This is a genomic window from Leeuwenhoekiella blandensis MED217, from assembly GCF_000152985.1.
In the GTDB taxonomy this organism is placed as follows: domain Bacteria; phylum Bacteroidota; class Bacteroidia; order Flavobacteriales; family Flavobacteriaceae; genus Leeuwenhoekiella; species Leeuwenhoekiella blandensis.
In genome coordinates, this window is sequence record NZ_CH672395.1 from 2,184,262 (window position 1) to 2,299,604 (window position 115,343).

Consider the following 115,343-nt stretch of genomic DNA (forward strand, 5'->3'; position numbering starts at 1 on the left):
TTATAACTAAACAAACGGATTTGATTTTCACTTTTTACAACTTCTGCAGGAAGTTTTCCTCCACCCGGTTTATATAAGGTTGTATGATGAAAAAACCATAAGCCCAAAACAATTAGCGATAATAAAACTTGACGCTTCAGTAAGAAAATCCAATAGATCACAAAAAGTACATTCACTGCGATGAGCACAGGAATTACCAAGGTTAATACCGATATAGGAGGGAAAATTTTAGGTGGATAATACGGAAGAATGTATCCAACCAAAAGGAAGAAGGCAAAAATGCTATTGATAAAAAAAACAAATTTGTTCCAGATCCCAAGGTTTTTCATCAATTCTCTTTTCCGGCTTTAAACAAGAAGTCTTTTTCGTCTTTTGAAAGACTGTCATAACCGCTTTTACTTATTTTGTCTAGAATAGCATCGATCTTGACCTGCTTTTCATTCTTAGACATCGACGGTCTGGAACGATAGGAAGTTCTTTCTGAAGTGGTCTTATTTTTATAAACGGTCTTCATTTTAGCTTTCTTAGCTGCTTTTGGCTTGGCCTTGAATAAGCCCACAAAATTATCAGCAAGCCGTTCCCACCAAAGTCCAATGTCGTTGCCTTTACCCAATTGCTGTGCATAAACATAACCAAAAATAGCGCCGCCCACGTGTGCAAGGAGTCCGCCTGCATTTCCCGAACTTGGAATTTGAATCAAATCAGTAAGCACAACAAATACACCTATGTGCCAGAGTTTTACATTAAAGAAAATCACACGCACTTCAGTATTGGGCGTATACGCGGCAATAAAGATCATAATGGCTCTAACGGCTGCACTAGCTCCCACCAGATAAGCGCTCGAGGTAATGAGAACAGGAAAAAGATTATACGCTAAAACGAATAAAACTCCGCCAGATAAGGCACCTAAAAGATAAATCGTAAGAAAACGCTTTTCGGTAAATAAATTGAGTACAATCTGACCAAACCAATATAAAATGAGCATATTCCAGAAAATATGCCAAAAACCGGCGTGTAAAAATGCGTAGGTAAGCAGCGACCAAGGCTGAATGATCAATCGGCCTAGATCTGTAGGTAGACTAAACCAATGACTCAAAATAGCCCCAGAATTCAGCATCCATTCTAACAGCATAAAACCAATCCAGACCAAAACATTGATCACAATGAGCTTTACGACAATGTTTGCCGTTTTAAATTGATAACTTAAGCTAGGTCCTGCCATAAATTAATACCAGCGTTTATCGTTAAAACTGTTCTTTTTCCAATACCACATCATTATAAAACCAAAAAGTGCTCCACCAATATGCGCAAAATTTGCAATATTTCCTCCAAATATTGAGAAACCGGTTACTCCTGAAAACAAATCAAGCAAAATCAATCCAGGTATAAAAAATTTAGCTTTAATCGGTATTGGCAAGAAAATTAAGAATAATTCAGCATTAGGGAATAACATTCCAAAAGCGACTAAAACGCCATAAATAGCACCAGATGCTCCTACAGCTGAAGTAGAAAACGCTTCGATCATCCCTTGAATTTTTTCAGGCTCTCCAACATTTGGATAAGAATACTGGCCCGACTGCTGAATACTTGTAAAGGCTTTATTTACAGTATCTGCAATTTCTGCAGGGGTTAAACCTGCATTGATCAAGACTTCATAACCGGCTTGATAATGATAATACCCTACCAAAGTGTGTATTAAAGCAGCTCCCAAACCCGCAGAGAAATAAAAGAAAATAAACTTATTACGCCCCAGCGCTTGCTCTACAGGACCACCAAAAGCCCAAAGCGCATACATATTGAATAAAATATGAAAAATGCTACTTTGATCGTGCATAAACATATGCGTCACCGGTTGCCAAAAGTGAAAATTGGGATTTTCAGGAAACCAAAGACCAAAGAGCTGGACTGCATTAGGTAACAAAAATTGTGATCCAAGAAAAAAGATCACGTTTATGATAAGAAGTACTTTTACTGTTTCGGTTATTCTACCCATTAATCTGGTTTGAAATGATTAAACGCAACTATACGTTAAGTATTATGCGTTAAATTTACGATCCAGCTCCTCGACTGTAAGCGTAATAAACGTTTTTTTAAGAAATGGCGACAGCGTGGGTTCAGTGCAGGCAAATAATTTGTTTACCAAATGCTCCCGTGAACGCTCATCTAACTTTTCACCGGTTTTTACCGCCATACTTTTTGCCATACTCTTAGCCAAAACATCTGTTTGACTAAAGCCGGCATTAGGAACCTCCTGCTCTACATCACTTAAAAGTTGCTCCAGCACTATAGAAACTTCACTCTCCTGAATACTTGCAGGAATACCTGAAACCTCTAGAACTCCAGCCTCAGGCATACTCAAGGCAAAACCTGTATTTTCTAAAGAATCTTTCAGTTCTTTTAAGATCTCAATTTCTGAAGCAGAAAAATCAAGCCGAAGCGGAAAAAGCAATTGCTGACTTACCGATTCTTTGACGGTGATATTCCGCAGAAATTCTTCATATAAAATACGTTGATGCGCCCGGTTTTGGTCGATGAGCATCATGCCGCTTTTTATCGCACTTACGATATATTTACTATGAATCTGGTACGTGTTAGCTGAATCGTTCTCAGTTTCTTTAGACTCACTGAAGCCTTTGCTTTCGTGTTCTATAAACAAAGATTCAGTTTCTGGCTCTTGCTCGATCTCTACGTGACTAAAACCGCTGGTATCGGTTTTTCTATCGAGTCCTGCATAAAGATTTTCCCAACCGGCAGCACTCTTTTTTTCATAGCTCGGTGCACTTTTGAATCCGCTAGTCGTTACCTTTTGCTCTTCTTCAAACGGATTGAAATGACGATCTACTTCAACCTTGGGTGGCTTTGCTTCCTTATTTTTATAGGCATAAGGCGTATCCATATTAGATTCCCGATTAAAGTCAAGAACCGGCGCAATATTAAACTGCCCCAAACTGTGCTTAACTGCCGCTCTTAAAAGCGTGTAAATCGCGTGTTCATCCTCAAACTTCACTTCAGTTTTTGTGGGATGAATATTGATATCAATCGTCTTGGGATCTACTTTTAGATAAATAAAGTAGCTCGCGCGGGCACGATCTGGCAACAAGCCGTCAAAAGCCGCACTCACCGAATGATTAAGGTAAGGATGCTTGATAAATCGATCATTCACAAAGAAAAACTGTTCGCCTTTAGTCTTCTTTGAAAATTCTGGTTTTATAATAAATCCGTCGATATTTACAATTTCAGTTTCCTCGGAAACGGGAACTAATTTTTCATTGGTTTTAGGACCAAAAACACCCACAATACGTTGACGCTTATTGGTTTTAGGAAGGTTAAAAAGTTCGCTATCATTATGATACAGCGTGAAAGCAATAGTCTCGTGTGCCAAAGCAACCCGTTGAAACTCATCGATCACGTGACGCAACTCCACAGAATCTGACTTTAAGAAATTACGTCGAGCAGGAATGTTGAAAAACAGATTCTTTACAGCTATTGAAGTTCCTTTAACCGCGGCACAAACTTCCTGATTTTTTATCGTACTGCCTTCGATCTCGATTTGCGTTCCCACCTCTTCATCTTCGGGCTTTGTCTTTAAGTCTACGTGAGCGACAGCGGCAATAGAAGCCAACGCTTCACCTCTAAATCCTTTTGTACTTAAAGCAAAAAGATCATCGGCAGCGTTGATTTTTGAAGTGGCGTGACGTTCAAAACTCAAGCGCGCATCTGTGGGGCTCATCCCCTTACCATCATCAATGACTTGAATTAAGGTTCTACCGGCATCTTTAACCAGCAATTTTATAGAACTAGCGCCAGCATCAATAGCATTTTCTAATAACTCTTTTACCACCGAAGCCGGGCGTTGTACTACTTCTCCCGCTGCAATCTGGTTGGCAACGTGATCGGGTAAAAGTTTTATGATATCAGACATCTAATAGGTTTACATAAACACCCATAGACGATCAGAGAAATACTGATGTAAATGGGTGTCAAAATTTTTTAATTCGATACTGAAAATGGGAAGTAAAAACTATCCAAAAAATATACTCAAATCAAAATCGATGATATAAAGAAAAAGAAAAAGAAGCGCCATAATAATGATGAGTGTCATCTTATTTGCCCGCTCATCTTTATTGTATTTAAAATCATCCCAAGCAGTGGTAAACTTCTTTTTAAGGCCCTTATTCTCGAGTGTAGCCTTACGGTACTGATCAAATTTTGATTCTAATTTAAACGGAGTACTGCTTCCCTCATAGTATCGAGGGCTGTAGCTATATTTCTTGTTTTTACGTGTTTTTAAAACTCCCATAATTCCTAAATTTCAAAGTTACAATAAAAGGAAAGTCTATAAAAACAACTTTTCCTCAATCCAAAGAATACAAAAAGCATTCCAACTAAGAATATAGCGAATTCTTTTTAAAATCGAGCGTCTTTACGCAGTTGTGCCATCTTAATCGCTGCCACAGCAGCTTCAACACCTTTGTTACCGTGCTGGCCACCGCTACGATCTATAGCCTGCTGCATCGTATTATCTGTAAGTACACAAAAGATCACAGGAATATCACTTTGAATATTCAAATCTTTGATGCCTTGCGTTACCCCTTCACAAACGAAATCAAAGTGTTTGGTTTGTCCTTGAATTACACTACCTACAGCAATTACAGCATCAAGCATGTCATAACTCTGCTGCATTTTTTTACATCCGTAGATCAACTCAAAACTTCCGGGAACATTCCATCTCACGATGTTCTCCTTTTGAACACCACAGTCTATAAAGGTGTCAAAAGCACCTTGAAAAAGGCCTTCGGTAATTTTATCATTCCATTCTGAAACAACAATCCCAAACCGAAAATCTTTCGCATTTGGGATTGTTGCTTTATCGTAAACAGACAAGTCTGTTGTAGCCATAATGTTATTTTTAGTTATTCGGCACCAGCCACTCCTAATAAAAGAGGTACTTCACTAGCCTCTGCAGACGTGCTGTAATCTTCTTCAATTTGTTTTAATAATGAAGCTGCTTTGTCTTTTTTATCTAGAGCTAATGCAACCTTCGCCGCTTTCAAAAGAAAACGTGGAGCTGCAAAATTATTTTTTGCAGTTTTAGCAGCATCCTCATAATAAGATAGTGCTTCTTCAGGCTGATCTAATTGCATAAACGCATCTCCAATAGAACCTTTTGCCAATGGCGCTAACATCGCGTCATCACTTTCAAAATCGTCTAATTGATCTATCGCTTCCTGATACTTATTTGTATTTAAATAAGCCATACCTGCATAATAATGTGCAAGATTTCCGGCTTTTGTGCTTCCGTAGTTATCAATGATATCTAGAAAACCATATTTACCTTCACCTCCGGTAAGTGCAAGATTAAAAAGAGAATCTTTTGCTACGCTACCTTCAACAGCTTCGTTAAAATAATTCTGTGCTTGATACATCTCGTTAGAAGCTTCAAGTTCTTTGGGCTCTTGAACAAATTTCTCAAACGCCAAATAACCTAAAACAGCAACTACGATAACAGCAATACCAATAAAAATTGGTTTTTGGTTATTTTCTACCCAAGCTTCGGTCTTTGAAGCACCTTCATCTAAGGATTCAAAAACTTCTGCAGTTGTGCTTTCTTCCTGCACCTGCTCTTCAACCTCTTCTTTGTTCTTAGGTTTATAACCTCTTTTTTGATATGTTGCCATACTTTAACTTTTGTTGGGCGCAAAAATAAAATTTTTATTCAATATTAACAGCGTATTGTTTTTTATTTTTCAATAATTTGCATACGCTTCTTTAATTCACCAAGCCTTTATTTATCAAGGTTTTAGCACATTTAAAACATTTATATTCGGTATGATCCTTAAAGCACTTTCGCTTATTAACTATAAAAATTTTGAAAGCATCTCCTTTGATCTGGATGCTAAAATCAACTGTTTTGTAGGCAATAATGGAGTCGGAAAAACCAATGTGCTTGATGCGGTGTATCATCTTTCTTTTGGTAAAAGTTACTTCAATCCTATTACTACACAAAACATTAATCACGATGCAGACTTTTTTGTGATTGATGGTATTTATGATAAAAATGATCGGGAAGAAAAGGTAATTGTGAGTGCAAAAAGAGGTCAAAAAAAAGTGATTAAACGCAACGGCAAGATCTATGAGCGTTTTTCTGATCATATAGGATTTCTTCCGCTAGTCATCATTTCGCCGGCAGATCGAGATCTCATAATCGAAGGAAGCGAAACCCGTCGCAAATTTATGGACGGTGTCATTTCGCAAAGCGATAAAGCCTATCTAGACACGCTCATAAAGTACAATAAGATCTTATCGCAGCGCAACGCTTTACTTAAATATTTTAACGCCAATCATACGTTTAATCCAGATACGCTTGCTATTTACAATGAGCAAATGCACGAGTTAGGTACTTCATTGTATAAAAAACGCAAACAGTTTTTAGAAGATTTCACTCCCATTTTTAAAAAGCGTTATGCCGCGATAAGCGGAGACAAAGAAGAAGTGAAATTGAAGTATAAAAGCCAGCTCAACGATGCGCCTTTAAATCAGTTATTCGAAGAAAACCTAAAAAAAGATCGCGCGCTTCAATACACTAGTGTTGGTACGCATCGCGATGATCTCAACTTTAAAATTGAAAGTCATCCTATAAAGAAATTTGGTAGTCAAGGTCAGCAAAAATCCTATCTCATTGCACTGAAACTGGCGCAGTTCGACTTCATAAAAGCACAAAGTAACACCACGCCAATATTGCTTTTGGATGATATTTTTGATAAGCTAGACGAAAGCCGTGTTACACAGATTATCGATCTGGTAAATGATGATAATTTTGGCCAACTTTTTATAAGTGATACCCACGCAGATCGCACCGAAGCTATTGTAAAAGAAATTCATCAAACCTATAAACTTTTTAAACTGTGACTAAATCAGGAATCCTTTTACTGCTACTACTCTCTTTAATTTCCTGCGGAAAAAATGATCCCGAAGCGCAATTGAAAAACCTGAACGGTTATTGGGAAATTGAAAACGTAGAAACTCCTTTTGGAAAGGACAGAGCTTATAAATTTAATGAACGTATAGATTATATTGAGATTCAAGATTCTACCGGTTTTAGAACCAAAGTGCTTCCGCGAATCGACGGAACTTTTGTAAATAGCGACACCCAAGAACAAGTAACCGCAAGAATAATTGATGATTCTTTGCGTTTACAATACCGTACACCTTTTGATTCCTGGACAGAGACTGTTTTAGAAGCAAATGATGAAAAGCTCAGCGTAAAAAACGATCGCGGAATGATCTATTCTTATAAAAAATTTGAAAAAATAAATATTACCGATTAATGGCAAAACGTGACGCAGATCCTAAATCTATTAAAGATGTACTTGGTGCATTTGTTGAAACCAATAAACTTCAAAAAGGCTTTGATAAAGTCAATGTTGCCGATGCCTGGCGCGATGTGATGGGACCGGCAATTTCAAAATATACCACCCAATTAAAACTTGATGGGGATCGCCTCATTGTACAACTCAGCTCCTCAGTCCTGCGAGAGGAATTGAGTTATGGTAAAGAAAAAATTATGCGCAACCTCAATGAAGAACTGGGCAAAGAAGTGATCACAAAAGTGGTCTTACGCTAACGAAAACACATAAAAAAAGCGGCTCAATGAGCCGCTTTTTTCGTTCTAAATCCTTGTTGGATTAGAACATCTCTCTTCCTGAAAAGTGAAATGCGCTTTCAATAGCTGCATTTTCATCGCTGTCACTACCGTGAACTGCGTTCTCACCTACAGATTTAGCAAACATTTTTCTGATAGTTCCTTCAGCAGCTTCAGCAGGATTGGTTGCTCCTATTAAAGTTCTAAAGTCTTCTACTGCATTTTCTTTTTCTAAAACAGCAGCAACGATAGGACCTCTGCTCATAAACTCAACAAGCTCTCCGTAAAAAGGACGCTCACTGTGTACTGCATAGAATTCTTGTGCATCTGCCACAGTCATTTGAGTTAATTTTAAAGCTACGATACGAAATCCTGAAGCTGTAATCTTTTCTAATATTGCGCCAATGTGTCCATCTTCAACAGCATCGGGCTTAATCATGGTAAACGTTCTGTTTGTTGCCATTTTTTGTGTTTTAATAATTTCGCTTACGCGGAATTTTCTGTTTTTAAAATCGGTGCAAAAGTAATTCTTTTAATTACAATACCTAAAGGCTTTGGAATTATTAATAAGCTTGCTGCAGCTCCTGAAGCACTTCGCCCCCTAAACCTATGATTTTTAATTGAATACTGCTATTTTTTAAATCGATTTCTACAACACCATAACTGCGTTCACTTACCACCTGACCTACCCGGTATTGGTTTGGCTCACCGTCATAAGCGGTATAGGAATGTGTCAAACCGCTAGAGGTAAAATCGATCAAGGGATAATCAAGCCCCTTTAGGTTCTTTTTAGAAAACTCAGAAATGTGCCGATCACCACTCAAGACCAATATCGCTTTTGAATTTGCATTTTTTACCAGTTTCTCAAAACGCTTGACTTCGTTAGGTAAATTGCCCCAAGTTTCAAAACCGTGTTCAGCACTTAGCAACTGAATACTGCTCATAATCACTGTAAAATCGGCCGCCTCTTCAAGTTGCTCCTCAAACCATTTCCATTGCTTTTTACCTAGAATAGTTCCCTTCTTGCTTCGGTTGGGGCGGTAACGCTTTTCAGGATCTGAAGAAGGCTGCAACGAAGTTCTAAAATAGCGCGTATCTAATACAATGACTTTTATAGTTTTTCCATCTTGAGTAAAGGTTTTTGCGCTATACACTCCTTCTCTACTGCGTGCCGCGGCATCTTGAGGCAACCCTATAAAATCAAGAAACAATTGCTGACTTTTACGCTTCATCGCGTATTCGGTACCACCGTCATTGATACCATAATCGTGATCGTCCCAAGTTCCCATCACAGGAACATTCTGAATAAACTTTTGATACGCAGGATTTGCTTTTTGTTGCGCATACATCGCTTCCATCTTACTCATATCATTAGTATCAGCATAAATGACATCGCCTCCCCAAAGAAACAAATCAGGATTTCGTGAACCCATATCTTCCCAAAACGGATTGAGTAAATCTACTTTATTACAGGATCCAAAAATGATTTTAAAATGAGAAGTGTCTTGAGCAAATACTGTGATTTGAAATCCAAAACACAACACAAAAAAATAAAAGGCTTTCTTACAAGAGGTCATAGTATAGAGCTTGTTTGACACAAAAATAAGGTATCCCACATTAAGCCTAGATGAAGAAATTGTATATTCGCCCTCTATGAAAGCATCAGAATTAGCAGTTCTCAAAGAGCTATTGGCTACGCCTAAAAAAATTGTTATTGTTCCTCATAAAAACCCCGATGGAGACGCGATGGGTTCTACACTTGCACTCTATCAATATTTGATTAAAACGGGACATACCGCACACGTGGTTTCTCCCAATGATTATCCAAAATTTTTAAAGTGGCTGCCGTTTGAAGAAACTGTTGTAAAATATGATCTTCAGAATAAAAAGGCGGTGCGACTCATCAAAGAGGCAGATCTTATTTTTACGCTAGACTTCAATGCGCTTTCTCGCGTAGCTGAAATGGCTCCTGCGCTGCAACAAGCCAAAGCACAATTTATAATGATCGATCATCACCAGCAACCTGATGATTATGCTGTGGTTACGTACAGTGACACCAGTATTTGTGCAACTTGCCAGATGGTGTATCACACCTTTGAAATGCTTGATGCTACTGATCAGGTAGATGCGGCTATCGCCACGTGTCTATATACCGGTATTATGACAGACACCGGCTCGTTTCGATTTCGATCTACGACCGCGACTACACATCGCGTGATTGCCGACCTTATAGAAAAAGGTGCCGATAATGCCTTGATACACGAGAAAATTTATGATGCCAACAATTTCTCAAGGATGCAATTGTTAGGCACTGCCTTAACAAACCTGCATCGTCTAGAAGAATATAGAGCAGCCTATATCACCCTTTCCCAGGAAGAATTAGATGCTCACGATTATCAAAAAGGCGATACCGAAGGCTTTGTAAATTATGGTCTGTCTCTTGATAATACCGTTTTGGCGCTCATTTTTATCGAAAATAAGCAGGAAGGCATCATTAAGATCTCGTTGCGTTCTAAAGGTGACTTTTCTGTGAATTTAATGGCACGTGAACATTTTGAAGGTGGTGGCCATACCAATGCTGCCGGTGGTAAAAGCGATCGTTCATTAGAAGATACTGTTGCTTATTTTATTAGTATATTACCCCAATACAAAGAAGCTCTTAATGAATAAGATTGTAAGCGCAATACTCTTGGTTCTATTTGCAGTTGGCTGCAAAACCCCAGAAGCCAGACGACCTGTAAGCCATTCTTCTGGCTCTTATATCGATGCTTCTATAGCACGCAATAAAAAACTTAATAAAGCCGAAGAAAACGCGATCAAAGAACTGATGGCTCAAAATCCCGAGGTAGAATACTTTACCTCAGAAAAGGGGTTTTGGTACTATTACAACAAGCGCGATACCAGCGCTGTTCTTACCGCAGAAACCGGCGACCTGGTAAGCTTTGAATATGAGATCAATGCTCTTGACGGAACGCCTATTGTCACTAAAACCGAATTAGGCCCGCAAACCTACCAGATCGAGCAAAGCAATCAGGATCTTATCTCCGGACTTAAAGATGGCCTTAAACTGATGAAAGAAGGCGAGACAGTAACTTTTTTACTTCCTTCTCACAAAGCCTTTGGCTATTATGGTTATGAGGACAAAATAGGCTCTAATCTGCCCATACAAACCCGCGTTACACTCAACGACATAAAACCCAGTAATTCTGAAAATTAATTATGAAAAAAGCCCTTCTTTTTACATTCTTGATTCTTTTTACATTTATAGCCTGTTCTGATGAACAATACCCCGATCTTCAAGACGGTTTATACGCCGAAATAAATACAAACAAAGGCCCTATGGTCGTGCAGCTTTTTTATGAACAAGCCCCGGCAACTGTTGCTAATTTTGTTGCTCTTGCTGAAGGAAATAATCCGTTAGCCGATTCTATTTATAAGAAGAAGCCCTATTTTGACGGTTTAAAATTTCACCGCATCATCAAAGATTTTATGATTCAAGGTGGAGACCCCAATGGTACAGGAAGTGGCGGTCCCGGTTATAAGTTTCACGACGAATTTAGCCCAGAATTGAAACACGACACCATTGGTGTGCTTTCTATGGCAAACTCAGGGTATGGAACCAATGGAAGCCAATTTTTTATCACCGATGCTCCTACTCCACACCTTGACGGATACGATGCTGAAGACAACCTTAAAAATTGTGAGAATCCACAAATTGGTTGTCATACGGTTTTTGGTCAATTGATTTTAGGTTTCGATGTGCTTAAAGCGATTACTGAAGTAGAAATGAAAGATCCACGTCGTGGAAAACCGATGCGTCCCGTCACTATGGAATCGGTGCGCATTATTAGAAAAGGAAAAGATGCCAGACATTTTGAAGCGCCCGAGGTATTTACAGAAGAGTTAGATCGTCACGCTGAAGAACTCGCCGAAGCAGCACGTGCAAAACAAAAATTAAAAGAAGAACAACAAGCTCAGTTCGAAGAACAACGCCAAAAGGCCGATACGCTAGAAAGTGGTTTAGCCATTTACATTTCAGAAAAAGGAAGTGATGTAAAACCCAAACGTTCGCAAATGGTTAAGGTGAATTATGCAGGATATTTTGAAGATGGCGAACTCTTTGACAGCAGTATGAAATCTTATGCCGAAAAGTGGGATATGCAAACACGACCTAAAGAGGAAATGTACAAACCCACCGAAATCCCATACGGTCCCGAAGCTCAAATGATCGCCGGTTTTAAAGAAGGCGTGCAGCAACTCAATTACGGCGATAAAGCAACGCTGTTTATTCCGTATTATTTGGGGTATGGTGAACGTGGATACCGCATCATCCCACCAAGAACCAATTTGGTATTTGAGATCGAACTGGTTGATGATCGAGAAATAGAGAACGAATAACAATAGCCGCCGAATAAGGCGGCTTTTTTAATAGGTTCAGGTCAAATGTTAAGGCTAAAGCCTGATTTTGTTAAGCCTTTCTAAAAATGGAGATTCTTTTTCCCAATTCTATTGCATTGGCTGTGTCTTTGCCTAAACTTGGTAGTTCATATAAAAGCAAAAGCAATGATTACATTTAAAAAGAATATTATAACGCTTGCATTAACTGGAGCCTTAGTAGGTACACTTAGTACAGCAGCAAAAGCTCAAGAAATGCAAGCTCCCATGACTACACAAGCGCAGGCCAATATTACTACTGCAGAATTAAGCAAATTTGCAGATGCATTTCAAGAAGTTCAGGTAGAAAATCAGGCAGCACAACAAAAGATGATGGGAATCATCAAGGACGAAGGACTCGATGTACAGCGCTTTACCGAAATTCAAAAAGCGCAAATGAATCCTGAAGCTGAAGTTGAAGCTACAGATGAAGAACTGAAGATGCACGCAGCAGTAGTTGCTGAATTACAAAAAATGCAACCGGCTCTAGAAACCAAAATGGCGGGAATTATCGAAGACCACGGGTTAACGCTTGATCGTTATAAAGCGGTAGCGATGGCGCTTCAGCAGGATAAAGAACTTCAGAAAAAGTTTCAGGGAATAATGATGAAGAAACAAACTGAAGGATAAATTCAAAATTGAATAAAAAGAAAATGAAAAGGGAGCTGAAATTTCAGCTCCCTTTTTTTATTGGCGCCGCCAAAGGGTCGAATACTCCAAGGCTTGCCTTGAAATTCAACATTCGTTTCCAAACAATACCTTATGGACTTGCCCAGAAGTGGTTTACTAGAATATGTTAGGCGTTATTGCTTGACAGGAATATCTTTTAAAATCTCCTGTACAAAATGCCAAAACTTCTGTACTGAAGATATACTGGCGCGTTCATCAGGTGAATGTGCACCACGTATGGTTGGTCCAAATGAGATCATATCCATATCTGGGTAATTCTGTCCCAAAATACCACATTCTAATCCGGCGTGACACGCAGCGACATGCGGTTCTTCGTTGGTGATCTTTTTATATTTTTCTACCAGCACTTTCAAGATCGGGCTATCCATATTTGGTTTCCATCCCGGGTATTCTCCAGATAATTCTACTTCGCAACCTATAAGTTCAAAAACACTGCGAATGGTATTCGCCAGATCGGTACGAGATGATTCAACCGAAGAACGCGTTAAACATAACACTTCAATTTCTCCATCTTTAACCACTACTCGCGCGACATTATTTGAAGTTTCTACAAGACCTTCAATATCCGGACTCATGCGATAAACTCCATTCCACGCGGCTTGTAAAGCTTTTAATAAACCTTCCTGAACTCCTAGATTCATAACCTTTTCAGGCAGCGGCGCTTCTTCAAGCGTCACCTTTAAGTTAGGTTCTAGAGTTTTATATTCCTCTTTTAGCGTTTCGGTAAATTCAGCAATATCTGCTTTAAAAGCTTCGGTGTGAATTTCATCGATACAAAAAACAGCCACACTTTCTCTAGGGATTGCATTGCGTAAACCGCCACCATTTATTTCGGCGATCTGTAAACCGTAATTTTCAAATCCGTCCAGTAAAAAGCGATTCATAAACTTATTGGCGTTACCAAGACCTTTGATGATATCCATACCCGAATGTCCACCTTGGAGCCCGTTTACCGTAAGTTTAAATCCGGTTTTACCAGTAGCAACCGCTTCTTCTTGATAGGTTCGGGACGCTGTGATATCTACTCCACCTGCGCAACCCACACCGATCTCATCATCTTCTTCGGTATCCAAATTGAGTAGAATATCGCCTTTTAGCACGCCGCCTTTAAGTCCCATTGCTCCGGTCATTCCGGTTTCTTCATCAATAGTAAACAAAGCTTCTAGCGCTGGATGCGGAATAGTTGTACTCTCCAACAAAGCCATTATGGTGGCAACACCCAAGCCATTATCAGCTCCCAGCGTTGTACCTTCAGCCTTTACCCAGTCGCCTTCCACTTTCATCTTGATCCCTTCAGTATCAAAATCAAATTGCGTCGCATTATTTTTTTGATGCACCATATCCAGATGCGATTGCAGCACAACCATTTGTCGATTTTCTAAACCTGAAGTAGCCGGTTTTCTGATGATCACATTTCCTACTTCGTCTACAAAAGTTTCCAGATTTAAATTTTCGCCGAAGGCTTTCATAAAAGCAATAACACGTTCTTCTTTTTTAGAAGCTCGAGGCACTTCATTCAAGTCGGCAAACTTCTGCCAAACCGCTTGAGGCTCAAGTTGGCGTATATCGTTATTTGTCATAAAATCGTTTTTTGCAAAGGTACAGGATAACTTTTGGTCGCCTTTCAAAATGGTATTCTTTTACATAGTGCTCGAAAAGTTAATCTTGGCTTAAATACTTTAAAAGCCTATAAACTCTGGCTAACTTTTACACACTAAATAATATCCTTATGAAAAAACTAGATCAACGCAGTATAGACGAACGCTTGGATAAATTAGAAGGCTGGGAATATAAAGACGATGCCATTCACACAACGTTTGAGTTTGAAAATTTTAAAGAAGCCTTTGCGACAATGACACGTATCGCTTTTGAAGCCGAACTACAACAACATCACCCCGAATGGACCAATGTGTACAATACCTTGAGTATTTCACTTTCTACACACGATGCCGGCGGACTAACAGAAAAGGATTTTAAACTTGCGCATACTATCGAAGACCTAATGGAAAGCTAAATTTAAACGTGAAAGATACAGGTGTTTTTAATCTGAAAATTAGACTTTAGGAAATGCCGAATTTTGTTAAATTTACCGCCTTTAAAAATCCGAATTATGGGAAGAGCATTTGAGTTTAGAAAAGCTCGTAAAATGAAGCGCTGGAGCGCAATGGCGAAAGCCTTTACACGAATAGGAAAAGATATTGTAATAGCCGTAAAAGAAGGCGGTCCTGATCCTGATTCTAACTCTCGTTTGCGCGCTGTCATACAAAATGCCAAGAGTGTCAATATGCCTAAAGACAACATCGAACGCGCCATTAAACGTGCCAGCGATAAAAGTCTTGGCGATTATAAAGAAGTACTTTTTGAAGGTTATGCACCTCACGGGATTGCCATACTCATCGAGACGGCGACAGATAACAACAACCGTACGGTAGCAAACATTCGATCATATTTTAATAAATGTAACGGAAACCTGGGAACTTCAGGATCTGTAGAATTTATGTTTGATCACACGTGTAACTTCAGAATCAATGCAGAAGGTGTTGATGCGGAAGAACTCGAACTCGAATTGATCGACTACGGGGCAGAAGAGGTTTTTGAAGACGAAGACGGAATCATCATTTACGGCCCTTTTGGAAGCTTCGGTGCTTTGCAGGCATATCTGGAAGAAGCTGGTCACGAAATTCTTTCTAGTGGCTTTGAACGCATTCCTCAAGTAACCAAAACACTTACTCCTGAAGAGGCAGAAGATGTAGAAAAGCTTTTGGAGAAAATCGAAGAAGACGATGATGTACAAAACGTATATCACTCGATGGATGAATCTTCTTCTGGAAGCGAAGAATAATCACGATACACTAAAATAAAAAAAGGAGCTTCAAATGAAGCTCCTTTTTTTATACTGAAATTCTAGTGGAATTACTTTGCAATATTCACCGCTCTGGTTTCTCTGATCACAGTGATCTTAACCTGACCCGGATAAGTCATATCCGTTTGAATTTTTTGTGAAATTTCAAAAGACAAGGCCGAAGCTTTCTCGTCATTCACTTTTTCGCTTTCTACAATTACGCGCAGTTCTCTACCCGCTTGTATCGCATAAGCCTTTTTGACACCTGCAAAACCAAAAGCAATATCTTCAAGATCTTTTAATCGCTGAATGTATGAATCTAACACCTGACGTCTCGCTCCCGGTCTCGCTCCGCTGATCGCATCACACACCTGAACGATTGGCGCTAGTAAAGTTTTCATTTCGATCTCGTCGTGGTGGGCTCCAATTGCATTGCATACATCTGGTTTCTCACCGTATTTTTCAGCCCACTCCATACCTAGTAATGCGTGAGGCATTTCGCTTTCCGTCTCCGGCACTTTACCTATATCGTGTAAAAGTCCGGCGCGCTTAGCAAGTTTAGGATTGATTCCCAATTCTGCAGCCATGGTCGCACAAAGCTTCGCTACTTCCCTACTGTGTTGTAATAAGTTCTGACCATAAGAAGAACGATATTTCATTCTACCTACTGCTTTGATCAATTCAGGATGTAAACCGTGAATTCCCAGATCAATTACGGTGCGTTTACCAACTTCTACAATTTCTTGCTCGATCTGTTTAGTAGTTTTCTTGACTACTTCTTCAATACGTGCTGGGTGAATACGACCATCTGTTACAAGTTTATGAAGTGATAAACGCGCAACTTCTCTACGCACACTGTCAAAACAAGAAAGAATAATCGCCTCCGGAGTATCATCTACAATGATCTCAACACCGGTAGCGGCCTCGATGGCACGTATGTTACGACCTTCACGACCAATAATTCTACCTTTAACATCATCACTTTCTAGATTAAACACAGAAACGCAGTTTTCAACCGCTTCCTCTGTACCAATTCGCTGAATGGTGTTGATGATGACTTTTTTAGCATCTTGCTCTGCGGTAAGCTTGGCTTCCTCCATCGCGTTTTGAATAAACGCCATCGCATCACTTTTTGCCTGATCCTTTAAGGATTCTACCAATTGTTCTTTAGCATCATCTGCAGAAAGTCCCGAGATCACTTCTAATTGTTGCACCTTACTGGCGTGCAACTTGTCAATATCAGATTGACGCTTATCAAGATATTCTAAGCGATCATCATAGTCTTTTATCTTGGCCTCAACCTCTTTATTTAATTTCTTGTTTTTAGCCAATTCGCTGCTTACCTGAGACTCCTTATCACGCGTTCTCTTTTCGGCGTCATTGATCTTTTTATCACGTGAAAGAATCACTTTTTCGTGCTCAGATTTAAGCTCGATAAACTTTTCTTTTGCCTGAAGGATCTTATCCTTTTTAATAGATTCTCCCTCGCTCTTTGCTTCTTTTACAATGTTTGCAGCTTCTTTTTTTGCATTGCTTACAATTTGAGAGGCATTATTTTTCTCTAGCAATTTTGCTAGTAAAAATCCTAGTGTGCCGGCAATTAAGATGACACCTACGATTATAAGTACAGTATTTCCCATTGAGTTAGTGTATATATAAAAAAAGCCTACATTGGAAGTGTTTTGAGTAAACTCCTTAAAATAAATCATAGGACTAACGAGCTGATCAAGAATCCGTTCAAAGACGGCGCGCTTTTACAACTCAGACTCATCCCTCTTAAAGAATATAGTGTTGAGTTTACCAAAAAATGTAACCAATGTAGGCAGTAAGTAATTCTATTTTAAAGAACGTTAGGATAACTGACTTTTAACCAGCAACTCTAAGTTTTTCAGTTGCTCGATGGCTTCAGAGTGTTCTCCTGCGCCGTTCATATCCTGTTGTATTGTTTTTGAAGCAAACTGTAAAGCACACATGGCTAAAACATCTTGCTTATCTCGCACAGCATAACTTTGCTCAAATTTCTTAATCATTACCTCAATTTCTTTCGCCGCTTTACGTAAGCCTTCTTCCTGTTGAGGTTTTATGGTTAAAGGATAAACCCGATCTGCTATAGATAATTTGATCTTTAAGTGTTCTGACATATCCTTTAGTGCTAATCTGCAAGTTGTGCGATACACGCATCAAGTTCGCGCATCATAGCATTTATTTTGAGCTTGGTCTCCCGTTTGTATTCATTACTGCCCAGCATTGCATTTGCAGTTTTAAGTGTACTGTATTTTGCTTCCCAATTTTGAAGAACCTCGTGCAAGTTGTCGTTATCTTGCTTCAGTTGTTCATTTTCAGCCTGTAACAGTTCGTTATGACGCTGAAGCTTCTGGTAGCGATGCACCAATTTGCTCATCACATTTTGTAATGCATCAACGCGCTCCAACAGTTCACTCATAACCTCGTTTTAACAATGCTTCGTCACACAAAGTTAACATTCGTGCACTAATATCCCAATACAATCTATTTTATTTTTAAATTACATATAGCTGTGAATAATGTTTTGGATTTTAGTTTTTTAGCACTCAATTGATTATAATTTAAAACTCAAGCTCCCAATCAAATTGTTCAAAAGAATGATGTTTTAGGTTACATCATCATACTAATTCGTAGCATTTGATGTTTAATTACTATAGTTTACCTCAAATAGTTAATTTAGCTTTTCTATGAATATGAACTTTCTGCTAGCCTTCTTGATGTTTAACGGAATCCTTTGTGCGCAGAGCGATATTCCGCAGGATGTATTTATCAAACCCTTAAAGATCCCAACGGTTTTTGCAGGAACTTTTGGAGAATTGAGAAGCAATCATTTTCATAGCGGATTAGATATCAAAACCCAACATCGTACAGGACTCGAGGTGGTGGCCAGCGCCGGCGGTTATGTAAGTCGTATAAAGGTTTCGCATTATGGCTATGGCAAAGCGCTTTACATCACGCATCCCGACGGGCATACCACGGTCTACGGTCATTTGAGTAAATATGCTCCGGCAATCGAGGCCTATGTAAAAGAAAAGCAATATCTGGCAGAAAGTTATGAGATTGAACTTTTTCCCAATCCTGATGAACTACAGGTAACCCAAGGCGATCTGGTTGCTTACAGCGGCAATACCGGTGGCAGCGGCGGTCCACATTTGCATTTTGAGATCAGAGACAAGAATGAGCGACCGATGAACGCACAACTCTTTGGTATACAGGCTCCAGATCATCGCGACCCGGTCATTAAAGACCTTGTGGTCTATCCCCTAGCCGACTCCAGCCAGGTAAATCAATCGCAATTGCAACAAAAACTGAACTTTACAAAACAGCAAGACGGAACCTTCTTAGCCGAAAAAATACGTGCTTACGGTCCACTAGGGTTTGCGGTAGGAACTATCGACCAACAAGATGGCGCCAATAACAACAATGGCATTTATGCGATTGAAACACGCCTGAATGGGGAGAAAACGCTTGAAGTTTTAATGGATAAATTCTCCTTTGCCGAAACCCGGTATTTAAATCGAATGATCGACTACGCCCGTTATGAAGGAGAACGTGAACGCGTTCAAAAGCTCTTTATCGAGCGTAACAATCCCTTGAGCATCTTTAAATATGAAAAGGACAAAGGAATCCTAAACCTTACAGAAAATGGTTCTAACGCGATCTACTCTATAAAAATTAAAGACATTCAAGACAACACGACCACGCTAGTTATTCCTATCGAAATTAAAAAGGAAGAAATCTTAACGCCAAAGATTGATAAAACCACACCTTATTATGTGCAGGCTGATGCCAGTCAGAATTTTGAAGTAGGCGATTGGGAACTCTTTATTCCTGATGGTGCATTTTATGACGATTACTTTCTGGATATCTCGGCTAAAACCGATGCTTTACATTTGGATGAAGATCTGATTCCGGTACACAAATACATTAGGTTGGCTTATGATGTTTCGGCTTTTAAACCCGAAGATCGAGAAAAGCTTTTTATAGGACGGGTAAGTTATCGTGGGAGCTTGCGCTACGAAGGTGCACGTCTCGAGGGAGATCAGCTTACGGCTAGCGTAAACGCATTGGGCGATTTTAAAATAGGTTTGGATACGCAACCGCCAAAAATTCAATCTTTAGACTTTACAGACGGAAAATGGATCTCCAACCATAAGACGATCAACTTTAAGATCACAGATGAAGCTACCGGCATCAAAAGTTACCGGGCTACCATCAATGGAAATTTTGCACTTATGGAATATGAGTATAAAAAGAACCAACTCACCTATGCTTTTGAAGATGGTATAAGCCAAAGCGGTGCCAACGACTTTAAACTCATCGTGACCGATAATGTTGGGAATAGTACTACTTTTGAAGCAACTTTTTACAGAAAATAATCCTCTTGAGCCGATTAAAATTCCTTCTAGCCCTTTGCGCTTTTACAACAGCCGCTACAGTTTGTGCGCAAACCGCTACGATTAAAGGAATTGTTTTTAATGAAGCACAGCAACCGCTAGATGCAGTTGCTATTTCCTGGGATGCTGAAGGGACGCAAACCGACGAAAATGGGTATTACCTGATAACAATCCCTGCCAATCGCGAGATCAAGATCAGTTTCTCTCATATTGGTTATAAACAAAGTAGTACTCGCTTTAAGCTTCAGCCTGGCGAGATTATTGAATTTAATCCCGTATTGAAGACTATGGTTGAACAAATGGCAGATGTGGTTGTCACTTCAGCAACGTTAGACCAACAAGAAGGCATCATCAGTCTTGCTCCCGAAACCGTACGCAAAATTCCCGGCGCTAATCCCGGTGTAGAGAATTTGCTGCAAGCCTTACCCGGTGTGAGCAGCAACAACGAACTCAGTACGCAATATGCGGTACGTGGCGGAAACTATGACGAAAACTTAATCTATATCAATGATGTAGAAGTGTATCGCCCTTTTTTAATACGCTCGGGACAGCAAGAAGGCTTGAGTATCGTAAATCCTGATCTTGTTAGAAACATTGATTTTAGTGCCGGAGGTTTTCAGGCTAAGTATGGCGATAAGCTTTCTTCTGTGCTTGATATCACTTACCGAAGACCCGTTAATTTTACAGCTTCAGCAGATCTAAGTCTTCTTGGCGCCAGCCTTTCCACAGAAGGCATAAGCAACAACAAAAAGTTTACTGCGCTCGTAGGAGCTCGTTATTGGGATAACAGCTTGCTTGTAGATGCCAAACAAACACAAACCAATTACCAACCCCGTTTTACCGATTTACAAACCTATCTGACCTATACCTTCAACCCCAAGTTCAGTATGGATTTTTTAGGAACGATCGCCATCAATAACTACAATTATGAGCCGCAGACTAGGCAAACTAATTTTGGTACGCTAGCCGATCCTGTAGCCCTGCTGGTGGTATATGATGGTCAGGAACAAGACCGTTATGAAACCTATTTTGGAGCAGTAACCGGAACCTACAAACCCAATACACATCTCAATCTAAAATTTACCGCCTCTGCCTATCACACGCAGGAGCAAGAGCATTATGACATTCATGCACGCTACGCTTTAGGAACACCCAGTACCAATATAGGCAGTACCGATGCCGGTGAAGTTGATTTCACACGTGCAATTGGTTCGCAGCTCACGCACGCCCGCAATGATCTGGATGCGCTAATTGTAAACCTTCAGCATAAAGGGCAGTATATCAAAAATGAGCATCAACTGGATTGGGGTCTGAAATATGCGCACGAATCGATTAGAGACCGTTTACAGGAATATGAGATTATAGATTCTGCCGGCTTTTCTGTGCGCCCGCCGCTTGAAACTTTTACCAACCAGCAACCTTATGAAGCCTTTGACGCTCCGTTGACTCCCTTTACTTCCCGACGTGCACAAAATACGGTAAACATCGATCGGTTGATGGGGTATTTACAATATTCCCGAAGGTTGAACTGGTCTACTGCAAAAGCCTGGTATAATATCGGAGTGCGTTCACAAGCCTGGACGGTAAGTGGTTTAGGGATTGCATCCAACACCCAACAGGTTTTTAGTCCGCGGGGGCAATTCAGTATAAAACCCAATTGGAAAAGCGATATGCTTTTTAGACTTGCTGCAGGTGTTTACCACCAACCTCCCTTCTACCGTGAACTGCGTAATGCTCAGGGACAAGTACTTCCTGAGGTTGAAGCACAACGTAGCTTACATTTGGTACTAGGCAATGACTGGAGTTTTGATATGTGGGGGCGTCCGTTTACGCTCACTTCTGAAGCTTATTTTAAAAGTCTAGACCACGTAAATACATATACCTTAGAAAATGTACGCATCAGGTACCGCGCCGCCAATGATGCCGAAGCTTACGCCTATGGTTTAGATGTGCGTCTTGCAGGAGAATTTGTTCCGGGAACGGAAAGTTGGATCAGTCTAGGACTCTTAAAAACCGAAGAAAACATTCAAGACCGCGGGTACATTGCCAGACCTACCGATCAGCGTTTTAAGATGGCCTTTTTATTTCAGGATTATGTACCGCGCATTCCTGATATGAAACTTTACCTCAAAATGGTGTATCAAACCGGCTTACCCGGAGGTTCACCCAATTATGCAGATCCTTATTTTTATCAAACACGATTACCTTTTTATTTCCGGTCTGATGTCGGCTTTTTATACGATATCATCAACGCAGAACGCGGTGCTTCAACAAACAGTTTTATTAAAGAGCTGAGCACGGGGATTGAGATCTTCAATATTTTTGATCGTCGCAACAGCATCACCAATACTTTTGTACGAGACGCGGCATCACGGCAACAATATGCGGTTCCCAATTATCTCACGCCACGGGTGTTTAATGTACGCTTGCGTGCACGCTTTTAGCTAGGCAATAAAGTCTTTTAACGTAGCCACCACATAATCTACTTCTTCTTTAGTATTCTCGTGAGAGAATGAAAAACGTATCGACGGCTTGTTCAGTTTGTCTTTGGCAAGAAAGGCGTTAAGCACATGGCTGCCTTGATCGCTTCCGCTTTGACAAGCACTACCTTTAGAGCATGCAATTCCCTTTAGATCCAATTGAAATAAAAGCATCAGCGCTTTATCTTCAGGCACCGGAAGACACACATTGAGCAGTGTGTAGGTACTTTTGGTACCGTCACCACAATTTCCATTAAAATGTACATCAGGGATGTGTTGCTCTAATTGCTCTTTAAAATACCACTTGATCTCTTCGATATAGGCGCGCTCTTCAGCAAGATGCTCCTGAGCTTTGATCAACGCGGTTTCCATTCCTGCGATGTTGTGCACCGGTTCGGTTCCTGCACGACTTCCGCGCTCTTGTCCGCCACCAAAAATAAGCGACTTGATTTTGCTGTTCTTCCGTAGAAAAGCAAACCCCACACCTTTGGGACCGTGAAATTTATGCGCAGCTGCAGCAATAAAATCGACAGGAATTTCACTTAAATTCAGATCAAAATGTCCTACCGACTGCACCATATCACTATGAAACAAGGCATTATGCTCTTTAGCCAGTTTAGCCACCGTTTCTAGGTCGAGCATATTCCCGATCTCATTATTGATGTGCATTAAACTGATGAGCGTTTTCTCGTCGCTCGCTTCAAGCAATTGCGCTAAATGCTCAAGATCTACACTCCCACATTCTTTGATGTTTACATGAGAAACCTTGATATCATAAGCCAATTGCAAATGCTCTACCACGTGAATCACAGCGTGATGCTCAATAGGACTCGTAATGATGTGTCGCACTCCAAGATCGCGCACCGCACTGTTGATGATCAGGTTATCGGCTTCAGTACCTCCGGAAGTAAAAACGATCTCTGCCGGAGTTACATGTAAATATCCCGCAATGGTTTTACGCGCTTGTTCTATGATAGATTTTGCTTTTCGGCCCACGGCGTGCGTAGAAGAAGGATTTCCCGGAACTTCCCGCATTACCTCGATCATACGCTCTAATACTTCAGGACGAATTGCGGTGGTTGCCGCATTATCAAAATACACTTGTGACATTTCTAAATTTTAGTGGCACAAAATTAACGAGAATAAAATTATTTAGTCCGCTTAAGCGTTAGTAAAATGCATTTCCGTTATTTTTGCCCAAAATCTTGTATTTAGTCTATGAAAAAGATCCTGTTTTTCCTTTCACTTATCGCCTTGAGTTCTTGTGATGATGGTGATATCATTGTTTCCTCTTTTGACTTTTCTGAACAAGATGTTGAGTACTGCTCTACGGTAGATAATACCGAATCTGAAACCGTAAATTATATTTTTTACAAGATCAACTCAGAAACCAACGAAGCGATCGCTTTTAGAATAAGTACCGACGAACCTATTCTAACCGAATTGAGCAATGAAACGCCTTATACCTTTAATCTGGGCAGCAGCTCAAATAGCTTTGTCTCCTATCGCATTTTTAATAATGCCATAACTTCAGATTATTTCTGTAATGAGGTACCACCTTCACAACCCAGTGTAACCGAAGAATACATCAGCGCCGAAGGAACTGTGACCATCGTTACGCAAGGGGAATACGATGATAATGACGGGATAGATGCGGAGTTTGAAATGACCTTAAACGGTGAGACCGATCTTGACGGCGACGGAATCCCAAACTATTATGATTTTGACGATGATGGGGATAACATCCCAACCAATCAGGAAGGCGTTGTTTTAAATGAAGACGGCTCAATCAATATGGAAGCATCTTTAGATACGGATGGTGACGGCATCCCTAACTTTATGGATCCTGATGATGACGGCGATGGCGTTCTTACGATAAATGAAGATCTAGGGAATGAAGATGGTACTCCTGATCTTAACCCGAATAACGACGTTACTGATGTGTCTATTGGTCCTGATTATTTAAACCCCAACATCGCTATAGATCATAACGTTAACGAATACCGCGTACACACCTACTCGTTAAACAACATCACGCTCACCATCAACTTAACCAACTTGGTGTTTATTTCCCAAAACGGAGAAGAAACCATCAGGCAAGAAGCCTTGTTGTTTGGGGAATATAGCGCTCCAAGCCAACCTACCACCGTGAAGCCGGAGTTTCCTGAGTAGTTGAAAGAATCCGTATTATTAAAAATAAAAAGCCGAGTATTACTGCTCGGCTTTCTGTTTTATATGAGTTTAAAGCTGTTCTTATTATGGATTCTTCAGTTGTTACTGACTTAGATGCTCTTGATTGATGAATTGCTCTAAAATTGGTTTGGCTCTATCTAGATCACAAGCTCTAATCTTCAAACGCACGCTACTCGGTGTTCCTCCGACGAAACCTGCTAAATTCCCTGAATTAAAATCATTCTGAACTACTCCATAAACCTCAATAGTTTCTAAGTCTTTTTTAAGCTTCATCACCATGATTTCACTTCCTGAATAAAAATCAATGAACTCGTTTTCCATATCTAATTTCCTTTTTATTATAATTATTATCTGAAGCACATTCTATTAGCATCGTTAGCATTTCATTTTTTAAAGAACTGGACTAGGGCTTTTTATAACCATAATTGGAAATAGTTATTTTTCCAATTTATTAGTTGTGGCTACTTCTCTGTGTAATTTCCATTTCCCATCATTCTTGTCCTTTTTTAGTATAGCCAAGAACGTATCCTGAATTTCTACTGGTTCACCTTGCTCATTGGTGTAATAAACAGAGCTTGTTCCAAAATCATAAGCCACACTATCACTTACTATGATTGTCTCTTTGGGCTGCATTACCAAACTATCGTAACTAAAAGAGCCAACAGGTTCATTTCGTAGACGTTTGTATTCTTCCCAAGTTCCACAAACAGGTGTTAATGATATTATATCTTTAGAAGCAAAATTCCTTAAATCAGCGTAGCGTTTTTCTTTAATGGCTAATTGAAATCCTTTCCGAGTTTCTTCAATTGAGGATAGTTCCTCTTGAATGTCAAATTCTTTTATATCCGTCGATTTGATTTCCGTTTTATTATTTTTTTCATTACAAGAAAGAAGAAATAATATCAGAAGGATGAATAATAAATTTTTCATATTGTTTTGGATTTGCGGTTATGCTATAATTACTCCCAAAGTAAATCTCTTGAAAACCAACTGATTATTAATTAAAAATAGCTGAAATAGCTGCAATATCCAACAAAAACTGCATATGGGGTACTAAGCTGCACCTGAACTACATTTTCAAATGATCTAATATTGTAACCCGTTATGGTGTAACGATCCGCACCACATTTTTTATCCTCCTATCCTATCATCACATCATCAAATAAAGAGATCAGCTGTCCAAAAATAGATTTGGTCTAATAATATGTATTTTTACTCATAGAAATTTGTTGTGTGGTAACTCTTAACGTATTAAAAATAAGCGTGGTCTTTTTTAGGCTACTCTTTCATCGGACAACAATACATTCAACTAAGTATGAGAAATTATAGAATAGAGCATTTCAAAAATATTTTATTGGCACTTACTGTTATCCTAGTTGGTACAGCTGGTGTAGCACAACAGGATAATAGCGCCACTCAAATAATTCACCTCTCGGGTACCGATAAAGATCATCGAGTAGATTGGGATTTCAAGATTGATAAAGGCCGAAAAAGTGGTGAATGGTCTAAGATTGCCGTTCCTTCAAACTGGGAGCTCGAAGGTTTTGGAATTTACACTTACGGTCACGATTGGCGAAGATTACGACCAGAATCTGCCGCTATTGGCCAATATAAGCATCAATTTTCTGTACCAAAAGAATGGAAATCACAGACGATCGAGCTTGTTTTTGAAGGTGTGATGACAGATACCAAAGTTATGGTAAACGGTAAATTGGTTGGACCTGTTCACCAGGGAGGTTTCTATCGATTTAAATATGATATTACCCGCTTTTTAAAGTTTGGAGAAGAAAATCTACTCGAAGTTGAGGTTAAAAATGCTTCAGATAACGACGCTGTAAATAGAGCTGAAAAAGATGCCGATTTTTGGGCATTCGCTGGAATTTACAGACCTGTATACTTAGAATTAAAACCAAAAGAATATATCGATCGTGTAGCAATCGATGCACAAGCCGATGGTTCTTTTAAAATGGATGTTTTTACTGAAAATATTAAAAGAGGAAGAACCATTGAAGCTAAGATTAGTGATTTAAAAGAACAATCTTTAGGAAGAGTTTTTTCTACTGAAGCCGATTGGAGATCAGAGAAAGCTACCTTAAACTATCAGACTGAAAATCCACAATTATGGTCTCCAGAATTTCCTAATCGCTACCAGGTTGAAGTAAGCCTGAAAGATGGTGATGAGGTTTTACATACGATCACTCAGAAATTTGGTTTTAGAACAGTAGAACTTAGGGCTAAAGACGGTTTTTATGTGAACGGTGAGAAGGTGAAATTCAAAGGTGTAAACCGCCATAGTTTCTGGCCTTCTTCAGGGCGTTCAGCAAGTAGAGCGCTTAGTGTGATGGATGTCGAGTTGATGAAGGATATGAATATGAATGCGGTTAGAATGTCTCATTATCCGCCAAGTCAGCATTTTTTAGAAGTTACAGATTCTTTGGGACTCTTTGTAATTGATGAGCTTACGGGTTGGCAGAATGCATATGATACCGAGGTTGGTAAAAAACTGGTGAAAGAACTAATTATTCGCGATGTAAACCACCCTTCAATCGTGATTTGGGCCAACGGAAACGAAGGTGGTAATAATTATAATTTGCTAGAAGAATATCCAAAATATGATATTCAGGATAGAACTGTAATTCATCCGTGGAATACTTTAGGCGAAACCAATACACTGCACTATCCTTCTTACGATTATGTGTACAATGCACTTACCAATGGCGATAAAGTGTATTTTTCAACTGAATTTTTACACGGATTGTATGACGGCGGTCACGGTGCCGGTTTAGAAGATTTTTGGAATATTATGCAAGAAAGTCCGTTATCTGCCGGTGGATTCCTTTGGGTTTTTGCAGATGAAGGTGTGGTACGAACAGATAAAGATGGCTTTATTGATGTAAAAGACAAAGAAACCTGGGCGCCAGACGGGATCGTTGGACCATATCGTGAAAAAGAAGGAAGTTTTTATACCATTAAAGAAATTTGGTCTCCGGTGTATATCGATAAAATGGATATTACGCCTCAATTTGATGGAAAGCTGAAACTGGAAAATCGTTACCATTTCACGAACTTATCGGAATGTGAATTTGAGTGGCAACTTATTAATTTTCCAAAACCAAATGCTTCAGAAACCGAAAATGAGATCCACAAGTCTGGAATGGCAAATTCACCAGATATTGCACCGGATCTTTCAGGATACCTTCAGCTAGATCTTCCGGAAAACTGGACGCAAAGCGATGCATTATACTTAACTGCAACAGATCCTCATAGTCGTAAGATCATGACCTGGTCCTGGCCGGTGAAATCTCCGGAGAAAACTGCAGAGACTATTGTTTCGGGAACTTCAGAAACTGCTGCAAGCGCTTCAGAAAAAGACGGAATACTTACACTTTCAGCAAATGGAGTGGAAATTAATTTTAATACTGAAAACGGATTGATCACTTCAGTAAAAAATGAAAAGACTCCGATATCATTCAATAATGGGCCAAAATTAACCGATGAGGATAGTAAATTCAAATCCCTGAAACATTACCAAAAAGGCGATGATCAGGTAGTAGAAATGGAATACGAAGGCCCTATTCGCAAAATGGTGTACACCATGCAGGCCAATGGCTGGTTAAAATTAGATTACTCGTATTTCTTAAGAGGTCGAAAAGATTTTATGGGAATCAATTTTGATTATCCTGAAGAAAAAGTGAAAGGCGTAAAATGGTTAGGAAAAGGCCCCTACCGAGTTTGGAAAAACCGAATGAAAGGTCAGAATTTTGCCGTACACCAGAAAGATTATAACAATACCGTAACAGGATCTGATTGGAGGTATCCAGAATTTAAAGGCTATCACGATCGCATGTACTGGGCGGTTATCGATACTGAAGAATCGCCAATTACCATAGTTTCTGCAACAGATGATGTTTTTCTTCGATTGTTTACGCCAAAGGATTCGAATAACGAAAATACAAATCCCGCATTCCCTGAAGGAAATATCTCTTTTATGGATGCTATTAGCCCAATTGGGACAAAATTTAAAAAGCCGGCCGAGCTTGGACCGCAAAGTCAGCAAACCGAATTTCACCATAGAGATGATCCCCAGCGTTTATGGGGCGCTACCCTGTATTTTTATTTTGGAAACAATAAGACCAACTAGGGCTTGTCCTAGGAGCCGGTGTTGTACAACGGTCACCGTGCTCCTCTGCTGATTTTTTTTTTAGGTTTATAGCAAAAGGCAAAAGCAAAAAGTTAGCGCTAATAGCAGTGATAAATAAACTAATAAAACAAGCTTTTGCAATCGCAAAGAGCGGCTAGCCCTATGACCCAAATTACGCGACAAAATTGAACTAAATACTCTTTGATTTTACCTCAGTTCTTTGTTGTGGTGCGTATTTTTAAATTTATTCCTTTGGCATTGGTGGTGGACTAAAATAGTTTTCATCAATTAAAAGTATTTTCAAATCCGTTTTGTTTGTAATTCGGTAATAGGTTTCTGTAAGTTGATTTAAGATGTTAGGCAGATTTTTGAAATTATTTTCATCATCATATTGAATACATATCGTTAGCTTTTCTGGGCTTTCGCTTAATTCGAGGTTTTTTCCTTTATTCTCAATATCTTTTCTTAAAACACCTTCCAAACTATCCAAGGGAATTCCATATTCTTTATTTTTACTAATCTTATTATTATTGATCTCTATTACATTTTTAGTTTTTATCATTTTAGTAGAGCCTTCTTTTAGACAAGTGTTTCTGAAATAAACGGTTTTGATTTCGTTATCTGTTGCTAAAGTTATTTTTGGTAAACTATCATTACAGACTATTTTTTCAATCCGATTAACAAAGCCAGTCCAGTTTCCGAAATTATTAACGTTTAATTCAACACCTATACCATCATTTTGTCTATTCCACTTTCCAAATTCCATTTGAACCAAGGCTGTTTCTTTTTGTACTGGGTCTTGTTCTTTTTTGTCAATGTTCTGACATCCGATTATTATTAAAATCAATAAAACGGCGAAAGATATTTTAAATTTATTTTCCATTTCGTTTTGTTTATATGTACCACAACGGCAGTCTGTCTCAAAACTACCTTTTTATGTTTTAAAAGTAGTTGAAGTGTATGCGATATCCAACAAAAACTGTATATGAGGTGTTTTGAGTTTTAGGTGATCCCGATAGCTATCGGGAATCACATCGGTTAGCAAGTGACCAGATTTATTATAGCTTATAATCATATCCCGAAGCTTCGGGACTGGTGAACCGTCAAGATACGCGTATCACATATAGAGCCCGTGCTGAACTTGTTTCAGTAATGCCGAGCAAGTTATATAGGTATTGAATGATTGATAATCCTATCGGAATTATCAACGATTCAACACCCCAAAATCAACATTATGAAGTGATTAAAAATAAAATATTAACTTTAAAGAACTGGACTAGGGCTTTTCATAGGATACGTTGTTGTACACTGGCTTTTTTCCGTTCAGCTTGTCATTCAGCGTTGGCAAAGACATACTCTTTTGCAATTTTTTGGCTTGTGTTTTGGCTGTAGCGAATTGCAAACGTGTATGGCTTTAAGCGTTGGAATAGTCAAATATTATTTTTGTCAATGATAAAGGGAACTCTCATTAAATCATCTTTAATATGCTTTATTGTATCTGGCTGTAATGTCGATTTCATAAAGTAAGCTTTCCATTCAGATACAGCATCGTAAACGCATTGTCTTAAATAATTCAAAATACCAGTAGCACCATCCAACTCATTCCAAAACGGATGATTTTTATTTACAATTACAATTATTGTGTTTTTATCTGAAATAGAATCATTAATTACATATGGGTCATTTGGAGACATTTTATCATCAATATAAAGCTTGATTGTTAAGCCATCAAGTTTTATTAAGGTTGGTTCTGTTGATTCAACTATAGCCTTTTCAATCTGTTTATTTGATTCTATAATTAAGTTATCAGGCGGAACCGATTTAGTTAAAACTATATCATTCAACTCACCTGAATTAAATTCTGTCAATAATGTATCTAAAGCAAAATCAAAATCTTCATCTGATGGAGCTCTTTCGTCAACAGCATTTTTTCTGTATTCGTTTGCTATTTTTCTGAAATCTCCTATTTGCTCCAAAAGAGCGTCATCTAAATCGTCCATTTGCGTTCCTTCCCAAAGTATATTGTCTTTTGTGTGACTTACTTCGAACCCTTCCAGGAAAAGTTCTCCAACTAGTCTCTGATTTACAAGGTTATTTATACCACCTTCTTGTTCACCATAGATAGTTTCAGGTTTATAGCCATTTGGAGGACTTTGAATAACTCTGTTTCCTTGTACTAATGCAAAACCACCCTTACTTCTGCTTCCACTACTTAAAACTCCAGCCCAACCAGTAACTTTTTTACCATCAATTTCAAATTCAAAATCCCTTCTGTACGGAACGCCTTCTGAATTTTTAACAAAATCCTCATCTGAATAACCATTCCAATCGAGTTTTTGGTCATTCCAAAATAGGTCAAGCATATTTGATGAAACATCAAAACGGTAAATCGAGGATAGATACGATTTAATTTTACCAATTGTCATTCCTTTAAATCGCCTACGCAAATTCTTGACTTTGATAATTGTGTAATGTTTGTTTTTTTCAATATCTTTTGATTGGATATCTAAAGCCAAATCTCCTTTGGAAATGGCTTCAATATCTAGTGTTACAGAATATTCTTTGGAATCACCTAATTTGGTTGTAATAATTGTCCATTCATCTCCAAGCCAAAAAGATGCAGTTTTCATACCAAGTCCATATCGGCTTCTACCTGAATTATCATCAGGAGGTAATCCTATTTGAAATGCTTTTTTGAGTTCGCTTAAAGACATTCCCATAGAATTATCAATAATCTCAAAATAATCCTCATTGATTTCGTTGCCCTTAAAATAATTTATATAGACACTTAAATTTCTCTGTTCTTCTGCATAGACTATATCCAAAATCTCTTGGTTATTTAAATAAGCTTGGGTTGAATTGTCAACATATTCAGCTAATGCAAACCATATACGATATGCCAATCTCTTGTAAGAGTTTATTATGTCTGGTGTAAAATTTATATTGATTTTTTCCATTTAGTTTATGTCTAGGTAATATTCGTTTTTATTCGATATATATAAAATGTATTTTTTTTCAAGCTGTAAAAAATGTGTCCGACCAGAAATGACTATGTATGTCTTTGCTTTATCTTTAAGAACTTTCCATTTTGTTTTTTTACCTCTAAAATAAATTATTATGTCAGTTTCATTAGGTTCCGCAATAAAGGTAGGTGTATATATTTCCATAGTATTACTTAATCCTTTGACAAATGCACTATGGGATTTATCTCTGTAAATAAACGGAGTATCTCCTGAAATTCTATAAAGCTCATAACCATTTAAACCCTTGTAAATTTGAAATACGCTTAAATAAGAATTGTATTTTTTCACTTCAATTTCCCATTTCGGTTTTGGCTCATTTACTATAACCATTACTTTAGGTTGTATACTATCAATCATTTTTTCCAGTTCGACCGAATCCAGAGAGTTGTTTTTTGAAAACATATATTTCGCAACTTTTTTAGGAGCATAATAACCCGTTGAAAAAACTCGAACTTGTTTTTCAACGTGACCATCCCACGAGTGCCTTCCCATTTCAGCTTCAATAACATACCATTCTTTATAATCTTTCCTAACCATAGCTAAATCAGGTTTAGAATTTTCTCCTTTACTAGTACTAATTTTTAAAGAAAATGGGAGACCAATAAAATCTGGATAAACTTCGTGCATTTTAGATAAAAATGTTTCCTCAAAGTGTTTTTCATAAAAAGATAAAGGGTCAATTTCATCATACCAATCAAAGGTATTTGTTACCGCTTGGTTTTTACCAAATTTCCTGTTAGCCCAACCAAGTAATCCAGATTCTGTGACTGAATTTTGAAAATGCGCTAAAACTTTAGATTTCCCTATCATATTTTTACTAACCTAAAAAATGTTTTGTGCTTTCTTGAATAAGTTTATATGTCAAGACAGACTTACCGTTTATTCTGTTGTTGTTTTCAAAAGGATTGATATCAGATAAAATCACAATTCTATCAGTTGCAGTTGCCTTTCCTTTAGTTTCTCCCCAAATTCTTGTTGTTTTGTCTACGCCTTCAATATAATCTGAAAAAACCCAAACGTTTTTAAATAATTTATTCTCTTTAACCATCAATGAAAAGTCTCTAGCGAGAGGTATTACACTATTCTTGGATTTTGCTACATCGCCAATAACAAATACAGCCACGCCATTTGGTTTTAGCATTTTCTTGAATTCAAAAAGTGTTTTTTTCGAGAATTGAACCCATTGATTGATATTTAAATCATCATCTAATTTTTCAGAAATTTCTATTGGGTCAGAATCTAAAAACCAAGAACGTATCCAATTTTGTTTAGCATAATTGACAATGCCCAAATACGGAGGAGAAGTCAATATTAAATCAACTTTTCCTTGATATTTTTTCAATTTTTCTGATTTAGAAATTTCTTTAGCATCACATTCAAAAATGTAAGATTCTTTTTCTGGAGATTTATGCTTACTAAAAACACGCTCAACTTTTTCTTTTAAAATGTCAAAAACATTTCGCTTAACTCGATTTAATTCTTTAGTTTGAACAAATCGTCTTACATATTCAGGAGACATACTAAAAGTATTTGGCATACTAATAGATAAATACCCAGAAGTTCCATCTTTTCGTTCTCCTCCGTGCATAATTCCTAAAATTGCTCCAATTAAGAATTCGTCTATATCACTTTTTGATGTTAATAAAATATCTTTTAGATAACATAATTGCGCTATGGTAGCTTGATGAAAAATTAAGTGGATTTCGTCCGATTCAGATTGAGCTTCTGGCAAATAGAGAGCGTAATCATAATCACTTTCAAGTTCATCTATTCTATCAATTATGTCTTTCTTTTTCAATTTATGACTCTTTGCTTTACTTAAAGCTAATGCAATTGGATTTAAGTCTGAACCAATAGATTTCCTATTTAAAATCCTACTTTCTAAAATAGTTGTGCCTCTTCCAGAAAACGGGTCAAAAACCAAGTCATTTTCATCAGTGAAATATTTTATGAAATATTTTGCTAGGGAAGGAGGAAAAGCTCCTAAATAAGAACAAAGAGAATGTAAAGGGTCTGAATCGCTCTTATCAGCCCAAGGAGTTACTTGCACTTTCTCTTTAATCATATTTCTACGGTTTCTTGTTCAACACTTTCAATAATTATCGATTCGAAAAAGTCATTTATCATACCACACACAGTTTCACTAGCATTTCTCAATTCTGATTCTTTAATTTTCTCATAAGATTCAGAAGGTATTTCTTCGTCATCTTTTGTCAAGACTGTGTCAGGATTATTCTTGTCAAGTACAAATGCGTGAAATGATATGTGTTCTAAATATTTATTTTTGATGTTCTGAACAGCTGCGTCATTTTTTCTTTGTGCACGCTCAACAAGTTTTTGAAGATTTTTATTTTCTTCTGATACATAAATTACAACTTCGTCCTGGTCACTAATAACACTAGCTACGCTGTGCTCATTCCAGTTGTTTTCTTCAAAAAATGGATGTTCCTCTCCTATAAAATCAACTCTAATATTTGGAGATTTATTTTTACCTTTCTCATCATTTCCAGAATCTTCAGGTCTTTCAATTATCTCAATTTCAATTGATGATGACAAGGACTTTTGACCAATAGGTCTTAAATCAAGAGTTATTTCTCCTTTATCTCCAATTTCAGCCTCATCATTTGTTTTAAAATATGCAATTCCATAACCATTATTTACGCGAGCAGTACCAGTGTATGAGCCAATTGATTGTGGGTCAATAAAAGCTGCAAAAGTTTCTGCTTTTGCAAAATAATTTGGATGAGCATCAGTTTTGAACTTTATAGAAAATGATTTATTCGCATATACCTCTTTTGGCGAAGCTGTTGTTATTTCAAAAAATGTTGGTGGGTCTTCAAAAGGAATTTCTGGTAATTTTTTAGCAGGTGAACTTTCACCAACTGTCGAAGTTGTAACAGTCGTTCCACTTCCTGAACTTTGTAGAAATGTATTGATTCTCCTTGCTAGTCTTTTCTTCAAACTATCCAGAACTTGTGTGTCGTCTTTTGTGAAGTAACGTTGTTTGCGTTCTTTGTCTAGTTGTTTCAATCTATCATCTTCACTTAAGGTGTCAACAGTTAACTTTTTAAGTTCATCAACTATAGAAGTATCTTTTAGAGATTCTCTTGTACTACTAAATAATTGTCTCTTTGAGTCGTTGTCAAGATAATCAGCTTCAATGTGTACAATTAGGTATCTGTCCAAATAAGGTAACTTCAACTCTTTTTTGATTAGGCCATTACCCAAAGTTCCCTGTTTTTGCCCATTATGAGTAATAATAATGGGGTTGGAAACACTTGCATAATGTTTTATTCTATCTCTTGGGTCTTTGCCAAGTGTATTTAAAACCCACCAGTAAATGGTTACTTTCCCAGTTTTGAAAGTTAATGTGACTTGATTTCTATATTCCAAATTGTCGGTATAAGTTAAAAGTCTATTATTTCCTGTTACTGTTCTATTTTCTTTTCTAGAACCTCTTCTGTCAGAAATTGTAAAAGGAATAATTGGGTCAAATAAATAGTTATGCGCTAAATACCAAAGTGAATTAGATGGTGTTGTAATCTTACCTTTGTATTTTCCTAAATCCATTAATACGTGGCGTACTAAAGTTCCAGGTTCAAATGTTTCGTCTTCAATTTCAAGAGTAAATGGTTGACCTGTAGTTTTATCAAGCATATATTCATACCACTCGTGTTTGTCCTTTTCTATGTCTCCAGGATTAATTCGAACAATAGTAAAGGAAACTTTACTTTTATTCCTACCGTCTTTTTTAAAGTGAGGTTTAGAAATTATTATTGTGTAATTATTGTATGCTAAAGCAGTAGAACCACCTTGTCCGAAAGCTCCCATTAAGTGAAGTTTTCCAATTTTGTTACTTCCATTTAAGTCCAAAATAGTCTTTGAAAAATCTTCTGGCTCAAGACCTATTCCTTTATCCCTTATTTCAACAGTAGGTTTTGTGTCTTTCCCTGAATCATAAAGAGTTACTTGAACTTTGTCAGATAAGGATTCAATTTTTTTATCTCTCGCTGATTTAATCGTAGAGATTTTCCCGTCTTCTATTTTAAACCAATTTTCGACTGCTTTTCTTGGAGAACGAAATCCGTCAGGTTCTCCTTGAGTTTTCCATTCTTTTTCTAAAACAGCATCTATAGCATTAGTTATTCTTTCGGTTACACCAGCTGCTGGGTCTGTTCCAATATTTATAGTAGCAAGATTGTTTCTACGTTTACCAACATTTTCCCATAAGATTTTACTTGCTCCAATTTTTTTGATGACATTTGTTACTTCCTTTGGAGTATAGGCAGTTATCAGTTCTTTGAATATTTCTTCCATATTAGAAATTGAATGATTCTGTATTACTTTTAAGATTCTTTTTATAAAGAGTCTCCATTGTTTTTAATTCTTCTTTGATTGCTTTGACCATTTTATTTAAATCGTCTTCGTTGTATTCATAATTATTTACATTTGAACACTTTGAGAGATGGACTTGCAACAAAAAACTGGACTTTAAGTTGAGTGACTATGCTGCTAGTTTTTGATTATACATATCTATTTCAAATTCTTTAATAGTTCTGTTTCCTAAGTAGGAATGTCTTCTTCTGGTATTGTACCAGGTTTCTATCCACTGAAAGATAGATAACTCTGCCTGTGATTTAAGCTTGTATTTATGCCAATATACCCATTCTACTTTCAGAGATTTAAAAAAGGATTCAGCTACGGCATTGTCCCAGCAATTACCTTTTCTACTCATCGATTGTTTTACCAGGTCATTATAGCTTTTAAGTAGATTAGTAAATCTTTGGCTGGCATATTGGATACCTTGGTCTGAATGGAATATCAAAGGTTGTGTTAGTGTGGTATTTTTAATAGCCATCTGCCAAGCTTTTATAACAGTATCCTCAGTATTTAGGGTATCACTTAAAGCCCATCCTATAACTTTTCTATTGAATAGATCAATGATCACTGTTAGGTAACTCCAACCCTGATTGGTCTGAACATAGGTAATATCGCTTACCCATACTTGATTAGCCCTGGCTACATTAAAGCATTGGTTCAACAAGTTTGGTGCTATGGGATATTTATGGTTACTATCGGTGGTGGCTTTAAACTTACGCTTCCTCTTAGCGTATAAATAGTTTGCCTTCATTATACGGGCTACCCGAGGCTTTGATACCTTAAAGCCCAAAGCTTTCAATTCAGCCTTTATTCTAGGAGCTCCATAGCTTTGGTGACTATCTTCAAATATATCTTTGATTAATGAAGAGAGCTTCTGATTTTCTTTCCAAAGGGTGCTAGGACCAGATTTCAACCAGTGGTAATAACCGCTTTTACTCACGGCTAACATAGTGCACATCTTCTCAACAGGAAATTTCATACGATGCTGTTTTATGAACCTGTATTTTTCTTGTCGCTCGCGGAGAAGATGCCAATCGCCTTTTTTAAGATATCACGTTCTAATTCGGCTTCTTTGAGCTGTTTCTTTAAACGGGCTATCTCTTTTTGTTGATCGGTCATTTTAGGGTTACCACGGCCGGGAAAACTATTTTTACCATAATTCTTTTGCTCTTTACGCCACCGGTAAAGAACAGCAGGTAAGATATCCAGGTCCTCACAAACCTGTGCTACACTGCCTTTGGCGTAACTTAATTCTACTGCTTTTTGCTTAAACTCTAAAGTGTAATGTTTGGCTTTACGTCTCATGATTGCTAAGTTAACAACTTGCAATAATATTCATTCAACTCTATGTCCAGTCTAATGTAGTAATTCCAAGACTTCTTATTCCTTTTAGAATATTGTCAACTCTACGAGAAGCAACTCTTTTAAAACGGTCTTTTTTTAGTTCAGAATTTTCCATTATTTGTGTTTTCTGATATTTTATAGTTACAAATATAAAAATATGAACTACATATTGTTAAATATAGTGTAATTATTTTCGGAGCGTTGGGAAAAGGCAAGCTCTTTTTATTTTGTGAGGCACGAGCAAAATGAAATGTGCTTGCCTGTGCGGTTGGCTTTTCAGAGCTTGTGTACAACGGTCTCGGCTATGAGTAGTTGCGTGGTTTAGCACTTAACTTTGCAAGTACGCACCAAACTGAAAATCCGCGAGGATTTTCAGAAGTAGGCGAGAACAAGCAATTACTTATAGCCAACTTAAGTTTGATTCTGTTTAAATTATAGTATTAATCAGAAAGAACAAAAGAGCAGGTTAAGGTTACTATAGCCGTTGGAACTTCAGATTCCGTCAACATTGATAATCACTGCTCTTTTCTACTTAGATTTCGATCAGTTCTGTGAGGCGCTAACCTCGATTTAAAGTTGTTGAACACCAAGTAGATCGTCCTTTCCAAAATCTAATTGTTATGAGTAAATATAGTGAAACTTATGGAGTAGATATTAGCAAAGATGTCTTTGATGTAGCAAATACAACAGGCTTTTACCGTCAGTATCCTAACACTGTTGCCGGGTTCAAAAAGTTCATTAAAGAGCTTGAAAAATCAGCAATTGTCGTTATGGAAGCAACAGGTTATTATCATTATTGTTTAGCACAATTCCTGTTTGAATCTGGCCAACCGGTTTCTGTCGTAAATCCATTATCTGTAAAGAGGTTTATACAGATGCGTTTATCTAAAGTAAAGACAGATAAGAGTGATGCTAAAGCCATATGTGATTATGCTTTGATCAACCCAGTACCCTTGTATACGGGAAAGGATCAGAATCAAGCAGAATCTTTACAACTTCTACGTTTATTAGAGCTATACTTAAAACAGCGTACTCAGCTAAAGAATAAAATTCACGGAGAACAAGCTTTAGGTATACCCTCAAAAGCTGTTTTTAGATCTTTAAACAGATCAAAAAGGACATTAGATAAAGAAATAAAATCTTTAGAAACACGGTTGTTATCTCTAGTAAAAGAAGAGCACCAGCAACAGTTGACTAATTTAAAGAGCATTCCAGGTTTAGGAGATAAAACAGCAGCTTTATTGATCGTGTTAACTGATGGTTTTACCAAATTTGAAACTGCATCACAGCTTTGTAGCTTTGCAGGAACAACGCCCACCATACGGCAATCAGGGAGCAGCGTCAGAGGTAAAAGCAGAATAAGTAAAATGGGTAACCAAAAACTCAGAAATCTTTTGTTTTTATGTGCCTTTTCTGCAAGTAAATACAATACCGCCTGTAGGAAAATCTATGAACGTATTATAGCAAAAGGCAAAAGCAAAAAGTTAGCGCTAATAGCAGTGATAAATAAACTAATAAAACAAGCTTTTGCAATCGCAAAGAGCGGCTTGCCCTATGACCCAAATTATGCAACAAAATTGAACTAAATACTCTTGGATTTTAACTCAGTTCTTTGTTGTGTGTAGTTTTTTAATAAACAAATTTCCATTCCTTTTTAAAGAATTCTTTATAGTGTTCCGTTACTACTTCATTCAATTTTTTGGTATTTGAACATAAGTCGTCTCCGTTTTTTGAAAGTATGTAATTGTAAAATTCCTTATTATCATAAGAAACATTTTCGAAACTTATATTTGGGTCTTTTTGTTTGGCTATCAATCTATTATTACAAACTTCAAGTATTTCAGTTTGTTCCATTAAAACCATTAAATCAAAGGTTGATTGAGAAACTCTTCTGCTTTTAACTAAAAAGAAGATACCAATTAATAGAATAGCGATTATTAGTAGTTTTTTATTTTTCATATATTATTAATTACAATATTTCTTAATAAATAAATAGGCTCTTTCATAGCCTAATTCTCCAGCTTTTTGCCAATCAGAACAAGCTTCTTTTTTATTGCCTAACATTTGTTGGGTTATTCCTCTGGCCATATAAGAGCTTACGTCTTTTGGGTCAAGAGATATTGCTTTGGTAAAATCTGAAATAGCTCCGTTATAATCTTTAATTTTAGTTTTAGCTATACCACGATTAGAATAAGCAAATATATCTTTTGGATTTAGTAATAAGGCTTTATTAAAATCTGAAATTGCACCTTCGTAATCTTTTAAATCTCCTTTCAAATTTCCTCTATTATTATAAGCTTTAACTAATTTAGGGTCAATCTCAATAGCTTTATTATAATCAGAAAGTGCACCATAATAATCTTTATTCCTTTCTTTGATAATTGCACTTTCAAAATATTCTTTAGCTGTTTGGTTATTGTTGCAAAACTTATTAAGTAATTGTTGAGCGTCTTTAAACCCTAATTCTTTTGCTTTTTGAAAATCCTCACAGCCCTCTTTTTTTAAGTCAGAGAAATATTTAATTCCACCTCTGCTCACATAAAATAATTCATTTTTAGGTTCAATTTGGATTGCCTTGTCAAAATCATTAATTGCACCAGCAATGTCTTTTAGACTTGCTTTCACTAAGCCTCTTCCATTATATGCTGATGCAAAATTCTTGTCAATTTCTATTGATTTATTAAAGTCATTAATCGCTCCACTATTATCTTTTATTTTAGATTTTGCTAATCCTCTAACATTATAGGCTAAAACAAAATTTGGAATAATTTTAAGTGCTTTATTGCAATCGTTAATACTTCCTTCATAGTCTCTTAATTTAAGCTTTATGTTTGCTCGATTGTAGTAATAAATAAAGAAATTAGGATTTAACTCAATTGATTTATTTAAGTCTAAAAGTGCACCTTGATAATCTTTGACATTATATTTTAACTGACTTTCATTGAAATAATGAAATGCACCTTTTTTTATATTTAATTCTTTCTTAGTTTCATTCTTTCTTTTTAATAGTTTTTCTAAAAACGAAACTTCAATTGCGTATCCAGCCTTAAGGTTTTCAATATCGCTTATTATACCACTATTGACTATACCAATAACTTGACCTTTTGAATTTATTAATGCTCCACCACTATTTCCTCGATTCAAGGGTATTGAAGTCTTAATAATTCCATTTGATTCTGAGCTGCTTGTATAGTTCACTTTACCCTCCAAAATAATTTTAGAGGAAATAATTGGGTTTTCAAAAGCAAAAACTTTATCTCCAATTTTAGGCTTTTCCTTAGCTAACGTTAAAGGATTTCCTTTTAAAGTTGGTGCAGATAGTATTGCCAAATCAGTTTGGTCGTCGAAGTCAAAATAGCCATCTATTTTATGTTTTATATTTGTTCCGTTTATAATTGCATAACCATTTTTATTTCCTTCAATTACGTGTAGATTTGTTATGATTTTCCCATTTTCAATAATAAAGCCACTACCTGATTTTGTGTTGTCATCTAAAAATATTGTAACTGTTGAGTTTAAGTATTCACTAACATCTTTTTTGTTATTTTGACTATACGTAGTTAAATATGCAGTTAATATTAATAGATTTATTATTCTTTTCATTCAAGGTTTAATTTTCAATATTGTATTCAGGATGTTGCTCTTAAATTACACACAACGGCAGTCTGTCTCAAAACTACCTTTTTATGTTTTAAAAGTAGTTGAAGTGTATGTGTAAGCTTCCCCAGACTAGAACTGCTTAATTTTCCAAAACTGGTTTAAAATTATTGTTATTCATTCTCTTGGGGCTAGCCCCAAGAGAATGGAGTTTTGCGTATTGCACTGGTGCTATTTTGCCCAGTGAGTCATGGGGACGATATTTATTGTAATCTTCCATCCATATTTGAGTTTGTTCCCTTACCTGATCAATATTTTCAAAGATATATTTATCTAGGACACCTCTGCGATAGGAGCCATTAAAGCGTTCTACAAAAGCATTTTGAGTAGGTTTGCCTGGTTGTATGTATTTAAATTCAATTTCATGCATTTTACTCCATTCAGCAGTTAGGTTTGCTATGAATTCAGGACCATTGTCCATCCTGATCCTGTTTGGCTTGCCCCGTCGGTTGATTAGGTGATTGAGTACCCAGACTACCCGATTACTAGTCAATGAAAAGTCTACTTCAATATGTAGTGCCTCTCGATTAAAATCGTCTATTACGTTAAAAGATCTAAAACGTCTCTTGTTTTCTAGGACATCGCTTACGAAATCAATACTCCAAGTATCATTCAATTCTTCAGGAATCTCCAAAGGCTCCTGTATACGCGCGGGCAGGCGCTTCTTTGCTTTTCTTCTTAAAGGAAGCCCTAAAGATACATACACCCTGTGTACCCGCTTATGATTCCAAGGCTTTCCTTCGTTACGGATACGCCAGTAGGCTTTCCAGAAACCCTCTTCTGAATGTTCTTCTGCTTTGTCTCTAAGAGCCTTCTCTATAGGAGTATCATCCTTGGGTAATGGCTTATAATAGTAAACACTTTTACTCATATTAAGCACTCGGCACGCCCTACTGATGCCGTAGCGGATAAGTTCTTTAGCTATGGTGCGTTTACGGCAGGGCTTTAGAGCTTTTTTTCAATAATCTCTTTTGCCATTTGGTGGTCTAGTGCTAAAGAGGCATACATCTGCTTTAGACGGGCGTTTTCAGCTTCGAGCTCCTTAATACGCTTAAGTTCTTTGCTGCTCATACCAGCGTATTTAGAACGCCATTTATAAAAGGTAGAGGTACTGACACCGTATTCGCGGCTAATTTCTTCAACACTCTTACCGTTGTCGAACTCCTTTAAAATTTTTGCAATCTGTGTAGGTGTGAATTTGCTTCGTCTCATACTGTTTAAAATTAAGAATTATTACACTTCTAAACAGTTCGGTTTTAAGGGAAGCATACATATGCGATATCCAACAAAAACTGCATATGAGGTGTTTTGGGTATTTTGGTGATATACTTTAGGTTTGAGCCTCTCTAAGCCCTCTAATAGCTTTAAAACACTTAAAAAACTATGTTTTATCGCTGCCTCAAGAGATACTTTTAGCTTGAACAGTCTTTTAAGATTATAAGCTAGCAGCATAAGACCTAAATCTGCTGAAGCAGCTTGTATTCCTTTTTTGGTCAAGATATGATTAAATCCCCATTGACGCTTTATGGTGCCGTAAGGATGCTCAACTAGTGCTTGCCGCCTTTTGTAGAGTTCACCGCTTTGAGCAATACGTTTGGCATTATCCTGAATGTTCTGGGTGTACTGACTGCGCTGTATTACTTTTCCATTGACTTTTGAAGTGGTACAGTTCTCCCGCACCACACAGGTCTTGCAGGCTTTGGTTTTGTATTGTTTAAAAGTGTAGTTACGTGCTTTGTACTGGGTCCCGTTAGAGGTTAGTGTATGTCCCTGCGGACAGGTATAAGTGTCTGGATCTGAGTTATAGTTAAAATACTCTGCGTTGTATCTGGGGTTTGGTGCCTGACTTTTTCTTCCAATAGCAGGTATGGCAACCAAGGTAGCAATGCCTAAATGATCTGCTGTATGAAACTCACTTCCGGTGTGATACCCTTTGTCATAAAGGGCGGTGAAGTGGGTTGTGCGTAAGATGGTTTTAGCTCTGGCGAGCATACCGCCCATTGCTTTTTTATCATTGGCGTTGGTGAGTTTATAATCGATCAGGATTTTATTTTGAGCATCTACGGTGGTTTGTGCAGTGTAGCATACTTCGGTAACGGTCCCGCGTACAATTTGATGTCTGCTGTCAGGGTCAGAGGTCGATAGTTGCGGATTGGGAGAAGAGGTATCCTGCTCCAGTTGGTTTTTTATCTGCTGGTATTTTACACGTTGAGCTTTACGGGTGTGTATTTGCTGTTGTACTTCTTCTTTGTGATCTCCATCAGCATTAGCCAGTTCCCGGTTATGTTCTTCGAGTTTTTTATCAATGTAATCCAGATGGCGCTGTATCTTCTTTTTGTTGTAGTTATTCTTCTTGCTGTTTTGGGCTCTGAGCTTAGTAGAATCACCGGCGATGAGCGTAGCCCCGATCAGGTTGAAGTTACGTGCGAGTTGCACGCTCTGGCGGAACACGCGCTTAATAGCCTTTGGGTTGTCTTTTCTAAATCGGGCAATAGTATTATGATCAGGCTGTAGGTTTTTGATCAACCAGATGACCTCGATATTGCGCAGGCATTCTTTTTCTAAGATGCGGGAAGAGCGCATCCGGTTCATATAGCCGTAAATGTAAAGCTTCAATAAATCTGCAGGATCATAGGGAGGTCTGCCCTGTGAGGCTTTGGATTGAAAGCCCAGCGCTTGAAGATCTAATAGGTTTACAAATTGATCGATCAGACGAACACTATTATCTTGAGGGATCATATCGTCTAAACAGGTGGTGTACAGGGTAAGTTGCTCGCGGGGTTGTCCTTGTTGATATTCCATTCATGAAATTAATCTTTTTAAATGAAATATCCTAAGTTTTGAGACAGTCTGACGGTCTCGGCTATGAGTAGTTGCGTGGTTTAGCACTTAACTTTGCAAGTACACACCAAACTGAAAATCCGCGAGGATTTTCAGAAGTAGGCGAGAACAAGCAATTACTTATAGCCAACTTAAGTTTGATTCTGTTTAAATTATAGCATTAATCAGAAAGAACAAAAGAGCAGGTTAAGGTTACTATAGCCGTTGGAACTTCAGATTCCGTCAACATTGATAATCACTGCTCTTTTCTACTTAGATTTCGATCAGTTCTGTGAGGCGCTAACCTCGATTTAAAGTTGTTGAACACCAAGTAGATCGTCCTTTCCAAAATCTAATTGTTATGAGTAAATATAGTGAAACTTATGGAGTAGATATTAGCAAAGATGTCTTTGATGTAGCAAATACAACAGGCTTTTACCGTCAATACCCTAATACTGTTGCCGGGTTCAAAAAGTTCATTAAAGAGCTTGAAAAATCAGCAATTGTCGTTATGGAAGCAACCGGTTATTATCATTATTGTTTAGCACAATTCCTGTTTGAATCTGGCCAACCGGTTTCTGTAGTAAATCCATTATCTGTAAAGAGGTTTATACAGATGCGTTTATCTAAAGTAAAGACCGATAAGAGTGATGCTAAAGCCATATGTGACTATGCTTTGATCAACCCAGTGCCTTTATATACGGGAAAGGATCAGAATCAAGCAGAATCTCTACAACTTCTACGTTATAGAGCTGTACTAAAACAGCGCACTCAGCTAAAGAATAAAATTCACGGAGAGCAAGCTTTAGGTATACCTTCAAAAGCGGTTTTTAGATCATTGAACAGATCAAAAAAGATATTGGATAAAGAGATAAAATCCCTAGAAACGCGCTTATTATCTCTAGTTAAAGCAGAGCACCAGCAACAGTTGACTAATTTAAAGAGTATCCCAGGTTTAGGAGATAAAACAGCAGCTTTATTGATCGTGTTAACTGATGGTTTTACCAAATTTGAAACTGCATCGCAGCTTTGTAGCTTTGCAGGCACAACGCCCACCATACGGCAATCAGGGAGCAGTGTCAGGGGTAAAAGCAGAATCAGTAAAATGGGTAACCAAAAACTCAGAAATCTTTTGTTTTTATGTGCCTTCTCTGCAAGTAAATACAATACTGCCTGTAGGAAAATTTATGAACGTATTATAGCAAAAGGCAAAAGTAAAAAGCTAGCACTAATAGCAGTTATAAATAAACTAATAAAACAAGCTTTTGCAATCGCAAAGAGCGGCTTGCCCTATGACCCAAATTATGCGACAAAATTGAACTAAATACTCTTGGATTTTAACTCAGTTCTTTGTTGGCAGTAGTGTTTATTTTGTCAGTCGTTTTGCTGTCATAAATCGGTCAGCTACATTGTCCCAATTGATAATTTCAAGAACTGTATCAACAAAATCGGCTCTTTTATTTTTGTATTTCAAATAATAGGCGTGTTCCCAAACATCAATCACCAAAATCGGAACAACTCCCCATTGTGTTAATTTTTGATGATTTTCGCATTGTAACAATGTCAAGCTATCCGAATAAGGTTGGTAACCCAAAATACCCCAACCGCTTCCTTCTACAGTTTTTGATATTTTCCCGATATAGCTTTTCAGTTTGTCAAATGAACCGAAATCCTTTTCTATCTGTTTTAAGAGTTCAGTTTTGGGTTCAGTTTTTTTATTCGTTAAGTTCGTCCAAAAGATGGAATGAAGCACGTGGCTTGAAAAGTGGTAAGCTAACTTTCGGGTCCACAAATCCACTTGGTCTAAATCGCCCGATTTTAGATGTTCCTTAATTTTAATCAAATCTGTGTTTGCCCCTTTTACTGCTCCACCGTGATGAAATTCAAAGTGCAGATGTAAGGTTTCTTCATCCATATGTGGCTCCAAAAAAGTTTTATTGTATGGAAGTGATTTTTGAATGAAATTTCCATTACTGTCCACTAATCTGTCAATTCCGTTTTCCGTTACATTTTGTGAAAAAACGTTGTTCATTGGTAGGATTGTCGCTCCACCTAAAATTGCCGTGTTTCTTAAAAATTCTTTTCTGTCCATATTTATACTTTTTTCAATTTATCTCGTTTTTCCACATTACTGCCAACGTGTGCGTATATGACAAGTAGCGTGCGGAAAAGTGCGAAATTTTCGGTTGCGCCACAAGCCAATTTTTTTGTTTAAGTTTTTATCTTTAAAATTCTAAAACGCCAAATAAAAAAATTGGCGACTTTCCAAATATACCAAAATTTTCGATTTAGAACCGACTTAGCTATTTGTTATATACGGTGTTGCCAGTAGTTTTTTTTCCGAGTATTATTTTTAAGTCAGCAAATAAATACGCTCCTGCGATTCCAAGACAACCAATTCCTAAAATTATATCTTCATTTGGAAAAAACAAGAATATAGCTAGAATTATAAGACCAATGCAAATAGGATACATTAAAATCCGTGTTATTAATTTTTTAAAACTCCATTCTTTTTCTATTTCTTTCTCATCAACTTCAATTTCTAAAAGATCAAAAATTTTGTCAAGTTGATTTTGTTTTTCAAAATTATAAACTTTTCGAGCAAAAAATATTAAGCCTATAATAAATATTAGAACAAAAGAAATAAGGGTTAAACTGCTTATAAGTTCTGATTCATTAATTAATTGTAAAACAATAAAATAGATTAATGGTAGAAATATTACGATATTAAAAATTTTCCCTATCGGATTTTGTTTGTCAGTAATATCAATCAAATGCTTTTCAGTATTGAACTCAAATGTAAAAACTGGATACGTAATCATATTCCAAAACCCTTGTTTCCATAATTTCACTTTATTTTCGCTTATTTCTCCTTTTATACGAAAATCGCGAGAAATTACGTTTCCTAAATGATTGATAAGAGTATTTTCTTCTTTTAATTCAATCAATTTTTCGACCTCTTTTTTTGTTATTTCCACGGTTTTTTTAAATTACTGGCAACGGCAGTCTGTCTCAAAACTACCTTTTTATGTTTTAAAAGTAGTTGAAGTGTATGCGATATCCAACAAAAACTGCATATGAGGTGTTTTGGGTATTTTGGTGATATACTTTAGGTTTGAGCCTTTCTAAGCCCTCTAATAGCTTTAAAACACTTAAAAAACTATGTTTTATCGCTGCCTCAAGAGATACTTTTAGCTTGAACAGTCTTTTAAGATTATAAGCTAGCAGCATAAGACCTAAATCTGCTGAAGCAGCTTGTATTCCTTTTTTGGTCAAGATATGATTAAATCCCCATTGACGCTTTATGGTGCCGTAAGGATGCTCAACTAGTGCTTGCCGCCTTTTGTAGAGTTCACCGCTTTGAGCAATACGTTTGGCATTATCCTGAATGTTCTGGGTGTACTGACTGCGCTGTATTACTTTTCCATTGACTTTTGAAGTGGTACAGTTCTCCCGCACCACACAGGTCTTGCAGGCTTTGGTTTTGTATTGTTTAAAAGTGTAGTTACGTGCTTTGTACTGGGTCCCGTTAGAGGTTAGTGTATGTCCCTGCGGACAGGTATAAGTGTCTGGATCTGAGTTATAGTTAAAATACTCTGCGTTGTATCTGGGGTTTGGTGCCTGACTTTTTCTTCCAATAGCAGGTATGGCAACCAAGGTAGCAATGCCTAAATGATCTGCTGTATGAAACTCACTTCCGGTGTGATACCCTTTGTCATAAAGGGCGGTGAAGTGGGTTGTGCGTAAGATGGTTTTAGCTCTGGCGAGCATACCGCCCATTGCTTTTTTATCATTGGCGTTGGTGAGTTTATAATCGATCAGGATTTTATTTTGAGCATCTACGGTGGTTTGTGCAGTGTAGCATACTTCGGTAACGGTCCCGCGTACAATTTGATGTCTGCTGTCAGGGTCAGAGGTCGATAGTTGCGGATTGGGAGAAGAGGTATCCTGCTCCAGTTGGTTTTTTATCTGCTGGTATTTTACACGTTGAGCTTTACGGGTGTGTATTTGCTGTTGTACTTCTTCTTTGTGATCTCCATCAGCATTAGCCAGTTCCCGGTTATGTTCTTCGAGTTTTTTATCAATGTAATCCAGATGGCGCTGTATCTTCTTTTTGTTGTAGTTATTCTTCTTGCTGTTTTGGGCTCTGAGCTTAGTAGAATCACCGGCGATGAGCGTAGCCCCGATCAGGTTGAAGTTACGTGCGAGTTGCACGCTCTGGCGGAACACGCGCTTAATAGCCTTTGGGTTGTCTTTTCTAAATCGGGCAATAGTATTATGATCAGGCTGTAGGTTTTTGATCAACCAGATGACCTCGATATTGCGCAGGCATTCTTTTTCTAAGATGCGGGAAGAGCGCATCCGGTTCATATAGCCGTAAATGTAAAGCTTCAATAAATCTGCAGGATCATAGGGAGGTCTGCCCTGTGAGGCTTTGGATTGAAAGCCCAGCGCTTGAAGATCTAATAGGTTTACAAATTGATCGATCAGACGAACACTATTATCTTGAGGGATCATATCGTCTAAACAGGTGGTGTACAGGGTAAGTTGCTCGCGGGGTTGTCCTTGTTGATATTCCATTCATGAAATTAATCTTTTTAAATGAAATATCCTAAGTTTTGAGACAGTCTGACGGTCTCGTATAACCGTCAGTTACGGGTTTAAAGTTAATGATTTTCGGTTAAGAACTGGCGTTAGCAATTCCGAGTGGATTCGGACGTAGTCGAATCCGCCGTAATTGCGGTTATACATTGTTGTAGCTAGTGTTTTTTTAATATTCATTTTCTTTTTCTTCCAGTTTCATAGTTATCGGACTAAAAATTCCCTGATAGATTAGGCCAAGTTGAAGTCCGATGAATGGAATTATAAGTAATATTGTTTTCAGCCACGATTGATTCCATAATGCTTTTAACATTGGTATCGATTCATTTCCACTAACCATTGTAGGTGGGTTTTGGTATATGAAATAATAGAAGTAGATAATTCCCAAAAGTCCAGCAATTGAGTGAGCAATAATACTGAACCAATTCAGTCGATAAAATTTCAAAATCAAGTAGTTGATTAGTGCTGGCAGAGAATTTACAAGAAAGGAAATTATTCCGATTAAGAATGTGTATCCGATTATTAACCAAATCCAGCTCAAAGAAAACATCCATAACATTAGAACCATTCCATAATAAAGTCCTAAATAGGTCAGTAAATACCAAATAAACATTGTTATTGGTGTTAGTAAATATCTCATATTGGTTGGTTTTACATTAGCTACAACGTGTTGGGCTATGGTTTCGTTGCGGAAAAATCCGTAGGATTCTTTCCGCCGTAACCCAAAGATAGTAAAAGTGCGTGGAATTTTCGGCAGAAAATTCCGCCGCAATGAACTATAGCCGGTGTTGGGTTTTAGTGCTTTTTTCCGCTTAATGATTCGTTCCGCTTTTTTTCAGTCCGATTGTTTTTTTCCGTTCAGTTTTTCTGTTCCGCAAACTTGCTCAATTCCGCAAGAGTGAACTTCAGCGTTCAGTTCGGTTTCAGATTCCGATTCCGCAAACTTGTTAAAATTCCGCAGTTTTTTTCCGTAATTGGCTCAAATTCCGCGAAATTATTTATCAAATTCCGATTTTCAATAAACTTAAATTTCAGCCGAAATTTTGATTTGGAGGACGGTTTTTCAGCATTAAACCCAACTGTCTAGTGTATGAGCAGTAGCGGATTAAAACCCACTAGCTTTTCGGTTAAACACTTACCTTTATTATTATTCATTTCCTTTCAATTTTGCACTAAACCCGCTATTGCTTATACACATTGTTACCCACTGGCTTTATTCCGTTCTGTTTGTTTTCAGCGTTGGCAAAGACATACTCTTTGGCAAGTTTTGGCTTGTGTGGCGGCTGGTGCGACTTGCCAATGTGTATGGCTTTTAGCGTTGGCTTTCACTATTTTAATTATTATGTTTCATTTTGTCAAAATGTAATTTGTCTTTATCTTCAATAAGTCTCATCAAATATTTTGCTGATTGATGGATTTCCTGTGGATTCATTGAACCATTTATCGAATGAGAAAGAATATTGCAAACTTTAATTAATAAACCAAGTTTTGTTTTTTGGTTGTTACTTGTAATGCTAAAATCATTTTCAATTTGCTTTTGAAGATTACTTGTAAAGTTCAAATTTCTTCCAATTTTAAAACCATACCATTCTTCAAAAATTCTTCTCATTACATTTGGATAGTGATAAATTTGGCATTCTGTCTTTATATCTTCACCACTTTTTTTTGAAAATTCATAAATTTCTTTAAACAAATAGTTATATGGTTTTACTTTACGAGACAATTCAACCAATGTGCTTACTCCGTTATTTTTTCTTATTTCAAAAGTTGCAAAAGTTTGATTGTTCTCCTGACCATATGATAAATTACAGTAGTCGTCCCAAGAGTGTGTCATAACGAAAATCTGTTGGTTTTTAAGTTCTAAAAGGTTTTTCATCATTTCCAAAATGTAAAACTTATTGGAATCATCCATACTTGAAATTGGGTCATCTACTATGATAAGTTCAATTTCTGGTTTTATCCGCTGTTGTTTGTTATCAGCAAATAGTTCATAATAGAAAAACAACAAGGCTAAAAGATTCTTTTCGCCCTCGCTTATATCTTTTATTGTAAGTGTAGCGTTTTCGTTGGTGCTTTTGATAATGTAATTTTTGTTGTCAGTATCAAGCACAACCTTTAATGAAATATTTATGTCATTAAGAATTTGAGAAACAAAATCAGCAAAATCCTTTGTAAGACTTTTTTGTTGCTTTAAATCTTGAATGTCTTGTTGCTTTTTCTTGTTGTTCTCTCTCTTTTCTTTAACGTCTACTACCTTGTCTTTAACCTCCTTTAGCTTTTCTTTTATTGTGGCTGATTTTCGTATTTCCAAGCCAATCGCACCTTTTACTAAGGTGGTCAGATTGTTTTGTTTCTTTCTTAATTCTAATAATAGTTGGTGTTTGGCTTTAGAGATGCTAGATATTGATTCTTCAATTACTTTCAAAGTTTCAGCTAAAAGTTCAAAGTCAAAAGTTTCTTGAATTTCAATTTTATCAATTTTCGATTGACAAGAAGTTATAAGAGAAACAATAGTGTTTTTCTTTGCAGAAATTGCAGTAAAATATTGCTCAATATCAGTTCCAATGTTAGTAGAATATGTTTTGGATTCCTTCTCAATAATTTTGATACTATCCAAAAGGCTTTGAAGTTGCTCTCTGAATTGCTTTAGTTTTTCAATTGCCTTATGACGTTTGTTTTCTTTGAATTCAGCTAGTTTCGATTTGACATCTAAAAAATCTAAGTTTCCATTGCAGAATTTGCAGTTGTCTCCTTCCTTGTGAAGTTTTAAACCTGATTCAATCCATTGAACAATCTCAAATTCTGGGATAGAAATATCTTCTCCAAATTTTTCTTTGAATATTGCTTTTACCTCTTCAATTAAAGGTGTTTGAATTTTTGAAAAGTTTAATGGTTTTAAATTCTCATTTTGTGCAATTTGCTTCTCAATAGCATTGTCTCCATTAATCTTTATCAAATTTTCATCATCAGATTCGATTTTTTTAGCATCTTGAAAATCCTTTTTGTAAAGTTCAATTACACGCTCAATAGATTCATCTTTGGACTTTTTTTGAATATTGGATTTGCCTTTTCGCCTATCGTGAATTTTATCTATTTCAGTTCTGATTTCTTTGTGTAATTTGGAAATATTAGTGTCAAGTTTTTCAATTTCATCTTCTTTGATGATTAACTTCTCAAGTTCTTTAATCTTGTTTTCTATATCAACATCTCCCTTGCTAAAGCTCGCTTCAACGCCTTTAATTTTATCTTCGGAATTTTCAATTAATAATGAATTTGAAACGAAATCTCTATCAAAGATTCTAAAATTCTCAGGCTTCTTGATTATGTCTTTTAGAAATTCATCTTTAATGCCAATAGCAATAGAACTTTTTCCTTTACCATTGTAACCAAATAGAATGTTTTTTGGACGAAACAGTAAACCACTAGGGTTAGTGTAGCCAACAAATGATTTGTGAGTAAAGTTACTTAGTTTGGTTATCATTCTTTAAAATGTATTCTTTCTTGATGTTAGACTGTGCGTTGAATTTTTCATTTATTTTATATTTTTCTCAATCGTTGCAATTTCAGTCGGGTCAATTTCGTATAGCTCGTAAATAATCGAGTTGATTTTACTTTCGGCTTTTTCCAATTCCGTTGTTAGTTGTTCCAATTCTTTTGTTAATTGTATTTCTCTGTCAAAATTGTTATCCGTTTTTGCTTTGTCTAACAATTCTTGATATTCTGAACTTTTTTGAGTGTTTGAAATAATGCTTGAAACTAAATCGGCAATTTTTTCTTGAACTTCCTTATTCGGATTTATTAATGGTAAATTTTCTAAAGGTGTCTTGTCAATTTGGTAATTGTTGCCTTGCATTTTTCCTTTATACTTTAACCAAAATGCTATCAAATTTGAGTTTAAAATTCCCGTCAAATACTTTTGGTTAATTCTGTCGGTTTTAATGACCATAAATGTTCTGTTGACGTATGCGTCAAAATCGGTATATGTAAATCTTGGGCGAACTGAACACTTTCTTAATGAAAAAATCTTTTCTCCTTTAAAATATTTTTCGTCTCTCGAACGGTGCAAACCATAGGGTTTGTTAACAGAAGTAAATACGTCCAAGAACTTATCTAAATGTCCTTTAATATTTGGAAATGGAAGTATTTTTTCTTCGTCCTTAAAGCTTGAATCTGTGTAAATAATCCAAAGCCTATTTTTTGGATTACCATAGTATTGTTGTAATTCGCTCGTGGTATAAAATGGTTTTATTAAATCTTTTTCATTTATGGAAAGATTCAAATTATCATATTCCGACTGGCTTAAATTAAAAATACCATCTCCAACTTCTACATTTTCAAGTACCTCTTTATGTTTCTTATTAACGAAATCTTGCAATAAGTCAATACCTGAAGCAATTTCTTTAGATTCTAAATTGAAATTTTCTTTATTCTTTATTTTCTCAATTATCAAATTGAGTTCTGCATTTATAAACGTAATTGGTTGGTTTATCAATTCTTCTTTGATGATGTTCGAATTAAAATATTCGTATTTATCATCAGCGACTTTCTCTAAAAACAATTGCGCATTTTCGTGTTTTATTTTGCTGTCAATTACTTTCGAGAAATTAAAATTGTAGTTTTTATTATTATCAGAGCGTTGCATTATGTAAATCATTGTCTGAATTCCTGCCGAATCAAACACTTTAAAATCTCCAAAATCTATAAATTCAGTAATCTTACCTTTGTTAAGTACAATATTTCTAAACTTTGATGCGCCATCATTGGTTATCCAATTATTAGGTGCGATATAGCCAATCAATCCATAATCTTTTTTTATTATGTCTAATGCCAAAGCACCAAAGAAATACCATAAATCCATTTTACCTTGATAACAAGGATGGTCGTGTAAACCGTCAAAAGCAGATTTATTTGTTGCTTCTTTAATATATGGTGGATTTCCAATAACAACATCAAAACCGCCATTTTTCATAATGTTGGGAAACTCTTTGTGCCAATCAAATTCAGATGCTAAAAGTGAGTTTCCGCATTTAATATTATTGTTTAATTTGGAAAGTTTGCGGTCTTTTTTAGCTGTGCGAAGCCAAAGCGATAATTGAGCAATTTCAACACTTTCTTCATTAATGTCTACTCCAAAAAGATTGTTTTCAAGTATGTTTTTGTCGGTATCAAAAAGTCGTAAAGGTGAATTTGTCAGGTCAGCAATGATGTCGTCAATTTTTTCGTGTTCTTCGATTAGGAAGTTTAATGCTTGGTTTAAAAAGGCTCCACTACCACAAGCTGGGTCAATGATTTTTAAATTTGTCAACCAATTTTTATAGTCGGTCAACGTTTTGAAAAGCTTTTTTCCTTTTACTGTTAACGTCTTATCTTTTTTTAGAAACGAATCATCATATTCAATTTCTTCAATATCTAGTTCTTTTCTTTTGTCAATGCAAAGTTTACCAATAGTGTTGGCAACAATGTAAGTTGTAATGTATTTTGGCGTGTAAAAAACACCATCTTTTTTTCTTTTGGTTCTTTTTTGGTCGGAAACTGTACCTTCAATTTCTGCGGTTACTTCTTCAATTTCATTGAGTGAATGTTCAAAAATATGACCAAGAATATTTACATCAACTTCTGTATTGAAATCGTAGGTAGATAGTTTCTTTAAATCGTCAATTAAAATTTCATCATCAATGTTTAAATTGTTGAGCAATAAATCTTCGTAAAATAAGCCACCATTGTATGCAGGAATATTGTCAGATTCCTTTTTGCCTGGTCGCCCAATGTTCATATACCCGAAATACTGCTTAAAAATTTCGTAAATTGGTTTATAAGCATCTTCTTCTTTTAAGATGTCAAAACGTTTGATGATTCTTGAAATCGAATTTGGTGGCAATAATCCGCTATCTTCTGCAAAAAGAATAAATAGAAAACGGTCTAAAAGTTTTTGCGATTTTTTGAAAAGCAACAACTTATCATTGTCTGGATGATTTGCAATTAAATTGTGAAACAATTTATCTTTAAAATGCGAATAATCTTTGTAAAGTTCTTCCGAAATTTCTTTTTCGTGAAACTGCGTTTCTTTTTTAAGTTGTACGGGAAGATTTGAAAAAATACTTTCTTTATGAAGGATTAAGTATAGTAGCTCAAATCGTTCTTTGTTGAGAAAAAACAAGTCAAATTCTTCAAATTCGGTAGAGTAGTCAATATAAAACCGAAGTTTTTGAAAATTAGAGGTTATGATGTATTTACACTCTGGTTGATTGTTTTTATAATTAAATGCTTGTTGTGTTATTTTTGTTAAGTCCTTTGTTTTTGTTGACTTTAATTCAATTACTGCAATTGCATTTTCATCTTTTAAAATTGCTCCGTCTGCTTTTTTTCCGTCCGTTTGGTTTTTAAATTCACGCTGTAAATTGTAATTTTCATTTGGGCGAAGTGTGTAACCGAGAACGTCAACAAATATTTCACGTAAAAATCCGTCTTGATATTCTTCTTCTTTGAGCGTTTTTATTTGCTCTATTTTCGCTGCATTATAATTCAGTCGGAATGTTTGGAAAGCCTTTTCTATCTTTTCTTGGTCAAGATTTTTAAGGTGTTTTTGTATGACTGATTTTTGAAATATTGGCATTTATTTTTGTTCTGTTTTTTCTTTCACAAGATACATTTTTTCGAGCGTTGGCAAAAAACAGCTCTTTTGGTTTTTTCAGCGTTGGCTTTCGTGTCGGCAAAAACCAAATGTGCTGTTTGTGCGGCTGGTTTCAGCTTGTGGGTAACGGTTTTGGCTATGATTTCGTTACGGAATGGCACGTGAGTGTCATTCCGCAGTTGACCGAAAGATAGCAAAAATGCTTGGAATTTCCGCGAGGAAATTCCGCCGTAATGAATTATAGCCGTTGTTAGCTTTTAGTGCTTTTATAATTCATTCCGTTTTTGTTTTTTGGTCAGCTTTTTATTCCAATTTCTTTAATTTCCGTTTTTAGTTCATTCCGCAAACTTGCTCAAATTCCGACCGTTTTTTAATTCAGGTTTGAGTGCGCAATTCCAGCGTTGTTTTTCCAGTTCCGATTGCGCAAACAAGCTAAAAAGTCAAGCGTAATTCAATTCAGAGTTTGAGTGAGCAATTCCGCTGTTGTTTTTCATTCCACGTTTGAGTGATAATTCCGAAAATTTTTGAAATTCCGCACACAGTTTTTCTGATTCATCTGGCTTAAAATTCTAAAAAAAAATCAAAAAATAAACCAGGCTTTTTTCAAACCGCAAACTTGCTCCAGCATTAAAGCTAACGGTCTTGTATATGGCTCGTAGCGTGCAAATTAGAAAATTATCTTCGGATTGAGCACAAGCCAGATTTTTAAATTTTACTATTTATCTTTTATTAAAAATCGTCAAATTTAAAAATTTGGCGACTTTCCAAATATGCTTTAACTTCGATTAATCAACTAACTAGCTATGAGCTATATACGTTGTTGCCAAACGTACTTTTTTCACATACTAATCGGTTCATATACAAAGTTATCACTTTTACTAATTCTTAATATTTTACATTCAAATTCGCTATACAATTTTAAGTTATTCAGTTCCTTTTTTATGCTTTTTCTATTGGGAAACCTTTCTTTGTTTAAGTGAATTACTGTTCTAAACTTACCATCAATAAAATATCCTCTTTTGCCTGTTTCGTCTGTCATTACCATAGCCATTCTGTTCGTTCCTACATAATTTTCAAGTTCGCCAGTCAACCATTCTTTTTGAAAGTATTTGTTTCCCAAAATAATCTCTCCGTTTTTCTTTGTCCCGAAATAGTATGATTCTACAATATCTCCATCAATTGCTGATAGTAACTTGTCGTCATTTTTATAAGTTGACTTATGAATTAAGCCAACAAAACTACCAAACTTCCAATTAAAATGACAACCTAAATCTACAAAAAGACCATATTTTGATTTGTGAATTACAACTCCTTTGTATTGTTCATTCTCAGTTAACGTCTTTTCTTCAAATCTGTGACTTTCTGCGTTAATTAAAATTCTGATTGGCATTGTATTTTCGTCAATACTATGTATTTTACAGAAAAACTTTTGGTTGATTAAATTCTTTGAAACGCCTCGCCAATGTTGAATTGATTTGTATTCCCACGGCATATAATTATATGAAATAAATGCGAACATTCCGCCAACTTTCACAACAAATCCATTCCGTTTTGCTGATTTAATTTGGAATTGCAAAGTTCTGTTGTTGAGTTGAGACTCTTTTAAGTTATCAAGTAACTTGTCTAAATAATTTTTTTGCTTGACTTCCTTTTTCGGATTGAATACATCGTTAATTCTGTTTTTGATTTTGTTCCAAGTACTGTTCATTAAGTTTAGCTCGATGTTTTTCTTGTATGTGTGGCAACTTGTTATATCAACACAAATATAGTTGATTAGCAGAGTCTCTGTCGGGATATCAACACTTTTTAGTGTCGATTCGTGTTTTTTGTTATCGGCAAAACACGCCATAAAACCCAGCGCTAAAACAGGTTCAAGCACCGGGTTTTATACGCAATTCCTGCGTGCTTAAACCATTATTTATCCATAGTTTATCCGTTGTTTTACCATTAAACCCCAGTGTTTATGGGCAAACAATGCTTAATTAACGGATGATCTATGCTTAAAGCCACCAGAAAACCCCTTTTAACTCCTTTTAACCAAGCAGTCGAAACGATCTGCTTTTTAAGCGATTTTAAATGAAAATGATAGCAACGCAAGTCTTTATAAAGCCAACAGCTTGTCGCTGTGATACTTTTTCTAAAGTGCGTAGGCTTTTTATTAGGTTAACGTGAAATAGCACCTATATCAAGCGCTTTGCGTTTAAACGAAATGGCTTCGCCGGGTCGTTTTTGAGCAAGTTGGCAAATGCCAAATGTGCTCAACTGCAAAACTCTGGGATAGCCTCCGGAAACTTGACAGTCGCGCATTAACGCGATAAGGGTTCCGCTTGGGGTAAGTTGTACCGTTCCCGGTAAAACCGGCCCGGTAGTGATGCCTTTCAACGTATTATTCAAAGTCTCTTCAAACGGGATCGCCATCCGGTTGCTCTTAGAACTCAGCGTAAATGAACGCTCAAAAAGCTGTTGTTGCTCCTCGGTGCTCAACAACGCAAACTCCGGCCCGGGATAGACTTCTATTGCAGGATCCCAAAGTTGGGTATCTTCAAAATTTACACGAGATAAGGCTTTAGCGGTTACTACTTCATCAGTAATGGCCAAAGACATCCCTTTTTCAAGCTTAGCAGCCGTTGTAATGCCGGGATACTGACTTCGGCTACCCAATACGCTTTCGGATTGAAAACCTCCGGAAACGGCAAGATAAGCTCGCAAACCTTTATGAAGTTTGCCAAATTTGAGCACGTCACCTTTTTGTACGCGATAGCGTTTGGCCAGGCTTATGGGTTGGTCGTTGAGTAAAATATCAAATTGTGCCCCGCAAACCGCAATGTAGGTCTCACTGCTAAACTCCAATATCGGACCGGTCATCAGGATTTCAAGCACGGCAGCATTGAGATTGTTATTCAGTAATAAATTGGATTTTCCGGAAGAAAACGAGTCCATTACCCCACTTTGTGGCACGCCATACTGCGCCACACCGTGTCTTCCGGTATCTTGAAGCGTGGTATAAAAACCTGGTCGTAGTACGTGTATGTTAGCCATGAGTTGGAATTAATTGATAGGTTCCTGCTTGAACTTCCTGTTGAATTTTGTCATACTTTGCCTTAGAGACCGAATAAAACTGAATGCGATCTCCCGGAGTAAACGGACAAGGAGGTTCGCTTTTAGGATCGAATAACGCTACCGGGCAATTCCCGATAATTTGCCATCCGGCCGGACTGCTGTTTGGGTAGATTCCTGTTTGGTTTTCAGCAATGCCCACAGCCCCTTTTAAAACCGATGCGCGTGGCTCAGATTTACGTGGCATTTTGAGGCGCTCGTCCATCCCGCCGAGGTATAAAAATCCGGGTAAGAAGCCTATAAAATAAAGCGTGTATTCCGGAGCGGTATGCAAGCGGATGAGTTCGTCAATCGTCAAGGATTTTTCCTTTGCCAACAACTCAAGGTCGAGACCAAATTCAGCATCATAACATACCGGTACCCGATACAATCTTGAAGCTACTGCTTCCACTGGAATACTTTGAAAATCAAGTGCTTTTAAGCGTTCAAAATCGCTATAAACAGATTCTATTGAAGAAACATAATTAACTAATAATGAGATGTATGTGTTTGTTGTTTCAACTTCTTGTTTAACTACATTTTGTGCGATGTATTTTTTTACTGAAAGTAGAAACTTCAAGTTTTCAGGCGAAATTTCAAAGTCCCATTGCAGGAGTATTGCCTGTTCTCCAAGTCTGTTTATTGTGGGGTTTACTTGCACGATATGGTAGTTTTTTTAATCTGATTTTCGTCTAATTTTTGATTCAAAAGCTGAAGCAATTCTACTGCCTTTGGCGTGTCGCCATGCACACAAATGGTATCAATTTTCATCTTTAAAATATCACCGTCAAGGGTCTTAATTTCGCTGCGCTGCACCATACATAAAACGTGGTTGATCAAGGCATTTTCATCGGTGATCACCGCGTGGTCTTTTTGACGAGAAACCAAGCTTCCGTCAGGTTCATAATTACGATCTGCAAAAGCTTCAAAAAGCAACTTCAGTTTTCCTGTTGCCGCACGGGTCATTTCAGAATCAAAAGGTACATACACCGGGATTTCGGGATAAGCTTCAGCCAAAATTTCCGTCAGAAATTCAGCATATTCCTTTTTTTGAGCGCACAAATTATACAAGGCACCGTGTGCTTTAATATGATGCAAGGGCACTTGATGGTTCAAACATGCTTGATTCACACGGGCTATTTGTTCTAAAACGGAGTCTTTAAGTGCTTTGAACGAAAGCTGCATTTCCCGCCGCCCAAAATGCTCCCGATCAGGAAAAGAAGGGTGCGCTCCTACTCCAACCTTATACTGTTTTGCAAGCTGAACCACTTGATCTATAGTTTCTAGATCTCCGGCGTGACCGCCACAAGCCAGGTTGCACGAACTGATAAGCGGCATCAATGCGGCTTCATTGCCGATGCCCTCGCCTAAATCACAGTTAAGATCGATACTTGTTCTCATAAAAGTCCAAAAACGCTTAGAATTGCACGCGCTCCTAATATAAGAGTTACGATCAAGATGCACACACTTATTATATTTTTCAGCTTGGAGTTTTGATAATTTCCTAAAAGCGTACTGCGATTGGCCAGCCAGATCAAGATCCCTGCGATTACCGGTAAAAGAATACCGTTTGCCACCTGCGCAAACTGAATGATCTCAATAGGTTTGATCCCAAAAGTTGCCACCCCCACGCCCAATACTAAAACGAGCATCCAAACCAATCTGAAATTTCGTGATTTAAGATCACCGCCGAGGTTGAGGCATCCTTGTGCTACATAAGCCGCTGCAAGCGGTGCTGTGATCGCTGAAGTAATTCCGGCGGCAAAGAGTCCTAATCCTATACAATACCGCGCAGCGCTGCCATAGAGCGGCTCTAAGCTTTGTGCGAGTCCGCTGGCGCCATCCACTTCTTGTCCTGTGATGGCAGCCGCAGCAATGATCACACTCATAGATACGAGTCCGCCTAAGATCACCGCGACAATGGTATCTTTTTTTGCTGCGGAAAGTTCAGATCTATCCTTCCATTTTTGATTGACTAAAGACGCGTGTAAAAACAAATTGTACGGCACTACTGTAGTTCCCACCAAAGCGACGATCATTAGAATACTTCCGTCAGGAAATTGTGGAATAAGAGCGCCTTTAAGCACCATTAGCAGCTGAGGACCTGTGAGTATCGCAGTGATCACAAAAGACAAACTCATTAAGATCACCAGAAGTAGAAAGACTTTTTCTAGCACTTTGTAATTGCCGATATACAGTAAAATGAAAGCGATAGCTCCTATAAGCAAACTGTATCCGTTTATAGCATATCCTGCAACTTCAAGAATGCCTGTGCTTCCTAAAGCCTGAAGCCCTAAAACGCCTCCGCTTATATTACCGCCTTCATAGGCTGCGTTGCCCACGACGATAGCCGCTAAAACAAGACCTAAAACCGATTTTCTCAGAATACCTGCGGGCAACTCATCACGCAGTACTTGTGATAGTCCCTTTTGCGAAACCAAACCAATACGGGAAGCGGTTTCTTGTAAAATAATGGTCGCAATGATGGATAAGGTCATCGCCCACAACAGGCTAAAACCAAACTGAATACCCGCAAGTGTACAAACAGTCACCGTCCCCGGACCGATAAATGCCGCTGCCACTAAGGCTCCGGGGCCAATGTTCTTAAAAGGATTTCGCATAGCTGTTGTTAAATCCTAAATATAAAAACATCTGTTTTGATTTCGGCAAAAACCTTAGGCTAAAGTGAAAAACGTACTTTTAAGAGTCACTTAAAACCCTTAATACTATGGCTGCAGAGAACAAAAAGAAAGCACATACCGCCCTCAACTTAAACTACAATTCAGATAATGGGGTTTGGCTGCATCAGGGCAAAACCCTTCGTAAGATCGTAGGAACCGCCGGGATGCTGCTCCCTATTTTACTTTTGGCGATTTCGCTTACTTTTTTTGAACTTCCGGGTCCGTTAGAATCCATCAGTCATTATTACTACACACGTGCAGCGACCCTGTTTACGGTCATTGTGAGTCTTATAGGTATTTTTCTTATTGTCTATAGCGGCGAAGAACCTGTTGATTTTTGGGTTTCAAACCTTGCCGGTATGGCTGCTTTGTGTGTGGCTTTTTTCCCTACGAGTAATTTGGCCCAAAGCTGTTGTGATGCGGTAATGCCGTATGCGGTAACGTATTTTGACGAGTCGCAAGAAGGCTGGCGCTCGCTCTTTCACTATATCGCAGCAGCGGTATTCTTAAGTGCTTTGGCTTTTATGTCATTATTCTTATTTGTAAAATCAGACACTCCAAAAGGCAAGCGTTGTAGAGAAAAAGTACTGCGTAATCGGGTATATCGCACCTGCGGAATACTAATGCTTCTGGCATTACTTGTTATAGTACTAGGCCTTTTTGATATCATTCCATCCGAAACCTACGATCGTTTAAAACTCACTTTCTGGATGGAAGCGTTAGCGGTTGAGGCCTTTGGTTTTAGTTGGTTGGTAAAAGGAGAAGCCTTGATGCAAGACAAAGTAAACTGACTCAAAGAAACACCGAGTGGCATTCGTTGCGTGTAATTGTTTTGCTTTTATGCTACGTCTTTAGATATTCAACCTATTGGCGATACCAAAAATAAAACCCGCTAAAGCCAAGCCTTAGCGGGTTCTAATTAAAGTAATTATTGAAGGTCTACTTCTTTATTTCTTCAAGCTTAACTTCGTTCCCCTCTTTATCGAGAAGCATTACTTCGTCAAAGCCCATATCTTTAAATTGCTGGTACTGCGTTGCCGCATCTCCAACAACCAAATACGCCATTTTTGACTCATCAAGATACTTATTGGCTAAAGCTTTGTGCTGCTCTAAGGTCATATTCTTGATCGTTGCTTCTTCCTGCTCGATATAATTAGGATCTAGATCGTAAGCACTACGCTCTTGCAACATTCCTAAAAGCGAACCTTGTGTTTCAAAACGACGCGCATTAGACTTGATCAAAGCGTTTTTAGTAAACTCTAGATCTTCAGGCGAAATACCTTCTTTATATTTCTGAATTTCATCTCTAAAGATCGAAACCGATTCACCGGTGGTGTTGGTTCTTACAGAAGAAGATGCTGTAAAAGTTCCCGGAATTTTACTTCCGCTAAAACCAGAACGCGCACCATAGGTGTACCCTTTTTCTTCGCGCAATACCAGGTTTACATTACCGCTGAACGAACCTCCTAATTTGTAATTCATCACCTCTGCAGGATAGAAATCTTTATCGGTACGTGGCATAGAGATGTATCCAATATTGATCACCGACTGCTTCGCGTTAGGAACATCCACAAAATAAAGCGATGCTTTATCTCTGTTGTTCTCTATCGGGAATTCAGGAATCGTCACTTCTTTAGCCTCCCAGTTCTCTTTAAGACCTTCTAAGGAAGCTAATGCCTGACTTTCGCTAATATCTCCCACTACGTGAAAACGACTTACGCTAGGAGAAAAATAGTTGTTGTAGTAGTCTTTTAAATCTTGAATTGTGATCGCTTCAACAGACTCTACAGTTCCTGAAGTAGAATACGCTAATGGATGGTTCTCTCCATAGAGACGCTTGCTATACACACGATTTGCGATCACATTAGGATTTGCATCAGAACGTTTGATCCCGTTGATCGTACTTGTTTTGATACGTGCAAATTCTTTCTCGTCCCAACGTGGCTCTAAAAGAATCTCCTGCACTAATTCCATGGTCGCATCAAAGTTACGCGCCAGTGTATTTCCTCTTAAAACAATAGACTCATCACCGGTATACATATTGATGCTTGCTCCAAGACGGTCTATAGCTTCTTCTAATTCTAACGGAGTTTTAGTCGCTGTACCTTCCATAAGAATGTCGCTCATCAAGTTAGCCACTCCATTTTTGTTTAGATCATCTAATAAATGTCCTCCTTCAATCACAAGGCTGAAGTTTACTAGCGGAAGTTCGTCTTGAACGATTCCATAAACTTCCATTTCATTAGGTAATTCGGCAGTCCAGCTTTCCGGAATATTCAATTCTGGAGTCTCTCCCATAGGAGGTGCTACAGAACGGTCAAACTTAGAAGGTGTTTTCTCGATCTCAACATCTGCATCAACAATTTCGGTCTCTACATTTTCGGTGATCTCTTCTTCAACAACCTCAGCTTTTTCTGAATTTTCAGCGATAAGCTCTACTTGTCCTTTTGGTACAAAACTGGTCATTACATAAGGCTTCCCTTTTACGTATTTTTCATAAACACGCATTACATCTTCAGCAGTAACTGCTTTAATATTCTCAATATCATCTTCGATAAACCCGGGATCTCCGGTAAACACATCGTATTGTGCCAGTTGGAACGATTTCCCTAACACACTACTGATGCCATTATAAAAGTCAGTTTCCAGACCTGCTTTAATACGCTCAATATCTTCAGCCTTCACGCCTTCTTCTTCAAAAAGCGCAAATGCTTTATTAATTCCGGTTTCTACACTATCCAGATCAACACCAGAGTTAGCGGTAACCGAAACTCTAAATTTCCCTGCAATTTGATCAGAGCTGTTAAATGCAAACGGACGTGAAGCCAGCTCCATATCTTCTACTAGAACGCGGTATAAAGGCGCTTTCTTTCCGTCTGATAAAATTTCGCCTAAGAAATCTAAAGCATACGCATCGTCTGTATACTGCTCTACCGTAGGCCAAACCATATTCAGCTGGGGTGCTGTAGCAAAGTTGTCTTCGTGATACAAACGCTTGGTCTCGTCTAAGGTTACGTTTTGAACCGGTAAAGGTTCTACTTCCTGACGCTTTTTAATTTCGCCAAAATACTTTTCTACCAATTCTTTAGTCTTGCCTTCTTCAAAATCCCCGGCAATTACAAGCGTGGCATTGTTAGGGCCGTAGAATTTATCGTAGAATTCTTTTACATCCTCTACAGTAGCGTTTTGAAGATCTTCAAGTTCACCAATCACCTGCCAGCTGTACGGGTGACCATCAGGGAATAAATTCTTGTCAATCACCCAACTGGTATGTCCGTAAGGATTGTTATCAACACGCTGACGTTTTTCATTCTGAACCACTTCTTGCTGGTTTGCAAAAGCCGATTCTGTTACGGTATTGATAAGAAAGCCCATACGATCAGACTCTAACCACAACACAGTTTCTAATGCATTGTTAGGTACTACTTCGTAATATACGGTACCATCTTGCCAGGTTCCCCCGTTTAAAGTACCACCGGCATCCTGAATGGTTTTAAAGAATTGATCTTGCGGAACGTTTTCTGATTCCTGAAAAAGCATATGCTCAAATAAGTGTGCAAATCCCGTACGCCCTTTCTTCTCACGGTTAGATCCTACGCCATACTGAATGGCTACAGATACAATAGGGTCACTCTTGTCTTGATGAAGCACAACGTTTAACCCGTTCTCGAGTTCGTACTTCTCGTAGTCGATTGATAATTTGGCTTCTGCGACATCGCCCGTATCGGTTTCTTTGTCTTCACAAGAAACAAAGGTTGCCACAAACAATGACAACATAAGCGCCATTGGTGTCCATCTCGTTTTGATCATAGATGTTAGTTTTTTGATTAATAAAAAGTTAAATACGTTCCTAACTGTTAGAAAAGACGCAATAATTGCGCCGAAGTTACAAAACTATTAGGGTTTATTTAACGAAATCAAAAAACTGATGCATATTATTCAGCGGCGTTCTCTGCGCGTATTTTTTCTAGCTCTTCTTGCGTGAGTACTCTAAAGGAGAATTTATAGCCTTCATAGATGGCGATTCCGTAGAATAGAAGATCCATTGGGCTGAAGGTTTCAGAAAGCAGTTCTGGCAAATAGGCGTAGTCAAAATATAAAGCAGTCTCCAAAAGCGTAAGATCTTGAGCATTGGCTACCAACCCAAAAATACTGAATATGTTCCCAACAAATACAGCGACAAATGCAATGGCGCCTCCCCAGATCCCAAAGATCTGACTGATTCCTTTTCCAATCAATCGAATGGTAAAACCTACGCCGGCTCCTATCGCCACTGCCATATACCCGATCTGAAACTCAGTCAAAACAGTAATAGTTCCCCAGAGAATAGCTCCTATTAAACCGGCTATCAAACCACAGATCACGGCGGGAATTAAATTTTCCTGACTTTTTACATATTCCAGATCTTCTTCAGAAAGCTTTTCTCTGACCTGGCTCATCTCTAAGCCTTCGGTTTGATGAGAAACGACTTTAACCGCGGTATCTTCTTTAAAATCTATACAGGTATTTTCAAAAGAAGCTTTTTCATTGGTGAGTTTACAAAGAATACCTTCTTTCATATTCATTTCTCGGTTGAGGCATCTTTTGCAAAAAGCCAATTGCGCATCTCTGGTCATTTTGATAGTTGTTTAACGATTAAGCAACAAGTATCTTAAAAAAATTAACAGTATCAAATAATTTTGGATAATTAAGACATACTCTAAATAATATTAGAAATACTATCCCAACCAACCATCGCGATCGAGACTTCGGTACTGAATGGCTTCTGTAATATGATGTGCCTGTATGTGTTCTGAAGCTTCTAAGTCGGCAATGGTGCGCGAAACCTTAAGAATACGATCATACGCCCGTGCAGAAAGGTTAAGTTTTTCCATCGCATTTTTCAATAAGGTTTTTGAAGTCTCATCCAATGCGCAGTGCTGTCTGATTTGTTTAACACCCATTTGCGCGTTGTAATTGATGCTTTCGATTTCGGTAAATCGGTTGGTTTGTAGTTTGCGGGCTTCGGTAACTCGCTTTCTGATTTCCACACTGCTTTCCGCTTTGCGTTCTTCAGAAAGTTTATCAAAAGACACAGGAGTCACTTCAATATGAATATCAATACGATCTAACAAGGGGCCGGAAACTTTACTCAAGTAGCGCTGCATTTCGGCAGGTGTGCTGCTCACAGGCGCACTGGGATCGTTAAAATAACCACCCGGACTGGGATTCATACTGGCGACCAGCATAAAACTACTGGGATAGGTCACCGTAAACTTAGCCCGGGAAATCGTGACTTCACGATCTTCCAGCGGTTGCCGCATCACTTCAAGAACCGTACGTTTAAATTCGGGCAATTCGTCTAAAAAGAGTACTCCGTTGTGCGCCAAAGAGATCTCTCCCGGTTGAGGATACGCCCCACCGCCTACGAGTGCGACGTCTGAAATCGTATGGTGCGGACTTCTAAAAGGCCGCTGTGCCATCAAGCCTAGGTTTTCACGCATTCTGCCTGAGACGCTGTGTATTTTTGTCGTTTCGAGCGCTTCACGTAAGGTCATTGGCGGTAAGATAGAAGGCAAACGCTTTGCGAGCATTGTTTTACCCGCACCCGGCGGACCGATCAAAATAATATTATGTCCACCGGCCGCGGCGATCTCCATACACCGTTTAATCGACTCCTGCCCTTTTACATCACTAAAGTCAAACTCGGGATGCTCTAAGGCAAGAAAAAATTCGTTACGCGTGTCAACAATGGTGCGCTCTAAAGGTGCATCATTATCAAAATGCTCGATCACCTGCGCAATAGAATCTATCCCATAAACTTCGAGATCTTTCACAATAGCTGCTTCCTTTGCATTTTGACTGGGCAGCAAAAACTTTTTGAATCCTTCTTCCTGTGCTTTGATCGCAATTGGCAAAGCACCGCGTATGGGTTGCAGACTTCCGTCTAACGAGAGTTCGCCCATAATGACATAATCCTCTAAATGTTCCGCTTTTATTTGTCCGCTTGCTACAAGAATACCTATTGCCAGCGTAAGATCGTAGGCGCTTCCCTCCTTGCGTAGATCGGCTGGAGCCATATTCAGCGTGATTTTCTTACCGGGAATTTTAAAACCATTATTCTGAAGTGCGGCAGCAATGCGGTAATTGCTTTCTCTGATCGCATTATCAGGCAATCCCACCAAGTGATACCCAATACCTTTATCAATATTTACTTCGATCGTAATTGTAGAAGCCTCAACGCCAAAAACCGCTGAGCCATAAACCTTTGTAAGCATAATTTTTAAGTTGGTTTTCTAAAGAAACAATATTATTTCCAACTTTTGAAATTAGTTTACTGGTTTTTAAAGGTTTAAACTCTTTTAAGAACTCCTTCAGCCCATTTTCGTGCAGGTTTTCCAAAACATTCGATCAAATCATCCACTCCCACAACACTGCCTTTGGCAAGCCTTCCTAATAGGGCGATATGTTGATGGGTGTTTCCACCTTGACTGATGATACGGCCATCTTCTAAAGTATGCAGACCTAATTTATAACTCACGGCATCAACGCGCTTATCTTCTCTGAGATGCTCCACTAACGAACTACTAACTGCTTTAAGCTGCGGCGCATCGATCACCGAATTAACCATCACATCAACTGCTACCGATTGCGCTCCTTTTGTTAAGCGCCAGCCTTCTTTGATCAACTGTATTTCGGGATCCTTTACAAAATTAAGATTCAGTACTTCTGATTTTACCAAAGCTATAAGTTGCTGCACACTTTTAACCGGTGGTCCGTAAGAATAGCGTTTACTGGCCTCGATGTACTTTACCACATCTACCATCGCGTCATCTCCTAAATTCATATAGGTATAATCGTGATACAACACACTTAAAGCAAAACGCCAGACCTGACCCAGACAGTAATCCAAACTAATATCAGTTTTACCGCAAGCCATCTTAAGATAAAGCTCCATCGCCTCCAAAGGTTCGGTATTATGACTTACGAGTAAGGTATGTTCATGCCCTGGGTTCTTAATCAGTTGTAAGGTTAATGCTGAAAGTTGCTCTAAAGAAAGATCAGTAGTTCTCGCTTTGGTCTCCAATCTTTGATAAATACTACTCGTGATCTGCGCTATAGCTTCAATTAAGAACGAAGCATCTTTAATTTCAGAAGCGTTAGCTTCTGCGGTCTCTATCGCCTTGATGAGTAATTCATTTTCTTCAGGAGTAGGCTTAAACCAAGTGTCAATTGCTTCAGAAAGGGGTTTAGGTACGGGCGGTAAGCCATTTAATGAAAACGCTACCAACTCGCGCGGCGCCTCAGCTGAAGGTTTATATTCAAATTCAATGGAATTAGAAATAGGAACAAATTCACCACCAAAACCTATGCTCAAAGCTCTAACCTGATCCACCATAGACAATCCAAAACCGCGTAGCGCGATTTTCGTTTTAGGCGTAATCTCATCTGTCTCTAAAGCTCCTACAGGATAAGGATCTTTATACAGTTTTAAGTTATGTTTCTTGGCGTGTACATCCCATTCAGATAATTGCTTAGAATCATAAGTAGGCTGATGACCAATCGTGAGTACGACTTCATCTACTTTGTAGTGATCCCCTGCTTTGGTCACGATCGTACACCCCGAGGCCTCCGGCTCGATCTGTACAACTTCATGTTGATAAAGTTCCAATAATCCTGCTCCGCTAAGCGCTTGTTTTAGGGTCTCAAAACGCTCGTTTAAATAGCTTCCTATTTTGGAGCGTGAAGGAAAGTGGTCCTGGTCTCCAGACGCTTCTCCTTCAATCAGCTCCAACCATTCCTGATAACCCGGAAATTGTGGAAGGTAAACTTCGTCAAAAGAAAGCGCTTCGCGGCCTGCCAAATTGTTTGATAAGTTACGCTCGTGAATATTAGACAAATTGGTAGCCACCTGATCGGGAGACCATATTTGGCCGGCACCGGGATACGGTGAAGCTTCAAACAGGAGCACTTGCAGCGGTTGCTTAATATCTAAGTGCTTCTTTGCAACATAAAGACTTTCGAGAGCTGCAAGTCCACGTGGTCCCACACCTACAATACCAATTTTAAACGTTTTTGACACAGAAATGATTTTGGGATTATGAAGTTGAAACGATAAAGGTACGGCGTAACACTTTAGGAAGTCGTTAAGCTTAAGCCATAAGGTATTAAGCTTATCATAAATATGCCTTATTCTACCCTAAAAACAAAAGACTGAAGTGGCTTAATATCTACACGCATCCTTCCTGACTGCTCTTCTATAGTTAGCCTTGCTTCTTCTTCGCCATAAAGCTGATCTATTGCTTTGTAAGTTCCGTCGTTGAGCTTCCATTGCTGAATGATATCCTGCGGAAGCTGAAGCTCAAAACCAAAGGTGTCCTTAGCATCAAAATTGGTTACGATGATGAGTTTATCGGTTTCAGACCAGCGTACAAAGGAGTGCACGCGGTCGTTGTACCATTCGGTATGTTGACGATTATGCCAGTGAATATCTGCATACGCTCCCATTATCGCCGAATTCTCAAGACTGAAATTCAATAGGCGTTTATAAAAATCTCTAAGCGCTAGTTCTTCTGAAGTAGATTTTCCACCATCAAAGTTTTTATCATTAACCCAACGCACCACACTGGGCACGCTTCCGTAGTCAAAAATGGAGGTACGGGTAGGGTCACCAAAACCTAAATCTTCCAAAGCCGGCTCACCCAATTCCTGACCAAAATAGATCATCGTAGGCGACTTGCTGATCAATGCCGAAACAACCATCGCAGGTTTTCCCTTTTCTGCATTTCCGGCAAAGGCATCACTGGCGATACGCTGCTCATCGTGGTTCTCGAGAAAATGCAGCATATTGACTTCAATGTCTTCCTGGTATTTTAAAATGGGTGCAAAATGATCTGTGCTTCCGTGACCTTGCATCACGTGTTTTATGGTATCATACAACTCAACTTTATCGTATAAATAATCCATTTTACCTTTAAAAATGTATTCGCGATACAGCTGCGGATTATAAACTTCGGCCATTAGAAACGCATTGGGACGCTCCATTTTAATAGCGGCATTCATATAACTCCAAAACTCAACTGGCACCATTTCGGCCATATCATAGCGAAACCCGTCAACACCTTTCGCAATCCAAAATAAAGCAATGTCTTTAAATTGTTTCCAAGAAGCCGGTACTTCTTTGCCTTCCCAAAATTCAAAGTGCTTTTTATAATCCCAATGTCCTGCATCCTCAGGCAATTCATCAAAATCCTTATGCCCTTCCGGACTCACGCCGTAGTTGATTTTTACGGTCTCATACCAATCGTTCTGATCAGGCTGTGCATCGCGCGAACCGTTACCGGTCCATTTTGCCGGTGACTCTATAAAGTTATGATCTGCGGTTTTAACTTCTTCACCACCCAAAGGCTGATATCCGTTTTGCCACTCCGGGACTTTAAAATCTTCACCGGGAATATAATAGAAGTTGTTATGCTTAGCGTAAGCTACAGAAGTATCATCGTTTTTACCAAAGGCAATGCTGCTTTGTGGCGTATTCAGGCTTTCATATTTGCGGGCAACGTGATTCGGAACGATATCTATTATCACTTTTAATCCTGCTTCATGAGTGCGGTTGATGAGGGCTTCAAATTCTTCAAGACGGTTTTCCGGGTTTACGGCCATATCAGGATCTACTTGATAATAGTCTTTTACAGCATAAGGCGATCCCGCCCTACCTTTGACCACATCGGGATCATCGTTTGAAATCCCATATTCAGTATAATCTGTGATCACCGCGTGATGTGGTACACCGGTATACCAAATATGTGTAACCCCAAGATCTTTGATTTCCTGAAGCGCTTTAGGAGTAAAGTCAGCAAACTTTCCTACTCCATTTTCTTCAATAGTACCCCAAGGTTTATTTGTGGTGTTGGTATTCCCAAAAAGTCGGGTAAAAACATGATACACAACTTTTTTTTGGTTGGTCTTTATAGGCATCATAGCTGATTTTTGAATTGAATTACTCTGACCGCAAGAGATCAAAATAAGTAGGAACAAGTTAACAAAGCTGTATTTAATCATGACGGAAAATTACATAATACTCTGTAATCATATACTAGCCTGCGTTTACAAATTTAAGAATGCAATCAACCTAAAATTTTAACAAAAGGCTAAATCGTTTAAATAGGCATAAAAAACAAAAAGGGGGAAAATCCCCCTTTTGTTGCTGATAGAATATAAATACTTTTATCTCGTATTAATCAATAAAGATTATTACCGTTTATAATCTAATTATTAGGGGAATTAAATTTTAAACGTATTAATGATTTAGGGGTGAAAGGCACTCTGCGCGAGCAGGGTGTTTTTCTTTTTTAGACGGTTTGTAATAAATCGAAAAATTATAAAACGATTTAGTGGAATTTTAACAGAAAGAGTTGCAAATATATTTTGTAAATTTACAATGTCATTGACAATTTAGGGGTGAAAGGCACTTTGCGCGAGCAAGGTGTTTTTCTTTTTTAGGCCTATTTCATCCCCCTTTAATTTTTATAAAACACAGATTTACTGCAATTTAATATGTTCAATTTTTTTCTTGTAAGTCAAGGTTGAATTGAAATTACTCTAGTTTATTTTTTTCTCGTTTTCGAAATTGATAATTGAAACGGTCTCTTCTTATCAGAATACGTTTTCTGAAAATCAGGAATAGTATATAGCCTAGCCAACTAAAAATGGCTACCAAAAACAACCAAAACCAAAGCTCTCTGGAAGACTTGAATTTGCGGTAGCGCAACTCTAGTAATACCAATAGGACAAACAGTATACGTAAATAAACCAAGCTTAAGCTTTTTGCTTTTCTGCAATAAAATCGTCAATCATTTCCTCCAGAATAGAAAGCGGTACTGCACCTTGCCCTAAAACTACCTCGTGGAATTCTCTGATATCAAAAGTTTCCCCAAGTGCTTTTTCTGCTTTTGCTCTAAGATCAAGAATTTTATTCATTCCTACTTTGTAAGCTGTTGCTTGTCCAGGCATCACAATATGACGTTCTACCATTTTGATGCAATCACTTTCGGCATTGGGTGTATTGTCTTTGTAATAGGCGATCCCCTCTTCACGCGTCCATTTCTTGTCGTGAATACCTGTATCGACAACGAGACGGCACGCACGCCAAAGTTCCATAGCGAGACGTCCAAAATCGGCATAAGGATCTTCATAAGCTCCCATTTCTTTTGGTAAATACTCGCAATACAATCCCCAACCTTCTACATACGGCGTATAACCGCCAAACTTCCTAAACTTTGGGATTCCTTCTAATTCCTGAGCAATCGCCAGTTGCATATGATGTCCCGGGATTCCCTCGTGATAGGCCAAAGCTTGCATTTGATATTTAGGCATCGCTTTAATATCAAATAAATTGGCATAATAAATTCCAGGTCTTGATCCGTCTGGAGCAGGCGAATTGTAAAACGCCTTACCGGCACTTTTCTCTCTAAAAGCCTCTACCCTTTTAACGACAATTTCCGCTTTGGGTTTGGTGATGAATAGTTCGTCTAAACGCGCACGCATAGCATCTATAATGCGTTTTGCTTCTTTCATATATGCGGCTCTTCCGGCATCTGAATCTTCGTAGTAAAACTGTTCATCGTTACGCATAAACTCAAAAAAGTCTTGCAAGCTTCCATCAAAACCTACTTGATCTTTTATGGCTTCCATTTCGGTGTGAATGCGTTCTACTTCATCCAACCCTAATTGATGAATTTCTTCAGCCGTCATTTCGGTAGTTGTGGCTCGATTTAGCGCAATTGCATAAAATTTATCTCCTCTGGGAAACTTCCACGCGCCATCATCTGTAGTTGCTCTTACTTTTTGACTTTCTATGAACGTGATCAATTCTTCGTAAGCCGGCTGTAAACTATCTTTTAAAGCTTGATTAGCTTCTTGTAAAAGTATTGCCTTTGTTTCAGTATCAATGTCCAGCGCTTCTACCTTAGATTGAAAATCGGCAAGTATTGGCATCTGCGTGCTCGACTCGTCAAAAGGCTGACCTTTTAAAATATTTTGACTGTCTTCAAGCACACGATCTAATACAAATTTAGGCGGAACGATCTGATTGGTTTCACGAATGCCCAATTGATTGCGAAGCTCTGTAAATAAAGGCTTAACTCCTTTAATTCTTGAAATGTATGCCTTAGCATCGGCAACACTATCAATGCGATGTTTGTTGATCAAAAATGCAGGAACACTCGCATGTAAGCCAAACATTTGATTGACCGGATAATTATAAAAACGATACTCATAGTCTTCGATCTCGTTTTCCAGATTGAGTTTGTAAAGCTTATAACTTATTTGAGTAACGCTATCTAAAGCGGCCAGATCAACCTCTGATTCCAGGTAATCCAGCCGCGCTTTAGCTTGTTTAAGATCTTCAGCCATCTGGTCTGATGAAATATCATCCCATTTACCATAATTTGTCTTTAAGCCTAAACTGGTTTGCCACTGCGGCGATTGGGCGACATCTTCGTCAAACTTGGTATCAAACCAAGAATTAAGCGACGCGCTGGCTTCCGTTATTTCAGCTTGGGTGTACTGCGCTTCTTCTTGATTTTTACACGAATTGTAAAAAAGCACAATACTAAAAAAAACTATGACTGACTGAACTCTCATAAATCTTATTTTAACACATTAAACTGAATTTCAGAATCTCCAAAAACGGTATGTGTTTGTTTCTGGAAATCTTCAGCACTTGCTTTATAAATATTTGGCACAAAAGTCTGTGGATTACGATCGATTAACGGAAACCACGTACTTTGAATTTGAATTTGCACTTTGTGCCCTTTTAGGAAGGTATGGTTTACCCCTTGCAAGGTCAAATCAACTTCGGTTTTTTGATTCGGTTCAAAAGCTTTAGGGGCTCTGAAACTCTCACGAAAACGGCCGCGCATCACTTCGCTACGCACCATCATATGGTAATTGCCCATTTTAAGGTATTTCTGCGTTTCAGGATAATCTTTGGCATCATTAGGATATACGTCAATCACTTTTACCACCCAATCTGCCGCAGTACCTGTGGTTGCCACTTTTAATTTGGCTAAAATTTCACCGGTAATCGTCATATCTTCGTCTAAAACTTCAGTCTCATACACCAATACGTCTGGTCTTCGAGCTGCAAAACGCTGATCATCGGTCATATACTTTCTTGGCGTAAACACCATTTTAATATCTTCAGAATACGGAACCGGTTTTGAAGGATCACTTACAAATGCATTTGCATAATCTGCTATAGCGTTCTCGGTAAGTTTTTGATCTGCTCCTAAATAAAAGCTTTTGGTTTCAGCAGCTTTTGGTGGCCATTGTGCATAGCTGTCCCACTCCCGCGAACCACTGTCATACATAGAAGCCTCAGGAAAATCAATGGTTCCTTCTCCATCATTTTTTAAGAAATGGTTGAAGAACACTGTCTCATAGTTTTGCTGAAAATCTCTTGAAAGATTATCTCCAAAATATACGTTTCCTATAGCCTGACGCTCACTTGAGCGCGCCCAGTCTCCGTGACTCCACGGCCCGTAAACCAAAATGTTATAATTATCGCTGGTTTCTTCGATCTTTCTGTAGGTATTGAACGGTCCATAAAGATCTTCGGCATCAAATAAACCGCCTACAACCATAACAGCAGGCTTGATATCATTTAAATGCTGAATGATTCCGCGGCTTCTCCAGAACTCATCATAATTAGGATGGTCTTTAATTTGCTGCCAGAATACATTATCTTCTTTGTAATACGCATCTAAATTGGTCAACGGACCTGCATCTAAGAAAAATTGATATTGATCTTGTGAAGGAAGGTCAGGAAAAGCGTACCAAGGCTTGGTTACCGGCTCGTCTTTCATATAACCGAAAAGCGAAATCGCTCTCCAGTAGCTTTCTAAAAATGCCCCATTATGATGAAAATCATCAAAGAAGAAATCTGAAATACACGCTTGTGGAGAAACTGCTTTAAGCGCAGGATGTTCACTTAACAACGAATAGGTGGCATAAAAACCGGGATATGAAATTCCCCAAGTTCCCACATTTCCATTGTTGTTGTCTACGTTCTTTACAAGCCAATCGATCGTATCATAGGTATCGCTGGCCTCATCAACTTGTTTTCCTTTTTTATTCGGAATATAAGCACGCATATTGTCGTAAACGCCTTCACTGTTCCAACGGCCACGCACATCTTGCTGCACAAAAATGTTACCTTCTTCAACCATAAATTGATTAGGTCCTATTCTGCCTTTGAAGTTTTCTTCTCCATAAGGTGCACAGCTATACGGCGTACGCATCATTAAAATAGGATACTCTTGTGATTTATCTTTTGGCGAATAAATGGTTGTATGTAACATTACACCATCGCGCATTTTAATTTTTACTTCTTTCTTGTCGTAATGCTCGCGAACGTATGCTTCGGTTTGCGCTTGAGCAGCAACTACGAGAAGTAAGAATACTGCAGTAATTAGATTTTTAATGTTCTTCATTTAAGGGTGTTTATTAGTCATTGAATTTAGAAATTCCTTCTTCAAGCCAGGCTTCAAATTCGTCTACATCTGGTGTGTAGCCTACCGGCGTGTTAAGTTCGTTATCGTTATGATCGAGCAGTACATAATACGGCTGCGCGTTGATCTGATATTTTTCAATCTGAAAGTCGCTCCATTTATTACCAACAGTTTGAATGCGTTTGCCGGTAACTTCACTAACATATTGTTCTGCTTCCGGAAGCTCTTCTTTTAGATCTACAAATAACGAAATGAGCACCACGTCATTTTGTAGTTTTCCTAAAATTTGAGGTTCGCCCCAAACGCGTTCTTCCATCTTACGGCAGTTTACACAGGCCTTCCCTGTAAAATCTAAAAGTACCGGTTTATTTTCAGCTTTTGCATACGCCATTCCTGCATCATAATCGGTAAAGGTCACCAGTTGATAGGGACCAAGTTCGGCTTCTTCAGGCAGCTCACCTTCCGTTAATCCTGCAACACTACCTTTAGAATAACCAACACCATAAGGCGATTCACTATAATTTAAGGGTGGTGGAAAACCGCTGATCAACTTCAACGGGGCGCCCCATAGGCCGGGAATTAAATACAGTGTGAATGATAGGACGAAAAGCCCTAAAATCAATCTTCCTGAAGAAATATGCGGCAACGGACTGTCGTGTGAAAGTCTGATTTTTCCGAAAAGATAAAACGCCATTGCACCAAAAATAGCGATCCAAATCGCTAAGAATACTTCGCGTTCTAAAATATGCGCTTGCAGTACCAAATCAGCATTGGATAAAAATTTAAAAGCTAAGGCAAGCTCTAAAAACCCTAAAACCACTTTTACTGAATTTAACCAACCTCCAGATTTTGGTAAAGAATTCATCAAACCAGGAAACAAGGCAAACAAAGCAAACGGAATCGCGATGGCAAGTGAAAAACCAAGCATTCCTAATACCGGAGCGATACCACCTTCTGAAGCCGCTTGTACCAATAAAGTTCCTACAATAGGTCCTGTACAACTGAAGCTTACAATGGCCAAGGCCAAAGCCATAAAAAAGATGCCTACAATTCCGCCGCGATCTGCTTTTCGATCCACCGCATTTGCCCAAGAATTAGGCAGCATAATCTCAAAAGCTCCAAAGAATGAAATGGCAAATACAACCAGAAGTATAAAGAATACTAAGTTGAACCATACGTTGGTCGATAAGGCATTTAGCGCATCTGCACCAAAAATTCCCGTTACAATCGAACCTAACAGTACGTAGATCACTACGATGAAAACTCCGTATAATATGGCGTTTCTACGGCCGGTTGCCAGACTCTTACTTTGCTTTGTAAAAAAGCTCACCGTCATGGGGATCATTGGGAACACACAAGGTGTCAACAATGCTAAAAAACCTGATGCAAAAGCCACGAAAAAGATGGTCCATAAGTCTTGCTTTTCCTCTTGCTTCACAACTTCTTTTACCGGTTCAATTTCTTCGACTTTCTCTTGAACTTTACCATAGGCTTGAAATTCATTAAAGTCTTGAAACACCTGTCCTTTTTCGGTAGAAAGGTCAAAAACAATATATTTTTCTTCATTGATGCAAACCTCTTTACACACCTGATATTTCAAGATTAGCTTGACGTATTCGGTGGTTTCTTCAGCTTTTATCTTTTGGGTAAGCTGTGCCGTTTCTGAAAAAAACGTCTCATCAACTTCAAAAATATCGCTATAGGCTGTAGTGGTCTCGCTTTCTTCAGTAGGACCTTCTAAGGTATAGGCTTCGCCGGCTTCAAGAAATTCTAATTCGAGCGGTAAAGACCCACCCGGATCTGTAAACTGAGAATACACATGCCATTCAGGCTCGATGCTCGCATTTAATTTTAAAGTATAAGAAGCTGTCTCTGATTTTTCAACAGAAGCTTCCCATTGTACTGGATTTTGAGTCTCTGCGCCGGGCCCAAAACCTTGTGCATTTCCTGTAAGGGTAAAAACAAGCAATACAAGAATAGAGCAGTATTTAATCATAGTGTGCGGTAAATTTTAAAAATTGTGAAGTATTTGGGGTTACTTTATATCGATCATCAGTGCGTGCTCCTACAACCCAGATGATGTCTTGGTCGTTACAAAGCAGCCAAACTGACTCTTTATCTAATGTTGAAAATTTTAAGTCTTTAAAAAACTTACTAAGCTTTTTCTTGCCTTTAAGCCCAAAAGGATAAAACCAATCGCCTTCCTCCCACTTTCTAAGTTTTAAAGGAAACTTTAACTGTTCGGCATCAAAAATAGCTTCGGTTTTAGTTAAATCAGTCAATTGCTCCACATTTTCTTTCATCAGGGTTAGACCATTAAGATCGATTTTCTCAATATCTACGTACCAAAGCACTTCCTCAGTTTTGGCTTGATGTTCGGTCAACAAAAGAAAATCACGGTCCTTGATAAGTCGATGCTTTGTTGTGGCCACGTATTTGCCCGGCTGCGCATCGAGTAAATCATAAATATCATCCCAAGCAGTAAATTCAAAATCCTTTAAAAGTTGGTATAGAACGGCTTTGGTATTCGGCGTTTCTTTTAATTTCTGAATATTGAATTGATAGCCCTTAAAGGATTGGGTCACGATCTGTGAAAATAACAAGGCTGTATAATCTTCTAGCAGAAGTGCTGTTTCTTTTAAATGCTGCTGACTTTTTTGAAACTGCGTCAAAAACTGCGGAGCGGCTTCTTCTAAAGCAGGAATTGCGTGATGTCTTAAATGATTGCGCAAATACTTGTCTGAAGCATTGCTGCTGTCCTCCCGCCACGCTAGCGTATTTGCTTCGGCATAGGTTAAAATCTCTTCTCTGCTAAAAGGCAATAACGGACGTACGAGTCGGTCGTTTTCGGCAGTAATTCCGGTAAGTCCGTTTAATCCTGAACCTCTGCTCAAATTGATGAGAAAGGTTTCCAGATCATCTTTTGCGTGATGCGCTGTAGCAAGAAAAGGTAAATGGTGAAGTTGACAAAGTTCTTCAAACCAGTGATATCGCAATTCCCTCGCCGCCATTTGAATAGACACTTTTTGGTCTTGAGCATAGGCTTCGGTATCAAAGTTCTGCAAGTGAAACTTCACGTGAAGTTTTTCGGCTAGCTTTTCAACAAAAACCGCATCTGCATCGCTCTCCTTTCCGCGGAGGTTAAAATTGCAATGCGCGATCTCAAAATCGATCTTACACTCCGAAAACAAATGCGCTAAAACCACACTGTCCAATCCGCCACTTACCGCCAGTAAAAAACGAGCGTTTAGTAGCTTTTTAAAATGGGATTCAATATGAAGTTTAAATGTTTTAATCATAAAAACAAGTGCTGTTCTTGCGCTGTCTCTTTTATAAAATTTAAAACCGTAAATATACAATTTAAGCTGCGTAAGCCTGTAGATGAAATGCCAACTTTATTGGCCCCGCCAAAGGGTTTCATACTCTGAGGCTTGCCTCTAAATTGACAATGCTTTTTCAACCAATGCCATCTGGGCCTGCCTTTGTCGGCAAACAGGCTTGCCCTGAGGTAGTTTATTTAGTAAGTATTTAACGCATTAGGTTTTTGAAATTTTCAATTTGATGGGCTTAATATTGTATTTTTAATCGAAACCCTATGTAACATGTGTTACGAGCATATCAATGCACACAGTATATATTTGCCCATAAATTTGAATCCTTGAAGAAATTCTTTCCCATATTTGACTGGTTACCAAACTACAGGAAAAGCTACTTAGCCGGTGATATTTCTGCTGGAATAACTGTGGGTATTATGCTTATTCCGCAAGGAATGGCGTATGCCATGATTGCCGGTTTACCTCCGGTATTTGGACTTTACGCCGCTCTTTTACCTCAGGTAATTTATGCGATTATGGGTACATCGCGCCAACTGGCAATTGGACCGGTAGCGATGGATTCGCTCATAATTGCATCAGGTTTGGGAGCGCTGTCGCTAAGCGGTATCAACGAATATATCTCGATGGCTATTTTTCTGGCGTTGTTTGTTGGAATCATTCAAGTATTGATGGGTTTTTTAAAAATGGGCTTTTTAGTCAATTTTTTATCCAAGCCTGTGATTAGCGGTTTCACTTCTGCAGCCGCCTTAATAATAGGTATCACACAACTCAAACACTTATTAGGTATCACGGTAAGCAGCAATAAAACCCTGCCTATCATTAAACAAACCCTTGCGCAGCTTGATCAGATCAATCCTGTTGCAGTAGCGGTAGGACTTGCCGGTATTGGAATTATGTTATTGATCAAACGTATAAGTAGTCAAATTCCCGCTGCTATTGTTGTAGTCATCTTTGGTATTTCACTAGCTTATTTTACGCCACTTACCAATTACGGACTCATTCTCGTGGGAAAAATACCGGATGGCTTACCGAGTTTTGGTGTTCCATCGGTTCCTTGGGAAGATCTTGGTCAGCTTTTCACCCTTGCACTGGCAATGTCCTTAATCGCTTTTATGGAAGTCGTATCTATTGGTAAAGCACTCGAAGAAAAGGTAAAATCCAATACGATCAATCCCAATCAAGAACTTATAGCTTTGGGAACAGGTAATATCGTGGGGTCTTTCTTTCAATGTTATCCTACTACCGCTGGTTTTAGCCGTACTGCGGTAAATTTTCAAGCAGGTGCAAAAACGGGAGTTGCTGCTTTTATTAGTGCAAGCTTGGTTGCGCTTACCCTACTCTTTCTGACTCCGGTTTTCTATTATTTGCCTAATGCCATTCTTGCTTCGATCATTATGCTGGCGATTACAAGCTTGATCGATCTTAACTATCCTAAAGAGCTTTACAAGAATCAAAAAGATGAGTTTCTATTGCTAATCGCTACTTTTCTAATCACCTTATTTGTTGGGATTCAAGAGGGAATTATTCTAGGTGTTTTGTTCTCATTACTCTTGATGGTTTACCGCACCTCAAAACCACATATGGCAGTGTTGGGTCAAATAAAAGGAACCACATATTTCAAAAACATCAACCGTTTTGCTACCGACATCATCGATCGTAAAGACATCTTGGTCGTGCGTTTTGATGCACAATTGTTCTTCGGAAATAAAGACTACTTCTATAAAGAGCTTAAAAAACATATTAAAGCAAAAGGTCCTGAACTTAAAACCATTATCATCAATGCTGAAGCGATAAATTATGTTGACAGTAGCGCTATTTATATTTTGAAATACCTCATTCTAGAACTGCGACAAAAAGAGATCACCTTAATGATCGCCGCTGCTACCGGACCTACACGCGATATTCTGTTTAAAACCGGAGTTACGGAATTATTAGGTGCCGAAAACTTATTTGTACGTGTGGTTGAAGCAGTAGAATTTATTGACGGCGTGCATCCTCGTACCGAAATTGAAGATCGTGTCTCCCGACAGAAATTTTAATCAATTGAATTTATAGGTTCCGGCTAAAATTGCAAATCGGTGCGGGTCGTTTCCTTTTATTTCACCTTCGGTATAATTCCATTTTAAACCGATCGTATAGCGTTTCTGCGAAAAGAAAAACCCAACGTGTCCATTTAAAATACTGTGATTTACAAGATCGCGGGGAACTACTTTTTCGCCTTGCGCATTTGCATTTTCAATGGTCGCATTAAAAGCAGAAAAATTCATATTGAAACCGGCTTCGAGAAAAAATTCGGTTTCTCCAGAACCTAAAAGACTTTGTTGGCGCGCCACCGATTTGCCAATAGTATTAAATTGACCAAATCTAAAATAAGCACCTTGCTCAAAAAGGGTAAAAATGTTTCCGGCAGAAATTCGACTGAAACTGTAAAGATTCAGCCATTTTTCAGTGAAAATATCTTGAGCGTAATTCGCTCGTACATTGAAACCAAACTGATTAGGAATCTGCTCTTCCCATTGATCTACAAAAATGTCTCTCGAGAAGTTTTTGTGAATAAAATTCTGTATTTCCCCTGCTTGCACTGCGGGTCCTAAGATCCCTAAATCTACTTTCAATTGAAGAAACGCCTTTTTAAATCCGTAGTTATTAGCAAAATCTACATAACCCCAACCAGCATATGGCTGTCTGGTTTTGACGATTTGGTAGGTTCGCGCATAATCTGGCGTGTATGCTTGAATGTGCAACCCAATATTCTGACTAAACGCCTCCTTATTTGAAAAAAGCGATGCGAGCATACTGGAATTTTGCGGTAGCCAGTTAAAACCCAGATGAATTCCGTAAGTATAATGCCAGTCTGTACGTGTCCCAAAGATCGTAAAATCATTGTCGTGGCCTGTCAGCACTTCATATTTATAGGCGGGGTCCTGCTGTGCTTTCAGTAGAAAAGAAATCAAAAAAAGCCACAAAGCAATACCGATTTTTACAATCTTCATTGGTCTAAACTAAACAGTTTTAAATTTAAACACAACCGCTTTCATAAGAATGTCAAGATTTGATTAAATTTAAAAAGCAGGGTTTAATTCATTAAAACTATGTCACAAGCAGCAGCTCTGGCTCAAAGACTTCAGGAAGTGATTCTTGAGGGTACGTGGATCGCCAATACCAATTTTAAAAAGGAACTCGATAACACCGCACTTGACGAAGTTTCTATACAAATTAAAACCTACAATACTGTAGCGATTCTTGCGCAACATGTTCATTATTACATCGCAGGTGTAAAGCAGGTTTTTCTTGGTGGTGAACTCAGCATTAGCGATCGGTTTAGTTTTGATTTTGAGCCTATGCAAAACGATGAAGCGTGGCAAAACTTCTTGGCGCTTTTCTGGAAAGATACCGAAGAACTCGTCAATTTGATCAAAACCTTAACCAACGATCAATTAGACGCTATTTTTGTAAAAGAAGCCTACGGAAGCTACAAGCGCAATATTGAAGCACTTATTGAACACAGTTATTATCATTTGGGGCAAATCGTACTCCTGCTAAAAACCGAAGGAACAACGTAATTTTATAGCACTGAAACCGACTTATAAAACGTGGATAAATATCTAAAGATTATACAAGATTCCTTTACAGGATATTTTAATTACCTGATTGATGAGATCACCAATCCCGGGTGGACTAATTATTTCTACTGGCTTCTTGGGCTCTCGTTGCTTGTTTTTGCATTTGAGATCATTATTCCCTGGCGTAAAAAGCAACCAATTTTTAGAAAGGGATTTTGGCTCGATGCGTTTTATATGATCTTCAATTTCTTTCTGTTCTCTTTGATTGGTTATAACGCACTCTCCAATGTTGGCGTTGAACTCTTTAATGACTTTTTAGGACTTTTTGGGATAGATAATTTGGTTGCGATCGAGGTTCAGGACTTTCCGGTTTGGGCGCAACTTTTAATCATGTTTGTTATTGCCGATTTTATTCAATGGAATGTACACCGAATGCTACATCGCGTGCCGTGGTTGTGGAAATTTCATCAAGTGCATCACAGTGTAAAAGAAATGGGCTTTGCGGCTCAATTTCGGTTTCATTTTGTGGAGACCTTAGTATATAAAAGTGCGCAGTACATTCCGCTGGCGATGATCGGTTTTGGGATCGAACAATTTTTTGTGGTGCATATGTTTTCGGTATTCATCGGTCATTTAAACCACGCCAATCTCGATTGGAGTTATGGTCCGCTGGGTTATGTTTTAAACAATCCACGTATGCACATATGGCATCACGCTAAAGCGCTTCCGCCAGAACATAAATACGGGATGAATTTCGGCTTAAGTCTAAGTATTTGGGACTATCTTTTTGGCACCGCATACATCCCAAAAAGCGGAAAGAATATTGAAATAGGTTTTGACGGAGATGAGCGCTTCCCGCACGATTTTACGGGACAACTCACCTATCCTTTTAAGGAGCATTCTACCAAATAATTGCAGTTTTAGTATTCAAAAGCTAGTGTATCAAAGGTTACACCCACAAGCTGTAGCCTTTTTTATTTTTGAGTAAAATTTCAATGCTATGACAATTAAACAATTTGAATACAAACCTTTAGCCCATTTTTCTTATGCGATTTTAAGTGAAAACAAGATCGCTTTAGTAGACCCGGAACGCGATCCCGCGCAATACTATGCCTTTGCAGAAGAGCATAATGCGCAAATCGTGGCTGTTTTTGAAACACACCCGCACGCCGATTTTATTTCTTCTCACCTACAAATTCATAAAGAAACGGGCGCTACTATTTATGCGAGTAAATTATTAGGCGCAGACTACGCGCACGAGCATTTTGATGATGGTGACCTGGTTGAAATAGGAACTATCAAATTTAAAGCGATAAACACTCCGGGGCACTCTCCAGATAGCATCACGATAGTCGCTTCCACCGAAAATGAAACCGCTCTTTTTACAGGAGATACTTTATTTATAGGTGATGTAGGTCGTCCTGATCTGCGTGAGAAAGCAGGAAAAATGAAAGCTAAGCGCATAGACCTTGCAAAGTCTATGTATAAGACGATGACAAGTGCTTACAACGAATTTACCGATGATGCGGTTGTTTATCCCGCGCACGGAGCAGGTTCGCTTTGCGGAAAAAATATGAGCAGTGATGGCAGCAGCACACTTGGTGAGCAACGTGCTACCAACTGGGCTTTTAAAGAGCAATCTGAAGAAACTTTTGTAAATCATTTACTGGATTCTCAGCCGTTCATTCCGCATTATTTTGGTTATGATGTGGATATCAATAAAACCGGAGCGCTAAACTTAAATAGCAGCTTGGCTGATATCCCTTTAAAACTTTATGAAACGCTCCTGAATGGTGATGCATTAGTTATAGATACCCGTTTAGAAGAAGACTTTAAGAATGGGCATAAGCGGAACAGTTTGAATATTATGGCGACCAAACCAGAGCATAAATTTGAAACCTGGTTGGGTGCGATTGTAAAACCTGAAGAAGAATTTTGCCTTGTTTCTAACAGCGCTGCACACGCTGAAACGCTACTCGATCGCGTGAGCAAAATAGGTTATGAGCATCAAGTTAAAATGGTCTATACGCTTGGTGAACAAGATTGGCTCAAAATGAAGGATTTGGATCTGGAAGATTTCAAGAAAAACACAAAAGCATACACCATTGTTGATATTCGAAATCAAAGTGAAACGGAATCCGGCAAATTCTTTGATCACGCCATCACCATCCCACTGAATGAATTGCGCGATCGGTATGAAGAGATTCCGGTAGATAAACCTATTGTGGTGCACTGTGCCGGTGGCTATCGTAGCGCTGCCGGAAGCAGTATTTTAGCAATGCATATTGATGAAGTTACCGTCTATGATCTAGGAGATGCAGTAAAAGACTTTCAATAGCATTTAAATGAAAAAGGTATACAATATTTTATTTGTAACACTGCAAATGATAATAATGTGTGCCTTTTTCTTTCCAATAAGCCTTCTTAAATTCAGATTACCGGAAGCCTTTAACTACGGTGCTTACACCTTTATTGTTTTCGGAATGTTATTCGTTGTCATTGCCCTTTATCAATTACGGCATCAATTATCACCTTTTCCTAGTCCGCGTAAGAATTCAAGCCTTATAGACTTCGGAATATTTAGATACAGTAGACATCCTATCTATTTTGGAATTTTACTTTCATATTTAAGTTTATCGATCCTGTTTGAAGATGTATACAAGCTCGTTTTGACAGCTGTTCTTTACCTCTTCTTCTGCTGGAAGTCTACTTTTGAAGAAAACTTACTCGTGGCGCGCTTTCCCAAATACAAGATTTACAGAAAGAAAACCCCAAGGTTTTAAGTCCTTTTAATTTCAAAAAAAATGAAAGAACTTTAACAAGAAAACCTAGTGTTTTCAAGCTTTCAACCCAAGATTGGATTGTAAATTTATATCAGAATAAAAGCTTCAAAAGCTTTTACAAATCAACCTCCAAGAACCCGTAAAAATGGATGTCGAATTACTCGCCCGAATTCAATTTGCCTTTACAGTAGCCTTTCATTACATCTACCCACCTCTAAGTATCGGAATTGGATTATTGATGGTCATCTTTGAAAGTCTATATGTAAAAACCAAAAAAGAAGATTACCACATTCTTGCAAAGTTTTGGACTAAAATTTTTGCACTCACATTCGGAATTGGTGTTGTTACCGGCATTGTAATGGAGTTTGAATTTGGCACCAATTGGGCTACCTATTCGCGTTATGTTGGAGATGTTTTCGGAAGCGCGCTCGCAGCTGAAGGTATTTTTGCTTTTGCACTTGAAAGTGGTTTTTTAGGCGTGTTACTTTTTGGCTGGAACCGTGTAAAACCTTGGGTTCACTTGGTTTCAACAATCGGCGTATTTTTAGGTTCTATGTTTTCTGCGATCTGGATCGTAGTCGCAAACAGCTGGCAGCAAACGCCGGCAGGCTACCACATTGTAGGTGAGGGTATGAAAGCCCGCGCAGAGATCACCGATTTTTGGGCAATGGTTTTCAATCCGTCGAGTGTAGAGCGTATTTGGCACGTTTGGTTAGGTGCTTTTCTAGCGGGAGTATTCCTAATTCTTAGTGTACACGCCTACTATATCTTAAAAGGACGTTATGTGAGCATTTCAAAAAAAGCATTTAAGATCACACTTATCATTGCTACTATAACTTCACTCGCTCAACTTGTAGCAGGGCACGCATCAGCAGAAGTCGTTGCAGAACATCAACCTGCAAAATTAGCAGCACTTGAAGGACATTATGATGAAAACGCTGCGGCAGATATGTATCTTCTGGGTTGGGTAGATCAAGAGAATCAAGAAGTGACCGGTTTAGCAATTCCCGGTGGATTGTCGTTTTTATTAGATCAGGATTTTGAAGCTCCTGTAACCGGTTTAAATGCGTTCCCCGAAGATGAACGCCCTTCTCAGGTTAATGCTGTTTTTCAGTTTTATCACCTTATGGTTGCCATCGGGATGTTTTTGATCGCGCTTACTTTATATGCTTCTTTTTTAATGTGGAAAAAGAAACTGTTTACTAAAAAGTGGTTGCTTTGGGTTTTTGTGTTCACAGCTCTGCTTCCGCAGATCGCTAATCAAGTAGGCTGGTTCTCTGCAGAAATGGGGCGGCAACCTTGGGTGGTTTACGGCTTACTGCGCACTAACGAAGCCTTTTCTCAAGCGGTAACGGCTAATCAAGTCTTATTTTCTTTAATCCTATTTTTTGCCGTCTACGCCCTGCTCTTTTTACTTTTTGTTTACTTACTGAATAAAAAAATTAAGCACGGACCTTACGAAGAGGCCAATGATGAAGATGACGACAGACCATTAACCAAAGAAATTAGCGAAGTAGTAACAGGATAACAGAATAGTATGGAAACAATTTTAGGTATAGATTATCCCACGTGGTGGTTTTTAGTAATTGGCGGTTTATTCTCAGGATATGCAATTTTAGATGGATTTGATTTTGGTGCAGGTGCTTGGCATCTCTTTTTTAAAAAGGAATTGAATCGTCGTATTGCACTTAATGCTGTTGGTCCTGTTTGGGATGGAAACGAAGTTTGGCTCGTGATTGGCGGCGGAGCGCTATTTGCCGGTTTCCCTGTGATGTACGCGACACTTTTTTCTTCGTTGTATATTCCGTTTATGCTGTTTTTGATCTTCATCATTTTCAGAGCCATTTCAATCGAATTTAGAGGAAAAGAAGAAATGCTTTGGTGGCGTAAACTTTGGGATGTTTGTTATAGCATTTCAAGTATAATGCTCGCTTTTTTGCTAGGTGTCGTTTTAGGAAATGTGCTGCAAGGCTTTGCCATAGGCGAAAATTACCAATATACCGGCTCCGGCTTTTTTGAATTTCTGAATCCGTATGCGATTATGACCGGAGTAACGACACTTGCGTTGTTTATGGCACACGGAGCCATTTACCTGCTTCTAAAAACCGAAGGAGCGATGTTTGAAAAACTCACCAATCTACTCCAAAAAGGAATGATCTTTTTTATGGTGAGCTTTGCGATCACTACGCTGTATACACTGCTTTACATTCCGCATTTGTCTGACGACTTTAAAAGTGCTCCTGTTCTATTTGCGGTACCGGTGCTCACCTTTTTGAGTATTGCAAACGTACCACGATTGGCAAGTAAAAAAAATTACAAACTTGCATTTTTCTTTTCATCGCTAACCATTAGTTTATTGCTGGTTTTAGTTGCTGTAGAACTTTATCCTAACCTACTCTTTTCTACAGTTGACCCAAAATATAGTATCGATGTTTATGAAGCTGCTTCTTCTGAGCGTTCTTTAGGGATTATGCTTTTATTTGTAGCCATCGGTGGTCCGCTGGTTTTAGGATATACCTTTTTTGTGTACCGTACCTTTAGAGGAAAAGTCAAACTTGACGATCATAGTTATTAAAATAGATAAACATCCTGAGGCATTGGTTGAAAACGAATTTTCAATTTCGAGGCATCCCGATAGCTATCGGGATGGAGTATTATACCCTTTGACGGCGCCAATAAAAAAGCCCCTATAACGGGGCTTTTTTGCTGCTTAAAGTATAAAACACACTTATAATTAACCTTAAACAGTTTTCTATAGGCTAGCTTTTTGTTTCAAGAATTACAGTAACCACAGCCTTTTCAGGGATCTCAAATCCGTTGTTGGTTGTTAGCTCTTTCAGTTCTAGATTATGTTCTTCCGAAGTTATGTAGCTACTTGCTTTATAAGATTCGCTATACTTTGATAATGCTACCGCTTTACTTTTTTCGGTATCATTTATAAAAACAAGTACTATTTTATCCTTTTCCGGACTTCTAAATGCTGAATACAAAAACTTCTCATCTGGTGTTGACGCTTCAAGCTCCTGAAGATGTATACGCGTATATCCCGGGCGAATAAATCTACTGTAATTACCAAGCGTCCAGAGCATTTTACTTTCGTAAACAGTTCCATCATTTTTGTTTTTATCGATATAAACCAGACCATCTTTATAATCATAGGCTGAGATTGCGGTCCACCAATGCCACGCACTAGCGTTTGCGACGACCAGATCGGTATTGATCACTTTTGCCATATACAATGCTGCGGTCATTCCTAAATCTCTACCATTACCTTCGATTTCACCAGCATTATCCCCTAGGATGCAATATTCACTCATCCAGAAATGTAGATCTGAAATTTCATCTATGGCACTGTTAAGCTGTTTACGCTGATCTACAAGTCGTGAAAATGGTGAAGTTGTAAAATAACTGTGTGCGGAAACAGCATGATTTACTCGTGCCAAATGACCCAGATAGTTTTTTGAATTAGTATTAAAAAAGGTTTGAATCACGTTTGCTCTTCCTGATTTGTTTCCGTTTTCAAACAAATAGTTTATTTGAGCGGTTTCAGGAATATCAATATAGGTGGTGTTAAGATTGCGCCGTTGAAGTTCGTGATCTAAGGCTACAACCAAATCTTTTATCTGATCGTTCCAAAAAGGAGTTCCTTCTTGACCACCATCTGCCCAATCCCATTGCGGTTCATTTATAGGACTTATATAATTTATATCCAGGCCTATTTTTGAAAAGCCTTCGGTCACATCTGCAAGATATTTTGCGAACGCCTTATTTTTAGTGGGATCAAGGTTACTTTGAGCCTTATCGCTGGTATAGGCTTTTCCGTTTCTGGTGAATTGAACCGGCGGACTATTAGAAAAAACCAATAGTTGTTCTACACCTCGTTCTTTTGCAGCTTTAGCAAACCAAACTTGTCCGCTTTGCTTGCTCCAATCGTACGTTCCTTCTTGAGTAAGAAAACTTTCCGCTCTGCGCCATTCGTCGCGAATACCGCTAGATTTTCCTTGCTCTGCACTACCCGCTCCTAAATTAAAGCGCCAAAGACTTAAGCCTATTCCTTTAGGATTTCCATCTTGATCATTCTGCGTGCTGAAAAGCAAATCAGCGATTTGTTCTCTTTTTTCTAAAGGCCAATTTTTGCCTACAAATTGCACTGACCACGCATCTGACGCACCAAAATTATCGATCTTTTGAAAAGTCGTCTCAGCATCTAAATCTAAATGAATTAAATCTGGTGACTTCTGATCTTCCCTATTTGAATGCCAACTTAGCAATGTTAAAACAACAAAGAGGCCGAAAAAAAGAATTCCTATTTTAAAACTTGTGATCTTCAACTTGTGAATAAAAGCTTCTGTTAATTAATTGATAACGATTACAATTATCTAACTTTTCTAAGATTATTGCCGTCTACAAAATGCTCTTATTGGAGGTGTAGAACGTTCAAAACATAAAATGGAACACTTTTCTACATAAAATCAAAGTGCCTATGGATTCACTTCGTGCAAACTCGCAAAATCGTTATTACGCGTAACCAAAACTTTGGTGGCTCCTGAAGCAAAACGTACCAAATTGAGATCACGAATGTCCCCACGCAAATTTAACTGTTCAGCTTCTTTGAGTGAGATCCATTTACCATTTTCAAATTGAAGTAAACTACCAAAAGAAGCATCCATCTGCCCCAGACTTATTTTGAAAGGAAAGAAATTACCGGCTGCTAAAACTTCTTTATTTCCATCGTTATTGAAGTCTTCAACTATAAAATGCTGCACTACCGAAGCTTGTGCTTCAACTGGTAAAGGTTCTAAATGGAAAGATTCATTTCCTGAATTCACCAAAACCGAAGAACGCAATTCTTTAATATCAAGAACAAATCGAGGTTTGATTTGAGCTACTTCCAGCAATTCTTCAGTGGTGGTTTTTGCATAATCTTCATAATACGGAAAGTGCTTCTTCAACCCGGGAACTTGTGCTAAAAGTTCGTCCCGACCGGCTAGCGGATAATTTTTATGCTGAATATAATAGGACAAGATCGGATCAATTCGGCCATTATTATCAATATCTTGAATGTAATACCGCATAGGCTCTTCTGCCGAAGCTTTTAATTGCGAATTGAGCCCCATATTTCCTAATAAATAATCAGTGTCCCCGTCATTATCAAAATCAAAAGGAACAATTGAAGTCCACCAGCCTGTAGCATCGTTGAGATTATAGGCATCACTTTTGGCTAAGACGCCTTGTTTATTCTTTAATATCGTGATTGGCATCCACTCTCCTACTACGATCAAATCTTGCCAGCCGTCTGCATCAATATCTTCCCAAATGGCGTCGGTAACCATTCCTAAGTTAGCAATATCATAATTGCGCTGCGCTTCAAAAACAATACGACCATCGCTACTTTTATTCTCGAGCAAGATACTTTTGGGAGTCATAGGATAGTTTTTTCCGTTCAATCGTCCTCCTACAAATACGTCAAGATCGCCGTCCTTATCAAAATCTGTTGCTTTGACGGTTGCACCGCTAAAACGCATATCAGGTAAAGCATCTTTAGCCTCAGTAAACTTGGCATTGCCGTCATTAAGGTATAATCTATCCTGATAGAAATCATCACCGTTAAACGCTTCATTACCACCACTCACAACATACAAGTCTAAATCTCCATCTCCATCGGCATCAAAAAACAAGGATCCTAAATCTTCTTGAGCAGTCGCCCCGGGGGAAGTCCAAGGTTGATTGTCATTAAACGGTTTAAACGTTTCATCTGTTTGACCAAGAAACAGAACTGCCGGTTGCTCTTTTGCAGCTTCAAAATAAATATCGTCATTACCATCATTATTGAGGTCTGCGACACTGGCTTTGCCGCCTAACATTGATGCTCTGTAAAGAATTAAATTCTCACTATTAAAGTCTTGGTACGCATTTTCTTGATGCTTAAATTCAAGGTTTGATGTTTTTGTAATGTCTTTAAAGAATGCCTGAGCTTCATTTGATCCTGAACTGGCATATGCTTCAGCATCTTCTTCTTTAAGTACCAAGGTTTGATTGACTTTAAAATCTTTAAGTACCGAAGTTTTTCCGCCAGGCCAAAGGATTTTAAGTTCGTCAACATTTTGAATTGCTCCTGTACCAAGGGTCAGCACAGGTTCTACTGAAGATTGATAACCGCGACCATAATAGACTTCTTGATAAACAGTGGTTGAATCGTTTAGCTTCAGCAAGACTTTTGCTCCTAAGGCTTTAGCATTTTGACCGGAACCTTCCAGTTGAATTTTTAAATAATTATGGTTGAGATTATTTGTGTTGTTTTGGTACAAACTTATTGGAGCATTGAGATTATTGACAATAAGATCAAGGTCGCCATCATTATCAAAATCTGCATAAGCAGCTGCATTGGATACCGTTTTTTTCTCAATTCCCCATTCTGAAGTCTTGTCTACAAATTGCGCCTCACCCTTATTTTTGTAGACATAATTAGATACTTTGGTCGAGGACATTTTACTAACCAAGAGTCCAATATCTACATTTGAATGCGACTGTTGCGCTTGACTGATCGCTTCATTTACCGTATAGTTTGTAAAATCAAGATTGCTAAAGTCTCTCAAATAACCATTGGTAATAAAGATGTCTTTGAGGCCGTCATTATCAAAATCTGCCAGTAAAGGCGCCCAACTCCAATCTGTATTAGAAACGCCTGAGAGTTGCGCTTGCTCACTAAAAGCTAAACTTGAATCTGCCGAAACACTTCGGTTTAACTGAAGCGTATTACGCATATATTGATGATGGTAACCGCTATCTACAAGCGTGCGCTCTCTATTGAATTGATCGGGACCTTTAAGTACTTTTTGTCGGTAATTATCCTCAGGCAACATATCAAGGACAAACACATCAGGCTTTTGATCATTATTTAAATCAGCAATATCAGAACCCATTGAAAATTTTGATAAATGACCGAATGCGGATTTTGAAATGTCTTTAAAGGTTCCGTTTTGTTGGTTTATGTAACAAAAATCCTGTTCTACATAATCATTAGTCACATAAATATCAGGATAACCGTCATTGTTTAAATCGCTTATTGAAGCACTGAGGCCAAAATTTATTCCGGTCCCATTAATCCCAGAACCTTCAGAAACTTCAACAAATTTGTTTCCAATATTTTCAAACAATTTATTGCCATAATACGGATGTCTGAGACTTCGTAACTTTTTTACGTTTATAAGGGTATTGTAAAATTTATTGGCGTGATTCAATAAAAACATGTCCAAATCGCCATCCAGATCATAATCTAAAAAATAGGCTTGTGTGCTAAAGCTTCCCGCCGCATCCAGACCATATTCTTTGGCCATTTCTTTAAAAACAGGAACACCGTCTGCATTATTGCCCTGATTGATGAATAACGCATTGGATCTACCTTCATAATTTGGTATAACCGGCTCAGCATGGCCTTCTTTTTTTGAATTTCCGGAATAGGACAAATACAGATCCATCAAACCGTCACCATTCACATCTGCGGCTGTGACACCTGTTTTCCAGCCTTGCTTTTCTTTGATTTCGGCAGTTTGGGTTACGTCTTTAAAGTTCCATTTACCAAGATTAAGAAATAGTTTATTGGCAACCTGATTCCCAGAAAGATATACATCTGCAAAACCATCGTTGTTAAAATCTGCCACTGCAACGCCACCACCGTTATAAAAATACTCGTAGGTCATCACATTCTCGGCATCAGTTTCAGTGAGCCTATTTTCAAAATCTAAACCTGCTTCAAAGGCATCTACTTCTGTAAAAAGTGTTTTTTCTTTACACGAAAGCATAAAGAAAGCTGAAAATAAAATACCAACAGAACATCTATATAAAGACATGTTTTATACCGTTTTAAATATCTAGGTTAGAAAAATACAAAACTTATATACTTTTGATTTTAATCGTATTAGATAGTTTTTTTGAATTCGTCACTTTAAGCAAAATATCCCCTTTTTCTGAAGTACTTCTGAGAATGACTAAAGCTCTTCCATTCCAGGTTTTTCTAGAATGACTTGGGTATGCTGTAGTGTCTTTGAGATTTGCATTGTCTGTCGCTATAATTTCTGCAGGTCCCTCTACTGTAAAGTCTAAAAGCTGGTCTTGAGTTGGATTCAGAATTCCTTCTTCATCCTGAAGCTCTACCTGAATGTAGGCTAGATCCTGTGCGTTGGCTACAAGCGTATTATTTTCTGCAGTCAGTTTAATCTGGTCAACAGCTTTGGCTGTTTGTAAGAGCGTGCTTTCTTTTAGAACTCCATTTTCAAAGGCTTTTGCTACCAAGGTTCCCGGTTGATATTCTACATCAAAACTTGCTATAAATTCAGTCTCTCGAGAAACCTGTTGTGCTTCAATCAGGCGGTTATTCAAGTATAGTTTTACTTCAGGATATTTGGTATATACTTCAACCGTAATTGGTTTGCCTACATGTTGAGGCCACGTCCAACTAGGCCAAGTAGGCCAAACCGACCACATGGTTTCTTTAATCTGTTTTCCTTCAGGATTAGGCTGCTTAACCGCCATATAGATCTTTTCAGAATTATTCCATAGCATATCTCGGTAATGCGAGATAGGCTTACGCCAACCTATTAAATCAATATCTCCACAATAGGCCCCATGCCAAGGAAAATGATCTGCAGACCAATGCTCGCCATCAGGTTCTTCACCGGCTATATAAAATCTACCTATTCCGGATTCGCCTAAATAATCCATCGCAGTCCACACATAATCTCCAATGACGTATTGGTGCTTTTGCGTCATATCCCAACAGAAAAAAGCATCACGAGGATACGATTCGGTTTGCACCATAACACGCTCCGGCACGCGCTCGTGATCAGACTCCGCGCGATGCAATTGATAATTATAACCACCTATATCGTGTACTGAAAATAAAGGATCAAAAATCTGCCAATCATTATCCCAAGTGGTCATTGCAGAAGTAACCGGTCGCGTTGTATCCAATTCTAAAACTGCATTTTTCAAAAGCTGTGCTGTTTTTACCGCTTCGGGATCTTTTCGTTCAATAATCTCATTACCAATACTCCACATTACGATTGAAGGGTGATTGCGATCACGTGCCACCATTGCCTGAATATCTTTTTTATACCAAAGATCAAAATACCTCGCGTAATCATAAGGTGTCTTTTCCGTTCGCCAACCGTCAAAAGCTTCGTCAATAACCAAGAGACCGATACTGTCACAAGCCTTTAAAAATGCTTCTGAAGGAACATTATGCGATGTACGCACCGAATTAAATCCTGCATCTTTGAGAAGTTGCACTTTACGAATTTCAGCACGATCAAAAGCAGCCGCTCCCAGAGCACCGTTATCGTGGTGCATATTTCCGCCATTGATTAAAACGCTTTTCCCATTTAGAACAAAACCGTCTTTTGAATTATATTCAATCGTACGAATACCAAAAGTTTCTTCAACCTCATCAATAATTTTGCCTTCAGAATTTTTTATGGCAAGTTTTAAAGTATAAAGATTAGGATTATCAGGACTCCATAATCTCGGATTTGGAAGTTCTAATGCTAAAGTGCCTTTTCGAATCTCACCGGGAACATTCTTAAGTGCTAATTCAGATTTGAAGGTTTCTTCTTCTGTCTCAACCGAAGCAGTGACCCTGTATTCCTGAATAGTTTTTGTCTCATTTATTATAGCCGGGCTTATATGTACTGAAGCTTTATTCTTATCTACTTCAGAAGTGTTGATAGCGACTCCATTTGTTTCAAAATGTAATGGATTATTTACCTGAATTTTAACGTGTCTGTAAATACCAGAACCACTAAACCAGCGCGAATTGATCTCTTCAGAATTATCAACTTTAACCGTTATAACATTTTGTTCACCAAACTTTAAATATTCTGAAATATCGAAGTAAAATGGAGAATATCCATACGGCTGAATACCTACTGAACGGCCGTTTACAAAAACTTCTGCGTTCATATACACTCCGCCAAAATGAATATAAATCTTCTTATTTTCTAGCTCTTCAGGCACTTGAAATGTTTTGCGATACCAACCCAAACCATTTTTAAAATAGCCGCCGGCTCCTGCAGACGGGTTTTCTTGAGCTAAAGGGAATTGTACACTCCAATCGTGAGGTAATACAAGATCTTCCCAACCGGAATCATCGAAATTTGGGTCAATAGCCTTCTCATCTGCACTTAAGCTGAACTTCCAACCGTGGTCAAAGTTTTGAGTTTTTGATGTTTTATCAAGATTTTGTTGCGCTTTTAGTGGTAACATGCTCAAAACGAACACAAAAACTGCAAGCAATGCATTTGGTTTTTTCATGAATTTTAAAATATTCGGTAGGAAATCTTCACCTCTAAAAGCCTTGGGCTAAATGATTGCTATTTGATCTTAAGCCTTACCTTCGCATTTAAAGAAATCGATTTCGTAATCTAAAGACAATGATATAATTATTTCAAGGTCAAGACAAGGTAATTTTTGCCCGATTTCGGGGTATAAAGTGTTCAGAAGAACTTTAGGAAGTTAAGAAAAATGTACTTAAAAAGATTTGTAACCTAGTTTACTATAAAGAAAGACTGTAATTGAAGCCTCTAATAAGAACAACTTCAATATTTAATAACAGTCCATTTTGATTTGACCGCGTTGCTGATAATAACTTAAAGATTTTAGTTGATAGGTTTCACAAATAACCTGAAGCGCAGCAATCACTTCTTTTTGCATACTAATAGACCCACAAATCATGAGAACGGTTCCATTTTTTAATGCATTAGAAAAAGCTAAATGATTACTGGCAATCAAGTGCTGCACATAGATCTTTTCTTTTCCTAAACGAGAATATACCGGAACAAATTTTGAGAGCAACCCACGCTCCAATGCTGTGCTGATCTGGTTTTCATAAAGCGCAAAACTTGCTTCATTTTTAGCCCCCCAATACAAGATGCGTTCCTTTTTGTTTTCATTATCAGCCATCATTCCTAAAAATGGGGCAATTCCTGTTCCTGTAGCAATCAGGATAGCATTTTGATTTTTCTTTAAGTGAAATTCAGGGTTTTTAACACGTACGGCATTAAGTGACGCTCCAACTTCAATATCATTGAGATAGTTAGAACACAGCCCAAATTCGTGTCTTTTTATACTTAAGAGCAGTTCACCATCTAAATTCTTTCCTATAGAATAAAGGCGTTCGTGTGTGTCCTTTTGAGGATAAATGGCCAATAAATCACCTGATCTAAATTTGATCGATTTCTCGGGACGTACCGTTACTAAAAAGGTATTATCCGGACTTTCTTGAGCATAAGTTTTTGCTATTACTTCAAATTTTTGAGGCTTTTTACGGGGCTTGGTTACGGTATTGTCTCTGGGAACTTCTAGTTTAAGAGCTAATCGCTCTCCCCATTGATCTACCCATTGATCAAAGGCCTCCCAGGATTTATTATTTATGGTGTACACCTTAAGCAATTCTTTGGCTACCGGGCTTGCGCGCAGCGCTTCGTCTACATCAAAAGCATATTTACAATAGCTTGGATACGCCAACGAACCAAAACCAACCACACTGTATTCAAATTGTGGGATGTCTTTAAACGTATTAAGCAAGTTTAAAAATTTGGTGGCGTTTGCAGGAGGATCGCCGTCCCCATAGGTCGAGGTAAATATCACCAATTGCTTCATCTTTGGGAATTGCTGATATTTATCCATTTGGGTAAGATGAACCTTTATGTCTTTATTGAGCAGCTCTTTATAAAATAAACTCGCAAAAGACATCGTACTCCCGGTCTCAGAACCGACGAGGATTACAATTTCGCTTTGCGCAGCTTTAAATTTATTTTTGATTCTCCCTTTGCGACGCATAAACGTCATCTTGAATCCGGAATAAATAAAGAATAAAATACTAAAACACGCCGCCGCCAATATCACAGCCCAAATGACACTTCCACGACCTGTATGTAAAACCGTGCTGTAGTACGATAACATATTGACTAACGGATACGAAAGCTCACTAATTACTTCTCCTGTAACTTGATTTACAAGAAGCTCTCGATCGGTTAAACTTATTTTATAAGGATCTTCGACATCAGGACTAAACGGAAATTCGATGTATCGAACATCTGCTATTGTTATATTTTTTAAAGCTGGAAATTCGGCTAAATTCCTTTGTGGAGTGTCGGTTATAGAAGTGTAGTCAACATCGTGAGTTAACACGATATCGGGTGAAATTTCAAAACGCTGAAGCGAAAGATAAACACCTGTAAGCGTAATGATAATGATAGGAATAAGCGATAAGCGTCCTAAATAAATATGATAATAAGAATAAAAATTATCCTTTATGATTCGGTTGAAGAACGCACGTATACCTTGTTGCCTTTTTATGATTAAAATAAGGCCGGTAATACTGATAAGAAATAATAAAAAGGAAGCAAGACCTACAAAAAAACGTCCTGTGCTTTTTAAGAATAGACTGCGGTGCAAACTGGTTGCAAATTGAAAAATTTCGGCTTGTTTTTCAATTTCACCTACTTTTTTTCCTGTTAACGGATTGATATAAAAATCACCGCTGTCGCCTTCCATACTCAGTACAGAAGCCTTCACAAAACCTGCTTCATCAATTTCAACACTTAAGACTTCGTCATAATTTGACTTAAGTGTATCGATGAGCTGCGTTACAGGAATCTGGGTTTGATCACCACTGTAGTTTAATGCAGCGTGGTCAATAGGTTCAAACGCCAGAATGATTCCTGTTACAGAAGCAAGAAGTATGAATAAAAAAGAAGATACAGCCAATGCCAGATGACTGTATCTCCATATTGATAAAATCATAGCTTAATTGCTTGCCATCAATCGTACATATCTTATGTAACCTTTACCGGCAAATTTACCATTAAGGCTCGCCTGGTCAAGCGGAATCATAAGATCATCCTGATAATACTTTTGATCTTCAACAGCGGTTTCAAATCTCAGTTTATAACCACTGTCTATCTTGTCCTGAGCAATTTTGAATGAACCTATCCCACGACCACCGGCACCTACAGTAGCTCCGGCAATACCATCGATATTTTCATTTTTTACTTTTTGCTGCTCCCACCATCCGGTAAGATCTGGATACCACTCTTCGTCATCTCCCTGAACTAAAAGGGTTTTTTCATACTCGCCTTCAGGATTGATGAGCGACACAACAACATACGCACCTTCTCCACTATAGTTGGTTATTTGAATTAAACATTTAAATGTGGTTTCTGCAGGTTCTTTTTCAACAAAAGAAAAAAGGGTAAAGCAGAATAATCCTAATACTAATGTTTTTAATCTCATAATTTAAAATGAATTGTAATCGCTTATTTTAAAAAATCTATGCTTGCTTTGCTGCTAGCTAGAATTTCGTTTTCACTGGCAAGATCATAAATACTCTCACCAAAATCTGTAGTTACACTGGTATCTGCACCATTAGCTACAAGCAACTCTAGAATTTCAGTATTGTCTGCTCTTAATGCTGCAATTTGTAATGGTGTATTTCCGTCTTTATCAGCCTGATTAACATCAATTTCTAAAGCCAAAGCTTTTTTGGTTAACGGTAAACTGTTTTTCTTAACGGCTAACAGTAGCATGTTCTCTTTATTCTCTTGAGTAGCAGCAAAATCAACGCCTTCTTCTGCAAGCAACTCCATTTTTGCATCAAAAGCTGCTGCGTTACGTGGATTGTAAGCATCAGCCAAATAGAACATTAAAGTATTTCCTTTATCATCAACAACAGATGCATCTGCACCTTGGGCAATTAAATAACTTACCACTTCAGGAGAATTTCCTGCAACGGCTCTACTTAGCGCTGAAATGCCTTCTTCATTAGTATGGTTAATTGCTTCAGTCTTCTCTTCAAATAATTTTACTACTTCAAGACTATTTCTAGAAGATGAATAGATAAGTGGTGTGTTTCCTTCACCGTCTACCGCAGTAGGATCTACTCCTTTTTCTAAGAAATAATTGAAAATGTCCATATCCTGATTTCTTCCGGCAAGCACGTGAAGCGGATTGGTTCCTGTAGTGGTAGTAACGTTTGCTTCAATACCTAATCCTTCTAAATATTTAAATACTGAAAGCGGACTAGAACCACGGCGAGAACCTTGTGCTGCAGCAAGTATTGCGTTTCCACCTTCATTATTTTTAGCTTTAGGATCAATACCTTTTTCGATGAGCTTGTTCATCATTTCTACATTTCCTGAGCGAGCAGCGTAGATGAAAGCGTTGTTACCATCCTCATCGGTATCGGTAAGAGCAAGACCTTTATCTTCAAAATAATCGATCATTTTGAAGTCTTTTTGACTTGGTAAGATCAAAAGCAATGCGTTTGCACCGTGATGCGTTTTTTCTACTTTAGGATTAGAACCCTTAGCGATTAAATAGTCATAAATCTTAGTATCTGTAACGCCTGCATTTGCAGCAAAATTAAGCACCGAATAGCCGTGATCATCTACAAGGTCCATTTTTGCACCGGCATCAGCAAACTTTTTTACTAAAGGAAAATTTCCTCTAGAAGCCGCCCAAAAGATATAAGTACGACCATCGTGCGTAAGTTTATTTACTGAATTTCCCTCTTGAGCAAAAAGATAGTCAATCACTTCTTCTGAAGCATCGCCAAAAATAGCCATAACCACAGGATCAAAATTACTTCCGTTAGCCTCTGAAGGATCATTACCTGCAGCGACCGCCGCCTTAACCTCTGCTAAGGAAGGTTTTTGACCCCAAAAATCTCTAGAGAGTAATTGGTTTGACTCTTGCGCTGTGAGCGTTAAGCTAAAGAGTATTACAAGAGCGCTAATTATATATCGCACTGAATTCATTATTTATTCTTTTTTAGATTAATTATAAATAGGTGGGTAAATTTAATTATTTTTTGGTTTTCGGTCTATGTCTTCCTTGAATATTTTCAGGATAAATTTTAATATTAAAATAGATGAGAAATCTATGCTACATAAAGCGTTTCGGCACAAATACAATTCAATAAAAATGACATTTCGTTCTAGGAATTTCCTGTATTAAAGTTCATTATTTTTTACTTCCCATTATAAAATCGTAGTTTAAGCATTCAATCTTTAATCTCCTACTTCGCTCTCATTCGGCAACAAAACTACTGAATAATTTTATTTTTATTTAATCTAAATAAGATATTTTATTAGTTTTGAACTATCAAAACTATATTTCCTATGAGAAACCTACTACAATCAACTGTACTGCTTCTATTTATTAGTATTTCTGTTCAAGCTCAATCTAAAAAGGATCAAGACAGACAAGCCATAAAAGATATGTGTGGCTGTTATGAAGTAACTTTTAAATATGCAGAAACTTTTTCTCCAGACGGCAATTACAAAAAGCACGACGATTACTATGCGTCTGCCCTAGAATGGGCTCAGCTTATTGAAGATGAAGAAAACAAGATCTCCATTCAGCATTTACTTGTTGTACAAGACACGATGGTGATTAAACATTGGCGTCAAGATTGGAGTTTTGAAGACCCAAATCTTTTTATCTATGATGCTAATAACACCTGGAATCGTGTTGAAAAGGATGATCAAAGCATTAAAGGGCAATGGGCGCAAAAAGTATATCAAGTAGATGACAGTCCTAGATATTCCGGTTCTGCCACTTGGATTCACGTTGATGGTAAAAAAATCTGGCAAAATACAACTCCTGCTCCTCTACCTCGCAGAGAATATACACATAGAAGTGATTACAATATTATGGAGCGTAACAATCAGGTTCAAATCACCACGTACGGATGGTTACACGAACAGGATAACTCAAAAGTTTTGCACGCTGCTGATGCCGACGATCGCATTATAGCAGAAGAAAAAGGATATAATATTTATGAGCAAGTAGCAGATGAGCGCTGCGCAGCTGCACAATCCTGGTGGGAAGCCAACCAGGAACTCTGGGCAAAAGTCAGAAAAGAATGGGATCGTATTTTGGCATCAAAAGAACGCCTGAAATTGAAAAAGAAAGTTGATGGAAAGCGCCTTTACAGTGTTTTGTTTGATCTTAAACCAACTGCAACAACCGCAGAAATACACCAAGCGATTATTGCATTTGTTGAGTGAGTGGAATGAACTTTCCTAAAATGAAAAGAGTCCTCAAATTGAGGACTCTTTTTTTCTTTAAACGTTTTAAACACACTCACACATAAACGTTTAAACTAAAATCATGTAATTATTCTGAAACAACAATATCCCAAGAACGTACGTTACAAAAACGTCCAGGGTTTCCATCCTTTTGAGTAGTAATTTGTCCTACGGTAATTGTTGAGTTTTCGTCTAAGCTAAATTCTAATCTGTAGGTGTATTCATTACCCAAAGCTGCGTTGATTCGTTTATAAACCAATACATTATCTGCCGTTTGTACATCTGAAACATCTGGTAATGCGTCACCTTTTGCCACAACAAAATAAGAACCTCCTTCATCTGTTAAGGAATGGTTTGTATCACGTATTAAAACATTAAGAATATAAGATGCCGGTTGTACATTGGTTACACTTTGATAAATTTTACCATTGGTTATCGCGGGAGCTCCCCATCCTGATTCCATATTAAAAATATTGCCATTCCATTCATCCCAACCCCCGTGGCCGTTATGAATTTTCACAGGTTCTGTTGTAGTCCAATCCTCTAAGATCCCCCATCTTCCAGATATAGATGATGCTTTAAAAGGTATTGCAGCATTAACCAGTACCGGTTTTGAAATAGGTGTAAACGAAACATATTCGGTATAAAAAGTATCAATCGCTGTTTCTTCAGGTTTAAATACCGTACGATATTGATATGTTGACAACGGTTTAAAATCTGTAATAGACCAAACATCCTCATCGATTGGGACAAAAACGGTGGTTTCAACATCTGCAGTATTGGTATAAACAACCTCGGTACCAATAACCCCACTTGAAAGATCCATACCGGCATATGCAATAGCCAGACTGTCTTCAATTAGGTTATTTGCGGTTACTGGTCTATTAAAAAGTGTATTTTGATAGCGCTCACCATACACAGTTCCTGTAATATTGGAAGCTAAAGATTTATTTCCTTTTGCATCATAAGTGCGTAACTCAAAGTTGTAAATATTCTCAGGAATATCTTCTATCATCACTTCTAACGTATCTATACCTTCTGAACGTGTAACAGGAAGGGATAGGGAATCTCGCTTATCATTCCAGAACACTCTTAGCTCGGTAATTTTTGGATCTGCGTTTACGACTCCTTGCAGCATGATTCGATTATTCCCTGAAAAGGCTTTTAAAGAATCTATACGTTCAGTGTAGCTGATTTCGCCATCAGCGGCAAACTTTTTATAGTCGTCATATTCCTCTTGAGTACAAGACCAAAAAATTGATCCAAGCCCCAAAAAGGTGATTAATGTATATTTATAGATGTTTTTCATAAGTTCTAATTTTTAATTACAGATTAGAATTACCATAAACCTGTAGTTCTGCAATACCCATAGCATAGGTTCCTGCCCAGTTATCAATCATTTCAATTCTTATATAGCGCATAGGAGGAGCATTGGGATCAATATCCCAGCTGAATCCGCTATTTGCCGTCTCAAAATCTTCGTTATTACTTTGACCGTAAGGCAAACCACTTGGCTTTACTTCTTCATAACTACCTAATAATGTCCACTCGCTAAGATCTCCTGTTGGCTCTAACTCAGCCGAACCATAAATCTTCAACTCTTTCATACAGACGTTATAAAAATATTCGCGACCGCTACCATTACCTCCATCATAGTATTCAGGATAATCCCAAATCACAATACGACTAAGCTTGGTAAGCACACCTATGTCAAAACTAGTGATGTGCGTATCTTCGATAAAGTTACCTTGCGTTAGATAACATCTGGGCCAGTCCCAGTTATTGCCATCCCACATCCCACTTTTAGGTGTAGAATTATGACCTGGTGCATCGTTAGGTAACCTTAAGTCACCATAATTTGATTTAGGAATAGCTTCTTCAAATAAAGGTGTAATCGTGCTTTCTAATGTATCTGTATAGTTTAACCATCTATCACGCACAGTAAAACCAAAATCTTGGGCAAGCGTATCTAAACCTCTTAGACGTCCATTGATGATATCTGTTGAAGTATAAATACTGTTAGGGTCTGTCACATATTCACCTTGCTCATTCTTAGTGAGAATAAGTATCGCAATATCCATACGCTCTGGATTTTCGGCGTTGACGAAAATTCCACCAAAAGCTTCTCCTACATCCAGACTGTTATATACATCGAATATTGGAGACTGCAGCGGGTTTACGGTAACGGTTACCGGTGCCGAAGCTACTTCACTTCTATTTACAGCAACCACCTCAACTTCAACATCTTCATTCCCAGTAAAACCTTCTAGAAGCATTGAGTTTTGATAATAGGATGCTTTTACTTCCATTTCTCTACCTGTGGGCAACGTATAATTTGCTTTTATATATAACAAGTCCTCATCATCAGGCAAGGTATAGGTAAGCTTTGCTTTACCTTTAAGATTCTCTACCTGAAGATTTGAAATTTGCTGTGGTGCACTAGAATTTGCTTCCAGCGGCACTTGATCAACTTCTTCTGAGCAGCTCCACAAAAGGACCACAAGACTCAAAAAGAATATTTGCTTTAATGTTTTTGTTTTCATAATCTAAATTTTTTAAGGATTTTACCAACCTGGATTTTGTACCAAATTGGTATTTCTTATAAGTGATGTCTCACTTAAAGGCCAGAAGTAATCTCTTGGAGATACAAAACTTTGAAGATGAATGGTACGCACCTGATAATAGGCTGCTTCAGATTCTCCAAAGACATTCCAACCTTGTACATCATCATTAAATTCTTCTACGGCACGTTTCCATCTCAATAAATCCCAATAGCGCTGTCCCTCAAAAGCGAGTTCGATCATACGTTCTTGTTGAATAATGCTGCGTAAACCATCTTGTGTTGTAGGTTTATTAGGATTAACCGAATGTGCAGCCCATGATTCTACTACGCCGTCAAGTCCTGCACGATCGCGTATACGGTCTATATATTCATAGACTTCAGCGCTAGGCCCCTCTACTTCATTCAAAGCTTCAGCATACAACAAGTATAGATCTGCGAGACGCATCTGTGGCCAAGCATAACGCTCAAAAGAACCACCGTCATTACTAAAAGTCATTCTCCAGTTTACCAGCTTTTTACAATAGTACCCTGTCTCGTTAAAGAAAAACGGATGATCACTACCACTGTAGTCACCAAATTTCCCTTCAATATGCCATTTGGTCTCATCTTGTAATGCATCACGCTTATACCATGTACTACCGTCAAAACCAAGGTCTGCATAAAAACGTGGCTCTCTGTCAAAATTCAATCTGGAAGTACGGTAACCTTCTTCAATATTGAAGCGCTCTTCTGGTGTAGCTTCACGCAGTTCTAAAATATCGTTGAAGTCATAATTACGATCTTCGGTAATTGGGACTCCATTATCGGTATAGAATAATCTTGCCATCGTAATCGTAGGAGACAATACCTTACGTGCTACACGTGTATTATGTCCTGCCTCTAATGGCGCCATTGCACTTGCCTGTAACCCATCTTCCCCGTCTGTTAAACTCTGCGTATTAGGCCAAATCAACTCTATACTTTCAGGATCTGTAATGGCATTGCGTATGCTCAGTTTAGTCACTGTAGTATCAGTAAGATTAAAACCTGTAACTGAAGAGTTGAATCGAAAAAGTTGAATTCCTGCTGTTTCTGCAGCGTCTATAGCTTCTTTAGCAGCATCTGCGGCCTGTTGCCATTTGGTTGGATCATAGGTCGTGTTGTAAAGTGGTGTACCATCGGTGTTTACCATGGTCGACAGATCTGCGTTACCGTTATAAAGCGGACTCGCAGCAGTGACCAACACTTTTGCCTTTAATGATCTTGCAATTACCGAAGTAATTCTACCAAACTCGGTATTGATATCTGTAATAACCGGAGGAAGAACAGCCGCTGCTTCATCAAGAAGTTGAACTACATAGGCTATACCCTCGTCATAAGGTTCTCTTGATAGATCAAATGCCGGTGTAGGCGCATCAATGTCTACATTTTCTCTAATGATGGGTATAGCCCCATAAAATTTCATCAGATAGAAGTGGTAATATGCCTTTAAAAATTTGGCTTCAGCAATCCAACGCTCCCGCTCTGACTGCGTGATATCGGGTACATTATTCTCATCAGACATATTTTCTATAAAAATATTACAGTGTCTGATTCCATCCCAGATCTCAGGTCCGTCATAAGGGGCGCCTGCTTGATATTCACCTTGCCATACATTGAAATATGGATTTGAAACGCGCTGTCTACCCAATGCAATTTCTAGAGCAAAATAATCTCCATTCTCACGATTGTCTGGTACCCACATTTCATCTCCAGCTAAAAACCCTGCATTTCTACGCGGATGACCTAGACGTGGCATATAGGAGTAGCAAGTAAAAAGATACTTTTCTGCCTCTTGACGTAAATTAAAAATCTTATCTACAGTAGCGAGTCCATCGGGTACAACATCTAAATAATCGTCCTGACACGAATTAAACCCAGCGAGTGTCGCCAAACCAAAGGCAACAGCTGCGGTACGATTCAATAGTCTTTTATATAGTATATTTTTCATAATTCTTTATTCTAATTTTAAAAGTCAAATTGAAGACCAAGGTTATAAGCTGCTTGAATAGGATAGCCTAAACCATTACCTCCCATTTCAGGATCCCATAAGTCAAAGCTGCTCCACACGGCAAGGTTGATCCCACTGGCGTAAATACGCAAGGAGCGAATACCCAATGCATCTACCAGCTTTTCTGAAGCTCTATAACCAATCTCTACATTTTTTAACCTTAAGAAGTCATTGTTTTGTAACCACCAAGAAGAGCTCTGAGCATTGTTCTCTACCACATTTGGACTCAATCTTGGCCAAAATGCATAAGCATCTCTATTGTCTTCAGACCAATAACTATCTGCGATAAGTTTTAAGAGTCCATTTTGTTGACCTAATTGATTACCAGTTCCTAAGACAAAAGGTGAAATAGCCGCCGAATTAATTTGAAATGACGATCTCGCCGAACCTTGAAAGAAAACACTTAGATCAAAATCTTTATATCCTACAGTTCCTCCAAAACCATAGATCAACTCTGGAGTAGTAGGTAATCCAATTGGAACACGGTCTAATGAAGTAATCACACCATCACCATTCACATCCCTATATTTTATATCACCACCGGTATAATTACCAAACTGTGTTGGAGAGTTATTGACTTCCTCCTGATCTGTAAATAAACGTTCGGCTATATAGCCATACATTTGAGAAGCATTATTTCCTACCTGAGATAAATATCCCAATTCGTCAGGATAGTTGAGCTCATTAGTCTGTACGACCTCGTTTGTAGCAAAGGTCAAAGTTGCTCGTGCTTGCGTCCACCACTCTTGATTGATTTGGCGATTATAATCTAGCGATAAGTCGATTCCCTTAGATTCTAATTCAGCAAAATTAACCTGTGGATTTGCAGTTAAACCAATGACATCTCCAATCTCAGTTCTACGTTGTAGAATATTGGTTCTGTTTTGTTGATAGATTTCTGCAGTGAAATTTAAATCACGCCATAAACCTATGTCAATCCCAATATTGAATTGTTCTGAAACTTCCCATCCAATATCAGGATTTGCATAACGATCAATTGAAATACCGGGTCGTCCAAAATTATATTCCTGTCCAAAGGTTGCTCCAAATCCACCATTATTAGGGTTCACACGCGATAAGTAAAAGAAACGATCTTCGTCTGCATTACCAATCTCATCATTACCGGCTTTACCATAGGTGAATCGTAACTTAAGATTGCTAAACGTGTCCTTTAAACCTTCAAAATACTTCTCGTTAGATATCACATAACTCGTTCCAAATGAAGGGAAAAACCCATATCTGTTGCTTCGGTCAAAACGCTCTGAACCATTATATCCAAAACTGAACTCAGCAATGTAACGCTTATCAAATGCATAAGTAAATCTTCCTGAAAATGTATGGTTTCTGTACTGTAAAGATTCTTGAAGATTATCATAGTCTGTAGTCTCATAACTCTGAAGTACGTTGATCAAGAAACCTGATACTGCATGAATATCATTAAAAGTTTTATCATAATTCAGCGTAAACTGATTGTAAATTCTTGAACTAGACTGATTGTTTGAGCCCGCAAGATTTAAGAATTCTGTACCGGGAAGACCTATAGATGATTGTGTTCCATCATTCAACACGCGCAATTGAACACCTCCGTCTACCGGATTTCTAGAGGCTTGATAATAAAATGGATTATACGCTCTACTAATAGAATATGTATTATATCTACGTATGTAGTTCATCGTACCAATTTTTAAACCTTCAGTTATAAAGTCAAGCTCTTGATCTATTGATATCTGTGCCTGAACGGTTGAATTTTTGGTCGTTCTATACCCTCTAACCATTTCTGCATAAGGGTTTGTATAGAGTGCATTACTGGCAAGCGATAGAGGTGCATTACCAAATAGAGGATGTTGTGCTAAAGGATATAATTCAGCAGGATAAATAGAGGTAAAAGCCACTGGGTTTGCATTCACTGTAGAGGCAATGATGTCACCACCATTTGAAATTGGTCCATTATAATCATCAAACTGGCCGTAAATATTAACGGTAGCCAAGGTCGTTGGCGTAAGGTCAATATCTAGTTTACTCCGTAACGAATAGTTTTGAAGTTTGATATTACTATTAAAATTGTTGATAGGATTTACATCTAGAATACCGTTATCAATATTATACGTTCCTGAAACATAATATCGGGCACGTTCAGAACCACCACTTGCACTTATGTTGAAACTTTGATTTATAGTATACTCTTTGAGTATCTGATTGATCCAATCATTACTAGGATATAAATAAGGATTATCTCCTGCTGCCGTACGGTCTATCTTGGTTTGTGAATACGGTAGAACAGCTAAAGGATCACGTGTGAGCGCCGCTTCATTAGCCAAACGCATATAAGTGATATTATCTGCAAATTCAAAGTTTTGCGTATTGGTCGAAACTCTGGAAGCTGCACGTGCACTGAATTTTGCTTTTCCTGCTTTACCACTTTTAGTAGTAATCAAAATCACCCCGTTTGCTCCTCGAGCACCATAAACCGAAGCTGCCGCAGCATCTTTAAGTACAGAAAAGGTATCGATATCGTCAGGCTGTAAACGTGCCAAATCTGTAGAGGTAGACTCTATATTATCGATAAGAATAAGTGGATTACGTTTTCCTGAGCCAAAAGTGCTTAAACCACGGATAAAGAAATCTGAGTTGTCTGCTCCGGGCTCTCCAGATCTTTGAAAAGAAACCATTCCAGGAACACGACCTGCCATCATATTGGTCAGGTTATTGGTAGGCCCTTTTAATTCTGCAGGATTGATCGTGGCAATGGAGCTTACCTGACTTTCTTTTAGCTGTTTACCTCCAAAAGCGATAACCACGGTTTCTTCTAAAGATTCTGAGCTTAAGCTCATTGTAACGTTTATCGTTTCTTGGTCAGAAACAACTACCTCTTTGGTCTCAAAACCAACAAAGGAGAAAACTAGCGTTGATCCCGGAGAGACCCGTATAGAGTAATTTCCATCAAAATCTGTTGAGGTTCCATTTTGTGTTCCCTTTTCAACAACCGTTACCCCTATTAAAGGTTGATTGCTATCACTACCGTCATAGACAGTACCTGTAATAACCTGCTGTGGTTGATCATAGGCCCTATTTGCATCTAAAGCATATGAATAACCAGACACCACTAAAAGCAATAGATAAAGTCTGGTTTTTATAACCATTTTGAGTGTGTATATCATAATTGTGTGTTGTAGTATTCTTTCAATAAATGTGATTTTCAATTGTTAATTAAGTTTCTGCTAACTGCTATTGTTTCCATAATTTTTCATTTTTTGGCTTTATTAGTTAATATTCAGTTTTTATTCGGCAGGTGTTGATTCTTGGAGTTGCCAAGTGTCCTGCCATTTTATTTCGGGTTTTCCGTTGTTGATTTCCAGTGGTAACCATATATACCTACCGTCGATATGGTTTTTAGGATTCCATCTATCGCCCATATAGATGTAGGAAGTATCTGATTTACTTATTACCGGTAAGATGAATGTGCTTTGAGAATGAAATGTGACTTTACTGTGCTTCCCTTTGGCCGGATTTCCAAGAGATTCCCAAGGACCAAAAATGGATGTAGCCTTGAATGATCTTGCAGGATTGGGAGCCCAACCTGTAAGCCCTGAAGTAACCATGTAATAGGTTGCTCCTTTTTTAAATATTGCCGGCGCCTCGTTTTGACCTCCCGGCTGAATACGTGCCCATTTCCCGGTAAAGCCTAGATAATCATCAGTAAGCTCAGCTATATGTAACGTTTGATTCTCTTCTGAAGAATGAATATGATATGCACTACCGTCATCATCTACAAAAAGAGTCATGTCTCTAGACATTTGACCTTCTTCAAAATCGCGTCTTACATAAAGACCATTTTTGAGCGCTGTTGTCCACTCTGGTGTCCACCACTCCAACTTATTATCTGAGGCGCTGCTTAGCTTTTGATCTTCTGAAAAATTAATGGGCCACTGCCCTGCATTTGGTCTATAGGATTTGAGATAGGTAAAAGGTCCCATAGGAGATTTACTGGTTGCCACACCTGTTCTTGCAGCTGCATAGCCTTGACCTTTGAGTTCAAGGTGAAACCACATAACATAGTTTTGCGTTTTCTCATTATATATAACTTTTGGGCGCTCTATTACAGATCCAATGGTGATTTCAGAATCAGGATCTTCTGACACACTTAGTGCCACTCCTTCATTCGTCCAATTGTAAAGATCAGTAGATGAATAAACTCTGACCCCTACCTGTGCCAGACTGTTTTTATTTTTATGCTCACCATACCAATAGTAAATTCCATCTTCTTCAAATATCCCACCACCATGCGCATTTATGTGCTCGTGGTTGGTATCTAGCCATAGCGATCCTGGTGAAAAGTAGGTATGTTTTTCAGAGAGTTGCGCATTAGAAAAATACCCACATAGCAATCCAAAAAACAACAACATTAAAAATTTCTTTACATATTGTATGTTTGCCATAGTTGTTATAAATAGTTAAAATATTGTTTCGTATATTTTTAACGAAATCGAAATAGTAATCAACTTCGAATACAATTTTCACATATTTTAAGAGTTTTGGCAAGGGTCAAAATGGCAAAATAAGGGGGTGTAAATGCGCATTCATCAATAAAAACATATATTTTCAGTTTTTTCACCAACGTTTACTCTTATTCTTTATATTATCTTTAAAATTCTAGTGTTATGGTCCTTTCAAGACATTCTGTAGGTTTTTTCACTTTAATAGTGTGTTTTATATGCATTACTCCTACCCTAATTTTTGGCCAAAAAAATGAAAATACCAAGACCGGATTTTTAGACAAAGAGCTTACCTTTTATAGTTTGGACACTCAAAATGGACTCTCAAATAATATTGTTAAAACCATTGGAGAGGATGCTCTAGGATTTCTTTGGATAGGTACTTCAGATGGACTCAATCGTTATGATGGGAACGCATTTGAAATATTTAGAAAAGAAAATTCTGGACTTTCAAACAACTACATTCAAGACATTTCTTTTGCACCAGATGAACGTATTATACTTGCTACAGACGGCGGGATCAACTTCTATGATTCAAAAACAGAACGCTTTGATCTCTTAAATAACTATTATCCGGGTCTCAAACTAAGTGTAAACTCATCTGTTGTTCTTGACCATAATCGCTATGCTATAGGTATTTACAATCAAGGTCTGTTTGTATATAATGGCACAGAAGAAATCGCATATAAAGGAGCTTCTAACAGCCCCGTAAAAGAGTTATCTTCTTTAAAAATCTCCTGTATTGCCAAGCAAAATGATTCTATTATTTGGGTAGGAACCTTTGACAAAGGGCTTAATCGTTACAATATCAAAACAGATATAGTAACTCAAATCCCGTTAACTGTTCAGAACACTACAGTTAAAGAAATAAATACAGTATATGTTGATGATGAGGCTAATGCGTGGATAGGTACTGAAAATGGACTTTTTGTTCAAAAAGCAGACGGCAAGTTTTTACACCTTGATAAAAGTGCCCATTCAACTAGATTATCAGGTAATCGCATTATGGCTATTACAAAAGATGATTTGGGAAATCTTTGGGTAGGTACTTATAATGACGGCTTAAATGTGTTTAACATAGAAAGTTTTCTCGATCAAAGCCAGGCGTTTTCTGTCGTGAAATTTAAGCCTAATGATAATAACAGTAGTATCACAAATGCATCGATAAACACACTTAAAAAAGACCGAAATGGATACATTTGGATAGGCACCAATGCCGGATTGAATTTTGTTGACCCTGCAGGTGAGCCTGTGAGGCTTTTAAAAAGTGATCTAACCGGTGGTGAGAAACTGAAACATAACAGAATTAATGACCTCATTCTTTCTAATAAAGGTATTATTTACCTAGCAACCGATGGCGGCGGAATAGATACCTATAACCCACAATCAGGAGCTTTACACCATGATGTTTACACCATTCAAAATGGACTCAAAACCAATTACCTTAATACCCTTGCTGAAGATGATAATTCAAACTTATGGGTTGGCACCTATCAAAAGGGATTACACAAATTAGATCTAAAAAGCAATCAATGGAGTTATTATCTGCAAGGCGCTAAAGAAGATGGTAATGATGTAAGGTGCCTATTTGTAGATCACGCACAACAGTTGTGGGTGGGAACAAACCGCGGCGGACTTTTTAAATACAATAAACAAAAAGATACATTTGAATACATAGATCAACTTGATGCGATAAGTCCAAAAATGGATATCAGAGCGATAGACGAAGATCAAAATGGTACCCTTTGGATGGCCACTTACGGTAACGGGATACTCAAATACAACCCTGAATCGGGTGAGGTTGCTTCCTTTTTTAATGGAAATCTTCCCGGAATTACCAGCAATGTAGGCTTTAGTATAAAAGTTTTGGACGATGGCACTATCGTAACTGGTCTTAAACATGGCGGTCTCGTTCGTTTTAAGGAAGGAGATTCTAGTGCTAAAAATTATACCGAATTTGATGGGTTAAGCAATAATACTGTTAATAGCATTATTGATTATAATGGTGCTTACTTGATCTTAGGAACCGATAAAGGGATTAGCAAGTTTAATCTTAAAGATGCGACTGTAAAAAGTTTAAATTTTTTCAATAACATTCAAGTAAGTGAATATAATGAAGGAGCTGCCATAAAAAGTTCTGACGGAACTTTATATTTTGGCGGAAACAAAGGCGTCACAATTTTTAATCCAGAAAAATTAGAACGTAAGAACATAAAAGGTTCCTTAATTATTAAAGATTTTAGACTTGCCAATGAAGAAGTTTTAGTAGATCCTAATGATTCTAAAGCTATTTTGGACCAATCCATTATTTATAAAGAGGAAATTAAACTCGCACATAACCAAACTAATTTTTCACTCGCTTTTACAAATTTGAGTTTTCCCTTTGCTACAACTACAAACTACTCGTATCTACTTGACGGCTACAATGAACATTGGATTGATCTAAAAAACACCAATCGTATCAATTTTAGCAATATTCCACACGGTAATTATGTACTAAAAATCAAAGCTGAAAATCAGGCTGAATCCCCAAAATATAAAGAGCTTGCCATTACAATTGCACCTCCATTTTGGGAAACCTGGCCTGCCTATTTATTTTATATTGTAACTCTTTTCATATTGATTTGGGCTGGATTGAAATATTATGCTGAACGTGTAAAACTGAAGAATTCACTCATTTTTGAACAACGCCAACGTCAACTTGAACAGGAAATTAATGAAGAGAGAATTCGGTTTTATACCGGCTTTTCTCATGAATTGAAAACACCACTCACTCTTATACTTGCTCCTCTTGAAAGTTTGTTAGAAAATGCGGTTCATAAACAACAACGCAAAAATCTCAAATTGATTAAACGCAATGCGAATAATCTTCTTCAGTTTATTAATAAACTTCTTGAGTTTAGAAAAAGTGAAGAAGGTCTGAGCAATTTAGATTTAAAAGAGTACAACATCACAAAAAATATCTCTAACTGGATAGATGCCTACCAGCCGCTGCTTAAAACCAAAAACATCGACCTGATCTTGTCAAAGCCTCAGTTCCCTATATCTGTATTTTGTGATTTGGAAAAAATTCAAGTGATCATAAATAATTTGGTTTCTAACGCTATAAAATACAGTCCAGAAAAAAGCAAAATTTATGTAAAGGTTGATACAATAGATAATTACCTTCAAATACGGGTAAAAGATTCAGGAGCAGGAATCGATCAAAAAGATCTAGAGCAAATTTTTGAATGGTACTATCAATCTAATATGTCATTAAAAAAAGATGGCAGCGGTATAGGGCTAGCACTTTCCAAACGCTTTGCAGAGTTACATCAAGGAAGTTTAGAAGTTACAAGCGAAAAAGGAAAAGGTTCGTGCTTCACTCTTAAAATACCTTATGACGATCAATTGCTGGATGCGTATTTGGACAATGATCAAAATGCGGTTTCCAATAAAAAAACTATAGAAAATCAATTACTTGAAAACGTTTCTACTTATAAAGAACAAACTCCTGTTAATAATCTTTTAGTCAAACCAGACAATAATCGCAAACTCCTTCTTTTGATTGATGATAATCCAGACATACTAGAATTTTTAGATGGAGTTTTGAGTCAAGAGTATGATCTAATTCACGCAGAAAATGGAGAGATAGGTATCAATCAAGCTATAAAATATATTCCTGATCTTATCATTAGTGATATTATGATGCCTATTAAAAGTGGAATTGATTTATGCCAATTTTTAAAAGGAAAAAAAGAAACTTCACATATTCCAATCATCTTACTATCGGCAAAAAATAATTGTGAAACCATCGAAACAGGATATACCGAAGGTGCTGATGATTACATGATTAAACCGTTCAATGTAAAAGTGCTAAAAGCACGCATTACCAATTTGATACACGGCAGAAAACTCTTGCTTCAAAATTTTGCAAAAAGTAGCGAAGCCTCACGATTAAATACTGAAGAAGAAAACAAGCTTCTTGAGTTTGAAAAACAATTTCTTTTAGAGTTTAAAGAAATTGTTCTTCAAAATATGCAGGAAGATGGAAAGCTTGTCACCACCGTTGCACAAGAAATAGGAATGAGCAGATCATCGCTTTACAGAAAGATTAAAGCGCTTACAGGTAAAAATATCAATAACTACATAAGAACTATAAAAATAGAGCACGCAGCTTATTTAATTGAGAAACAAAACTTTGGCATTGCTCAAGCGGCTTATGAAGTAGGCTTTAGTGATCCTAAATATTTTAGAAAGATTTTTAAACAGCGGTTTGGTAAAACTCCATCAGATTTCAAACCCAATTAACAGGATAATTGAAGCTCCAATTATTAGGTTGATTCTAGCAATAAGACCCAATCATTACCCTCGTAAATTTCGCCCGGCGGATCAAACACTTGTGTTCCTTCATTTTTGAACATACCTATAGATTGCTTGCTTCCGTCCTTTGGATTGTACCATAATGCATCTACTTGATCGCCTTCAATTTTATCCATATGTACTTCAATTGTTCTACCGGTATAGGTGTAGATCATTGCATAATCGGCTCCGCGTGTCGCTGCGAGATAATTGTAGCGTTCACCTTGATTCACAATTAAATCTTCATCAGGAACTCTATTCATATATGGGTAAGACAACATCAATTGCTTAAGATACTGCATCTGCCCTGCTCCCTCGGCTTGGAGCGCAACCTGCCAATCCATCTTATTTCCATAGGCGCCTTCGCCATCTTTTTCAGTGTAAAACTGCATTATAGCACTATGCCCATAAGTGAAACCCGCAGCACCTGCAAAAACCGACCAATATGCATATCTGCGCACATCATTTTCATTCCATAAAGGTTGCAGCGTATCGTGTAGACCTTGAGGAATTCCTTCATAAGAGGGTTCACCATCGAGTGTAGGCTTTGTGGGTTTTAAGTTGTAATCCACAGTTACA

Annotated in this window: 84 protein-coding genes, 1 other RNA gene and 1 pseudogene (1 of these 86 running past the window's edge); 25 read left to right on the plus strand and 61 right to left on the minus strand. The window is 38.0% G+C overall.

The window, feature by feature from the left end; genetic code table 11:
* From MED217_RS19130 to MED217_RS09465, 7 genes and pseudogenes are all read right to left on the minus strand, one after another.
* Positions 1 to 332 (minus strand): annotated as a pseudogene (locus MED217_RS19130) (endonuclease/exonuclease/phosphatase family protein); the annotation flags it as partial.
* Entirely contained in the window at positions 329 to 1,222 is an 894-nt protein-coding gene (locus MED217_RS09440; RefSeq protein WP_009780284.1) for a rhomboid family protein, read from the minus strand. The pseudogene MED217_RS19130 and the gene MED217_RS09440, both read right to left, overlap by 4 nt.
* A 3-nt stretch (positions 1,223 to 1,225) precedes the next feature.
* Positions 1,226 to 1,993 carry a rhomboid family intramembrane serine protease gene (locus MED217_RS09445; RefSeq protein ID WP_009780285.1) on the minus strand — a complete coding sequence of 256 codons (768 nt, stop codon included), beginning with the start codon at positions 1,991 to 1,993 and terminating at the stop codon, positions 1,226 to 1,228.
* 42 nt (positions 1,994 to 2,035) lie between these two features.
* Positions 2,036 to 3,922, minus strand: coding sequence for a DNA mismatch repair endonuclease MutL (mutL, locus tag MED217_RS09450; RefSeq protein ID WP_009780286.1), 1,887 nt, complete (start codon positions 3,920 to 3,922; stop codon positions 2,036 to 2,038).
* A gap of 99 nt (positions 3,923 to 4,021) precedes the next feature.
* A complete protein-coding gene (locus MED217_RS09455; RefSeq protein ID WP_009780287.1) occupies positions 4,022 to 4,300 on the minus strand; it encodes a hypothetical protein in 279 nt (92 codons plus the stop codon).
* Positions 4,301 to 4,407: 107 nt separating this feature from the next.
* Positions 4,408 to 4,899 carry a 6,7-dimethyl-8-ribityllumazine synthase gene (ribH, locus tag MED217_RS09460; RefSeq protein ID WP_009780288.1) on the minus strand — a complete coding sequence of 164 codons (492 nt, stop codon included), beginning with the start codon at positions 4,897 to 4,899 and terminating at the stop codon, positions 4,408 to 4,410.
* 14 nt (positions 4,900 to 4,913) lie between these two features.
* Positions 4,914 to 5,678: a tetratricopeptide repeat protein gene (locus MED217_RS09465; RefSeq protein ID WP_009780289.1), complete on the minus strand. Its 765-nt coding sequence runs from the start codon at positions 5,676 to 5,678 to the stop codon at positions 4,914 to 4,916.
* 151 nt (positions 5,679 to 5,829) lie between these two features.
* On the opposite strand from MED217_RS09465, the gene recF reads away from it, so the two are divergent.
* Genes recF through MED217_RS09480 form a run of 3 tightly spaced genes read left to right on the plus strand, consistent with a single transcriptional unit; the run spans position 5,830 to position 7,624 of the window.
* The gene (gene recF / locus MED217_RS09470) at positions 5,830 to 6,909 is read left to right on the plus strand and encodes a DNA replication/repair protein RecF (RefSeq protein ID WP_009780290.1); all 1,080 of its coding nucleotides are present in this window, start codon (positions 5,830 to 5,832) and stop codon (positions 6,907 to 6,909) included.
* Positions 6,906 to 7,328, plus strand: a complete 423-nt coding sequence (locus MED217_RS09475; protein ID WP_009780291.1) for a lipocalin family protein — start codon at positions 6,906 to 6,908, stop codon at positions 7,326 to 7,328. The genes recF and MED217_RS09475 overlap by 4 nt, the downstream gene beginning before the upstream one ends.
* Positions 7,328 to 7,624 (plus strand): DciA family protein, encoded by a 297-nt coding sequence (locus tag MED217_RS09480; RefSeq protein WP_009780292.1) that lies wholly within the window; start codon positions 7,328 to 7,330, stop codon positions 7,622 to 7,624. The genes MED217_RS09475 and MED217_RS09480 overlap by 1 nt, the downstream gene beginning before the upstream one ends.
* Before the next feature lie 61 nt (positions 7,625 to 7,685).
* Here MED217_RS09480 and MED217_RS09485 read toward each other — a convergent pair whose 3' ends face one another.
* Together MED217_RS09485 and MED217_RS09490 are read right to left on the minus strand one after the other, a co-directional pair.
* Positions 7,686 to 8,105: a nucleoside-diphosphate kinase gene (locus MED217_RS09485; RefSeq protein ID WP_009780293.1), complete on the minus strand. Its 420-nt coding sequence runs from the start codon at positions 8,103 to 8,105 to the stop codon at positions 7,686 to 7,688.
* A 100-nt stretch (positions 8,106 to 8,205) separates the two neighbouring features.
* Positions 8,206 to 9,219 carry an alkaline phosphatase D family protein gene (locus MED217_RS09490; protein ID WP_009780294.1) on the minus strand — a complete coding sequence of 338 codons (1,014 nt, stop codon included), beginning with the start codon at positions 9,217 to 9,219 and terminating at the stop codon, positions 8,206 to 8,208.
* A 76-nt stretch (positions 9,220 to 9,295) separates the two neighbouring features.
* Between MED217_RS09490 and MED217_RS09495 the strand changes: the two genes are divergently transcribed.
* The 4 genes from MED217_RS09495 to MED217_RS09510 all read left to right on the plus strand — a co-directional run bounded on the left by MED217_RS09495 (position 9,296) and on the right by MED217_RS09510 (position 12,706).
* The gene (locus tag MED217_RS09495) at positions 9,296 to 10,312 is read left to right on the plus strand and encodes a DHH family phosphoesterase (protein WP_009780295.1); all 1,017 of its coding nucleotides are present in this window, start codon (positions 9,296 to 9,298) and stop codon (positions 10,310 to 10,312) included.
* A complete protein-coding gene (gene gldI / locus MED217_RS09500; protein WP_009780296.1) occupies positions 10,305 to 10,859 on the plus strand; it encodes a gliding motility-associated peptidyl-prolyl isomerase GldI in 555 nt (184 codons plus the stop codon). The genes MED217_RS09495 and gldI overlap by 8 nt, the downstream gene beginning before the upstream one ends.
* Before the next feature lie 2 nt (positions 10,860 to 10,861).
* Entirely contained in the window at positions 10,862 to 12,040 is a 1,179-nt protein-coding gene (locus MED217_RS09505) for a peptidylprolyl isomerase (protein ID WP_009780297.1), read from the plus strand.
* 165 nt (positions 12,041 to 12,205) lie between these two features.
* Positions 12,206 to 12,706 carry a DUF4168 domain-containing protein gene (locus MED217_RS09510; protein WP_009780298.1) on the plus strand — a complete coding sequence of 167 codons (501 nt, stop codon included), beginning with the start codon at positions 12,206 to 12,208 and terminating at the stop codon, positions 12,704 to 12,706.
* A gap of 173 nt (positions 12,707 to 12,879) precedes the next feature.
* Here the strand turns inward: MED217_RS09510 and MED217_RS09515 are convergent, their stop codons facing one another.
* Positions 12,880 to 14,346 (minus strand): aminoacyl-histidine dipeptidase, encoded by a 1,467-nt coding sequence (locus tag MED217_RS09515; protein ID WP_040533432.1) that lies wholly within the window; start codon positions 14,344 to 14,346, stop codon positions 12,880 to 12,882.
* Between the two features lie 149 nt (positions 14,347 to 14,495).
* Here MED217_RS09515 and MED217_RS09520 point away from each other — a divergent pair, with 149 nt between their 5' ends.
* Both MED217_RS09520 and MED217_RS09525 read left to right on the plus strand, forming a co-directional pair.
* Positions 14,496 to 14,780, plus strand: a complete 285-nt coding sequence (locus tag MED217_RS09520) for a 4a-hydroxytetrahydrobiopterin dehydratase (RefSeq protein WP_009780300.1) — start codon at positions 14,496 to 14,498, stop codon at positions 14,778 to 14,780.
* Positions 14,781 to 14,876: 96 nt separating this feature from the next.
* Positions 14,877 to 15,608: a YebC/PmpR family DNA-binding transcriptional regulator gene (locus tag MED217_RS09525; protein WP_009780301.1), complete on the plus strand. Its 732-nt coding sequence runs from the start codon at positions 14,877 to 14,879 to the stop codon at positions 15,606 to 15,608.
* A 71-nt stretch (positions 15,609 to 15,679) separates the two neighbouring features.
* Here MED217_RS09525 and rny read toward each other — a convergent pair whose 3' ends face one another.
* The 4 genes from rny to MED217_RS09540 form a co-directional block, all read right to left on the minus strand.
* Complete coding sequence (rny, locus tag MED217_RS09530; RefSeq protein ID WP_009780302.1) at positions 15,680 to 17,248, minus strand: ribonuclease Y; 1,569 nt, start codon at positions 17,246 to 17,248, stop codon at positions 15,680 to 15,682.
* 48 nt (positions 17,249 to 17,296) lie between these two features.
* A non-coding RNA gene (gene ssrS / locus MED217_RS18755) (6S RNA) lies at positions 17,297 to 17,405 on the minus strand.
* 53 nt (positions 17,406 to 17,458) lie between these two features.
* Positions 17,459 to 17,749 carry a cell division protein ZapA gene (locus tag MED217_RS09535; RefSeq protein ID WP_009780303.1) on the minus strand — a complete coding sequence of 97 codons (291 nt, stop codon included), beginning with the start codon at positions 17,747 to 17,749 and terminating at the stop codon, positions 17,459 to 17,461.
* A gap of 11 nt (positions 17,750 to 17,760) precedes the next feature.
* On the minus strand, positions 17,761 to 18,051 hold the full coding sequence (locus tag MED217_RS09540; RefSeq protein WP_009780304.1) for a hypothetical protein: 291 nt from the start codon (positions 18,049 to 18,051) through the stop codon (positions 17,761 to 17,763).
* 268 nt (positions 18,052 to 18,319) lie between these two features.
* On the opposite strand from MED217_RS09540, the gene MED217_RS09545 reads away from it, so the two are divergent.
* Together MED217_RS09545 and MED217_RS09550 are read left to right on the plus strand one after the other, a co-directional pair.
* The gene (locus MED217_RS09545) at positions 18,320 to 20,011 is read left to right on the plus strand and encodes a M23 family metallopeptidase (RefSeq protein ID WP_009780305.1); all 1,692 of its coding nucleotides are present in this window, start codon (positions 18,320 to 18,322) and stop codon (positions 20,009 to 20,011) included.
* Between the two features lie 5 nt (positions 20,012 to 20,016).
* On the plus strand, positions 20,017 to 22,473 hold the full coding sequence (locus tag MED217_RS09550) for a TonB-dependent receptor (protein ID WP_009780306.1): 2,457 nt from the start codon (positions 20,017 to 20,019) through the stop codon (positions 22,471 to 22,473).
* Here MED217_RS09550 and MED217_RS09555 read toward each other — a convergent pair whose 3' ends face one another.
* A complete protein-coding gene (locus MED217_RS09555) occupies positions 22,474 to 23,619 on the minus strand; it encodes a cysteine desulfurase family protein (protein WP_009780307.1) in 1,146 nt (381 codons plus the stop codon).
* A gap of 108 nt (positions 23,620 to 23,727) precedes the next feature.
* On the opposite strand from MED217_RS09555, the gene MED217_RS09560 reads away from it, so the two are divergent.
* Positions 23,728 to 24,681 carry a hypothetical protein gene (locus MED217_RS09560; RefSeq protein ID WP_009780308.1) on the plus strand — a complete coding sequence of 318 codons (954 nt, stop codon included), beginning with the start codon at positions 23,728 to 23,730 and terminating at the stop codon, positions 24,679 to 24,681.
* Positions 24,682 to 24,783: 102 nt separating this feature from the next.
* Here the strand turns inward: MED217_RS09560 and MED217_RS09565 are convergent, their stop codons facing one another.
* On the minus strand, positions 24,784 to 25,023 hold the full coding sequence (locus MED217_RS09565) for a DUF2007 domain-containing protein (RefSeq protein WP_009780309.1): 240 nt from the start codon (positions 25,021 to 25,023) through the stop codon (positions 24,784 to 24,786).
* Positions 25,024 to 25,137: 114 nt separating this feature from the next.
* Complete coding sequence (locus tag MED217_RS09570; protein ID WP_009780310.1) at positions 25,138 to 25,632, minus strand: YybH family protein; 495 nt, start codon at positions 25,630 to 25,632, stop codon at positions 25,138 to 25,140.
* 385 nt (positions 25,633 to 26,017) lie between these two features.
* On the opposite strand from MED217_RS09570, the gene MED217_RS09575 reads away from it, so the two are divergent.
* The gene (locus tag MED217_RS09575) at positions 26,018 to 28,843 is read left to right on the plus strand and encodes a glycoside hydrolase family 2 TIM barrel-domain containing protein (protein WP_009780311.1); all 2,826 of its coding nucleotides are present in this window, start codon (positions 26,018 to 26,020) and stop codon (positions 28,841 to 28,843) included.
* Between the two features lie 244 nt (positions 28,844 to 29,087).
* Here MED217_RS09575 and MED217_RS09580 read toward each other — a convergent pair whose 3' ends face one another.
* The 7 genes from MED217_RS09580 to MED217_RS09605 all read right to left on the minus strand — a co-directional run bounded on the left by MED217_RS09580 (position 29,088) and on the right by MED217_RS09605 (position 37,575).
* Entirely contained in the window at positions 29,088 to 29,726 is a 639-nt protein-coding gene (locus tag MED217_RS09580; RefSeq protein WP_009780312.1) for a hypothetical protein, read from the minus strand.
* A 51-nt stretch (positions 29,727 to 29,777) separates the two neighbouring features.
* Entirely contained in the window at positions 29,778 to 29,918 is a 141-nt protein-coding gene (locus tag MED217_RS19010; protein WP_009780313.1) for a hypothetical protein, read from the minus strand.
* A 355-nt stretch (positions 29,919 to 30,273) separates the two neighbouring features.
* Positions 30,274 to 31,800, minus strand: coding sequence for an ATP-binding protein (locus tag MED217_RS09585; RefSeq protein ID WP_009780314.1), 1,527 nt, complete (start codon positions 31,798 to 31,800; stop codon positions 30,274 to 30,276).
* Complete coding sequence (locus tag MED217_RS09590) at positions 31,801 to 32,676, minus strand: hypothetical protein (RefSeq protein WP_009780315.1); 876 nt, start codon at positions 32,674 to 32,676, stop codon at positions 31,801 to 31,803.
* Positions 32,677 to 32,683: 7 nt separating this feature from the next.
* Positions 32,684 to 33,931 carry a DNA methyltransferase gene (locus tag MED217_RS09595; protein ID WP_009780316.1) on the minus strand — a complete coding sequence of 416 codons (1,248 nt, stop codon included), beginning with the start codon at positions 33,929 to 33,931 and terminating at the stop codon, positions 32,684 to 32,686.
* A complete protein-coding gene (locus MED217_RS09600) occupies positions 33,928 to 36,183 on the minus strand; it encodes a hypothetical protein (protein ID WP_009780317.1) in 2,256 nt (751 codons plus the stop codon). The genes MED217_RS09595 and MED217_RS09600 overlap by 4 nt, the downstream gene beginning before the upstream one ends.
* A gap of 187 nt (positions 36,184 to 36,370) precedes the next feature.
* A protein-coding gene (locus tag MED217_RS09605) for an IS3-like element ISLbl1 family transposase (RefSeq protein ID WP_154648898.1) occupies positions 36,371 to 37,575 on the minus strand; the annotation gives its coding sequence in 2 pieces (ribosomal slippage) (positions 36,371 to 37,296 and positions 37,296 to 37,575; 1,206 coding nt in all).
* Between the two features lie 635 nt (positions 37,576 to 38,210).
* Here MED217_RS09605 and MED217_RS09615 point away from each other — a divergent pair.
* Positions 38,211 to 39,176, plus strand: a complete 966-nt coding sequence (locus MED217_RS09615) for an IS110 family RNA-guided transposase (RefSeq protein WP_009780319.1) — start codon at positions 38,211 to 38,213, stop codon at positions 39,174 to 39,176.
* A gap of 43 nt (positions 39,177 to 39,219) precedes the next feature.
* Here MED217_RS09615 and MED217_RS09620 read toward each other — a convergent pair whose 3' ends face one another.
* The 4 genes from MED217_RS09620 to MED217_RS09640 all read right to left on the minus strand — a co-directional run bounded on the left by MED217_RS09620 (position 39,220) and on the right by MED217_RS09640 (position 44,049).
* Positions 39,220 to 39,549 (minus strand): hypothetical protein, encoded by a 330-nt coding sequence (locus tag MED217_RS09620; protein WP_009780320.1) that lies wholly within the window; start codon positions 39,547 to 39,549, stop codon positions 39,220 to 39,222.
* 6 nt (positions 39,550 to 39,555) lie between these two features.
* Positions 39,556 to 41,193, minus strand: a complete 1,638-nt coding sequence (locus tag MED217_RS18535; RefSeq protein WP_009780321.1) for a tetratricopeptide repeat protein — start codon at positions 41,191 to 41,193, stop codon at positions 39,556 to 39,558.
* A gap of 136 nt (positions 41,194 to 41,329) precedes the next feature.
* Positions 41,330 to 42,459 (minus strand): IS3-like element ISLbl2 family transposase gene (locus tag MED217_RS09630; RefSeq protein WP_088124381.1). Its coding sequence is split into 2 segments (ribosomal slippage): positions 41,330 to 42,198 and positions 42,198 to 42,459, totalling 1,131 coding nucleotides; the frame shifts between segments, so codons are not numbered across the junction.
* Positions 42,460 to 42,480: 21 nt separating this feature from the next.
* Positions 42,481 to 44,049 (minus strand): IS1182 family transposase, encoded by a 1,569-nt coding sequence (locus MED217_RS09640; RefSeq protein WP_009780322.1) that lies wholly within the window; start codon positions 44,047 to 44,049, stop codon positions 42,481 to 42,483.
* A gap of 379 nt (positions 44,050 to 44,428) precedes the next feature.
* Here MED217_RS09640 and MED217_RS09645 point away from each other — a divergent pair, with 379 nt between their 5' ends.
* Positions 44,429 to 45,391: an IS110 family RNA-guided transposase gene (locus MED217_RS09645; protein ID WP_009780323.1), complete on the plus strand. Its 963-nt coding sequence runs from the start codon at positions 44,429 to 44,431 to the stop codon at positions 45,389 to 45,391.
* 42 nt (positions 45,392 to 45,433) lie between these two features.
* Here MED217_RS09645 and MED217_RS09650 read toward each other — a convergent pair whose 3' ends face one another.
* The 11 genes from MED217_RS09650 to MED217_RS09705 all read right to left on the minus strand — a co-directional run bounded on the left by MED217_RS09650 (position 45,434) and on the right by MED217_RS09705 (position 61,017).
* A complete protein-coding gene (locus MED217_RS09650; RefSeq protein ID WP_009780324.1) occupies positions 45,434 to 46,159 on the minus strand; it encodes a superoxide dismutase in 726 nt (241 codons plus the stop codon).
* Between the two features lie 211 nt (positions 46,160 to 46,370).
* A complete protein-coding gene (locus tag MED217_RS09655) occupies positions 46,371 to 47,045 on the minus strand; it encodes a DUF443 domain-containing protein (protein WP_009780325.1) in 675 nt (224 codons plus the stop codon).
* A 55-nt stretch (positions 47,046 to 47,100) separates the two neighbouring features.
* Positions 47,101 to 48,648 (minus strand): IS1182 family transposase, encoded by a 1,548-nt coding sequence (locus tag MED217_RS09660; protein WP_009780326.1) that lies wholly within the window; start codon positions 48,646 to 48,648, stop codon positions 47,101 to 47,103.
* A 190-nt stretch (positions 48,649 to 48,838) separates the two neighbouring features.
* Positions 48,839 to 49,309 (minus strand): hypothetical protein, encoded by a 471-nt coding sequence (locus tag MED217_RS09665; protein WP_009780327.1) that lies wholly within the window; start codon positions 49,307 to 49,309, stop codon positions 48,839 to 48,841.
* Between the two features lie 693 nt (positions 49,310 to 50,002).
* Positions 50,003 to 52,150 (minus strand): AAA family ATPase, encoded by a 2,148-nt coding sequence (locus MED217_RS09670; protein ID WP_009780328.1) that lies wholly within the window; start codon positions 52,148 to 52,150, stop codon positions 50,003 to 50,005.
* A 51-nt stretch (positions 52,151 to 52,201) separates the two neighbouring features.
* Positions 52,202 to 55,282, minus strand: coding sequence for an Eco57I restriction-modification methylase domain-containing protein (locus tag MED217_RS09675; protein WP_009780329.1), 3,081 nt, complete (start codon positions 55,280 to 55,282; stop codon positions 52,202 to 52,204).
* A gap of 856 nt (positions 55,283 to 56,138) precedes the next feature.
* Positions 56,139 to 57,179, minus strand: a complete 1,041-nt coding sequence (locus MED217_RS09685) for a hypothetical protein (RefSeq protein WP_154648928.1) — start codon at positions 57,177 to 57,179, stop codon at positions 56,139 to 56,141.
* 284 nt (positions 57,180 to 57,463) lie between these two features.
* A complete protein-coding gene (locus MED217_RS09690; protein WP_009780332.1) occupies positions 57,464 to 58,339 on the minus strand; it encodes a 5-oxoprolinase subunit C family protein in 876 nt (291 codons plus the stop codon).
* The gene (gene pxpB, locus MED217_RS09695; RefSeq protein ID WP_009780333.1) at positions 58,332 to 59,057 is read right to left on the minus strand and encodes a 5-oxoprolinase subunit PxpB; all 726 of its coding nucleotides are present in this window, start codon (positions 59,055 to 59,057) and stop codon (positions 58,332 to 58,334) included. Before pxpB ends, MED217_RS09690 begins: the two co-directional genes overlap by 8 nt.
* Complete coding sequence (pxpA, locus tag MED217_RS09700; RefSeq protein WP_009780334.1) at positions 59,048 to 59,797, minus strand: 5-oxoprolinase subunit PxpA; 750 nt, start codon at positions 59,795 to 59,797, stop codon at positions 59,048 to 59,050. The genes pxpB and pxpA overlap by 10 nt, the downstream gene beginning before the upstream one ends.
* Complete coding sequence (locus MED217_RS09705) at positions 59,794 to 61,017, minus strand: Nramp family divalent metal transporter (RefSeq protein ID WP_009780335.1); 1,224 nt, start codon at positions 61,015 to 61,017, stop codon at positions 59,794 to 59,796. Before MED217_RS09705 ends, pxpA begins: the two co-directional genes overlap by 4 nt.
* A gap of 107 nt (positions 61,018 to 61,124) precedes the next feature.
* Here MED217_RS09705 and MED217_RS09710 point away from each other — a divergent pair, with 107 nt between their 5' ends.
* Positions 61,125 to 61,868 (plus strand): hypothetical protein, encoded by a 744-nt coding sequence (locus tag MED217_RS09710; protein WP_009780336.1) that lies wholly within the window; start codon positions 61,125 to 61,127, stop codon positions 61,866 to 61,868.
* 148 nt (positions 61,869 to 62,016) lie between these two features.
* On the opposite strand, the gene MED217_RS09715 is transcribed toward MED217_RS09710, so the two are convergent.
* The 9 genes from MED217_RS09715 to tilS form a co-directional block, all read right to left on the minus strand.
* On the minus strand, positions 62,017 to 64,887 hold the full coding sequence (locus MED217_RS09715; RefSeq protein ID WP_040532717.1) for a M16 family metallopeptidase: 2,871 nt from the start codon (positions 64,885 to 64,887) through the stop codon (positions 62,017 to 62,019).
* Positions 64,888 to 65,012: 125 nt separating this feature from the next.
* Positions 65,013 to 65,693: a heavy-metal-associated domain-containing protein gene (locus tag MED217_RS09720; RefSeq protein WP_009780338.1), complete on the minus strand. Its 681-nt coding sequence runs from the start codon at positions 65,691 to 65,693 to the stop codon at positions 65,013 to 65,015.
* Between the two features lie 102 nt (positions 65,694 to 65,795).
* Positions 65,796 to 67,334 (minus strand): YifB family Mg chelatase-like AAA ATPase, encoded by a 1,539-nt coding sequence (locus tag MED217_RS09725; RefSeq protein WP_009780339.1) that lies wholly within the window; start codon positions 67,332 to 67,334, stop codon positions 65,796 to 65,798.
* A gap of 74 nt (positions 67,335 to 67,408) precedes the next feature.
* The gene (locus MED217_RS09730; protein WP_009780340.1) at positions 67,409 to 69,139 is read right to left on the minus strand and encodes an FAD/NAD(P)-binding protein; all 1,731 of its coding nucleotides are present in this window, start codon (positions 69,137 to 69,139) and stop codon (positions 67,409 to 67,411) included.
* A 107-nt stretch (positions 69,140 to 69,246) separates the two neighbouring features.
* On the minus strand, positions 69,247 to 71,034 hold the full coding sequence (locus tag MED217_RS09735) for an alpha-amylase family glycosyl hydrolase (protein ID WP_009780341.1): 1,788 nt from the start codon (positions 71,032 to 71,034) through the stop codon (positions 69,247 to 69,249).
* Positions 71,035 to 71,874: 840 nt separating this feature from the next.
* On the minus strand, positions 71,875 to 73,701 hold the full coding sequence (locus MED217_RS09740; protein ID WP_009780342.1) for a DUF885 domain-containing protein: 1,827 nt from the start codon (positions 73,699 to 73,701) through the stop codon (positions 71,875 to 71,877).
* A 5-nt stretch (positions 73,702 to 73,706) separates the two neighbouring features.
* Positions 73,707 to 75,551, minus strand: coding sequence for a CocE/NonD family hydrolase (locus MED217_RS09745; protein ID WP_009780343.1), 1,845 nt, complete (start codon positions 75,549 to 75,551; stop codon positions 73,707 to 73,709).
* Positions 75,552 to 75,564: 13 nt separating this feature from the next.
* Complete coding sequence (locus MED217_RS09750) at positions 75,565 to 77,565, minus strand: protein-disulfide reductase DsbD family protein (protein ID WP_009780344.1); 2,001 nt, start codon at positions 77,563 to 77,565, stop codon at positions 75,565 to 75,567.
* On the minus strand, positions 77,558 to 78,868 hold the full coding sequence (gene tilS / locus MED217_RS09755) for a tRNA lysidine(34) synthetase TilS (protein ID WP_009780345.1): 1,311 nt from the start codon (positions 78,866 to 78,868) through the stop codon (positions 77,558 to 77,560). Before tilS ends, MED217_RS09750 begins: the two co-directional genes overlap by 8 nt.
* A gap of 359 nt (positions 78,869 to 79,227) precedes the next feature.
* Here tilS and MED217_RS09760 point away from each other — a divergent pair, with 359 nt between their 5' ends.
* Positions 79,228 to 80,943: a SulP family inorganic anion transporter gene (locus tag MED217_RS09760; RefSeq protein WP_040532722.1), complete on the plus strand. Its 1,716-nt coding sequence runs from the start codon at positions 79,228 to 79,230 to the stop codon at positions 80,941 to 80,943.
* Here MED217_RS09760 and MED217_RS09765 read toward each other — a convergent pair whose 3' ends face one another.
* The gene (locus tag MED217_RS09765; RefSeq protein WP_009780348.1) at positions 80,944 to 81,897 is read right to left on the minus strand and encodes a lipid A-modifier LpxR family protein; all 954 of its coding nucleotides are present in this window, start codon (positions 81,895 to 81,897) and stop codon (positions 80,944 to 80,946) included.
* 99 nt (positions 81,898 to 81,996) lie between these two features.
* Here MED217_RS09765 and MED217_RS09770 point away from each other — a divergent pair, with 99 nt between their 5' ends.
* The 6 genes from MED217_RS09770 to cydB all read left to right on the plus strand — a co-directional run bounded on the left by MED217_RS09770 (position 81,997) and on the right by cydB (position 87,825).
* Positions 81,997 to 82,467 (plus strand): DUF1572 family protein, encoded by a 471-nt coding sequence (locus MED217_RS09770; RefSeq protein ID WP_009780349.1) that lies wholly within the window; start codon positions 81,997 to 81,999, stop codon positions 82,465 to 82,467.
* Between the two features lie 30 nt (positions 82,468 to 82,497).
* Positions 82,498 to 83,379 carry a sterol desaturase family protein gene (locus MED217_RS09775; protein WP_009780350.1) on the plus strand — a complete coding sequence of 294 codons (882 nt, stop codon included), beginning with the start codon at positions 82,498 to 82,500 and terminating at the stop codon, positions 83,377 to 83,379.
* An 88-nt stretch (positions 83,380 to 83,467) separates the two neighbouring features.
* Positions 83,468 to 84,805: an MBL fold metallo-hydrolase gene (locus tag MED217_RS09780; protein ID WP_009780351.1), complete on the plus strand. Its 1,338-nt coding sequence runs from the start codon at positions 83,468 to 83,470 to the stop codon at positions 84,803 to 84,805.
* A gap of 7 nt (positions 84,806 to 84,812) precedes the next feature.
* Complete coding sequence (locus MED217_RS09785; protein ID WP_040532724.1) at positions 84,813 to 85,250, plus strand: methyltransferase family protein; 438 nt, start codon at positions 84,813 to 84,815, stop codon at positions 85,248 to 85,250.
* 145 nt (positions 85,251 to 85,395) lie between these two features.
* A complete protein-coding gene (locus tag MED217_RS09790; protein ID WP_009780352.1) occupies positions 85,396 to 86,778 on the plus strand; it encodes a cytochrome ubiquinol oxidase subunit I in 1,383 nt (460 codons plus the stop codon).
* A 9-nt stretch (positions 86,779 to 86,787) separates the two neighbouring features.
* Positions 86,788 to 87,825, plus strand: coding sequence for a cytochrome d ubiquinol oxidase subunit II (gene cydB / locus MED217_RS09795; RefSeq protein ID WP_009780353.1), 1,038 nt, complete (start codon positions 86,788 to 86,790; stop codon positions 87,823 to 87,825).
* Positions 87,826 to 88,009: 184 nt separating this feature from the next.
* Here the strand turns inward: cydB and MED217_RS09800 are convergent, their stop codons facing one another.
* From MED217_RS09800 to MED217_RS09825, 6 genes are all read right to left on the minus strand, one after another.
* On the minus strand, positions 88,010 to 89,521 hold the full coding sequence (locus MED217_RS09800; protein ID WP_154648929.1) for a glycoside hydrolase: 1,512 nt from the start codon (positions 89,519 to 89,521) through the stop codon (positions 88,010 to 88,012).
* A 210-nt stretch (positions 89,522 to 89,731) separates the two neighbouring features.
* The gene (locus MED217_RS09805) at positions 89,732 to 93,100 is read right to left on the minus strand and encodes a VCBS repeat-containing protein (protein ID WP_009780355.1); all 3,369 of its coding nucleotides are present in this window, start codon (positions 93,098 to 93,100) and stop codon (positions 89,732 to 89,734) included.
* A 43-nt stretch (positions 93,101 to 93,143) separates the two neighbouring features.
* Positions 93,144 to 95,558, minus strand: coding sequence for a glycoside hydrolase family 2 TIM barrel-domain containing protein (locus tag MED217_RS09810; RefSeq protein ID WP_009780356.1), 2,415 nt, complete (start codon positions 95,556 to 95,558; stop codon positions 93,144 to 93,146).
* Between the two features lie 291 nt (positions 95,559 to 95,849).
* The gene (locus tag MED217_RS09815) at positions 95,850 to 98,051 is read right to left on the minus strand and encodes a PepSY domain-containing protein (protein ID WP_040532726.1); all 2,202 of its coding nucleotides are present in this window, start codon (positions 98,049 to 98,051) and stop codon (positions 95,850 to 95,852) included.
* Between the two features lie 3 nt (positions 98,052 to 98,054).
* Complete coding sequence (locus tag MED217_RS09820; RefSeq protein WP_009780358.1) at positions 98,055 to 98,540, minus strand: DUF2271 domain-containing protein; 486 nt, start codon at positions 98,538 to 98,540, stop codon at positions 98,055 to 98,057.
* A gap of 23 nt (positions 98,541 to 98,563) precedes the next feature.
* On the minus strand, positions 98,564 to 100,063 hold the full coding sequence (locus tag MED217_RS09825) for an ankyrin repeat domain-containing protein (RefSeq protein ID WP_009780359.1): 1,500 nt from the start codon (positions 100,061 to 100,063) through the stop codon (positions 98,564 to 98,566).
* Positions 100,064 to 100,426: 363 nt separating this feature from the next.
* Here MED217_RS09825 and MED217_RS09830 point away from each other — a divergent pair, with 363 nt between their 5' ends.
* Positions 100,427 to 101,317: a DUF6607 family protein gene (locus tag MED217_RS09830; RefSeq protein WP_009780360.1), complete on the plus strand. Its 891-nt coding sequence runs from the start codon at positions 100,427 to 100,429 to the stop codon at positions 101,315 to 101,317.
* Positions 101,318 to 101,426: 109 nt separating this feature from the next.
* Here MED217_RS09830 and MED217_RS09835 read toward each other — a convergent pair whose 3' ends face one another.
* The 5 genes from MED217_RS09835 to MED217_RS09855 form a co-directional block, all read right to left on the minus strand.
* Positions 101,427 to 102,647 carry a DUF4998 domain-containing protein gene (locus MED217_RS09835; protein ID WP_009780361.1) on the minus strand — a complete coding sequence of 407 codons (1,221 nt, stop codon included), beginning with the start codon at positions 102,645 to 102,647 and terminating at the stop codon, positions 101,427 to 101,429.
* 16 nt (positions 102,648 to 102,663) lie between these two features.
* Positions 102,664 to 103,881: a DUF4959 domain-containing protein gene (locus tag MED217_RS09840; RefSeq protein ID WP_009780362.1), complete on the minus strand. Its 1,218-nt coding sequence runs from the start codon at positions 103,879 to 103,881 to the stop codon at positions 102,664 to 102,666.
* A 21-nt stretch (positions 103,882 to 103,902) separates the two neighbouring features.
* Positions 103,903 to 105,870: a RagB/SusD family nutrient uptake outer membrane protein gene (locus MED217_RS09845; protein WP_009780363.1), complete on the minus strand. Its 1,968-nt coding sequence runs from the start codon at positions 105,868 to 105,870 to the stop codon at positions 103,903 to 103,905.
* Positions 105,871 to 105,887: 17 nt separating this feature from the next.
* The gene (locus MED217_RS09850) at positions 105,888 to 109,088 is read right to left on the minus strand and encodes a SusC/RagA family TonB-linked outer membrane protein (RefSeq protein WP_009780364.1); all 3,201 of its coding nucleotides are present in this window, start codon (positions 109,086 to 109,088) and stop codon (positions 105,888 to 105,890) included.
* Between the two features lie 120 nt (positions 109,089 to 109,208).
* A complete protein-coding gene (locus MED217_RS09855; RefSeq protein WP_009780365.1) occupies positions 109,209 to 110,366 on the minus strand; it encodes a glycoside hydrolase family 43 protein in 1,158 nt (385 codons plus the stop codon).
* Positions 110,367 to 110,588: 222 nt separating this feature from the next.
* Between MED217_RS09855 and MED217_RS09860 the strand changes: the two genes are divergently transcribed.
* Positions 110,589 to 114,713 (plus strand): two-component regulator propeller domain-containing protein, encoded by a 4,125-nt coding sequence (locus MED217_RS09860; protein ID WP_009780366.1) that lies wholly within the window; start codon positions 110,589 to 110,591, stop codon positions 114,711 to 114,713.
* Between the two features lie 23 nt (positions 114,714 to 114,736).
* Here MED217_RS09860 and MED217_RS09865 read toward each other — a convergent pair whose 3' ends face one another.
* Positions 114,737 to 115,343: the 3' portion of a glycoside hydrolase family 140 protein gene (locus MED217_RS09865; RefSeq protein WP_009780367.1), read on the minus strand. Its footprint extends 797 nt past the window's final position; only the last 607 of its 1,404 coding nucleotides appear in the window; its start codon lies off the right edge, out of view — the gene reads right to left on this strand; the stop codon is at positions 114,737 to 114,739.

Coding starts and splice junctions, on each gene's coding strand:
- MED217_RS09675 (WP_009780329.1), bottom strand. CDS start 55,282: ATGCCAATATTTCAAAAATCAGTCATACAAAAACACCTTAAAAATCTT.
- MED217_RS09580 (WP_009780312.1), bottom strand. CDS start 29,726: ATGGAAAATAAATTTAAAATATCTTTCGCCGTTTTATTGATTTTAATA.
- MED217_RS09745 (WP_009780343.1), bottom strand. CDS start 75,551: ATGAAGAACATTAAAAATCTAATTACTGCAGTATTCTTACTTCTCGTA.
- cydB (WP_009780353.1), top strand. CDS start 86,788: ATGGAAACAATTTTAGGTATAGATTATCCCACGTGGTGGTTTTTAGTA.
- MED217_RS09735 (WP_009780341.1), bottom strand. CDS start 71,034: ATGCCTATAAAGACCAACCAAAAAAAAGTTGTGTATCATGTTTTTACC.
- MED217_RS09790 (WP_009780352.1), top strand. CDS start 85,396: ATGGATGTCGAATTACTCGCCCGAATTCAATTTGCCTTTACAGTAGCC.
- MED217_RS09620 (WP_009780320.1), bottom strand. CDS start 39,549: ATGAAAAATAAAAAACTACTAATAATCGCTATTCTATTAATTGGTATC.
- MED217_RS09850 (WP_009780364.1), bottom strand. CDS start 109,088: ATGATATACACACTCAAAATGGTTATAAAAACCAGACTTTATCTATTG.
- MED217_RS09465 (WP_009780289.1), bottom strand. CDS start 5,678: ATGGCAACATATCAAAAAAGAGGTTATAAACCTAAGAACAAAGAAGAG.
- MED217_RS09705 (WP_009780335.1), bottom strand. CDS start 61,017: ATGCGAAATCCTTTTAAGAACATTGGCCCCGGAGCCTTAGTGGCAGCG.
- MED217_RS09825 (WP_009780359.1), bottom strand. CDS start 100,063: ATGAATTCAGTGCGATATATAATTAGCGCTCTTGTAATACTCTTTAGC.
- MED217_RS09765 (WP_009780348.1), bottom strand. CDS start 81,897: ATGAAGATTGTAAAAATCGGTATTGCTTTGTGGCTTTTTTTGATTTCT.
- MED217_RS09445 (WP_009780285.1), bottom strand. CDS start 1,993: ATGGGTAGAATAACCGAAACAGTAAAAGTACTTCTTATCATAAACGTG.
- MED217_RS09510 (WP_009780298.1), top strand. CDS start 12,206: ATGATTACATTTAAAAAGAATATTATAACGCTTGCATTAACTGGAGCC.
- tilS (WP_009780345.1), bottom strand. CDS start 78,868: ATGATTAAAACATTTAAACTTCATATTGAATCCCATTTTAAAAAGCTA.
- MED217_RS09670 (WP_009780328.1), bottom strand. CDS start 52,150: ATGATAACCAAACTAAGTAACTTTACTCACAAATCATTTGTTGGCTAC.
- MED217_RS09490 (WP_009780294.1), bottom strand. CDS start 9,219: ATGACCTCTTGTAAGAAAGCCTTTTATTTTTTTGTGTTGTGTTTTGGA.
- MED217_RS09845 (WP_009780363.1), bottom strand. CDS start 105,870: ATGAAAAATATACTATATAAAAGACTATTGAATCGTACCGCAGCTGTT.
- mutL (WP_009780286.1), bottom strand. CDS start 3,922: ATGTCTGATATCATAAAACTTTTACCCGATCACGTTGCCAACCAGATT.
- MED217_RS09690 (WP_009780332.1), bottom strand. CDS start 58,339: ATGGCTAACATACACGTACTACGACCAGGTTTTTATACCACGCTTCAA.
- MED217_RS09835 (WP_009780361.1), bottom strand. CDS start 102,647: ATGAAAAACATCTATAAATATACATTAATCACCTTTTTGGGGCTTGGA.
- MED217_RS09575 (WP_009780311.1), top strand. CDS start 26,018: ATGAGAAATTATAGAATAGAGCATTTCAAAAATATTTTATTGGCACTT.
- MED217_RS09650 (WP_009780324.1), bottom strand. CDS start 46,159: ATGGACAGAAAAGAATTTTTAAGAAACACGGCAATTTTAGGTGGAGCG.
- MED217_RS09855 (WP_009780365.1), bottom strand. CDS start 110,366: ATGGCAAACATACAATATGTAAAGAAATTTTTAATGTTGTTGTTTTTT.
- MED217_RS09715 (WP_040532717.1), bottom strand. CDS start 64,887: ATGATCAAAACGAGATGGACACCAATGGCGCTTATGTTGTCATTGTTT.
- MED217_RS09785 (WP_040532724.1), top strand. CDS start 84,813: ATGAAAAAGGTATACAATATTTTATTTGTAACACTGCAAATGATAATA.
- MED217_RS09570 (WP_009780310.1), bottom strand. CDS start 25,632: ATGAAAAATTTATTATTCATCCTTCTGATATTATTTCTTCTTTCTTGT.
- MED217_RS09750 (WP_009780344.1), bottom strand. CDS start 77,565: ATGATTAAATACTGCTCTATTCTTGTATTGCTTGTTTTTACCCTTACA.
- MED217_RS09585 (WP_009780314.1), bottom strand. CDS start 31,800: ATGGAAAAAATCAATATAAATTTTACACCAGACATAATAAACTCTTAC.
- pxpA (WP_009780334.1), bottom strand. CDS start 59,797: ATGAGAACAAGTATCGATCTTAACTGTGATTTAGGCGAGGGCATCGGC.
- MED217_RS09780 (WP_009780351.1), top strand. CDS start 83,468: ATGACAATTAAACAATTTGAATACAAACCTTTAGCCCATTTTTCTTAT.
- MED217_RS09815 (WP_040532726.1), bottom strand. CDS start 98,051: ATGATTTTATCAATATGGAGATACAGTCATCTGGCATTGGCTGTATCT.
- MED217_RS09485 (WP_009780293.1), bottom strand. CDS start 8,105: ATGGCAACAAACAGAACGTTTACCATGATTAAGCCCGATGCTGTTGAA.
- MED217_RS09440 (WP_009780284.1), bottom strand. CDS start 1,222: ATGGCAGGACCTAGCTTAAGTTATCAATTTAAAACGGCAAACATTGTC.
- MED217_RS09720 (WP_009780338.1), bottom strand. CDS start 65,693: ATGACCAGAGATGCGCAATTGGCTTTTTGCAAAAGATGCCTCAACCGA.
- MED217_RS09515 (WP_040533432.1), bottom strand. CDS start 14,346: ATGACAAATAACGATATACGCCAACTTGAGCCTCAAGCGGTTTGGCAG.
- MED217_RS09535 (WP_009780303.1), bottom strand. CDS start 17,749: ATGTCAGAACACTTAAAGATCAAATTATCTATAGCAGATCGGGTTTAT.
- MED217_RS09495 (WP_009780295.1), top strand. CDS start 9,296: ATGAAAGCATCAGAATTAGCAGTTCTCAAAGAGCTATTGGCTACGCCT.
- MED217_RS09710 (WP_009780336.1), top strand. CDS start 61,125: ATGGCTGCAGAGAACAAAAAGAAAGCACATACCGCCCTCAACTTAAAC.
- ribH (WP_009780288.1), bottom strand. CDS start 4,899: ATGGCTACAACAGACTTGTCTGTTTACGATAAAGCAACAATCCCAAAT.
- rny (WP_009780302.1), bottom strand. CDS start 17,248: ATGGGAAATACTGTACTTATAATCGTAGGTGTCATCTTAATTGCCGGC.
- MED217_RS09805 (WP_009780355.1), bottom strand. CDS start 93,100: ATGTCTTTATATAGATGTTCTGTTGGTATTTTATTTTCAGCTTTCTTT.
- MED217_RS09520 (WP_009780300.1), top strand. CDS start 14,496: ATGAAAAAACTAGATCAACGCAGTATAGACGAACGCTTGGATAAATTA.
- MED217_RS09820 (WP_009780358.1), bottom strand. CDS start 98,540: ATGAGATTAAAAACATTAGTATTAGGATTATTCTGCTTTACCCTTTTT.
- MED217_RS09455 (WP_009780287.1), bottom strand. CDS start 4,300: ATGGGAGTTTTAAAAACACGTAAAAACAAGAAATATAGCTACAGCCCT.
- MED217_RS09540 (WP_009780304.1), bottom strand. CDS start 18,051: ATGAGTGAACTGTTGGAGCGCGTTGATGCATTACAAAATGTGATGAGC.
- MED217_RS09740 (WP_009780342.1), bottom strand. CDS start 73,701: ATGAGAGTTCAGTCAGTCATAGTTTTTTTTAGTATTGTGCTTTTTTAC.
- recF (WP_009780290.1), top strand. CDS start 5,830: ATGATCCTTAAAGCACTTTCGCTTATTAACTATAAAAATTTTGAAAGC.
- MED217_RS09640 (WP_009780322.1), bottom strand. CDS start 44,049: ATGGAATATCAACAAGGACAACCCCGCGAGCAACTTACCCTGTACACC.
- MED217_RS09660 (WP_009780326.1), bottom strand. CDS start 48,648: ATGGAATATCAACAAGGACAACCCCGCGAGCAACTTACCCTGTACACC.
- MED217_RS09560 (WP_009780308.1), top strand. CDS start 23,728: ATGAAAAAGATCCTGTTTTTCCTTTCACTTATCGCCTTGAGTTCTTGT.
- MED217_RS19010 (WP_009780313.1), bottom strand. CDS start 29,918: ATGATTATAAGCTATAATAAATCTGGTCACTTGCTAACCGATGTGATT.
- MED217_RS09830 (WP_009780360.1), top strand. CDS start 100,427: ATGAGAAACCTACTACAATCAACTGTACTGCTTCTATTTATTAGTATT.
- MED217_RS09565 (WP_009780309.1), bottom strand. CDS start 25,023: ATGGAAAACGAGTTCATTGATTTTTATTCAGGAAGTGAAATCATGGTG.
- MED217_RS09615 (WP_009780319.1), top strand. CDS start 38,211: ATGAGTAAATATAGTGAAACTTATGGAGTAGATATTAGCAAAGATGTC.
- MED217_RS09600 (WP_009780317.1), bottom strand. CDS start 36,183: ATGGAAGAAATATTCAAAGAACTGATAACTGCCTATACTCCAAAGGAA.
- MED217_RS09770 (WP_009780349.1), top strand. CDS start 81,997: ATGTCACAAGCAGCAGCTCTGGCTCAAAGACTTCAGGAAGTGATTCTT.
- MED217_RS09725 (WP_009780339.1), bottom strand. CDS start 67,334: ATGCTTACAAAGGTTTATGGCTCAGCGGTTTTTGGCGTTGAGGCTTCT.
- MED217_RS09555 (WP_009780307.1), bottom strand. CDS start 23,619: ATGTCACAAGTGTATTTTGATAATGCGGCAACCACCGCAATTCGTCCT.
- MED217_RS09525 (WP_009780301.1), top strand. CDS start 14,877: ATGGGAAGAGCATTTGAGTTTAGAAAAGCTCGTAAAATGAAGCGCTGG.
- MED217_RS09545 (WP_009780305.1), top strand. CDS start 18,320: ATGAATATGAACTTTCTGCTAGCCTTCTTGATGTTTAACGGAATCCTT.
- MED217_RS09665 (WP_009780327.1), bottom strand. CDS start 49,309: ATGAGATATTTACTAACACCAATAACAATGTTTATTTGGTATTTACTG.
- MED217_RS18535 (WP_009780321.1), bottom strand. CDS start 41,193: ATGAAAAGAATAATAAATCTATTAATATTAACTGCATATTTAACTACG.
- MED217_RS09595 (WP_009780316.1), bottom strand. CDS start 33,931: ATGATTAAAGAGAAAGTGCAAGTAACTCCTTGGGCTGATAAGAGCGAT.
- MED217_RS09480 (WP_009780292.1), top strand. CDS start 7,328: ATGGCAAAACGTGACGCAGATCCTAAATCTATTAAAGATGTACTTGGT.
- gldI (WP_009780296.1), top strand. CDS start 10,305: ATGAATAAGATTGTAAGCGCAATACTCTTGGTTCTATTTGCAGTTGGC.
- MED217_RS09810 (WP_009780356.1), bottom strand. CDS start 95,558: ATGAAAAAACCAAATGCATTGCTTGCAGTTTTTGTGTTCGTTTTGAGC.
- MED217_RS09860 (WP_009780366.1), top strand. CDS start 110,589: ATGGTCCTTTCAAGACATTCTGTAGGTTTTTTCACTTTAATAGTGTGT.
- MED217_RS09590 (WP_009780315.1), bottom strand. CDS start 32,676: ATGATAGGGAAATCTAAAGTTTTAGCGCATTTTCAAAATTCAGTCACA.
- MED217_RS09505 (WP_009780297.1), top strand. CDS start 10,862: ATGAAAAAAGCCCTTCTTTTTACATTCTTGATTCTTTTTACATTTATA.
- MED217_RS09840 (WP_009780362.1), bottom strand. CDS start 103,881: ATGAAAACAAAAACATTAAAGCAAATATTCTTTTTGAGTCTTGTGGTC.
- MED217_RS09645 (WP_009780323.1), top strand. CDS start 44,429: ATGAGTAAATATAGTGAAACTTATGGAGTAGATATTAGCAAAGATGTC.